The sequence below is a fragment of the Mycobacterium sp. NGS51 genome (assembly GCF_059812525.1).
Genome location: NZ_JCALCV010000011.1, coordinates 1 through 114,048, shown reverse-complemented (window position 1 = coordinate 114,048; position 114,048 = coordinate 1). Strand labels below are relative to the sequence as shown.

Genomic DNA, 114,048 nt, shown 5'->3' with positions numbered 1-114,048 from the left:
AAACACCCTGGACGGTCTGCGATGACCACGACGGCACCACGATCATCGTCGGCTCCGCGCAGACGTCCGCACATCGCCTTTCGGCGGCCCAGACCGTGTTGGTCACGGCGGACGCCGGTGCATCAACGTATTTGCTCTACGACGGGCGTCGCGCGGTGGTCGACGTCGCCGATCCCGCCGTCGCGCGTGCGCTTCGGCTGGAGAACGTTGTGCCACACACCGTTTCGCATGTATTGCTGAATGCCATCCCGGAGGCACCCGCGATTGCCGTGCCGCAGATTCTCCGCGCCGGCCAACCCGGTCCGGTAGCCGGATTCGCGGTCGGCAGTGTGCTGCGGATAACGCATGCCGGCGGTGACGAGTTATATGTCGTGCTTAGCAGCGGAATTCAGCGCATCGGGCAGGTTGTCGCGGATCTCTTGCGGTTCACCGATGCGCACGGCACGCGCACCATCATGTCGGTGGCGCCCGACCTCCTCCGCGGCATTCCGAGCGTGACCGAATTGCCGCTGGCCACCTTTCCCGGGCAAGCTTCGACACCGGTGGATGCCGGCGCGGCGCTGTGTGCGAGGTGGGTTAACGCGGCATCGGGTAATACCGAGGTCTCGTTCAGCACCGGCGGCTTGCCCGTACCGGTGGGTGAGACGCCGGTGCTGTTGTCGCAGGCGGACGGAACCGGTCCCGCGGTCGACGCGGTGTACCTTCCGCCTGGTCGCAGCGCCTACGTCCGGTCCACGACGCTATCCGGCGGCGACGCCGAATCCGGCACCCGATATTTGGTGACCGATACCGGGGTGCGGTTCGCCGTCCACGACATCAACGCCGAACGTGACCTTGGCCTGCCGCCGACGCTAATCCCGGCGCCCTGGCCGGTGCTGGTCACGCTGCCGCCAGGTCCGGAGCTGAGTAGAAAAAGCGCGTCAATCGCCCGAGACACCGTCGGTGCGGGGCGTGGCGGGAGCCGAGCGGGCACGCCGTAGCCGGGCCGAGAGCGCGCCGGCGCTCAGTGCTGCCGTCAGTACCGTCAGACAGACCGCTGTCCCGGCGTACGCGGTGTTCCGGGGGCGACGATCCGGCGCCGGAGGCGGGACCGGCGACGGGATGACCACCGGTGAGTCGTGGGGCCGGGGGGCGGAATACGCCGGTGCTTCGGTGCTGACGGCAGCGCCGACGTCGATCAGCCCATTGCCCACGAGCGGATCCCATCCACCTGGCGGATGATGAGCGGTGCCTTCGATGCGTTGCATCACCTGCCTGGCCGTAAGTGTCGGAAACCGGGAACGGACCAGCGCGGCAAGGCCGCTGACCACCGGCGCGGCGTAACTGGTACCGGACAAGGCCGTGGAATCGCTTTGGTCGCCAACCGAATTCATCGTCGTGTCGCCGAAGGGGCTGAGAGAGATCACCGATTCGCCGGGTGCGGCCACATCTACCCACGGTCCGGCGAGCGTGAACGAGGACGGCTCACCGTGGGCATTGACCGAACCCACCGTCAGGACATAGTCGTCGTACCACGCCGGGCTCACCACGACCGTCGCGGTGTCCCAGGTGGTTTCGGCTCGTGGTGCCGGACACTGCCCGGAGCCACCGGTGTTGCCGGCCGCTGTGACCACGACGGCGTTCTTGACGTCGACCGCATAGGCGAGCGCGGCGCCCAGCGCGCGGTCGTCGAGCGCCGATGAGGCCGGGACGCAGGCGACCGACGAGATGTTGATCACCGATGCGCCAAGGTCGGCTGCGGTACGGACGGCTTTGGCCATGGTATCCACGTCACCGAATCCGGTGCTCGACGGATCGCCGACCGCCCCGAATTTGCTGCTGGACTGCCGGATGCTGATCAGTGTGACATCGGGGGCGACGCCGCTGAAGCCATCGATGTGTTTGGGATCGGGTGCGGCAGCGATGATCCCGGCGACGGCGGTGCCGTGCCCATCGCAATCCTGCAGGCCGTCGCCGGTGAAGACATAGTCACCGCCGGGCGCCGTTTCCGGCAGCCTTGGGTGCGGCGAAACGCCGGTGTCGATGACTGCGACCCGTTGACCCGACCCGCGGCTGAGTTGCCAGGCCTGCGTCACACCAAGGCCGGCAAGCTGGTCGGCGGCGTGGTCTGCGGACGGCGCCATCGACGGTACCGCGCACATCTCACGCTGCACGGTGGGCTGCGGCGGCGTCGGCGGCGCCGGTTCGGGCAGCCGGCTGTTGTCGATCGGCGGCGGCGTTACCGCTTCCGCGACCGGCGTAGCGCACGCGGAAAGCGCGAGCAGCACCACGGCTGCCACGGCGTGTAGTGCGCTCTTGGGAGGTATCACAGGCTGAGACCGCGTGCAACGGCGTAGAAGCCGCAGATCCAACAAGCCAGCGGCGCAATGGTTGCCAGCACCAGACACTCCAGCAGCGCAAAGGCTCGCTGCGCGATCGGAGAGAAGGTGACCGCGGGAACGATGAAACCCAGGCCCAGCGCAACGGCTGCCAGCGCCGATGTCGCCGCAGCAGTCCACACGATGTGAGCCGCACCCGCGATTGCCGCGACCACGAACGCGACGCTGAACGCTGCTGATCCGGTCGCAACGAGTACCACGGTTCGCGGTGTGCCGCGTTGTGAACGTGCCCGTGCCAGCAGCACCATCCCGGTCAGCGCCGCAAACGCCACCCCCAGCATGCGTGGGCGTGCGGTAACTGCAGCGCCCGCGGATCCTAACGCTGCTGAGGTCGCGAATGCGGCGACCAGACTGGTCAGCCAGGCGTCCGCCCGAAACGCTCTGCTACGCAGGCCTCCCGGGTCGGGCACCGGCTCAGTGGCGGGCTCTGCTGGTAACCGCGGTGATAATCCGGCCACCAGGATCGATAGCCGCGGGGATGCCTCGAGTAGAGCCAGCGATATCACCGCGAAAGCTGCACCGACGACGTGCAGCGGCGCGGCGGTGGCCACTACCAGCAACGCGGCAAGGGCGGCAACGCTCGTAGAGCAGGCTATCGCCGTCAATGTGATGGTGCCGCAGCCGCTTCCGTGCGTCGCTACTACGGCTGTGACGGCCGCCGCCGCCGCGGCGAGCAACGCTTTGGCGGCGCTGATCCCCCCGGGGACCGCCAGCGCGCCGGCGAGTGCGACGAAGCCGGTGGCCAATAGGCTCAGCGTCAGGCCGGCAACGGCGTCGTCGAATCCGCGATGCGCCATCACGGCCGCCAGCAGCGCGCCGCAACCGGCGGCAGCCGCAACTGCGGTCGCGGCGCCGACATGGCGGGCATCGGTGGTAACCAGCACCGCTCGAATCACCATCAGCGCGCCGAGACTGGCCAGCCAGACTGCCGCCAGCGCACCGGCGAGCCGGGCCGCCCGCGGGGTCCACGGCCGAGCATGCTCGACCAGTGTGGCCGACACCGCTTCGGCAGTGTCGTCATCAAAGCAGGGCGTTGCTAATGCGGTCGACGTACTGGACAAAGTCAGCACGGCGCCATCTCGGATACCATGCTGCGCCAGGGATTTCGAGGCTTCGAGGGCGGTATGACCTGGGGTAGTGAGTTGGTATCGGACTGCTGTCTGTTCGCGGTCATGAGCATGTCTGTCGCCCAGAATGTCCACGATCGACGGGATCAACGTCGCGAGAGCCACACCGCCCGGCAGCACCAGGTCGACGCTGACGTCGTCGGCGTATACCGATACGCGGCGCGGTTGTGAGTCAGCCACCACGATCTCCCTCGAGTGAATGCGGACGTTGATTGCGGCACGTTAGTCAGCTGCGCGAGTGTACGTGTGCACTGATCCACAGCTGACTTGTCAACGGCTGCGGCACTGCTTACGGTTGCCCATCGCAATTCGGTAGGAGAGGGCCGAGGTGGACCAGCGCGAAAGTAGCTCTGCGACCGAGAGGTTCGTGCCTGGACCACGTCTTCCGGCGCCCACCGTCGAAACCGGGGACATCGCCGTGGCCGCGCCCCCGCAGGTGCCCCCGGTCGGGCAGGCCAAGCCGGTGAATCGACTGCTGCCGGTCGTGATGGCGGGCGCCGCGGCGGCAATGATGGCGATGTTCGTCTTTTCCCGGTCGGGCACCGCGCGCAATCCGATGTTCATGGCGCTTCCGCTGATGATGGTGATCTCGGCGATCGTCACGGCGATCACCGGGCGGGACCGAGGGCGCGCGGACATCGGCCGTGACCGCGCCGACTACCTGTCCTATCTCGGCGATCTGCGCCGCGCCGTTACCAAGTCTGCTGCCGCACAACGCGCATCGTTGGACTGGCGACATCCCCACCCCGATTCGCTGTGGACGCTGGTAGGTGGCCCCCGAATGTGGGAACGACGGCCGACAGACTGCGATTACTGCGAAGTACGGATCGGCACCGGTACACAGCGACTTGCCACCGGCTTGTCGCCGCCGCAACTCGAGTCGGCGCACACCTCGGATCCGGTCACCACGACGGCGTTGCTGCGGTTTCTGCGCACCCACTCCACAATTGGCGACGCGCCGGTCACGATCGCGCTCCAGAGCCAGTCCGCGGTGACCATCGCCGGTGATCAAGCACACGCACGCGGCCTCGTTCGTGCCATGATCTGCCAGTTGGCCGTGCTGCACAGTCCGGGCCGGCTACTGATCGCCGCCGCAAGCGATGACGGCAACCGACAGCATTGGGATTGGCTGAAGTGGTTGCCACACAACCATCATCCCCACGCCCGGGATGACAGCGGCCCCGTTCGAATGGTGTATCCGACGGTGGCCGCCGTCGAGAAGTCGATCGGCGGCCTGCTGTCGCAGGACACGCTAGCTCCGCGGTTGGTGGTGGTCGTCGACGGGGCGATGCTGGAGGTCCGCACTGGCTACGATGCGCCGGTTGCCACCAACAGGCTGGAGGTGGCAGATAAGACCCTGTCCCTCGACGGTCAGATGCTCGGCCGCCCAAACCGGATGGACCTTGTTGCTGCGACCGTGTGCGCCCGCAGACTGGCCGCCTATCACGCCGAGCACTCGGACGCCGGGGAGTCCGCGTCCGCCGGTCGGCCACGCTGGCAAGACCTGCTGGGCATCGACGATCTGACCGGCTTTGCGCCGAAACCCTTCTGGGACAGTCAGCGTCCGCCTGACCTGCTTCGTATCCCGATCGGCACGACTGACGTCGGCGCGACAGTGGAACTCGACATCAAAGAGGCCGCGCAAAACGGGATGGGGCCACATGGGCTCTGCATCGGGGCCACCGGATCCGGCAAGTCGGAGCTTTTGCGATGCGTTGCGCTGGGCATGATCGCCCGGCATTCGCCAGAGGTGCTCAACTTGGTCCTCGTCGACTTCAAAGGCGGCGCGACCTTTCTCGATCTGGAACGATCCCCACACGTCGCAGCGGTGATCACCAACTTGTCGGATGAGGCACCGCTGGTTGCGCGGATGCGAGACGCCCTGACCGGCGAGGTGAACCGGCGCCAGGAATTACTCAGGACCGCAGGCAATGTGGAGAGCATCGCCGCATACCGGCGCGCACGGCGGGTCAACGCGCAATTGCCGCCGTTGCCTGCGCTGTTCATCGTTGTCGACGAGTTCTCCGAGCTGCTGAGCCAACAGCCGGACTTCGCCGACGTCTTCGTGTCGATCGGACGCCTCGGCCGCTCGCTGGGCATGCATCTGCTGCTGGCCAGCCAGCGACTTGACGAGGGCAGGCTGCGCGGGCTGGACTCACACCTGTCCTACCGGATCTGCCTGAAGACGCTGTCGGCCAACGAATCACGCTTGGTCTTAGGAACTTCCCAGGCCTACGACCTGGCGGGCGCCCCAGGGGCAGGCTATCTGCGTACTGCGACGGGCGAGCTGACCCGCTTCCAGAGCGCATACGTCTCCGGGCCCTACCCACCCACATACCGGCTCGCTGCGCCCGCTTTCACCGCCCCGCGCGCCGCGCAGCCCGCGGTTCGACGGTTCACCGCCGCGCCGGCGGGACCGGTCACACTGTGTCGCGCTGCGCATGTCGATGCCGCCGGGCGCACCGTTCTGCAGACGGTGGTGGATCGAGTATCCGGTCATGGGCCGCCGGCGCATGAGGTGTGGTTGCCGCCGTTGGGCGAGGCTCCGGCATTGGACACCCTGCTCCACGACGTGGCAGCGCGTGACCTCCTCGTTCCGATCGGCATCGTCGATCGCCCATTCGAGCAGCGCCGCACACCGTTGACCGTCGAGTTATCCGGAGCCGCGGGCAATGTCGCCGTGGTCGGGGCACCTCAATCCGGCAAGTCGACAGTGCTGCGCACGCTGATCACCGCCCTGGCCGCCACCCACGATCCGAGTCTGGTGCAGTTCTATTGCCTGGACTTCGGCGGTGGTGCGCTGACGTCGGTGCGGTCGCTGCCGCACGTAGGGTCGGTGGCCGGCCGGGCGGAAGCCGACCTAGTGGTTCGCATGGTCGCGGAACTGGAGTCACTCGTCGGATCCCGGGAGGCGTTGTTCCGTGGCCACGGGATCGAGTCGATCTCGCAGTATCGCGGGCTCAAAGCTCGCCGTGACCCGGTGTGCGATCGGTTCGGCGACGTGTTTCTGGTGGTCGACGGCTGGACTGCGCTGCGTCACGATTTCGACCAGCTCGAGTCGTCAATCAGCGCCCTTGCAGCTCAAGGTCTTTCGTTGGGTGTGCACGTGGTGGTGGCTGCGTCGCGCTGGGCGGAGCTTCGGCCGCCCTTGCGGGATCAGATCGGCACCCGCATCGAATTGCGGCTCAGTGATCCGGCTGATTCCGAACTGGACCGCCGCCGCGCTCAACAGGTGCCCGAGGGGAAACCCGGGCGGGGGCTTTCTCGTGACGGCCTGCACATGGTGATCGCGATACCCCGTCTCGACGGCGTCGCCTCCAACGCCGGGTTGGCAGAGGCGGCCGTACAGGCGGCGGAGATGGTGCGGCGCCGCTACCCGGGAGAATCCGCACCCGCCATAGCGCTACTCCCTACCCGCGTCGATCACCACGATGTCGTCGAAGTGGCGGGCGATGATCTACGGATGGCTATCCTGCTTGGCCTCGAAGAACGTCAATTGCTTCCTGCGACAGTCGATTTCGACCAACATTCGCATTTGCTGATTGTGGGCGACGGTGGGTGCGGAAAGACGGCGACATTGCGCACCCTGTGCCGCGAAATCGTGCGAACCACGACCGCCGCCCACGCGCAGCTGTTCATCGTCGACTTCCGGCGCACGCTGCTCGGTGTGATCGAGTCCGAACACCTGGGTGGTTACGCGACGTCGCGAGCTGCGCTGGACGCACTGCTGCCGGAACTTCTCGACCTGCTACACAGCCGGCTGCCCCCGCCGCACGTCACCCAGGCACAGCTGCGCGCCAAGTCGTGGTGGTCCGGACCGAACACCTATGTCGTGGTGGACGATTACGACCTGATCGCCACAGCGGCTGGCAATCCGTTGACCGCGATCCTCGAATACCTCCCGCACGCCGGGGATGTGGGTCTGCGACTGGTGGTGGCCCGGCGCAGCGGCGGGGCCGCACGGGCCATGTTCGACCCGTTGCTGGCCGGGCTACGTGACTTCGGTTGCACCGGGCTGATGATGAGCGCGCACCCCGATGAGGGCCCGCTGATCGGCTCACTTCGCCCGATGCCATTGCCGCCCGGACGCGGCACCCTGATCACCCGGACCGGCAGAGATCTGGTGCAGGTGGCTTGGAGCCCACCGCCGTGAGCACACACATCGTCGAGGCGGGCCCAAGAGCGATCCGGCATTTATGTTGCCGCACAACCGCAGACGGCGACGCCCGGATAGCGATGGCCGCGCTGGACGGCATCGACGACCCAGTGGCTCTGGTCGAAGACCATCCGGTATCGGTCGAGTCGTTATGGCGCACAGCGCTGCAGTCACTGGGCTGCGCAGGACGGGAAAGCGTGATCGTCGTTCACCCATCGTGGTGGTCGCCTGCCCGCATCGAGTTGGTCGGCGCCGGCGCCCACAACCTGGCCGACGACGTCGCGATGCGTCCGCGGTCGTGGTTGCTGGCCCAAAAGCCGCCGGCTGAATCACCGTCTGCGACGGCGATTGTCGAGATCGCCGAACACCTGGTGGTCATCACCGGACCCGTGGTCAGGGCCCATCCCCGCCGCGGCGAGCCGCAGCGGGTGGCCGACGCCGTCGCCTGCCTCATCGTCGGGATGACCGCGAACGATGTTGCGACGGTGGTGATCGACGCACCGGATGCGGTGGGTGGCGCCGGTGTGCTGGCGGGGATGATCGCCGATGGCTTGCGCCAGAGCAGCGGTGTCACGGTATTCCGCGTCGACGACACCGAGTTTCGGCGACTCGCCCATGCTGCCGTCGCCGACCACGCGACCTCGGGGACCCAGTCCTCGCCGGAGCGTGGCGGCCATCGTCGTCATCGCTGGATCATGCTGGTCGTCCTGGTGATCGCGGCGGCGCTCGGCTTCACCGCAGTCGGCCGTCGCGAAACACCGGCGCCCGACGGGATGGCGACGACGTTTTTAGTGGAAGGCCGGGTGGCGGTGGAGGTGCCGGCGGCATGGACGACGCAACGGATCCTCACCGGACCCGGATCCGCGCGGGTACAGATCACCTCCCCGTCGGATCCGAACGTGGCGTTGCATCTGACTCAATCTCCCGTCGCCGCCCAGACGCTGGCCGACGCTGCCGAAGTGCTGAAGCGCGCGATCGACGCCGAGCCGCCGGGTGTCTTCGTCGACTTCAACCCGTCGGGCTCCACCGCCGGCCGGGCAGCGGTGACCTACCGCGAGGTGCGCGTCGGGCATGACATCCGCTGGGCCGTCCTACTCGATAGGGCTGTGCGGATCAGCATCGGATGTCAGAGCCGACCGCTCGATGATGACGCCGTGCGCGACGCGTGCGAGCTGGCGGTCCGGTCGGCCCGCGCGCTGAGTTGAATTCGGCGGAACCCAACGCGGCTCGTCGCCGTCCTATCTGTGTGACCAACAGCCTGCGCACCGACTTCGATTTGATGCGTTCCGTTGCGGCGACCACCGATGCCCGCAACGAGGAGCTCCGGGCGATGCTGCACACGTTCATCTCCCGCATCAGCAGCGTGCCGCCGTCGGTGTGGGGCGGAGCCGCGGCCACCCGATTCAGGGAAGTGGTGGATCGCTGGAATGCCGAGTCGATCAAACTGCATCATGCGTTGCACGGCATCGCGGAGACCATCCGCTACAACGAGGCCGCGCTGCGCGAAGCGGCCGATCAGCACGCACACCACATCGCCGCCGCCGGCGGGAAGCTGTGACCATGGACCCGGTGCTGTCGTACGACTTCGGCGAGATCGAGTGCTCGGTTCGACAGGAGATCCATGCCGTCTCGGCTCGGTTCAACGCCGCCTTGGAGGAGTTGCGGTCTCAGGTGGCGCCGTTGCAAGAAATGTGGACCTGCGAGGCTGCCGCTGCCTATCGGGCTGAGCAGCTCAAATGGCATCAGGCGGCCACTGCGCTCAACGAAATCCTGGTCGATCTGGGTAATGCGGTGCGTGACGGCGCCGACGACGTCGCCGGTGCCGATCACCGGGCGGCCGGCATTTGGGCGCGATAGCGCCTTAGGGGCTCTGCGGGGGTCCCGGCGGAGGGAGAGGCCGTCGGGACCCCGCAGTCATGGACCGAGCGTTTTGACCTGCGCGGATGCCCACCGGTAAGCTGCACCGTTGGCGTACGGGTACGCCGGGGCTCGGGTCAATGTCGGTCGCCGAGAATCTCCCCTTCTGTTAACGCCTGACCGGCACCCGGGACACCGGGATCCAACCCGAGAGAGGTTAAGCGCTGTGCCTACATACGCGCCTAAGGCGGGTGACACCACGCGGGCGTGGTACGTCATCGACGCCACAGACGTGGTGCTCGGCCGCCTTGCCGTCGCGGCAGCCAACCTGCTGCGCGGCAAGCACAAGCCGACATTCACCCCCAACGTCGACGGTGGCGACTTTGTGATCATCGTCAACGCCGACAAAGTTGCCATCAGCGGCGACAAACTGCAGAACAAGCTGGCCTACCGCCACTCGGGTTACCCCGGCGGTCTGCGCAAGCGCACCATTGGTGAGCTGATGCAGCGCCACCCCGACCGGGTCGTGGAGAAGGCGATCATCGGCATGATCCCCAAGAACAAACTCGGCCGCCAGATCAAGCGCAAGCTGCGCGTCTACGCCGGCCCGGAGCACCCGCACACCGCCCAGCAGCCGGTTCCGTTCGAGATCAAGCAGGTGACGCAATGACTGAAGCGGTAGAGACCGAAACGACCGAAGCCCCGGCTGCCGAGACCGCGGACGCCGCGGCCCCGCGCTCGGATTCCTTTGTGATCGAGCGGCCGATCCAGACCGTCGGCCGCCGCAAGGAGGCCGTGGTGCGGGTGCGACTGGTGCCCGGCACCGGCAAGTTCGACCTCGATGGCCGCAGCCTGGAGGCCTACTTCCCCAACAAGGTGCATCAGCAGCTCATCAAGGCTCCGCTGGTTACCGTCGACCGGCTGGAAAGCTTCGACATCTACGCCCACCTCGACGGCGGCGGTCCGTCCGGGCAGGCCGGCGCGCTGCGGCTGGCGATCGCCCGGGCATTGATCCTGGTCACGCCCGAGGACCGGCCCGCGCTGAAGAAGGCCGGCTTCCTCACCCGCGACCCACGGGCCACCGAGCGCAAGAAGTACGGGCTGAAGAAGGCCCGCAAGGCGCCGCAGTACAGCAAGCGCTGATCGGCGATCACTTTCTGGGCCGCGAGCGTGCGCAAAAACGGCCCCTCGCTGGCGTGTCGGGCCGGGGACACGCACGCTCGCGGCGGATAAAGGATGGCTATGGGTCGACTGTTCGGCACCGACGGTGTGCGCGGGGTCGCCAACCGTGAGTTGACCGCCGAACTCGCGCTGGCACTGAGCGCCGCGGCGGCGCGGCAACTGGCTGGCCCGGGCGGCGACCACCGCCGGGTCGCCGTCGTGGGCCGCGATCCCCGCGCCAGCGGCGAGATGCTGGAAGCCGCCGTCATCGCTGGCCTGACCAGCGAGGGCGTCGACGCGCTGCGGGTCGGCGTGCTGCCGACGCCAGCGGTGGCCTGCCTGACCGGCGCGTACGACGCCGATTTCGGCGTGATGATCTCGGCCTCGCACAACCCGATGCCCGACAACGGGATCAAGATCTTCGGGCCGGGCGGGCACAAACTCGACGACGCCGCCGAGGACCGGATCGAGGAGGCGGTGGCGGCCGGACCGGGGCTGCGGGTGGTCGGCGCGGAAATCGGCCGGGTCGTCGACGCCGAGGACGCGCTCGACCGCTACCTACGCCAGGTGAGCAAGGCCAGCACCGTCCGGCTCGACGGGCTGACCGTCGTCGTCGACTGCGCCCACGGGGCGGCGTCGGTCGCGGCGCCGCGCGCCTACCGCGCGGCCGGTGCCCAGGTCATCGCGATCAACGCCGAACCCGACGGTCTCAACATCAACGACGGCTGCGGGTCTACCCACCTGGATGTGCTGCGGTCGGCGGTGCTCGCCCATGGCGCCGACCTGGGCCTGGCCCACGACGGTGACGCCGACCGGTGTCTGGCGGTGGACGCCACCGGCCAGGTCATCGACGGAGACCACATCATGGTGGTGCTGGCCCTGGCGATGCAGGAGGCCGGCGAACTGACCGGCAACACCCTGGTGGCCACCGTGATGAGCAACCTCGGCCTACACCTGGCGATGCGCTCGGCCGGAGTCACCGTGCGCACCACCGGGGTCGGCGACCGCTACGTGCTGGAAGAGTTGCGCGCCGGCGACTTCCGGCTCGGCGGCGAACAATCCGGCCACATCGTGCTGCCGGCGCTGGCCACCACCGGCGACGGCATCTTGACCGGGCTGCGGCTGATGTCACGGATGGCGCAAACCGGCTCACCGCTAGCTGAGCTCGCCTCGACGATGCGCACCTTGCCGCAGGTGCTGATCAACGTCGAGGTTGTCGACAAGACCACTGCCGCTGCGGCGCCCGCGGTGCAAACCGCGGTCCAGCAAGCCGAGGCCGAGCTCGGCGACACCGGGCGAATCCTGTTGCGCCCCTCCGGAACCGAACAATTGATCCGCGTCATGGTGGAAGCTGACGACGAGGACACTGCGCGCCGGCTCGCCACCGTTGTCGCGGATTCGGTGCGCGCTCAGAGCTGACCGGGAACCCGGACCCGGCGCCAGGCGTCCTAACGGGTATGCGCCAAACCTTCGTCGACGTCAGTGCGGTATCCGCGGTCGCCAATCGGTTCGATGCCACCGCGGAACTCATCCATGGCGCCACGCGTGATCGGTTGTCGCGGCTGGCTTTCGACGGCGCCACCGCAGGGCGAGCACATGTCGCCAGCGGTGACGCCCTGAACACGACGCTGTACCGGCTCAGCGATGCGCTGGCGCTGTGGGCCAGGGCGTCGGCTGAAATCGCTTCGGCGCTGCGGGCCGGCGCCGACCGGTACGCCGACGCGGACCGGCGCGGCGCGGTCCGGATCGGCTAGATGATGGCCGACCGGTGGGACGTCGCGGCGCGACTGGCCGAGGGTGCACCAGCCGTCGAGCACACCCAAACGTATGTGGACGCATGCCGTGCAGTCGGATACCAGCATCCCGATCTCACCGCGCACGGCTCGCAAATCCGCGACTGGTATGAGGCCGAAGCCGGCCTGGAGCTTCGGACGCTCGACAATGACTGCGCCGCGCTGTGGGCCGCGCTCAGCGCGACCGAGGAGGCGCTGGCAACACAGGGGGCGCAGATCGCGGAGCTCGGCGCGGCCTGGCGCGGGCCGGGAGCCGACTCGGCGACGCAGTTCCTGGATCGGCACTGCGGAATCGCCGCCGAGGTGGTCGCCGCGGTGCGCAGGGCGTCGCAGGAGTGCGGTGCGCTGCGCGACAACTTGTGGCGCGTGGTGGACGGCAAAGTCGCGACGGCCATCGCCATCGACGACCGCAGCTGTGCGGACCAGGCCGCCTGGCTGGCCGCTGCACATACTGTCGCGACCGGCGCCGGGGAGCGATCAGTCGCCGAGGACATTATTCGCCAGCAGGTAATCCCTTACGTGAACAACGACATTCGCGGCGACTGGCTTACTGCCATGCGCTCGGCCACCGAGTCGGTGACGACATCGTATGACGCCGCCCTCGACGCGCTGGCGGCTGCGCCGGAGGTGCGGTTCGACCTCCCGAGCGACCTCGCGCCGCGGCCGCAGCTCGACGAGGCGCCGAGCGCGACCAGCGGGCCGTTGCCAACACCGGAAACGCTCCCGCCGGTCAACACCACGCCTGCAGCCGTATCGACGCCGTTGCCCCCGCCGACCCCAACGGCTCCGATTCCTGCGGACATGCTCGACGCTTTGCCGCCCGAATCACCGCTACCCGAGCCTGCATTAGGAGATACCGCCGGAATGCCAGCCGGCGCAGGCAATCTGGGTGGACTTGGCGGTCTTACCGGCGGTATCGGCGGGGTGGTCGGCCAGATCATCGACGGTATTGCTGGTCTGGTGGGCTCCCTGGCCGACGGGCTCGGCGATCCGTCGGTCTCCGACGACGTGCCCTTCGACGACGGGCTCGAGGACGACGATCCACTGGACGAGGTGGCCGATGATCGGGCCGACGATGAGCAACCGCCGGCATCGGCCGATGCCGTCGATGCCGACGACATCGAGACCCCAAGTGAAAATCCGCCAACGACAGAGCAAATCGCAGACAAACCGCATGACAGCGCGCCACCGCCGGTCACTGCGGCACCGGCCGCACCGCCCGTCGCGCCGACGCCACCGGGACCGGCAACGGAGGAACCCGCGCCCGACGACCCCACGCCGTGCCAAATCGCCGCCGACGAACTGCCGCAGGCAGGGCAATAGCTAGGGCAGTAGGGCCTTCAGCTCCTCGACATACTGCACCGCTTCGGACCGGTCGGTGGTGACCGGCGTGGCCAACAGCGTCGTCACACCGGCTTCGGCAAACGCCGCCACCCGCTCGGCGACGAACCCGCGCGGACCGATCAGCGAAATCTGGCGCACCAACTCGTCGGGCACCGCGGCGATGGCCTCGGTCTTGCGGCCGGACAGATACAACTCCTGGATCCGGTTGGCCACCTCACCGAAGCCATACCGGGTTGCCAGGTTGTGGTAGAAATTGCGCCCCTTGGCGCCCATGCCGCCGATGTAAAGACCAAGCTGCGGCTTGACCCACGCCAGCCGGTCCTCGACGTCGTCGCCGATGGCCAGCGACGTGCCCACCATCACGTCCAGCGGGCCCAGCGACGGATCACGTTTGGCCCGACCGGCTTCCAGCGCCTCGCCCCACACCGACTGCGCCTTCTCCGGATAGAAAAACACCGGCTGCCAGCCCTCGGCGATCTCGGCGGTCAGCTCGACGTTCTTGGGTCCCAACGCCGCGATCGTGATCGGAATCCGTTCGCGTACTGGGTGGTTGATGATGTGCAGGGCCTTGCCCAGACCGGTTCCCCGCTCGGCGGGCAGCGGGACCTGATAGTGCTTGCCGGTGTATGTAACGCGGTCGCGCCGCCACACCTGGCGACAGATGTCGACCACCTCTCGGGTGCGGCCCAGCGGGGCGTCGAACGGCACACCGTGAAAACCCTCGACGACTTGCGGCCCGGACGTGCCGATGCCCAGCCGGAACCGGCCGTCGGACACGAAGTCCAAACCGGCGGCGGTCATCGCCAGCAGCGACGGAGTGCGCGTATAGATCGGAAACACCCCCGACGCCAATTCGATGGCCGAGGTCTTGGCGGCCAGATACCCCAACTGACTGACCGCGTCGTACGAATATGCCTCGGCCACCACAGCGACGTCGATGCCGGCTTTTTCGAGTGCTACAACACGGTCGGCCGCTTCGTGAAATCCGCCCGAGTAGTCGAGCATGATGCCGATTTGCATTTACGACACATACCACGCGGGCCGGACGCCGCAGTGAGGTGCTCAGTGCTTGAGCAGCGCGACGACTTTTTCCTCGGGGGTCACCGGCGTCAGGGCCTCCTCCACCGCCACGGTCCTGGGCAGCTGCACCTCGGGGTCGGCGAAATCGCGATAGGTCTTATCGCCTGCGAGCGCATAGCGCAGGTACCCGGTCAGCAGCGCGCGGACTGCCTGCTGCGTCTTGCGGTGCGCCCCCGGCAGTCCGACCACTGCCGATAGCCGGCGTCCTTCGGCCAGCCCGCCGGGCTGGGCTTTGCCGACGATTCGCAGAGTCGCTCCATCCCAGGCCTGGGAAATCGCAAGTGCGTTGGAGCGCAACGTTTTCGCGTCCCCTGGCGCGCTGAACACCACGCCGGGAACCTGCAGCGTCGAGGCGGGTTGCTCGGCAGGTGGTGCGGTGACTGACGGGAACATCGCCGCAACGGCTTTGGGTTTGGTCGGCATCCCGGCCGCTGCGAACACTGCGGCCGAACCGCCGAAGCCGTGACCGACCAGGCCCAGTTTGGTCGGATGCACGCTGATCTTGCCCGGGCCGAGGCGGACGCCCGCGGCGATGTCGAGTGCGGTACCCAGGTCGAACGCCAGGTTCAGGACTGAGGGGGCCAGTCCCCGTTCGGTGTCGGGGGCGGCCGCGACGATGCCCCATGACGCCAAGTGCTCCAGCAATTTCGAGTAGCGCTCGACGCCGGCAAGCCAGTCGTGGCCGAAGGCGATCGCGGGCAGGTTCAGCCCCGCCTCCGGGGTGTACACCACGCCGGGCAGACCGGCAAAGGCCAGGTCGCCGCGCAACACGCGGTGCGGTCCACGCCGGGTCAAAGCGGCGAAAAGCTTCCTCATGCTGGCCACGCGTTGACGGTAGCGCACCGCGACGCCACTCAAGCGTCATGATTCCGGGCCGCAAGCCGCCGCCGCAGAGTGATACTCCCAGGATGGCAGCAGAAGACCAGAGCGTCGACGACGCGCTGCGCGACAGTCATCGGGAACTGGAACGGTTTTTCGACCTGTCTACGGACCTGTTGGTGATTGCCGACCGGCGCCGGTTGATCCGGGTGAACCCGGCCTTCAGCCGAATCTTCGGCTACGCACCCGGTACCGCGGTGAAGGCGACCGATTTTGCCGCGCCCGAGGACCGAGCGGATGTGGCCGCGGCCATCAAAGAACTTTTCCGCGCCGGCGTCCCGATGGGCTTCGAAAGCCGGGTCGTCTGCCCCGACGGCAGCCGGCGCTGGTTCGAATGGAATGTGGTGCCGCAGCACGGGCTGATTTGCTGCCTCGGCCGTGACGTCACCGAGCGCCGCCTCGAACAGCAGCAGTTGCGGCATCTCGCAACCCAGCAGGCCGCGTTGCGGCGGGTGGCGACACTGGTGGCGAGCGGGGTCAGCCCGCACGAGGTGTTCGGCGCGGTGGCCGAGGAGATGGGCCGATGCCTGGAGGTGCCGTACGCCGAGGTGCTCCGTTATGAGGACGACGGCACGGCGATCGTTGTCGTCGCCTGCTACGCCGAAGCCGGCGCGCATGGCCTTGCCATCGGGGAGCGGCTGCCCTTGGAGGGCCAGAACGTGGCCGGAGAGGTGTTCCGCACCGGCCGCGCCTACCGAATGGAAAGTATCGACAACGCCGCCGGGCCGCTCGTGGCGCGGATGCGGGAATTGGGCATGCATTCCCGGGTGGGCGCACCGATCATCGTCGACGAACGGGTGTGGGGCCTGGCGTTGGTCGGCTCGTCACGGCCTGAGTCGCTGCCGGCCAACAGCGAGCAGCGCATCGCCGAATTCGCCGAGTTGATCGCGACCGCTATCGCCGCGGCCACCACCCGCGCCGAGCTGGTGGCGTCACGGGCCCGGATTGTCGCCGCCGCCGACGATGCCCGGCGCCGCATCGAACGCGACCTGCACGACGGTGCTCAACAACGGCTGGTCTCGTTGGGCCTGCGGCTGCGGATGGCAGAGGAATTGGTGCCGGCCGATCTGACCGACGTCAGAAATGAGCTGTCCGAGGCGGTCGCCGGTTTGAGCGAAGTGTTCACCGACTTGCAGCAGCTCTCTCGCGGCATCCATCCGGGCATTCTCGCCAAAGGGGGACTTGGCGCCGCACTGCGCAACCTTGCACGACGATCCGCCGTTCCGATCACCCTCGACGTGGAGATCGACCGGCGGTTGCCGGAGCCCGCCGAGGTCGCCGCCTATTACGTGGTGGCCGAAGCGCTGACCAACGCCGACAAGCACGCTCAAGCATCCGAAGTCACGGTCGCCGCGCACGTCGACGACACAAATTTGTATTTGTCGATTGGCGACGACGGCGTCGGTGGCGCGGATGCCGGCAACGGATCCGGCCTGATTGGGCTGAAAGACCGCGTCGAGGCGGTCAGCGGACAGTTCAAGGTCGAATCCCGGCCGGGTAAGGGGACGTCGCTGGACGTCACCATTCCCGTCGACGGCGCCTAGCGCTACAGCGGATAGAGCTCAGGCAGGTTGACGACGATCGCCTCCTGGGTGCTGCGGGCGATCACCACCACGGCCGGCTCGTCGGGGTTCGGATTCTCTTCGCGGTGCGGCAGATACGGCGGGATGAAGACGTAGTCGCCGGGACTGGTCGAGATGCGGACCTCATGGTTGCCGTCATGAAAGACGAAGTCGGGGTGGCCGCTGCGGACAAAGATCGCCGTTTCGGATTCGCCGTGGTGATGGTTGTCCGACGCCATCTGCGGCCGCACGTGTGTCTCGCCCATCCACAGCTTCTCGGCCCCGACGGCACGTCCGGTGATCGCGGCGAACCGCTGCATCCCCGCGCTTTGCGCGGTATCGCTGTCGAGTTCCGACGATTTGATGTGGTGCACCCGATTGCGCACCATCTGCCCGTGCGGCTGCAGGTCCGGATGAAACCCGTCGTGCGGCATCGGTTTCTCCTTCCGGCAAGGGCTGTCGATACTACCTACGCGCCGACCTCCAGCAGCCCGATCCGCCACAGCGCCGCGTAGGCCTGGCGCAGCGGAACGGTCAACACCCGGGCCACGGCGTCCACAAGCGGGTCGTCGCCGGCGGTCATCATCAGCTCGTCGTACAGAACAGCAGTCATGGGTGCCTCCGGGGAAGTTCGCGCCGAGATTTGCCGTGCCCAGAATCGCGTGGCGGGCATCGGGAATCATCGAAGCTCGCATCCAATGCCGTTACCGGGTAGCCCGACCAGGCGAAGTGGTGCCAGCGCCATGGGCGGCGCGGTATTCCTGCTAGCAGGTAGGCCGATATTGCAGGTCGCCGCAGGCGGTAATGGTTGCCAGCCTAGACGACATCTGCGGGGCTACGCCCGAGTCTTGATGGTGTCACCATGTCGGCATCACGAAGGGACTCAACCGAAATGGACCACGACAATTTCACCCAACTGCGCTTGGTCGCCGGATCGTATCCGGCCGGGTCAGGCAAAGGGTGCGCGATGAACGCCATCTCCTACATCAACGGCGACACCGAGATCACCGACTTTCCGGACTGCTCGGCGCGGCCGCTGGCTGCGTTCGTCCAGTGGTGCAACGACCTGCTCGCCGGCCCCGGTGGCTTCCTGTCCCGCGACGACGGCGCCGTTGCGCTCGACCTCGGCTGGCAGACGGTGGGGACCGCGGAGGTTGCCGACACCGTGATCCACGCGTGGGTTGCCGAACTACTGGAAAATCCCGTCTGGGGCGTCATCCGCTATGCGGAAAGCGATGCTGCCCACGCAATTTCGGACATCGCCGCGTTGCACCGCAAAGTCGCATCCGGCGAAACGCCACCGGTGGCCGCCTGGGGTGCTGCGCATCGCGCCGCCTATGCGGCGTCCCGCGCGACAAAGCGGATGCTGAACGCGGCCGAACTCTATGCCCTGCGGGCGGCCTACCAATCGACGGCAGCAGTCGACAGCGAGCACCGGACGACACTGGATGCGGTGACCGGTAATGCTTTGCGCGCCCACTCGGTGGTCGTCGGGAGCACGGATTGCAGCCACGCGGTCGACCTCGCTCGCTGCGCGATCCGGTCCTGGCGCGCGCTGGCCGGGCTGGCCGGCGACGTCCGCTACCGCGTGCGGCTGTCGGCGTAGCGGCGATCGCAAGCGCGGCGTGTCGGGGCGCGGCGGGTCGCCGCCATTGGTCTAGCGGCAGACGGATTCCGGCAGCCCACCCCCGCCAGCATCCCGCTTTGGTGCAAGATGTGTCCCAACGCAACGGTCACCGTTTCCCGAAGGGCACACGCTGAGCGCCGACACGACTACTACCGACACGCCGTCGCCGCTGCGCGCGGTGGTGGCCGACGACGAAACACTGCTGCGCGAAGGCCTGACCAGCTTGCTGGACCGGTCGGGGTTCACGGTGGTGGGCCAGGCTGGCGACGCCACCGAACTGCTCGCGCAAGCGCGCAGCCATGCCCCCGATGTGGTCGTCGTCGATATCCGGATGCCGCCGACCCATACCACCGAGGGCCTGGACGCCGCCCGAACGATCCGCGAAGAGCTGCCCGACACCGGGATCATGGTGCTGTCTGCTCACGTCGACGTCGAGCACGCAATGGAGTTGTTGGCCGGCGGCGGCGGGATCGGCTATCTGCTCAAAAGCCGGGTCACCGACGTCGCCGATTTCGTCGCCACCCTGCGCCGGATCGCCAACGGCGCCTCGGTGGTCGACCCGGCTCTGGTACAGGAGCTCGTATCGGGCCGGCGACGCGACGACCCGCTGTCGGTGCTGTCGCCGCGCGAACTGGAGGTGCTGGAGTTGATGGCCGAGGGCCGCTCGAACGCGGGCATCGCGCGGCGGCTGTGGGTGACCGAAGGCACCGTCGAAAAGCATGTCCGCAGCATCCTGACCAAACTGGATCTGGCCGAAACAGACGACGACCATCGCCGGGTGCGCGCGGTCATCACGTTCCTGGACTCCAGATAAGCCCCTCGATTAGCTGGCGATGCCCAGGATTTCTCGGATCGCGGCACCTGACACGACGGACTTCGGCAAGAAAGCCACCGCCGGGCTCGTCGAGATCAACTCCGCAAAGTCCTCCTCCGCATGGGTAGAGATCAAAATCACCCGCGGGGCGGCGTCGGTGCCACCCCGATGCAGTTGTTCAGCCAGGTCGAATCCGCTCTCCCCGTCCAACTCGATATCGACCAGCGTGACGTCGGGGCGCAAGTCTTGGACGCATTGCACCCCGGCCGACGACGACTGCGCCACCCCCACGACGTCGATGTTCTGCCGCTCGAGCAGTCGAGCCGCCGCATTAAGGAAGTCGCGGTTGTTGTCCACAATCACGCAGCGCAATACCCCACCCGTTGCCACCCGTCCAGTGTCGCGGCGGAGGTGGGTCGAGCGCATACCTGCTAGCTGGAAACTATTTGCCCGCCACGGCGTCTCACCGGTGATACGGTGGGTTGGTGGCGTCCGTAACCGTGCGCGAACTACGCAATAAGGGCGGAGACGTGCTGGACCGTGTCGAGCGCGGCGAACGCGTGGTGGTGACCCGGGATGGGCGCCCCATTGCCGAGCTACGCCCGCTGCCCCGTCGCAGCGCCCGACCTGAGGAACTGATTGAGCGCTGGAAGCGGTTGCCGCCCGTTGACCCCGAAGCGCTGCGACGAGACATCGACGCCCTCATCGATCCGTCGCTGTGATCGGCAAGCCAGCTGCGAGAGGCCTGCTCGACACCTCGGTGGTAATCCTGCTGGGCCGGATTACCGATCCGTCGGCGCTGCCGGAGGAAGCGGTTATCAGCGCCATAACGCTGGCGGAACTATCGCTTGGACCGCACGTGGCCCAAACCGAAGAAGAGCGCGCAGCACGGCAGGCTCGTCTACAGCAAGCCGAATCCGATTTCGACGTACTGCCTTTCGATGGCGCAGCAGCCCGGGCATTCGCCGTAGTGGCGGCGTCACTGCGCGCCTTGGGACGAAAACCGGCCGCCCGCGCCTACGACGCTTTGATTGCCGCCACTGCGATCGCGCATGGTCTGCCGCTGTACACGTGTAATCCCGTTGATTTCGGCGCCATCCCGCAACTGGACCTACGCGTTGTGGCGCATCCGGAGCAGAGCCGGTCCTGAGCTGCGGTCTGACCGGCCCAGGAGAACCCGCCCTGACCTGCTGGATTCGACTGCTGAGACCCCCACTGCACTACCCTGATGGGCTATGTGCGGAATCGTCGGCTATGTCGGGCAACAGCCTGCCTGCGAGGTCGTCGTCGAAGCGCTGCGCCGGATGGAGTATCGCGGCTACGACTCGGCCGGCATCGCGCTGATCGACGGGGAAGGCGAACTCACCGTCCGTCGGCGAGCCGGCCGGCTGGCCAATCTGGAGGAGTCGCTACGCGATACCGATTCCGCAGCGTTGGGCGGCACCACCGGCCTCGGGCATACTCGCTGGGCCACCCACGGTCGCCCCACCGACCGCAATGCGCACCCGCACCGCGACGCCGCCGGCAAAATCGTCGTCGTCCACAACGGCATCATCGAGAACTTCGCGACCCTGCGCCGCGAGTTGGAGGCCGCCGGTGTCGAGTTCGCCAGCGACACCGACAGCGAAGTCGCCGTGCACCTGGTGGCACAGGCATACCGGAATGGACCGACTGCCGGTGATTTCGCTGGCTCCGTGCTGGCAGTCGTGCGCCGCCTGGAAGGGCACTTCACCCTGGTGTTCGCCAATGCCGACGAGCCCGGCACCATCGTCGCCGCCCGTCGCTCCACGCCGCTGGTGGTTGGTATCGGCGATGGCGAAATGTTCCTCGGGTCCGACGTGGCCGCGTTCATCCCGCATACCCGCGAGGCGGTCGAGCTGGGCCAGGATCAGGCTGTGGTGATCACCGCCGATGGCTACCGGATCACCGACTTCGACGGCAACGACGACGCCGCGAGCGCTCGGCGTTTCCACATCGACTGGGATCTGGCCGCCGCCGAGAAGGGCGGCTACGAGTACTTCATGCTCAAGGAGATCGCCGAACAGCCCGCCGCGGTGGCCGACACGCTGCTCGGGCACTTCGTCGACGGCCGGATTGTGCTCGACGAGCAGCGGCTCTCCGACCAGGAGCTTCGCGAAGTCGACAAGGTGTTCGTGGTCGCCTGCGGCACCGCCTACCACTCCGGGCTGCTGGCCAAATACGCGATCGAGCACTGGACCCGGCTTCCCGTCGAGGTGGAGCTGGCCAGTGAGTTCCGCTATCGCGACCCGGTGCTGGACCGCAGCACGCTGGTGGTGGCGATCTCGCAGTCAGGCGAGACCGCCGACACCCTCGAGGCGGTCCGGCACGCCAAGGAGCAGAAGGCCAAGGTGCTGGCGATCTGCAACACCAACGGCAGCCAGATTCCGCGCGAATGCGACGCGGTGCTCTACACCCGCGCCGGACCGGAGATCGGCGTGGCGTCGACCAAGACCTTCCTGGCGCAGATCGCAGCGAACTACCTCGTCGGCCTGGCGCTGGCGCAGGCCCGCGGCACCAAATACCCCGACGAGGTCGAGCGCGAGTACCACGAACTGGAGTCGATGCCGGATCTGGTGGCCCGGGTGCTCACCGGAATCAGGCCGGTTGCCGACTTGGCCTACCGGTTCGCGCAATCATCGACCGTGCTGTTCCTCGGTCGCCACGTCGGTTATCCCGTGGCGCTGGAAGGCGCTCTCAAGCTCAAAGAACTTGCCTACATGCACGCCGAGGGCTTTGCCGCCGGTGAGCTCAAGCACGGCCCGATCGCGTTAATCGAAGACGACCTGCCGGTCATCGTGGTGATGCCGTCACCGAAGAACTCGGCCATGTTGCACGCCAAGCTGCTGTCCAACATCCGCGAGATCCAGACCCGCGGTGCGATCACCATCGTGATCGCCGAAGAGGGTGACGACACGGTGCGCCCCTACGCCGATCACTTGATCGAAATCCCCGCGGTGTCAAGGCTTTACCAGCCGCTGCTGTCGACGATCCCGCTGCAGGTGTTCGCGGCGTCGGTGGCCCGCGCCCGCGGCTACGACGTGGACAAGCCACGCAACCTGGCCAAGTCGGTCACCGTCGAATAACTACTTTCGTGAAACAAAAGCCACGGTCGTGATTCGGTCAGGATCACAGCCCTAGCTTCTGACTGACGTGCGATCGTGGATGCGTGGCGACGGCATCGAGGTTGAGAGCGTGGCTGACGGCCGGGTGGCGGTTCGTCAGCAGCGCACCGTTGACCTACCTGTGGCTGACCGTATTGCTGGTCACCACCATCATTGCGCACCGTCTGACCCGGCGGCAGCTGCACACCGTGTTGGTCGACGGCTCCACCAATCTGTACCACCTGGCGCGCGATCCACTGGAAGTGCTGTTTTCCAGCCTGCTCTGGATCGACGGCCGGTACTGGACGCCGTATCTGGTCCTCTTCACGTTGTTCCTGGCGCCGGCAGAGCGGTGGCTCGGACAAATACGTTGGCTAACAGTGGGATTGACGGCTCATTTCGGGGCGACGTATATCAGCGAAGGGTTGCTAAACCTGGCCATCGAGCAGCATCTGGAATCGGAGAGGCTGGTGCACGCCCGTGATATCGGGGTCAGCTACTTCCTGGTCGGGGTGATCGCGGTCCTGGCTTATCACATTGCCCGGCCGTGGCGGTGGGGCTACCTGGCGATACTGCTGATCGTCTTCATCGTGCCGATCGTCATTCATGTGAACTTCACCGCGATCGGACATCTCGCTGCGATCTTCATCGGTCTCTGCTTTTACCCGATGGCGAAAGGCCGCGGCCGCCCATCAATTGGACCGGTGCAACTCACGGGTGCCGGGCGGTGACGCCGCCGTCGACGACGACGTGGGTGCCGGTGATGAACGACGCCCGCGGCGACATCAAGAACGCCACCGCTTGCGCCACCTCGGCGGGCTCGCCGATCCGGCCCAGCGGTGCGGCTTGCACGAAGCCGGCGCGGACCTCCTCAACGTCGAGGGCGATCTGCAGCATCGGGGTGTGAATGAAGCCGGGGCACACCGCGTTGACCCGGATGCCGGCCGGGCCCAGCTGGGCGGCCATCGACCGGGTCAGACCCAGCAGGCCGGCCTTGGAGGCGCAGTAGGCCGGGATGAACGGGTTGGCAGCCAGCCCTTCGATGCTGGAGATTCCTACCACTGCCGGCGAGCGGCCGTCGCGCGCAGACTGTTCCAGCTGCGGCAGCAGCAACTGGACCAGCATCGCCTGGGCGCGAAGATTCACGTCGAGGATGGCGTCCCAGGAGTCGCCGGTGTAGGCGCCGACCGGCTCGGCGAGCACCCGCCCGGCGGCGTGCACCAGGCCGTCGACGCCATCGAGCGCGTCGGTGGCCGCGGCGACCGCGTCGGGTAGTGCGGCGTCGTCACTGACGTCGACCAGGAAGCCCGGCATGCCCAGCTCCGCGGCGACCTGCTGCACCGCTGGGGCGATGTCCCACAGCGCCACCCGCCGGTCGTCGGCGATCAGCGCCTCGGCGCTCGCCCGCCCGATGCCCGACGCGCCGCCGGTGACGATTACTCCGCTCACTGGGCTCCTTCCGCGCCGATTTTCCGTACGTCGAATTGTGACCAGTCGGGTTCACGGACCGCCGTCCAGTACTCGTTGAGTCGCCACGGGCTGACGGTGTGAATCTCCCCGTCGGTGTTCTTGAAGTAGGAGTGCTTGACCGCGGGGTGTGACCACACCATCTGTTTGATCTCAGCCTGGGTGCGTTGATGCCACGCGGTGGCCGCCTCGGCGGTCGGCTCGACGGAATGCGCGCTGCGCCTGACCAGTTCCTCGAGGCAGCTGTTGATGTAGCGCATCTGCAGTTCGGAGTTGAAGATCAAGCTGCCGCCGTGGGCCAGATGCGCGCCCGGCCCGTAGAGCAGAAAGAAGTTGGGGAACCCCGGGACGGTGATTCCCAGGTAGGCGTACGGCCGCTGGCCCCACACGGCGTGCAGGTCGGCTCCGTCGCGGCCGGTGATCGTCATCGGCCACAGCACATCGGTGTGCCGAAACCCGGTGGCGTAGACGATGACATCCACCTCGTGGGTGACGCCGTCGTCGGTGACGACGCCGCCGGGAGTAATCCGCTGGATCGGGGTGCGTACCAACTCGACGTTGTCGCGGCGCAGCGTCGCCAGCCAGGTGCCGTTGTCCTGCAGCGTTCGTTTGCCGGTGGCCGGGTAATCCGGCAGCACCTTGGCCAGCAGATCCTGATCTGCCCCAACCTGATTGGTGATCCAGTCGGTGAACATCAACCGCGCGGCGGCGTTCATCTCGCTGACCGCGTAATCCTGATCGGAGTAATCCGGGTCGACTCGGGCAGCGTCGAGTCCCTTGTCGGCGCCGGGCCACAACACCAGGAAGCGATACCAGCGACCGTAGAACGGCAGGTGGTCCATCGCCCAGCGCACTCCGTCGCCGACGCACTCGTGATACATCGGGTTGGGGAACATCCACTGCGCGCTGCGTTGAAAGACCGTCAGATGCTCGACGTCGTCGGCGATGGCCGGCGCGATCTGAAATCCGCTGGCGCCCGCGCCGATCAGCGCCACCCGCTTGCCGGTCAGGTCCACCGAGTGGTCCCAGTCCGCCGAGTGAAACGACGGCCCATTGAAGGTCTCCGCGCCGTCGAAGGCCGGGACATGGGGCCGGTTGAGCTGACCGACCGCGGTGATGACGGCACGCGCCCGCAACGTGGTGATCTGGTCGTCGTGAGATCGGACGGTCAGCGTCCAGGTCCCGTCGGCGTCGTGCCATTCGGCGGCGGTGACCTCGGTCTGCCACCGCACCTCCTCACCCAGGCCGTATTTGTCGATCAGCTTGGTGAAATACGCCTGCAATTCGGGTTGCTCGGCGAAGAAGTGCGTCCAGTCGTTACTGGGTTCGAAGCTGTAACAGTAGAAGTGGTTGGCGACGTCGACCCGGGCCCCGGGATAGGTGTTTTCCCACCAGGTTCCGCCCGGCCCGGCGTTCTTCTCCACGATCGTGAACGGAATGTTGGCCTGGCGCAGCCGGATTCCGGCCAGGACGCCGGATTCGCCGCAGCCGATGACCACGACGGGCAGCTCCTGCGTGCGGTTGGGATCCAGCGGCGCCGGGCGGCGTGGGTCGATTCCGCCGAGGTCCATCTCTTCCAGCAGCAGCTCGACGTAGTCGTCGGGCACGGTTTCGCAGGCCGCCCAGTCCATCATCTCTTTGACGAGGTCGCGGTCCAGCGGCGCGGGCTCGGGGCAGCCGCGGTCGCGGTAGTCGATGATCACCGGCAGCGCCGCCGCGCGGGCGCGGGCTTTGTCGTCCTCGGACATGAATCCCTGGACCTCGTTGAGAAAGATCCCGGCAGGCTTGAACTCGCGGATGAAGTGCGGCTCGCCGGTGAGGTGCACCAGCGAGAGCAGCAATGTCGGGATGCTCACCTGTTCCAGGGCGGCGGCGATATCAGCTGTGGGGGTGGTGAAGGGCCGGCCGGCATAGCGGCTGCGCATCAAGACTGGTCCTTCCCGTCCGCCTATTACGCTACGCATAGTTGCGTAATCGCTGGATACCCTACGCGGACGGTTATGACGGATCAAGGGTGCAGTCCCGCCGCGCCGGACTAATTCACCGAAATTGATTTCGCGGGCGTTAGTTTCATGCTCAAATCCGAGTCATTGTGTCGGCGAGGGGATCTGATTGTGCAAAACGAGTCGGGGGTCGGCTTAACGGGCATCGGGTTTGGGCGGTCGTGAAAGTCGCTATTGCCGGACTCGTCGTGGCGGTCCTGGGGACTTATGTCGCGTCGGTCCTGCTCTACGCCAATGGCGGCATGGGGCACCGTCAGACCAACGTCCCGCTGCCCGGCGACGTGACCGTCGCGAACTTCAATGTGGAAGACATCCAATCGAACAACACGGTGCTCGTTGCCAACCTCACCATTTCGCCGGGGTCGGCGCTGCTGGATCCGCACACCCACCGGCTGGCCGAAGAGCTCAGTGTCGCAGTCACATCCGTGGCCCAACCGACCATGCGCACATGGTCGAAGGACGTGCTTCCCGGTGTTTTTCCCGTCCCGCTGACGCTCAGCGGCCAGGCTGAGGACTGGCCTTTCGATAGCTACCATTCCGGCCCGATCACGGTCGAGCTGTTTCGCGGGGCTGCGAAGGTGCCGGAGTCCGCGATGGTGACCTTCACCAATCGCCTGCCCGGCTGGCGAGTCGACGCGGGGCTTGCTGGCCAGAGCGAGGTGTTCGCCCCGCATCGGGTGGAGTTGCGGCGATCAACGAGTACGGCAGCGTTCGCGATTGTCATCGTCACTGTTCTCGTGGTGATTGCTGCGCAAGCCCTGTTCGTTGCGATTCAAACGTTGCGCAACCGCCGTCCGTTTCAGCCGCCCATGACGACGTGGTACGCCGCGATGCTGTTCGCGGTGGTACCGCTGAGAAACGCGCTGCCGGGTTCGCCGCCGTTCGGTAGCTGGATCGACGTCACCGTCGTGCTCTGGGTCATCGTGCTGTTGGTCGTCGCGATGCTGCTCTATATCGCCTGTTGGTGGCACCATCTGAGGCCACACGTGGCCGGCGACTTTGGCGGCTGACCCGGCAGGGAGCGCAGCGCGCCGCGGCGCGGCATGCAATCCTGGGATTGATGCGGCACTACTACTCCGTTGACGCGATTCGCGAAGCCGAAGCGCCGCTACTGGCCACCCTGCCCGACGGCGCGTTGATGCGCCGGGCGGCCTACGGGCTGGCCACCGAGATCCTCCGCGAGCTGACCGCCCGCACCGGCGAAGTGGCGGGTCGGCGGGTGTGCGCGGTCGTCGGCTCCGGCGACAACGGCGGCGACGCGCTGTGGGCGGCGACGTTTCTGCGTCGCCGGGGCGCGGCCGCCGACGCCATCCTCCTCAACCCCGAACGCGCCCACCGCCAGGCGCTCGCGGCGTTCCGGAAGTCCGGCGGGCGCGTCGTCGACTCCATCGCCGGCACGACCGATCTGGTCATCGACGGCGTGGTGGGCATTTCCGGGTCCGGGCCGCTGCGACCGGCGGCAGCCGAGCTTTTCGCCGCCGCCGGCGCGATCCCGGTGGTGGCCGTCGACATCCCCAGCGGCATCGACGTGGCCACCGGAGCGATCACCGGCCCCGCCGTACACGCCGCGTTGACCGTGACCTTCGGCGGCCTCAAACCTGTGCATGCACTGGCCGACTGCGGCCGCGTCCGGTTGGTCGACATCGGTCTGGAGCTCCCCGACACCGATGTGCGCGGTTTCGAGGCCCCCGATGTGGTGGCGCGCTGGCCGGTGCCCGAACCCGACGACGACAAGTACACCCAGGGCGTGACCGGCGTCCTGGCGGGTTCGTCGACCTATCCGGGTGCGGCGGTGCTGTGCACCGGCGCGGCGGTGGCCGCCACCTCCGGCATGGTCCGCTACGCGGGCAGCGCGCACGCCGAGGTGCTCGCGCACTGGCCCGAAGTCATCGCCTCGCCCACCCCCGCTACGGCCGGGCGCGTGGAGTCCTGGGTCGTCGGGCCGGGTCTGGGCACCGAGGACACCGGCGCCGCCGCGCTGTGGTTTGCGTTGGACACCGACCTGCCGGTGATCGTCGACGCCGACGCGCTGACCATCCTGGCCGCGCACCCCGAGCTCGTCAGCTCACGACGCGCGCCCACCGTCCTCACCCCGCACGCCGGTGAATTCGCCCGATTGGCCGGCGCCCCGCCGGGCGAGGACCGTATCGGCGCTACCCGCAAGCTCGCCGACGCGTTCGGTGCGACGGTGCTGCTCAAAGGCAACGTCACCGTCGTCGCCGAACCCGAAGGCCCGGTGTACCTGAGCCCGGCCGGTCAGTCCTGGGCGGCCACCGCCGGATCCGGTGACGTGCTGTCCGGGATGATCGGCGCGCTGCTGGCAGGTGGCCTGCCGGCGGGCGAGGCGGCCGCGGCGGCGGCCTTCGTACATGCCCGCGCGGCGGCGTTGTCGGCCGGCGATCCCGGACCGGGCGACGCCCCCACGTCGGCGTCGCGCATTCTCGGCCACATCCGCACCGCGCTGGCCGGTCTGTAGCCCGCACCAACGAAAGGATTCGCCGTGCCCCATCCTTCAGTTCCTGCGCATTCGGTGAGCCCGGCCTACACCGGCCGGTTGTTCACCGCGCCGGTGCCCGCGTTGCGGATGCCCGACGAGGCGATGGATCCCGAAGCCGCCTATCGCTTCATCCACGACGAGTTGATGCTCGACGGCAGCTCGCGGCTGAATCTGGCCACGTTCGTCACCACCTGGATGGATCCCGAGGCCGGGAAGCTGATGGCCGAGACGTTCGACAAGAACATGATCGACAAGGACGAATATCCTGCCACCGCGGCCATCGAGCAGCGCTGCGTGTGCATGGTCGCCGATTTGTTCCATGCCGAGGGGTTGCGCGACGACGACCCGTCCACCGCGATCGGGGTGTCGACGATCGGCTCGTCTGAGGCGGTGATGCTGGGCGGGCTGGCGCTGAAGTGGCGTTGGCGCCAAAAGGTCGGCGCGGACTGGAAACGCCGCACCCCCAACCTGGTGATGGGCTCCAACGTGCAGGTGGTCTGGGAGAAGTTCTGCCGCTACTTCGATGTCGAGCCCCGCTACCTGCCGATGGAAGAAGGCCGCTACGTCACCACCCCCGAGCAAGTGGTGGAGGCCGTCGACGAGGACACCATCGGCGTGGTGGCCATCCTGGGCACCACCTACACCGGTGAGCTCGAACCGGTCGCGGAGATCTGCGCGGCGCTGGACAAGCTGGCCGCGGGCGGCGGGGTCGACGTTCCGGTGCACGTCGACGCGGCCAGCGGCGGCTTTGTGGTGCCGTTCCTGCATCCGGGCCTGAAATGGGACTTCCGGCTGCCGCGGGTGGTGTCGATCAACGTCAGCGGCCACAAATACGGCCTGACCTATCCGGGCATCGGGTTCGTGGTGTGGCGCAGCCGCGAACACCTGCCCGAGGACCTGGTGTTTCGGGTCAACTACCTGGGCGGCGACATGCCGACCTTCACACTGAACTTCTCCCGGCCGGGCAACCAGGTGGTCGGCCAGTACTACAACTTCCTGCGGCTGGGCCGGGAAGGCTATACCCAAGTGATGCAGTCGCTGTCGCAGACGGCGCGCTGGCTGGGCCAGCAGCTCAAGGCGGGGGAGCATTTCGAGCTGATCTCCGACGGATCGGCCATCCCGGTGGTGGCCGCCCGGCTGCGCGGAGACCGCGGCTACACCGAGTTCGACGTCTCCCACGAACTGCGCACGTTCGGCTGGCAGGTGCCGGCCTACACCATGCCCGACAACGCCACCGACGTCTCGGTGCTGCGCATCGTGGTACGCGAAGGGCTCTCCGCCGATCTGGCGCGGGCATTGCATGACGACACCGCGACCGCGCTGAGCCACCTGGACAAGCTCAAGCCCGGCGGCCACTTCGACGAGCAGCACTTCGCCCACTGAGGGCTCTTTGCGCCGAGCGTGAAGCCACTGCGAGATTTGTGGCGTTTTTTCGCAACAGCTTCACGCTGGGCGAGGCTGGTCGCCCGCTTCTGGGACAATAGCGGGGAGATGACTGCGATTTCCCAGACGAGTGGCCTGATCGCCGAGGCGGTCGTCGACCTCGGTGCCATTGCGCACAATGTGCGGGTCCTGCGTGAACACGCCGGGCCCGCGCAGCTGATGGCCGTCGTCAAGGCCGACGGATACGGGCACGGCGCCACGCCGGTCGCCCGCGCGGCGCTGACCGCAGGCGCTGCCGAACTCGGCGTGGCCACCATCGAGGAAGCGCTCGCATTGCGCGCCGACGGCATCACGGCACCGGTGCTGGCGTGGCTGCATCGCCCCGGCACCGACTTTGCGCCGGCGGTGAGCGCCGACATCCAGATCGCGGTGTCCTCGCTGCGCCAACTCGACGAACTGCTCGACGCCGTGCGCCGCACCGGTCAGACGGCGACGGTGACGGTCAAAGCCGACACCGGGATGAACCGCAACGGTGTCCGCGCCGGCGAATACCCGTCGATGCTGGCCGAACTGTGCCGTGCGATCGCCGACGATGCCATCCGGGTGCGTGGATTGATGTCGCATCTGGCGTGTGCCGACGAGCCCGCGCACCCCGCCAACGACGTACAGGCCCAGCGGTTCGGCGAGATGCTGGCGCAGGCCAAGGACCACGGCGTGCACTTCGAGGTGGCGCATCTGGCGAATTCGCCGGCCGTGTTGACTCGCCCCGATCTGTGCTTCGACATGGTGCGGCCCGGCATTGCGGTCTACGGGCTCAACCCCTTCCCGCAGCGCGATGACCTGGACCTGGTACCGGCGATGGCCGTCAAATGCGTTGTCGCACTGGTTCGCTCGGTACGCGCCGGTGAAGGTGTGTCCTATGGGCATACCTGGATCGCCGAGCGTGACACGAATCTGGCGTTGCTGCCACTGGGCTACGCCGATGGGGTGTTCCGCTCGCTGAGCGGTCGCCTCGACGTGCTGATCAACGGCAGACGTCGCCGTAGCGTGGGGCGGGTTTGCATGGACCAGTTCGTGGTCGATCTGGGCCCGGGTACGCCAGACGTCGCTGAGGGCGATGAGGCGATCCTGTTCGGGCCGGGCACCCACGGTGAGCCCACCGCGCAGGACTGGGCTGACCTATTGGGCAGCATCCACTACGAAGTGGTAACGAGCCCTCGGGGTCGTGTTACCCGGACGTACCTCGAGGCCGAAAGTCGTTGAGCGGCGACGACCTTGACGGCGCGCACCCGGCCCGAGTGGGACTTGCCCGCTGGCTGGCCGGTGCGGCCGGTGTGGGCGCGGTGGGCACGATAGCCGGAGTGACGGTCGCTCGGCAGGTGACTCGGCGCGCCATCGCCGACGACCCATACGGCAACGAGAATTTCGAGGCGCTCGACGGCGACCGCAGCTATGTGGTGACGACGCCCGATGGGGTGCCGCTGGCGGTGCGTGAGGTGGGGCCCGTCGACGCACCGCTGACCGTGGTGTTCATCCACGGATTCTGTCTTCGAATGGGCGCCTTCTACTTTCAGCGCAAGCGGTTGTGCGAGGAGTGGGGCCCGCGGGTTCGAATGATCTTCTACGACCAGCGGGGGCACGGTCGCTCGGGCGAAGCGCCACCGGAAACCTACACGGTGTCGCAATTGGGCATGGATTTGGAGACCGTGCTGCAGGTGATTGCGCCGCGGGGCCCGATTGTGATGGTCGGCCATTCGATGGGCGGTATGACGGTGTTGTCGCATGCCAGGCAGTACCCGCACCACTACGGCAGCCGGATCGTCGGCGCGGCGTTGATTTCGTCTGCAGCCGAGGGTGTTTCGAAATCGCCGTTGGGCGAGATCCTGGAGAACCCGGCGCTGAACGCCATTCGGTTAGCTGCCCGATCCGCGCCGAAGCTGGTACACCGTGGCCGCAATGCGGCGCGTTCGCTGATCGGCCCGATTCTGCGGGCAGCATCCTATGGTGATTTCGACGTCAGCCCCAGCGTGGTGGCCTTTTCGCAGAAGATGATGCACGGCACGCCCATCCCGACAATGGTGGAGTTCCTGCACGCCCTGGAGGTGCACGACGAAACCGCCGCGCTGCCCACCCTGGGGAAGATTCCGACCCTGATCGTCTGCGGTGATCACGACCTGCTCACCCCCGACGAATATTCGCGGCGGATGGCCGACGCGCTGCCCAACTCAGAGCTGATCATCATGTCCCGGGCCGGTCATTTGGTGCTGCTGGGCAAGCCGGACCGGATCAACGACGCCTTGGTGCGGCTGGTCAGGAGGGCCACCCCGGGCCGGCTGGCGGCGCTGAGCCGGCGGTGGCGCGAACGGTCGTGGCGGCGTGGCTGAACTCGGGGCAGGTACGGCGACCCTGGCGCAGGTCGAAGACACCATCGCGCTGGGGTCGCGGCTGGGCGCCCAGCTGCGCACCGGAGACGTGGTGGTGCTCTCCGGCCCGCTTGGCGCCGGAAAGACCTTGCTTGCCAAGGGAATTGCCGAGGCACTGGATGTCGACGGGCCGGTCACGTCGCCGACATTCGTGCTGGCACGGGTGCACCCGCCGAGGCGCGCCGGCGCGCCGGCGATGATCCACGTCGACGTCTACCGGCTGCTGGATCACCACGGGGCCGATCTGCTCGGCGAGCTCGATTCGCTGGACCTGGACACCGATCTCGACGACGCCGTCGTCGTCGTGGAGTGGGGCGAGGGCCTGGCCGAACGACTTTCCGAGCGCCACCTCGACATTCGCCTCGAACGGATCACCAACTCCGACGTGCGCACCGCAACCTGGCAGTGGAGCTGCTGATGTCACGCCGCGTCCTGGCCATCGACACCGCCACACCAGCGGTCACGGCGGGAATCGTCACCGACGACCTCGATGTGCTGGCCGAGCGAATCACCGTCGACGCCCGCGCCCACGCCGAACGGCTCACGCCGAATGTGTTGGCCGCGCTCACCGATGCCGGGCTGACGATGGCCGACCTCGATGCCGTGGTGGTCGGTTGCGGGCCTGGCCCGTTCACCGGCTTGCGGGTGGGGATGGCGACCGCGGCCGCCTACGGACACGCGCTGGGCATCCCGGTCTACGGTGTGTGCAGCCTGGACGCCATCGGTGGTCAGACGGCCGGCGAGACGCTGGTCGTCACCGACGCCCGCCGGCGTGAAATCTATTGGGCCCGTTACCGCGACGGTGTTCGGGTCGGCGGGCCGGCCGTCAATGCGCCGGCCGACGTGGACCCCGACGCAGCGCGCGCGGTCGCCGGATCCCCGCAGCACGCGGCGCTGTTTGACCTGCCGCGCTGCGACCCGGCCCACCCGACGCCGGCCGGACTGGTGGCCGCGGCAGACTGGTCGGACGAGCCGGCGCCGCTGGTGCCGATGTACCTGCGCCGGCCGGACGCCAAACCAGCAGCCGAGCGCAACGTGGTGTTCGGTCCGCTCACGCCCGCGGATGCCAACCGGTGCGCCGAGCTGGAGGCGCTGCTGTTTCCCGGCGACGACCCGTGGCCCAAGGCAGCATTCATCCGCGAACTCGCCGCCAAGCACAACCATTACGTCGCCGCGCGCATCGGCGACGTGCTGGTGGGGTATGGCGGCATCTCACGGTTGGGCCGCACGCCGCCGTTCGAGTACGAGGTGCACACCATCGGTGTTGACCCGGCCTACCAGGGCCGCGGCATCGGGCGCCGGCTGCTGGGCGAGCTACTGGACTTCGCCGGCGACGGTGTTGTCCACTTGGAGGTCCGCACCGACAACGCGGCGGCGATCGCGTTGTACCGCAGCGTCGGGTTCACCGATGTCGGGCTCCGCCGACGGTACTACCGGATCAGCGGCGCCGACGCTTACACGATGCGACGGGACCCGGCATGACTGTCATTGTGGCGATCGAAAGCTCCTGCGACGAAACGGGTGTCGGCATCGCCCGACTCGACTCCGACGGCACCGTGACGCTGCTGGCCGACGAGGTGGCATCCAGTGTCGACGAGCACGTCCGGTTCGGCGGCGTGGTGCCCGAGATCGCCTCTCGAGCGCACCTGGAGGCTCTCGGCCCGACGATGCGCCGCGCGCTGACCGCAGCCGGCATCAGCCGGCCAGACGTCGTCGCCGCCACCATCGGGCCCGGGCTAGCCGGCGCGCTGCTGGTGGGAGTGGCTGCGGCCAAAGCTTATTCGGCGGCCTGGAACGTGCCGTTCTACGCGGTGAACCACCTGGGCGGGCATCTGGCCGCCGACGTCTACGAGCACGGGCCGCTGCCGCACAGCGTGGCATTGCTGGTATCCGGCGGACACACGCATCTGTTGCACGTGCGCTCACTGGGCGAGCCGATCGTCGAGTTGGGCGGCACCGTCGACGACGCCGCGGGAGAGGCCTACGACAAGGTGGCCCGGCTGCTGGGGCTCGGTTATCCGGGCGGCAGGGTGCTCGACGAGCTGGCCCGCACCGGTGACCGCGACGCAATCGTGTTCCCTCGCGGCATGACCGGACCGCGCGACGATCCGCACGCGTTCAGCTTCTCCGGTCTCAAGACCGCCGTCGCCCGGTATGTGGAAAGCCATCCCGACGCCTCGACCGCCGACATCGCGGCCGGCTTCCAGGAGGCGGTCGCCGACGTCCTGACGATGAAGGCCGTGCGTGCCGCCACTGAGCTCGGGGTCTCGACGCTGCTGATCGCCGGGGGAGTGGCAGCCAACTCGCGGCTGCGGGAGCTGGTCGAAGAACGTTGTGCCGCAGCCGGATTGACGCTGCGGATCCCGCGGCCGCGGCTGTGCACCGACAATGGCGCGATGATCGCTTCGTTTGCGGCGCACCTGGTGTCGGCCGGCGCGCCGCCGTCGCCGCTGGACGTGGCCAGCGATCCCGGCCTGCCGGTCGTGAAAGGCCAAGTGCGCTAGTTGCCGGTTTGTTGGGTGACGATGAGCAGGTTGTCGCTGGTTGACCAGGCTTGGGCGAACGTGGCCATCGGGATCTGCTCGTCGCGGCCAGTGGGGATGCCACTGTCGTTGAGGTGCACGGTGTCGTCGCGGGTGTCGACGCCGGTGACCACGACGGCGTGGTCGGGGTCGGTCCGCTGGCCCTGGCCCGGCGGGTAGTTCCAGATGGTCTCGGCGTTGAGCCCGGCGATCACCTTGTGGCCGCCGGCCAGGTCCTGCTCCAGCGCCTCCATGGTGTTGCCGGTGGTCGGGTCCGATTGGATGCCGTAGTGCTGGAGCAGCACCACCATGTCTTGCGGAGAGGTGCCGTCGAATTCATAGATGGAGCCGTGGTGGGATTCGCTCTTGGTGAACAGGCCGCGTAGCTCGATGCCGATCTGGCTGGGTTCGTGACCGGTGAGCTGCCCGACCACGTCGGCGACGGCCATCAGCCCGCAGTCTTCCTGATGCTGATAGCGCCAGTACGGGGCGGCGGCTTCGGGATTGCCATACATTTGGCCGTTCGGGTCGGCGTGGGTGACCCCGGCCCCGCCGAGGGCGGCCGTAATGATCATCGCGGCCACACCGGCGCTGCGGGCGGCGGACAGGGGCAAAGCACCGGGGGGACCTTGAGTGCTAGCACTCGCGTGTATAGAGTGCTAGGTGGCAATCGGGCAATCCCTGTGTCGGCACCCGCGACGACGACGCTAGGGCGCGGCCGAAAGCCGAACACCTGGTAATTCGAAGGGTTCGGGGAGCAGCCCCGGGCTCACACACTGATCAAGTGGAGGGCTCCAATCGTGGCGAGCGTGAACATCAAGCCACTCGAGGACAAGATCCTCGTACAGGCCAACGAGGCCGAGACCACGACCGCGTCCGGTCTGGTCATTCCCGACACCGCCAAGGAGAAGCCGCAGGAAGGCACCGTCGTCGCCGTCGGCCCCGGCCGGTGGGACGAGGACGGCGAGAAGCGAATCCCGCTGGACGTGTCCGAGGGTGACACCGTCATCTACAGCAAGTACGGCGGCACCGAGATCAAGTACAACGGCGAGGAGTACCTGATCCTGTCGGCCCGCGACGTGCTGGCCGTCGTCTCCAAGTAGCAACAGGCGTGTTCCGCCCCGGCGATCCCCGCAGTATGCGGGTGATCCCCGGGGCGGTTCGCTCTAACCGGGACAGGAAAGACTTATGAGCAAGCAGATTGAGTTCAACGAAACCGCGCGCCGCGCCCTGGAAACCGGGGTGGACAAGCTCGCCGACGCGGTGCGAGTCACCCTCGGCCCGCGTGGCCGGCATGTGGTGCTGGCCAAAGCTTTTGGCGGGCCTGCGGTCACTAACGACGGCGTCACCGTGGCCCGGGAGATCGACCTGGAAGACCCCTTCGAGAACCTCGGCGCCCAGCTGGTGAAGTCGGTGGCCACCAAGACCAACGACGTCGCCGGTGACGGCACCACCACCGCCACCGTGCTGGCCCAGGCGCTGATCAAGGCCGGTCTGCGCAACGTAGCCGCCGGCGCCAACCCGATCGCGTTGGGGGCGGGCATCAGCAAGGCCGCCGACGCGGTCTCGGAGGCGCTGCTGGCAGCGGCCACCCCGGTGTCCGGCACGACCGGCATCGCGCAGGTCGCCACGGTGTCGTCGCGCGACGAACAGATCGGCGAGCTCGTCGGCGAGGCGATGACCAAGGTCGGTCACGACGGCGTGGTCAGCGTCGAGGAGTCGTCGACGCTGTCCACCGAGCTGGAGTTCACCGAGGGTGTCGGCTTCGACAAGGGCTTCCTGTCGGCGTACTTCGTCACCGACTTCGATGCGCAACAGGCCGTGCTCGACGACGCCCTGATCCTGTTGCATCGCGACAAGATCAGCTCGTTGCCCGACCTGCTGCCGTTGCTGGAGAAGGTGGCCGAAGCGGGCAAGCCGCTGCTGGTGATCGCCGAGGACGTCGAAGGTGAGGCGCTTTCGACACTGGTGGTCAACGCGATCCGCAAGACACTGAAGGCCGTCGCGGTCAAGGCGCCGTTCTTCGGGGATCGCCGCAAGGCCTTCCTGGAGGATTTGGCGGTGGTGACCGGTGGCCAGGTGGTCAACCCCGACGTTGGCCTGGTGCTGCGGGAGGCGGGCCTGGACGTGCTGGGCTCGGCGCGACGCGTGGTGGTCAGCAAGGACGACACCGTCATCGTCGAGGGCGGCGGCGGCCAAGACGCCATTGCTGACCGGGCCAAGCAGTTGCGTGCGGAGATCGAGACGACCGACTCCGACTGGGACCGCGAAAAGCTCGAAGAGCGGCTGGCCAAGCTGTCCGGTGGGGTGGCCGTCATCAAAGTCGGTGCCGCCACCGAGACCGCGCTCAAGGAGCGCAAGGAAAGCGTCGAGGACGCTGTCGCCGCCGCCAAGGCCGCGGTCGAAGAGGGCATTGTCACTGGCGGTGGATCCGCTTTGTTGCAGGCCCGCACGGCGTTGACCGATCTGCGCGGGTCGCTGTCCGGTGACGAGATCCTCGGGGTCGACGTGTTCTCCGATGCGCTCAGTGCGCCGCTGTACTGGATTGCCGTCAACGCCGGGCTGGACGGCTCGGTGGCGGTCCACAAGGTCAACGAACTGCCGGCTGGGCATGGTCTGAATGCGGCCACGCTCGACTACGGCGACTTGGCCGCGGCCGGCGTTATCGACCCGGTCAAGGTGACCCGCTCCGCAGTGCTCAACGCGGCGTCGGTTGCCCGGATGGTGCTGACCACCGAGACGGCGGTGGTCGACAAGCCGGCAGAGCCTGAGGACGACGGCCACGGTCACGGTCACCATCACCACTAGGTAGTGCCGAAGAAACACCCCCGGTTCATCGCCGGGGGTGTTTCGTTATCGGCATGGATCGCATCTGGCAATCGACGTGGGATCGGTACAAGTCCAGGTATTCGTGGGCATGCTGGGCACTCATGCTCACCCTGGCACTCCCGGTCTATCTCGCCTGGTCGTTGGGCATCGTCGCTTTCGAGAGATCTGATCACTACACCGAGGCGGCCGCAGTGACCGTAATCGCCGTGCTCGCGTACCTGTATGTGGTGGCAGTTCCCGGCGGAAGGTACCCCCGCCTCATTGAGCGGTGGGCGGCCGGCGACGACGTTGATCGAGAGAGCGCACTGCGCGCCAGCTATAGCTATGGCCGGCAGTTGCTTGCGAGAGGGGTGGTCGTCACCTTTTTTTGGATCGCGGCGCTGTTCGTTGTTATCGGGATGATTGCCGGAGCGAGCGGGTCACGGCTCATCCAGTACGCGTTTCTGGGCGCCATTGCCGGAACTACCGGCCAGCTGATCACTGTGCATGGCCTCGTCGAAGCAATCTTGCGGCCCGTCAGGGCTGCGCTTGCCTCGGATACGGAGATCGGCGATTCCCTGCCCCGCTCTCGCCCGGCATTCGCCACGTGGACCAACGTGGCCATGCTTGCCGTGGGATTCGCGTTTGCTGTTGCGGGCGCGATTCTGGGAGCCGTGTTAGACGTGACCAGGAACGGCCCTGCCCTCGCCATGTTGATCGGTGGTGTACTGGTGCTCGTTATCGGGCCGTCGCTCTGGGCCGCGTACTCGCCACTCCTGCAACCCATTCGCGATCTCGCCGCAGGAACCGAACGTGTTGCGGCGGGTGATTTCAGCCGACGCCTGCCGGTGGTTCAGGACGACGACCTGGGCGCGCTGGCGGCATCGTTCAACCGCATGCAGGCCGGTTTGGCTGAGCGACAACGACTTCAGGGCGCGTTCGGCACCTACGTCGATCCGGCGTTGGCGGCGCGGCTGCTTCAGCAGGGCGACGACGTGTTCACCGGCGAGCGCCGCGAGGTGACGGTGATGTTCGTCGACATCCGCGACTTCACCCCGTTCGCGGAGACCAACACCGCCGAGGACACCGTCGCCCGCCTCAACGCCCTGTTCGAAATCGTGGTGCCTGCCGTCGTCGACGCCGGCGGACACGTCAACAAGTTCCTCGGCGACGGCGCACTGGCCGTCTTCGGCGCCCCCAACGATCTCGCCGATCACGCCGACGCTGCGGTGGCCGCGGCGGTGCTGATTCAGCGCCTCGTGGCCGAGCGATTCGGCGATGAGCTTCACATCGGCATCGGCATCAACACCGGAAAGGTGATTGCCGGAACCATTGGTGGCGCAGCCAAACTGGAGTTCACGCTGATCGGCGACACCGTCAACGTCGCGGCGCGCGTCGAGCAGCTCACGAAGGCCACCGGGGACGCAATCCTGCTCACCCACCAGACCGTCGATGCCCTGGTTTCTCGACCTCCCACCCTTGCCCAACGCGGGGCTCACGCGCTGAAGGGCAAGTCAGTTCCCACAGAAGTTTTCGGGCTCGACCCAACGGCCACGCATTCACATCGCCTCGGCTGAGTGCCGAACACTTGTCTACTTGCCCCTGGATGGCACCCAGTCAGCTGGCGGGGATGCCAACGCCCACAACAGGCTTTCGCTCAGTGTGTCAGGTACCGGGCGGAAGGCTGGGGGGAGTCGTCGCGGTCGTTGTCGGTGAGGACGTGACGGTTGGGGCGCTGGTCACCGTGACGGTGCTGGTGCTCGTGGACGGCGGAGGGGCGGCCGTCGTGGTGGTGACCGTCGTTGTCGCCATGCTGGACGAGGTCGCCGTCGTTCCCGCCGAAATCACACCGCAGGCCACCCGCTTGCCCGAATCACCAGGAGGACTACTGCCCAAGGTATCCGGGTCCTGGTGAATGATCAGCGCGGTACCCGAGCCATTCTTCAGCTCCGCGGCAGTGAACGCGCTCGTTGTCGTGACGAGCTTCGCCGCGCCGTCCGGGCGCACCTGCAAGGCAGTCAGTTCGCCGCTAGCCGGATACCCGCTGTGATCCGGCGCCTGAAAGACCTCCCCCGCCGAGTTGAAGTCGGCCTCGCATTTGCCCACCGAGTGGATTTGCAGCCCATGGAAACCGGGCGCCAGTACCTGGTTGGGACCGGCTTCCACGGTCACCGTCGCATAGCCATTGGCGAACTCGAGGGTGGCGTTGGCGACCACAGTCTCGTCGGCGCTCTTCAGCTGCGTAGTCATCTTCTCCGCGCCGGGCGGAGTGACGGTGAGTGGTGACGTATTGGGCTGGCTGATGTTCTGCTTCGTGCATGCACCTAACGGAGCGATGCTCGCGGTGAGCACCGCGACGGCTACGGCTGCGGCCTTTTTCATGCGCGGGGCCTACCCCGATTGGCCGATGTAGAAACGGGAGCGACGTGGACTACGGAATTACAACCGCGTCGGCCGCTGTTGCACTTCGGCATGACTATTCGACTCGGATTGCAGATTCCCAACTTTTCCTATGGCACGTCAGTCGCCGAACTGTTTCCCGCTGTCACGGCCCAGGCACAGGAGGCAGAGGCCGCCGGATTCGACACCGTCCTGCTGATGGACCACTTCTATCAATTGCCGGGACTGGGCGAACCCGACGAACCCATGCTGGAGGCCTACACCGCGCTGGGCGCTTTGGCCACGGCAACCGAGCGGGTCAACCTGTCAACCTTGGTGACCGGCAACACCTATCGCAACCCGACGTTGCTCGCCAAGACAATAACGACGCTGGACGTTGTCAGCGCGGGGCGTGCCATCTTGGGTCTCGGCGCGGGCTGGTTCGAGCTGGAGCATCGACAGCTGGGCTTCGAGTTCGACACGTTCACGGAGCGTTTCGAAAAACTCGAGGAGGCGTTGCAGATCATCGTTCCGATGTTGCACGGCGAGCGGCCGAGCTTCTCCGGGAAGTGGTATCACACCGAGAACGCGATAAACGAGCCCCGCTATCGAGACCATATTCCGGTCATGCTCGGCGGCGGCGGTGAGAAGAAGACGTTCCGGCTGGCCGCCCGCTACGCCGACCATCTCAACATCATTGCCGGCATCTCCGAGCTGCCCGCCAAGCTGGCGGCCCTCCGGCAACGCTGCGCCGAAATAGACCGGGATCCAAAGACTTTGGAAACCAGCTGCCTGCTGACGGTGGTGCTCGACGGTTACGATGCACCCCGCGATATCGGCGAGGCGCGCAGTGGCCGGGCGGTCACCGGCACGCCCGATCAAGTAGCCGACGAGATCAAACGGCGGGTGCTTGACCCCGGCATAGATGGCGTGATCATCAATCTTCCGACACACCGTCACACACCCGGTGTCATCACCAAGATGGGCGAGACACTCAGGCCGCTGGTCGACGCATAATGGCGCGGCCAACCGGGCAGCTCGACGAATAGCCGCAGCTCAGTGGCGTTTACGTTTAATCTCGCACCATGGACCGCTTCTGCCAGTGGGCATGGGATCGCTACGGAGCGAGGTACTCATGGGTGTCCTTCGCGGTCGCGATCGTGGTACCGGTGCCGATCTACCTCACTTTGTCGTTCGCCATCGTGGCTTTCGAGAACTCCAGTCGCTACCTCGCAGCGTCCGCCGCCACCGGCGTCACCATGCTGGTGCTCGCCTACGGGCTGGTGTTGCCTGGTCGTGGCGCATGGCGGGTCATCCAGCGATGGGCTGCGGGTGACGAGGTCGATGCAGCGACGGCACTGGAGGCCACCTACGCCTGGTCCCGCCGTGCCGTTGTCCGAGGGCTGGCGGTCATCTCGGTGTGCGCGACCCTGTTGTCGGTCCTCGTCGGAAGCCTGGCCGGCGCACACGGACTGCGACTGCTCCAGTATGCGGTCGTGGGTGCCGCTCTCGGGGCCGGCTCCCATCTGGTCGGGGTGCACAGTGTGCCGGAAACGCCGATGCGGCCGGTACGGGCCGCCCTTAGCGGTGACAGCGGCATCGGCGACGCGTTGCCTCGCTCTCGCCCTACCTTCGCGACGTGGTCGAACGTATCCGCAGTCGCGGTCGCATTCGGGTTCTCCATCGCGGGTGCGATGCTGGCGGCTGTCTTCGACCGAGCCAGCCAGGACCCGGTGCTGTGGGTCGTGATCGGCTGCGCGTTGACGCTCGGCTTGGGGGTGCCGATAACGATCGGCGGTGTCTTCGTGCCGTCGTTGCAGCCGATTCGCGACCTTGCCGAGGCCACGAAACGCGTCGCGGCCGGTGACTACAGCCGCCGTTTGCCAGTGGTCCAGGACAGCGACCTGGGCGCGCTTGCAGCATCGTTCAACCGCATGCAGGCCGGCCTCGCCGAGCGACAGCGACTCCAGGGCGCGTTCGGCACCTACGTCGATCCGGCGTTGGCGGCGCGGTTGCTTCAGCAGGGCGACGACGTCTTCACCGGTGAGCGCCGCGAGGTGACCGTGATGTTCGTCGACATCCGCGACTTCACCCCGTTCGCCGAGACGAACACCGCCGAGGACACCGTCGCCCGCCTCAACGCCTTGTTCGAGATCGTGGTGCCCGCCGTCGTCGACGCCGGCGGACACGTCAACAAGTTCCTCGGCGACGGCGCGCTGGCCGTCTTCGGCGCCCCGAATGACCTCGCCGATCATGCCGGCGCAGCGCTGAGCGCCGCTGTACTGATTCAGCGCCTCGTCGCCGCGCGCTTCGACGGCGCGCTTCGCATCGGCATCGGCATCAACACCGGAAAAGTGATCGCCGGAACCATCGGTGCCGTTGGCAAGCTCGAGTTCACCCTGATCGGCGACACCGTCAACGTCGCTGCCCGCGTCGAGCAGCTCACCAAGGCCACCGGTGACGCGATTCTGCTCACCCAGCAGTCAGTCGACGCCCTGGTTCCCCGGCCACTCGGACTGATCGACAGGGGATCTCACGCCCTGAAGGGAAAGTCAACAGCCGTGCAGGTTTTCGGGTTGGACCGTGATCCGGTCAACTCTTAGGCCGTGCGGCGAATCCCGCGGGAGCGGCCCAGGCCGCGCTTGAGCAACAGATCGCGTTCGGTCTCCGACAGACCGCCCCAGATGCCGTACGGTTCGCCGACCTCCAGTGCGTGGGTGCGGCACTGCTCGATCACCGGGCAGCTTCGGCACATCTCCTTGGCGCGGCGTTCGCGTTGCAGACGGGCGCGGCCGCGCTCACCGTCGGGATGGAAGAACACCGACGAATCCACCCCTCGGCAAGCGCCTTGCAGTTGCCAATCCCAGATATCGGCGTTGGGTCCCGGTAGTTGCTCTGGCTGTGGCATGGAAACTCCTCTCCGCGTGCGCATGTGGAGACCAGTTTTCGAACAGGCAGGTCGCCAGCTGATTCGAGCAACGTCGCCGATGACTACTCGTTGACATTAAGGTATGGGTACCGCGGAAATTCCGTCAATCTCGGCCTCTGTGACCGAATATCCAACTGTGCCTTGAGAATTTACTTCGCGTTCATCGTCGCGATGCAATTGTTGGGGGCACCAGGTGCTACCGCGACAGTGCTCTATGCCGGGATTTGCCTGTTCATGCCTCGACGGCATGGGAACCCCGATAATTATTATCGGCGCTGGGTTAATGTCGCCGTAACAAAGAAACCACGAACTTTTAACTAATGCTCACAGTGATCGATACTCATTGCGCTTCGAAGATCGAGGCAATACTGGCCGCCGCGGCGTTCGGAGATCAGCCCGGACACTGGCCGCTGCCGGCCGCGGACACACCGCAGCAGCTGTGGCTGCGCGCGGTCGCAGCGGGCGGGCAGGGCCGCTACGGCAGCGCGCGTACCGATTTGGCGACGCTTATCCGCGCCGCGCCGAGCGGCCGGTTGGCCTCGCTGGCGCACAGTACGCAGGCATCGTTTCTGCGTCAGCTCGGGTGGCACACCCTTGCCCGCGGCTGGGACGGGCGCGCGCTGGCGCTGGCCGGCAGCGATCCGGAAGCGGGCGCCGACGCGTTGATCGGGCTGGCCGCCGACGCGCTGGGTGTCGGTCGCTTCGCGGCGTCGGCGGCGTTGCTGAGCCGCGCGGAGCCGTTGACGGAGCCAGCCGGCCACCGGTTGGCGGTGCGCCGCGCGTGGGTCACTGCCGAGCTGGCGATGGCGACCGGCGACGGCCAGCGCGCCGTCCGGCACGCCGAAGTCGCGGTCAAGCGGGCGGCGGCCGCCGAATCGGCGCGACACCGGGCCAAAAGCGACGTGGTGCTGGCCGCGGCGCTGTGCAGCGCCGGCGACCTGGATCGGGCCAGAGCAGTCGGTGAGGCGGCGCTGGAAGACACCGGCCGGTTGGGTCTGGTGCCGTTGCGCTGGGCCGTGGCCTGTCTGCTGGTCGACCTCGGCAGCGCCGCGCACACAAGCCAAGCACTGCGCGAGATGCGCGACACGTCGGCCGAACAAGTGCGCCACGCCGGAGGCGCCTGGAGCGCACGCTAACCGGGAAACGGCGTATCGGACCTTATGGTTTTAGCTGGGTCGCCGTGCCGGGCTGTGTTCGGTTCGTAACGTTGGAGATATCGCCGTCGATGACAGTGCAGGAAGAACGTCTCGACGCTGTTGTCGCTGACGCCGTGGCAGGTGATCGGGACGCACTTCGAGAAGTGCTGGAAACGATCCGCCCGATCGTCATTCGATACTGCCGCGCACGCCTCGGCACGGTCGAGCGGGGCGGCCTTTCGGCCGATGACGTCGCGCAGGAGGTGTGCTTGGCCGCCATCACGGCGCTGCCGCGCTACCGAGACCGCGGGCGTCCCTTCCTGGCTTTCGTGTACGGCATCGCCGCACACAAGGTGGCTGACACGTACCGCGCCGCCGGCCGCGACCTGTCCTACCCCGCCGAGTCGCTTCCCGAGCGACGCTCAATCGACGCGGGGCCCGAGCAGCTGGCCGTCGAAGCCGATTCGGTGAGCCGGATGAAGGAATTGCTCGAGATCCTGCCCGACAAGCAGCGCGAGATCCTGATTCTGCGGGTCGTGGTCGGGCTGAGCGCCGAAGAGACCGCCACCGCCGTCGGCAGCAGCGCGGGAGCGGTCCGAGTGGCACAACACCGTGCGCTGACCCGGTTGAAGACCGAAATTGTTGCAGCGGGACGTGACTATGTCTGAATACGGCCGCACCCCGTTTGACCAGCCCGACCTGGCCGCGCTGGCGCACACCGATCGGCTGCTCGACGCACTGGCGACACGTCAGCCCGTTGATTTCCCCGAGTTCGAGGAACCCGGCGACGACATGCTGGCCGCGCTGCTGGCGGACTGGCGGGACGACTTGAGGTGGCCGCCGGCAAGCGCCTTGGTCAGCGACGCCGAGGCCATCGCGGCGCTGGAACGCGGGCTGGCCGATCAGCCCCCCAACCGGCGCGGCCTGGCGCTGGCCGGGTCGGCGGCCGCGGCTGTGCTGGCGCTGGGCGGGTTCGGCGCCCTGGTGGGCAACGCGCAGCCCGGCGACGCGCTCTACGGGATGCACACGATGCTGTTCGGCGAACCGCCATCAGTGCATGACGACCGCGTCGAACTGGCCGCCAAAACCGAGCTGGAACAAGTCCAGCAAATGATCAACCAAGGTCAGTGGAGCCAGGCGCAGGACAAGCTCGCCGCAGTCAACGACAGCGTGCAAACCGTCAACGACACTAGCCGCAAACAGCAGCTGGTCGACCAGATGACTCAGTTGAACGCCAAGGTCGCCACTCACGACCCCAACGCGACCGTCGCGCCCAGCGCGCTGCCCGACCCCGGTGTGCCACCGGCGACGACCACGACGATCCCGGTGAGCGCCTCGGCATCCAGCTCCGAACCCCCGACATCGGTCGCGTCCTCTGCCGCGGCTTCGACCACGACCGCCCCGGCCCCGACGACCACAGCAAGCCCGGTGCCGGCCCCGACGCCGACGTCGGCTCCGACCACCGCGGCCTCGCAAACGCCGCCCAGTCCGTCCACCGCGGCAGCGCGGACTTCGGCTGCAGCGCCCAGCCCGTCGACCGCAGCGCCGAGTCCGTCGTCCTCGGCACCGCCGACCGCCAACGCGACCACGCCGACAACGTCAGCGCCGGCGCCCGCTCAGTCGCCCTCGCAGGTGGTCAGTGTGACCCAAACCACGGAAGCGCCGTCGACAGTGGCGAAAAGCACCAGCCAACAACCCATTCCGGGAAGTGGCGGAAAAAACGGCGGACCAGGTGAGGGTTAGGTTTCCGTCGTCGCCTCGTTGAGCGATGCATCGGCGTACCCGCGGCAGTAATCCCAGGTCACGTAGGCGTCTGGTTCCGGGTCGTAGGCCGGCTCATGGGGACGGACGGTCCCGTCGACGAGCAACTGCAACAGGTTGGCGCGCAACATGTCCCAGTCGTGGTAGTGGTCCTGCTGACATTCGTCGCAGCACACCACCAGACCGCGAATACCCTTGTGCGCCAACAGTGCCTCATATACCGCGAGGTCGGCCAAGTCGGCTTCGACCGCCATCCGCTCCTGGGCATCCAGTGGCTGACCCGGCTCGACGGCATCCAGCGCCGCCGACGGATCGCATGGGTCATCGGCAAAGGGGTCGGGCGGCAAACCCGGTGGGAGGTAGTCGCGCACGTCTCCACATTACGCAGCCGGGTTGGGATCGCGCCAGCGGTCTGGTCGCCGCCGAACGGCCGCGCCGTGGTCCGCGAGCCACAGTCCAGTGTGAAGCGGCGAGCCGATAGGATGGAATCTTCACTCCGCCTGCGTATGGAGGCCTCATCGATGTCCGGTCTTGACGGCAGCGCCGACCTGATTGTCAGCCCGTCCGCCCGCGTCGGTGGCATGCCTGACGATGCGGTGCCCACCGGCGGGGACGACCCGCACAAGGTCGCGATGCTAGGGCTGACTTTCGACGACGTTCTGCTGCTGCCCGCCGCCTCCGACGTGGTGCCCGCCACCGCGGATACTTCCAGCCAGCTCACCAAGAAAATCCGGCTCAAGGTGCCGTTGGTCAGCTCGGCGATGGACACCGTCACCGAGGCGCGGATGGCGATCGCGATGGCCCGCGCCGGCGGCATGGGGGTGCTGCACCGCAACCTGCCCGCCGCCGAACAAGCCGGGCAAGTCGAGACCGTGAAGCGGTCGGAGGCGGGCATGGTCACCGATCCGGTCACCTGCCGGCCGGACAACACGCTGGCCGAGGTCGACGCGATGTGCGCCCGGTTCCGTATCTCGGGACTGCCGGTGGTCGACGATGCCGGCGCGCTGGTGGGCATCATCACCAATCGCGACATGCGCTTTGAGGTCGACCAATCCAAGCCGGTCGCCGAGGTGATGACCAAAGCCCCGCTGATCACCGCCCAAGAAGGTGTCACCGCCGACGCGGCGCTGGGCCTGCTGCGCCGGCACAAAATCGAGAAGCTGCCGATCGTCGACGGCCGCGGCCGGCTGACCGGGCTGATCACCGTCAAGGATTTCGTCAAGACCGAACAACACCCGCTGGCAACCAAGGACAGCGACGGCCGGTTGCTGGTTGGTGCGGCCGTCGGGGTCGGCGACGACGCCTGGACACGTGCCATGACCTTGGTCGACGCTGGCGCCGACGTGCTGATCGTCGACACCGCGCACGCCCACAACCGGCTGGTGCTCGACATGGTCGGCAAACTCAAGGCCGAAGTCGGCGAGCGGGTCGAGGTGGTCGGCGGCAACGTCGCCACCCGCTCGGCGGCCGCAGCGCTGGTCGAGGCCGGCGCCGACGCGGTCAAAGTCGGTGTTGGCCCGGGCTCGATCTGCACCACCCGGGTGGTGGCCGGAGTCGGGGCGCCGCAAATCACCGCGATCCTGGAGGCCGTCGCGGTGTGCGGGCCCGCAGGCGTGCCGGTGATCGCCGACGGCGGGCTGCAGTACTCCGGTGACATCGCCAAGGCGCTGGCCGCCGGCGCGTCGACGGCCATGCTGGGCTCGCTGCTGGCCGGGACCGCCGAGTCGCCCGGCGAGCTGATCTTCGTCAACGGCAAGCAGTACAAGAGCTACCGCGGCATGGGGTCGCTGGGCGCCATGCAGGGGCGGGCCGAGGGCAAGTCGTACTCCAAGGACCGCTATTTCCAGGACGACGTGCTCTCCGAGGACAAGCTGGTGCCCGAGGGCATCGAGGGCCGGGTGCCGTTCCGCGGCCCGCTGTCGACGGTGATCCACCAGCTCACCGGCGGGCTGCGTGCGGCGATGGGATACACCGGGGCCACCACGATCGAGGCCCTGCAGCACGCGCAGTTCGTCCGGATCACCGCGGCGGGCCTGAAGGAAAGCCACCCGCACGACATCACGATGACTGTCGAAGCGCCCAACTACTACGTGCGGTGAATGGGTCGTTCATGCGTGACATGGTCGAGATCGGCATGGGCCGCACAGCCCGTCGTACCTACGAACTCGACGACATCAACATCGTGCCGTCCCGGCGCACCCGCTCTTCGCAGGACGTGTCGACGGCCTGGCAGCTCGACGCGTACCGGTTCGAGATCCCCGTCATCGCCCACCCGACCGATGCCCTGGTGTCGCCGGAATTCGCGATCGAGCTGGGCCGGCTCGGCGGATTGGGAGTGCTCAACGGCGAAGGGCTGATCGGCCGGCACGCCGACGTGGCCGCCAAGATCGACCAGGTCGTCGAAGCCGCGGCGAAAGAACCCGAACCGTCGGCGGCGATTCGGCTGCTGCAGCAATTCCACGCCGCGCCGCTGGACCCCGAGCTGCTGGGCGCCGCGGTGGCCCGCATTCGCGAGGCCAGCGTGACCACCGCGGTGCGGGTGAGCCCGCAGAACGCGCAGGCGCTGACCCCGGCGCTGGTGGCCGCCGGCATCGACCTGCTGGTCATCCAGGGCACGATCATCTCCGCCGAACGCGTCGCGAGCGACGGCGAGCCGCTCAACCTCAAGACGTTCATCTCCGAGCTGGACGTGCCGGTGGTGGCCGGCGGGGTGCTCGACCATCGCACCGCGCTGCACCTGATGCGCACCGGGGCCGCCGGCGTCATCGTCGGCTACGGCTCGACGCGGGGCGTGACCACCAGCGACGAGGTGCTGGGGATCAGCGTCCCGATGGCCACCGCGATCGCCGACGCCGCCGCGGCTCGCCGCGAATACCTCGACGAGACAGGCGGCCGCTATGTGCATGTGCTGGCCGACGGGGACATCCACACCTCTGGCGAGCTGGCGAAGGCGATCGCCTGCGGCGCCGATGCGGTGGTGCTGGGCACGCCGTTGGCCGAGGCCGCCGAGGCGCTCGGCGACGGGTGGTTCTGGCCGGTCGCCGCGGCGCACCCGTCGCTGCCGCGCGGCGCGCTGCTGCAGGTCGCCATCGGTGAACGGCCGCCGCTGCGGCAGGTGCTCAGCGGCCCGTCTGACGATCCGTTCGGCTCGCTGAACCTCGTCGGTGGTTTGCGCCGTTCGATGGCCAAGGCCGGGTACTGCGACCTCAAGGAATTCCAGAAGGTCGGCCTGACCGTCGGGTCCTGACTTCCGCCGCGAACAGACAGAGAATCGTGTTACCCCGCCGGCTTTTATGCGATTCTGCGTCTGCTCGCCGTAGGCTGGCCGGGTGGAACCGGATTACGACGTTCTCATAATCGGTTCGGGGTTCGGCGGCAGCGTCACCGCGCTGCGATTGACCGAAAAGGGCTACCGGGTCGGCGTGCTGGAGGCGGGTCGCCGCTTCGCCGACGAGGATTTCGCCAAGACCTCGTGGAACCTGCGCAAATTCCTGTGGGCGCCGAAGCTGGGCTGCTACGGCATCCAGCGCATCCACCTGCTGAACAACGTGATGGTGCTGGCCGGCGCCGGCGTCGGGGGCGGATCGCTGAACTACGCCAACACCTTGTACGTGCCGCCGGAGCCGTTCTTCGCCGACCCGCAGTGGAGACACATCACCGACTGGCGTTCTGAGCTGATGCCGCATTACGACCAGGCGCAGCGGATGCTGGGGGTGGTCAAGAACCCGACGTTCACCGATGCCGACCGCATCGTCAAAGAGGTCGCCGACGAGATGGGCGTGGGTGACACGTTTGTGCCCACCCCGGTCGGGGTGTTCTTCGGCCCAGACGGGCAAAAAGTGCCGGGCAAGACGGTGCCCGACCCGTACTTCGGCGGGGCGGGCCCGGCCCGCGCGGGTTGCCTCGAAGTCGGGGAATGCATGACCGGCTGCCGCCACAACGCCAAGAACACACTGGTCAAAAACTATCTGTATCTCGCGGAATCCGCTGGCGCGCAAGTGCATCCGATGACAACCGTGACCGGCTTCGACCAGCGGGCCGACGGTCTGTGGCAGGTCCATACGGCCCGCACCGGCCGCTGGTTGCGCAGAGACAAGCGCACCTTCACCGCGGCGCATCTCGTGCTGGCCGCCGGCACGTTCAATACCCAGAAGTTGCTGTTCAAGATGCGCGATACCGGCAAGCTGCCGCGACTGTCCGAGCGGTTGGGGGTGTTGACCCGCACCAACTCCGAGTCGATCGTCGGCGCCGGCCGCCTGCAAGTCAGCTCCGATCTGGATCTGACCCATGGGGTTGCGATCACGTCGTCGATTCACCCGACGTCCGACACCCACGTCGAACCGGTCCGCTACGGCAAGGGCTCCAATGCGATGGGGTTGCTGCAGACGTTGATGACCGATGGCCCCGGCCCGGAAGGCACCGACACCCCGCGGTGGCGACAGTTGCTGGATCAAGCCCGCGAAGACCCGCGCGGCATTCTGCGGCTGCTCAACCCCCGGCGGTGGAGCGAGCGCACGGTGATCGCCTTGGTCATGCAGCACCTGGACAACTCGATCACCACGTTCACCAAGCGCGGGCGGTTCGGCATCCGGCGCTACTCCAGCAAACAGGGGCACGGCGAACCCAATCCGAGTTGGATTCCGGTGGGCAACGAAGTCACTCGGCGCATCGCCGCCAAGATCGACGGGGTGGCCGGCGGAACCTGGGGAGAGCTGTTCAACATCCCGCTGACCGCGCACTTCCTGGGCGGCGCGGTGATCGGCGACAACCCCGAACACGGCGTCATCGACCCGTATCACCGGGTGTACGGCTACCCGACGCTGCTGGTGACCGACGGCGCCGCCATCTCGGCCAACCTGGGTGTCAACCCGTCGCTGTCCATCACCGCGCAAGCCGAGCGGGCCGCGTCGCTGTGGCCGAACAAGGGCGAGAATGATCTACGCCCGCGCCAAGGTGAGCCGTATCGTCGTCTGGACCCGGTCGCCCCGCAGCATCCCGTGGTGCCCGGCGACGCGCCCGGCGCGCTGCGCTGGCTGCCGATCCAGCCGATGAGTTCTGCCGGCTGAGATTGCCTGGCCGCTAACCCGCGACGGCTTCCAGCGGGGCACCGCTGATCACCCGGCTCCGCTGCCCCAGCACGTCGACAGGAACATCACCCATCAACGTGACCCGGTGCATCAGCCGGTGCTGGCCGTCGTAGTCGTCGACTGCCCGGTGCTGGGTGGCCCGGTTGTCCCACATGGCGACGTCACCGGGCTCCCAGTTCCACCGGATCGTATTCTCCGGCACCGTGATTCGTCGCTGCAGCAAATCGAACAGCACTCGTGACTCGTGCTCGTCGAGCCCGACGAACCCACGGACGAAATCTCCGGCCACCAGCGTGCGTTCGCCGGTCTCCGGGTGCACCCGCACCACCGGGTGCTCGGTGCGGAAGTCCGGCTTCTCGAACGCCTCTCGCAGCGCCCGCTGCTCGGCGGTCATGGTGGCGGCCGCGGCATAGTCGTATCGGTTGCTGTGCAGCGCCCAGAGAGTGTCGGCAAGGTGTCGCAGCGGTTCCGGTAGCGCCGTGTAGGCGGCCGCGGTCGAGGCCCACAGCGTCGATCCGCCGTAACTCGGCAGGGTGACTGCCCGCAGGATCGATGCGGCCGGGTAATTCGGGACGAACGTGACGTCGGTGTGCCAACGGTTGGCCTTGCCGTATTCGGAGTCGATTGGCGTGATGGTCGGTGCGTCGTCGTACTTGATCGCCGGGTGGCCGACCGGGGTGCCAAGCAGCTTGGCGAAAGCCAGCTGTTGAGCGTCATCGAGGTGGTGTTGGCCGCGGAAAAAGATCACCTTGTGGGACAACAGCGCCCGGTGAATCTCCTCGATTGTCGACGCGTCGAGGTCGCCGCCGAGTTGTACGCCGTCGATGCGCGCGCCGATGCGGCTGCCGAGCTTGGTCACGGCCAGAGCCGAGGGAATGGTCATCTCGATTGTCCTCGAATCGCAGTAAGAAAGTCGCTGTAGTCAGATGACTACAAGTTAGTGTAGTCACATGACTACGCGAGTGGCAAGACAGCGGCGCGATCAGATGCCGGTAGGGCGGGAGGAGGTGGTGGCGGCGATCCTGGCCGCCGCGGCCGACCTGTTCGCCGACGGCGGTCCGGCCGCGACGTCTATCCGCGACATCGCCGCCCGGTCGAAGGTCAATCACGGGCTGGTGCATCGCCACTTCGGCAGCAAGGAGAATTTGGTCGGCGCGGTTCTCGACCACCTGGGCGCAACCACCACCGCGCTACTGCAGACCGGCGCACCGGCGCCGGAGGTGGAGCGGACCTTCGATCGGCACATCCGGGTGCTTGCCCGGGCATTACTCGACGGCTATCAGGTGGGCCAGTTGCAGACTCGGTTTCCAGGCGTGTCGCAGCTGCTGGACGGGGTCCGCTCGCGACACGACAGCGAACTCGACGCACGGGTGGCCGTCGCCAATGCTGTTGCCTTGCAGCTTGGTTGGCGGTTGTTTGAGCCTTTCCTGCGCTCGGCGGCCGGCATCGGCGAGATGACCGACGCGGACTTGCAGCAGGCCATCAGCGCCGAGGTGGCGCGACTCGTCGAACCGCATTGACCAGTCGTGACGTTTGAAGCCGGCACATCCGGGGCAACGCTGAGTGAACAGTCCTCGCCGATGAAGGAGGGACAGTGCTCTGGCTGGCCGTGGTGTGCGTCATCGTCGGCGCCGTGATGTTTGTCGTCGGGCTCGTGCTTTTCACCAACGGGGCGGGGGTGGCACCACACCGTCGTACCGCCGATGATCCCACCGGCGCCAAGCGGGCGGCGTCGCGCGTGCAGTGGCGCGAGGTGTTTCGCCGAATACCTCGAAGCGTCGGGGTCATGACGGGGCGAGACGCCGAACGCAGCGACAAGTTGATGGCGGTTGGTTCGCTGTGTGTGCTGGCCGGTCTGGTCGCCTGGTTTGCCGCTGTGCTGGCGTTCATCACCGCGTTCGTGTGAACGCCGGTCAGGTCGTAGGACTGACGGTGCGTCCCTGAGACCTGATCATGCGCCGATGCGTTGGCTCACGGTTCGGCGGCTGGTGCGGGGTGGGCAGCAGCGGTTCCCGGCGCCGGATGGCAATGGTCGACGGCTCGTTGGTCGACAACTCGAGATCTTCACCGGCGTGCCGGATTGTCAACTCACCGTCGGGCCCGTCGCGCAGGGTATAGATGACCTCGTCATGCGATACGCAGACGGTGAGCCGAAAACCCTTCCACCGCAACCGGAACCGCAGACACGAGATGCCGTCGGGCAGTGCGGGGTCGAGCGCGAGAATACCCTCGTCGTCGCGTAGCCCGCCGAATCCTGCGACCAGCGCCATCCACGCCCCGGCCAGCGACGCCATGTGCAGACCGTCGCGGCTGTTATGGTGCAGATCCCGCAGATCGATCAGCCCTGCCTCGAAGGCGTAGTCGTGGGCCAAGTCCAGATGCCCCACCTCGGCACACATCACCGCCTGGATACACGCCGACAGTGACGAATCGCGCACGGTGCGCCGTTCGTAGTAGTCGACATTGCGGGCCTTCTCCTCCGGCGTGAATGCGTGGCTTTGCCACTGCATCGCCAACACCAGATCGGCCTGCTTGATGACCTGCGATGGATACAGCCGCACATAGGGTTCGTGTAGCAACAGCGGGTACGTGTTGTTTGCTTCGAAGTCCCACTCGGCGAAGGTGGTGAAGCCCTCACACTGCTGGTGCACGCCCAGGTCCTCGTCGTAGGGGATGTGCGCGGCGTCGGCGGCATCGCGCCAGGCGGCCATCTCTTCGGTACTGACACCTTGTGCCTGCGCCGCCTCGACATGGCGGGCACACGCATCGGCCGCAGTGCGCAGATTGTGCGACGCCATCAAATTGGTGAACACGTTGTCGCGGACGATCGCCGTGTACTCGTCGGGGCCGGTGACCCCGTCGAGATGCCACACGCCATGCCGGTCGTGGTGTCCCAGCGAGCGCCACAGCCGGGCGGTTTCGATCAGCACCGCCAACCCGCAGTCATCTTCCAGCGACTGGTCGCCGGTGACGACGCGATACCGCTCGAACGCCATCGCGATGGCGGCGTTGATGTGAAAAGCGGCAGTGCCGGCCGGCCAGTAGCCCGAACACTCCTGGCCGCGGATGGTCCGCCAGGGAAAGGCCGCGCCGTCGAGGCCGAGCTCGTCTGCCCGCTCCTTGGCGAGGTCCAGCGTCGAAGCTCGCCATCGCAGCGCATCGGCTGCGGCGTGCGGTGCGGTGTAGGTCAGGACTGGAAGAACGAATCCCTCGGTGTCCCAAAAGGCGTGGCCGTCGTAGCCGGTGCCGGTCAGTCCCTTGCTGGGGATCGCACGCTGTTCGGCGCGTGCACTGGCCTGCAGGATGTGGAACAGCCCGAACCGCACCGCCTGTTGACTGTCGGCGTCGCCTTCGACCTCCACGTCGGCACTGTCCCAGAAGTCGTCGAGATATTTACGCTGGGCATCTAGCAGCCCCTGCCAGCCGACATAGCGGGCGCCGGTGATTGCGCCCGCCGCCTGGTCACGCAAGGCCGGCCGCGAGCGCAGACTCGACCAGCCGTAAGCCAGATATTTGACGATGCGCAGTTTCTGGCCCGCGCGCAGCCCACAGATGATCGTCGTCCTGGCCAGGTCGGGACGCGCTTCAGTGCTGACCTCAACGCGGCCCGGGACCTCGATCTCGTGGTCCATCACCGCGGCCATCATCAGTCCACTGCCCCTGGTGCGGTGCATCAGCATTGCCCGGTGGTCGGTGGTGCTTTCGTGGTCGACGGCCTCCAGCGGTTCGTCCAGCACGGCGGACACCCGCGGATCGGCTGATGTCTGCGGCTGGTCCTCGTTGGCGACGAGTTCGGATTGCACTGTCACGCGGACAAATTCGTCGAGTGCCTCGACGACATACTCGATTGCCGCCACGCTGCGCTGGTCCAGTGACACCAGTCGAGTGGACACCACCTTCACCTGCTTGCCGGCCGGCGAGCGCCAATGCGCGTGGCGGGTCAGCGTCCCGGCCCTCAGGTCGAGAATCCGCTCGTGGGCGATCAGTTCGCCGTAGCGGACGTCGAACAACTCGTCGTCGACCATCAGGCGCAGGATCTTGCCGTTGGTGACGTCGACGACCGTCTGGCCGGCCTCCGGGTACCCGAAGCCGGCCTCCGCGTACGGCAGCGGCCGTATTTCGTAAAACGAGTTCAAATAGGTGCCCGGCAGGCCATGCGGCTCGCCTTCGTCGAGATTGCCGCGTAACCCGATATGTCCGTTGGACAGCGCGAACAAGGATTCCGATTGGGCCAGCACGTTCAGGTCGAGCCGGGTTTCGCGCACCTGCCAGGGCTCGACGGGGAAGTCCTCGTCGGTGATCATGACAGCAGCTCGGCCAGATCGGTGACGACGACGTCGGCGCCGTCGCGGCGCAACTCCTCGGCCTGTCCCACCCGGTCGACGCCGACTACGAAGCCGAAGTTCCCGGCGCGACCGGCCGCCACACCCGACAGCGCATCCTCGAACACCGCGGCCGCGTCGGCGTCCACCTGCAGCAGCTCGGCCGCCCGCAGAAACGAGTCCGGGGCCGGCTTGCCCGCGATGTGCTCTTCGCGCAGAGTTACCCCGTCGACGCGCTGCTGGACGAACCGCTCCAGGCCGGTGACTTCGAGCACCTCGCGGGTATTGGCACTGGACGACACCACCGCCACCGCCAGGCCGGCGGAGGCCACCGCTTCCAGGTAGCGGCGCGACCCGTCGAACACGTCGACACCGTCATCGTGCAGGGTCTGCTGGAACGCCTCGTTTTTGCGGTTGCCCAGGCCGTGCACGGTCTCGGCGTCATCGGGATCGTCGGGGCCGCCCTCAGGCAATTCGATGCCGCGGCTGTCCAGAAAGGACCGGACACCGTCCTCGCGTTTTTTGCCGTCCACGTACTGCCGGTAGTCGGTGGCCGGGTCGAACGGGACGAATTCCTCACCGGTGCGCTCCGACCGCCGGCGAAGGTAGTCGTCGAACATGGTCTTCCAGGCTTTGGTGTGCACACTGGCGGTGTCGGTGAGTACACCGTCGAGATCGAACAGACACGCATGCACCTTTTCCGGCAGACCCAGCACAGCAGACCTCTCCTTTCAGTGGGGGCACTACCACTTCAGCATGCCGGTGATCGGCAGGCAGCGTTTCGCCGAGGGCCGCTCATTAGACTGTGCCGGTGCAGTCAGCATCGCCTCGTCCTGTGTTGGTCGTTGACTTCGGAGCGCAGTATGCCCAGTTGATCGCCCGCCGGGTGCGCGAGGCCCGGGTGTTCTCCGAAGTCGTTCCGCATACCGCCTCGGTCGAGGAGATCAAGGCCCGCGACCCGCAGGCGCTGGTGCTCTCCGGCGGGCCGGCCAGCGTCTATGCCGAACAGGCGCCGCAACTCGATCCGGCGCTGTTCGAGCTGGGGCTGCCGGTATTCGGGATCTGCTACGGGTTCCAGGCCATGGCTCAGGCGCTCGGCGGCACCGTCGCGCCCACCGGGACCAGTGAATACGGCCGGACCCAACTGAAAGTCCTTGGCGGCGAATTGCATTCGGACCTGCCCGATAACCAGCCGGTTTGGATGAGTCATCGTGACGCCGTCACCGCCGCACCGGATGGATTCGAGGTGGTGGCCACCAGCGCCAGTTCGCCGGTCGCTGGCTTCGAGGACCGGGCCCGGCGGCTGGCCGGCGTGCAGTACCACCCCGAAGTGCTGCACACCCCGCACGGGCAGCAGGTGCTCAGCCGCTTCCTGCACGACTTCGCCGGCATCGGTGCGGACTGGACGCCGGCCAACATCGCCAGCGCGCTGGTCGAGCAGGTGGCCGAGCAGATCGGCGACGGCCATGCGATCTGCGGGTTGTCCGGCGGGGTCGATTCGGCGGTGGCCGCGGCCTTGGTGCAGCGCGCCATTGGTGACCGGCTAACCTGTGTCTTCGTCGACCACGGGCTGCTGCGTGCCGGCGAGCGCGCGCAGGTACAGCGCGACTTCGTGGCCGCCACCGGCGCCAACCTGGTCACCGTCGACGCGGCGCAGACCTTCCTCGAGGCGCTGGCGGGAGTGACCAACCCCGAAGGCAAGCGCAAGATCATCGGCCGCCAGTTCATCCGGGCCTTCGAAGGTGCGGTGCGGGATGTATTGGGCGGCCGTGCTTCTGGGGGAGCGATTGACTTCCTGGTGCAGGGCACGCTGTATCCGGACGTGGTGGAGTCCGGTGGCGGCAGCGGCGCCGCCAACATCAAAAGCCACCACAATGTCGGCGGGTTGCCCGATGATTTGAAGTTCAAACTCGTCGAGCCGTTGCGGCTGCTGTTCAAAGACGAGGTGCGCGCGGTCGGGCGAGAGTTGGGGCTGCCGGAGGAAATCGTTGCGCGCCAACCCTTTCCGGGCCCGGGGCTGGGGATTCGAATTGTCGGCGAGGTCACCGCGGCGCGGCTGGAGACGCTGCGGCGCGCCGATGCGATCGCGCGCGAGGAGTTGACCGCGGCTGGCCTGGATACCCAGATCTGGCAGTGCCCGGTAGTGCTGCTGGCCGACGTTCGCTCGGTGGGCGTGCAGGGCGATGGCCGCACCTACGGGCACCCGATCGTGCTGCGGCCGGTGTCCAGCGAGGACGCCATGACCGCCGACTGGACACGGGTGCCCTACGAGGTGCTGGAGCGCATTTCCACCCGGATCACCAACGAGGTCGTCGAGGTCAACCGGGTGGTGCTCGACGTCACCAGTAAGCCGCCCGGCACCATCGAGTGGGAGTAAGCCCACTTTTGCGGCGAGTGTGCGTGTCCCCGGCCGACACGCCGCGCGAATAGCCGGATTTGTGCACGTTCACGAGCCGCTTGACGGTTGTCGGTGGGCAGGTGTTGACTCATCGATATCGAACATACATTCGAGAACGTGAGGGATTTATGCCGACCGCTGCCGTTGATGACCGCGCTGAGCAGCTGAAACTGCTGCGCCGGCAGATGGCGGCGGTGTCGGGGAAGGTCGGCTCCGGGCGGCCGGCGGAGTCGGAGGCCAGACTGCCGGTCCCGCCGTTGCTGGCCGATGTGCTGCCCGACGCGTTGCCCCGGGGAACGGTGGCGGTGCTGTCGGGGGCACGGTCGCTGCCGCTGAGCATGGTGGCCGCGGTGACGGCCGACGGCGGCAACGCGGCGATCGTCGGCCAACCGAATATCGGACTGCTGGCCGCCGTGGAGATGGGGGCGGACCTGAGCCGCCTCGCGGTGATACCAGATGCCGGAACCGACCCGGTCGAGGTGGCCGCGGTGCTGATGGACGGGATGGATCTGGTGGTCCTCGGGCTGGGTGGACGCTCGGTGCCGTTGACCCGGGCGCGAGCGGTGGTGGCCCGCGCGCATCAGAAGGGCTGCACGCTACTGGTCACCGACGGCGACTGGCAGGGAGCGTCGATGCGGCTGGAGGCTCGGGTCTGCGGTTATGAGACCGGCGTACCAGGTTTTGGCCGGATCGGGGAGGTGCGGCTCCAGATCAGCCGGGTAGGCGGGCGGGGGCGAATGGTTGGGCGGATACGGGCGGGATAGTCCGATGGCCTCCCGAGTGCTGGCGATCTGGTGTATGGATTGGCCGTCGGTGGCGGCGGCGGCCGCGGCCGGCCTGCCCGCGACGGCGCCGGTCGCGGTCACCCTGGCCAACCGGGTGATCGCCTGTTCGTCGGCCGCCCGTGCGGCGGGGGTACGACGCGCGCTGCGGCGACGGGAAGCGGCTGCGCGCTGCCCGCAACTGCACGTGGTGGCCGCCGACGCCGATCGCGACGCCCGCTTCTTCGAAGGCATCGTCGCCGCGATCGACGATTTGGTGCCGCGAGCCGAGGTGCTGCGGCCCGGGCTGGTGGTGGTGCCGGTGCGCGGGGCGGCCCGCTTCTTCGGGTCCGAACAGGCTGCAGCCGAGCGGCTGATCGACGCGGTGGCCGCCGCCGGCGCCGAATGTCAGGCCGGAATCGCCGACCAGTTGTCCACTGCGGTCTTCGCTGCCCGTGCGGGTCGAGTCGTGCAACCCGGACACGACGCGCGGTTCCTGTCGGTGTTGTCGATCCGCCAGCTCGCCACCGAGCCCAGCCTGTCCGGTCCCGGCCGCGACGACCTGGCGGACCTGTTGTGGCGGATGGGGATTCGCACGATTGGGCAGTTCGCTACCTTGTCGCGTACCGACGTGGCGTCGAGGTTCGGTACCGATGCGGTGACCGCGCACCGGTTTGCCCGCGGCGAGCCGGAGCGTGGACCATCCGGGCGGGAGTTACCGCAGGAATTCGATGCCGTACTGCACTGCGACCCGCCGATCGATCGGGTCGACGCCGCAGCCTTCGCCGGCCGCTCGTTGGCCGGCACGCTGCATCAGACGTTGATGGGCGCCGGGGTGGGATGCACCAAGCTGGCCATTCACGCCGTCACCGCCAACGGCGAAGAGCTGCAACGGGTGTGGCGTTGCGCCGAGCCGTTGACCGAGGACGCCACCGCCGACCGGGTGCGTTGGCAGCTGGACGGGTGGTTGAACAAGCGGACCGCCGACGAGCGCCCCACCGCGCCGGTGACGCTGCTGCGGCTGCAGGCGGTGGAGGTGATCTCGGCTGGGGCGCTGCAGTTGCCGTTATGGGGTGGACTCGGCGACGACGACCGGTTGCGGGCCCGCCGGGCGCTGGTCCGGGTGCAGGGCCTGCTGGGGCCGGAGGCGGTGCAGGTGCCGGTACTGTCCGGCGGACGTGGGCCGGCCGAACGCATCACCTTCACGCCGCTGGGCGACGAGCCGGTGCCGCAGGCCGACCCGCGTCAGCCATGGCCGGGTCAGCTGCCGGAGCCCTCGCCGACAGTGTTGGTCGATGATCCAGTGGAATTGCTTGACACGCAGGGTAATCCGGTGCGGGTGACCAGCCGCGGACTGTTCTCCGCCGACCCGGCGCGACTGACCGCCCGCGGCCGCGACGACCGGCTGTGCTGGTGGTCCGGCCCCTGGCCGGTCGACGAACGCTGGTGGGATCCGCAGCGGGCCAAGGGCCGCACCGCCCGGGCGCAGGTCCTGCTCGACGGCGATCCCGGTAGGGCGCTGCTGCTGTGCTACCGCCGGCGGCGCTGGTATCTGGAGGGGATCTACGAGTAGTGCCCTTTGCGCCGAGCGTGAAGCTGCTGCGAAAAAATCGCAGAAATCTCGCAACAGTTTCACGCTCGGCGTGTCAAGTTTCGACACCAACGTTTCAGTCTCGATCATGGGCGGGTGCTGCGGCAGATGGGCGCGCCGGTCTCACCGTCAATCTGACCGCTCGCTTGCCGAAGCGAACCGGCTTATCAACAAGTCGACCCGGGCCACGTGCTGCTCCGGACGTAACCGGCCGCCGCGGAAGAGCGTGACCAGTCCGTGCAGCGCCGCCCACAGCACCTCGGCGAGGGTGTCGACATCCTGGCGGCCTGCAATTCCTGTGACTGCTTGGCGGAGCTCGGCGAAGCCTTTTACCAACTCGGGCGGGGTATCTGCATCAGCGAATCGCAATGTGGTGGCGCGGGTGAACATTGCGTCGTAGAGCGCCGGGTTCTTTTCGGCGAACTCGATATAGGCATGCGCGATTCGTTTCAGCGTCGCCTCGGGCCCTCGTCGCCCACGGCGGGCACGGGACAGCGCCTCGGCAAGTTCGTCGAACCCGTCGATTGCCACAGCCTCGGCGATACTGTCCATCCCCGAAAAGTGCTTGTACAACACCGGCTGGCTGTATTCGATCTCCTCGGAGAGTCGACGCGTGGTAACAGCCTCCCAGCCCTCGGCTTCAGCCAACCCGCGGGCCGCACTGATGATGAGGCGACGACGTGCGGCTTGCTCGCGCGCTCGTCGCTCGTTGATGGCCATACCTGATCATAGCATTGCTAGAAAAGCTAGCGACGCTATTGACGAACGCATCCGGCAGCGCTAGCATTGCTAACCTTAGGACTGAGAGTGAGGCGCGACATGATCGAACTCGCCGAGGTGCTGGCGATGATCGCGGTGTTGGGTACTGCGGTTGTGTACGGCACCGACGTATTCTGCGCGGTTGTTCAACGACCAGCATTGGCCGCCGTTGACGATGGTGCCCTGGTGGCCGTGATGGGCAGCGTGCATCACTACGGTGACCGGCGCATGCCAGTGCCCGGTGTTCTCGGCGGCGTGGCCGCCATCGCCAGCGCTGCGTTGTTCGCGGTCGCCGGTCAATGGACCCAGAGCATTGCGGCATTCCGCGCGGTAGTGCTGCTGCTGCTCTGGATCGTGCTTTATGCGTGGGTCAGCGCGCCGATCAACCGCCAGCTCACCCAGGCCGCTACCAGCCGCCAGGTCCCGCCGAACGCGCGTGTGCTGCAGTCCGGTTGGGACCGCATCATCAACGTTCGTGCCGCTTTGCAGGGACTGGCGCTCGCAGCGCTGTGCCTCACGATGATCGTCTGACCCGCAATGTCTACACCGGAAAGGAGGTCGTCATCGTGCGACCGCAAACACTGGGCCGACTCGTGATGCGCGCGGCACCGCTTTTCAACGCGCCGGTAGCCGCGGTGGCCAACTCGCCACGCTTCGGCGGGCTGGTGAACCGCAACATCGCCATGCTCAGCTATACCGGACGGCGGTCCGGACGTAGGTTCAGTATCCCGGTGGGATACCGCCGCAGCGGTGACGAGGTCATCATCGGCGTCAACATGCCCGAGGCGAAGACGTGGTGGCGCAACTTTCTCGGCGACGGAGGCCCACTGACGTTGCGGCTCGACGGCAGCGAACGCGCCGGGCATGCGGTCGCCACGCGTGACCAGAAGGGGCGCGTCACCATCACCGTGCGACTGGCCAACTGAGCACCGTTGCGTGACCCGGGGTGCGGGCGGCCAAAGTTAGCCCAGCCGCTGCGCGAAGGGCCCGACCCGCTCGATGAACCGGTCGAAGAACGCTACCGGGTCGACGTCAACCCCGATGAGCGCGTTGGGTTCTCGACCCCAGCGCCCCGACCAGTCGGTCACCGTCATGCCGCGGGTCAGGCTGCCCGCCAGTTCGACGTCCACCGTGGCCGGTCGGGTCGCCACCAACTGCGGGTCCAACGCGACCGCGGCGGCCAGCGGATCGTGCAGGTGTGCCAGATACCCGTAGCCAGCGTTGTCGTGGGCCTCGAAGTAGAACCGCATCGCGTCTTCGATGAATCGGATCAACAGGTTCGGTGCCGCCGTCGGCAACCGCGACAAGTGCTCCGGTGTCATCGCGATGTGCTGGGTCAGGTCCAACCCGCACAGAATCGGAAGACATTCGGCGCCAACCCAGCTTCCGAAGACTTCCGCCGCCGCCTCGGGGTCCACGCTGATGTTCCATTCGGCCACCGGATTGGTGTTGCCCCGGTAGTCGTAGGCGCCGCCCATGATCACCAGCCGGCGCAATAACGTCGGCAATGTCGGCTCGGCGCGCAACGCCAACGCCAGGTTGGTCAGCGGCCCGGTGGCCACGCCGATCAACTCGCCGGGATATGCGCGTGCAGCCCGGACCCACGCGCTCGCCGCGTCATAGTCGGTGAGCGCCCGATCAGACGGCGGCAGCTCGGCATACCCTAAACCATTGGGCCCATGGGCTTTTCCGGGAGGACACATCGGACAGCTCAGTGGCTGCTCGGCGCCCTTGGATACCGGGACCTCGCCCGCCCGGCACAGGTCGAGCAGCGCGAGGTTGTTCTCGCAAACCTGGCCTACCCCAACGTTTCCCCCGGTCGAGGCGATGCCCACCAGTTCGGCCTCTGGGCTGGCCAGCAGATACACCAATGCCAGCGCATCGTCGACGCCGGTATCGACATCGGCGAAAATCGGTGATGTGTTCACGCAAACGTGATTACCAGAACGTCGCGCATTGCAGGCGCCGACTCGTCAACTGGCCGGATCGGCGAGACGCAATGCACGGTACGGCGATCGTCACCCAGCAGCAGTGTCCCGGGCTCGCCCAGCGTGGCAACCAGCAGTTGACGACCGGTCACATCGAAGACGGTGCTCTGGCCGCCGGTAGCGTTGCTGCGATTGATCAGCAGCGAGGTAACCAGCGTGACGCCATCGCGGTGCAACCCCTCCGGGGTGGCTCGACCCTCGCCATCCCCGGATGCCACCACCCGAAACGGATGCACCTTGACGGTCCACTCCGCAACATCGGCGAGGGCACCGGCGACATGACCCAACAACGTCAGGATCCGTTGCAGCAGCGGCTCGCCGGCGAACGCGTCGGTCAACGGCTCGAAGTGGCGATCCCGCTCGAGGTAAAGGGGGTTGGAGCCCTGCGGTTGTACGAACGCGCCGGTGGGCATCGGCGTAGCGACGCCGTCTGCGAACGTGTAGTGGCCGTAGCGGCGCAGCCGCTGAATACCGAGCTCGGCTGCGTAGGGATCCGGCGCCAGCTCCTCCCAGTGCGCAGCGAACCGGCTCCACACGGTCTCGTCGACGCCGAGACTGCGCGCCACCTCGACGGGGGGCATCAGGCACACGCCCGTCGCGGCGAGGGCGTCGGCGTTCACGTCGGCGGAATACCTGCCAGCCGAGCCGGCTAAACGCGCGGAATCACCAGTGCACGCCGGGCACCAACCGCACCGCGCGTTTGACCGGACCGGGCACCCGCAGCCGAGTGACCGACCGAACCGGGCGCTTCGGCTTGCGCCGCGACGACGATTGGGCGGCAACGGGTTCAACCGGCTCGATGCCCAGCGCTGCCGCGGAGTCGGGGTAACCAAGATAGAGCTGATGCAGGATCCGCCGCGACAGCTTCGGGGTGAAGTAATTGCCGACGTCGGCAAGGGTCCCCAACGGGGTGTCGATCCGCGCCGGCTTCTCGACCAGGCCTCGCACCACCATCGCCGCGGCGTGCTCGGGGCTGATCGCGCGCATCGGGTTGAGCCGCCGCGACGGCGCAATCATCGGGGTGGCCACCAACGGCATATGGATGTTGGTGAAGGTGATGTGATCCGACAGCGTCTCCGACGACACCACCTCGGCGAACGCGTCCAGCGCCGCCTTACTGGGCAGATACGAGCTGTACTTAGGGCTGCGGGCCTGCACCCCGGCACTGGACACGTTGACGACGTGACCAAACCGTCGCTCACGCCAGTGCGGTAACAGCGCCAGCATCATCCGCACTGCGCCGAAATAGTTGACCGCCATCACCCGCTCGTAATCGTGCAGTCGCTCAGTGGAATTGACCACCGACCGGCGAATCGAGCGGCCCGCGTTGTTGACCAGGTAGTCGACATGGTCGAACCGACCCAGGATGTCCTTGATGGTGTGCTCGACCGATGCCGAGTCGGTGACGTCACAGGTGAACGCGTAGGCCCGGCCACCTCCCGCGCGGATTTCGGCGACCAGGTCGTCGAGCGCCTCGCCGTTGCGGGCCAGCGCGAACACCGTCGCACCCCGCTCGGCGACCGCAATGGCCGACGCGCGACCGATGCCGCTGGACGCGCCGGTGATGATGACGTGCCGACCGACCAACGGGCCGGCCGGGTCGTTGCGACGGGCGCGGTCGGGGTCCAGATGCTGCGCCCAGTACCGCCAGAGCGCCGGCGCATAGTCGGCGAACTCGGGCACGCTGATCCCGGTGCCGCGCAACGCCTGCTGTGTCTCGTCGGAGGTGAAGGTGGGCGCCAAATCGACGACGTCGAGAACCTCGGCGGGAATACCGAGTTGGGTGGCCGCCATATTGCGCCATACCTTGGCCCGGCCCCGCACCTTGAGCACCGGTGCGGCCACCGAGCGGGGCAGTGAGCCACGCAGCGCCGGCAGACCGGCTTCGGCGGCGATTCCGCGGTAAATACCGCGCAGGCCAATGGTTTTCGGCGCGGTCAGGTGGAACGCCTGTCCGTCTCGGCCGTCGGCGTGCATCAGCGACACCAGCGCATTGACGACGTAGTCGACCGGGACGATGTTGGTGCGCCCGGTGTCGGGCAACATGATCGGGGTGAACCGGGGAAGCACAGCCAACTTCGTCAATAGTGGAAAGAAGTAATACGGCCCGTCGACCTTGTCCATCTCGCCGGTGCGCGAATCACCCACTACCACCGCCGGCCGGTAGATGCGGTAGCGCAGCCCGGGCATCGAGCGCACCAATGACTCGGCTTCGAACTTGGTCTGGTGGTAGGGCGTCGGCAGCTGCTGCCCGACGTCGAAATCGGCCTCGGTGTACTCCCCACGGAAGTCGCCGGCCACCGCGATCGACGACACGTGATGCAGCGTCGCATCGAGCCGACGGGCCAGCTCGATCACGACGCGGGTGCCGTCCACGTTGGCGGCGCGTTGCTCGGCATCCGACGCGGTGATGTCATAAATCGCCGCACAGTGCACCACATGGTCGATGTCACCCAGGTCGGCGATGGCCTCGTCGGTCAACCCGAGATCGACCGCCGTCAGGTCACCGACCAGCGGTTTTACCCGATCGCCCCAGTCACGGGCCAGCCGTTCGAACCGGCCCAGCGTCGGCCGGCGCACCAATACCACCACCTCGGAGCCGGGCTCAGTCGCCAGTAGACGGGACACCACTCGTCGCCCGATAAACCCGGTACCGCCGGTAACGACATACCGCATGCAAGCTATCGTGACGGCTGACACCGCGCGCGTCAACGCACTGTGACGGGATCGTCGCTAGAGCAACTGCGCGGGCCTAGTAGCTGAAGTCGCGGATGCCGTCCCAATCCACCAGCGTCCACCCCATCGCAGGGCTGCCTTTGATGACGACGCGCCCAATGTTGGGCAGCGGATGGCTTTTCGCCAAGCTGTCCTTGGGGTTCTTCACGTTCATCAAAGTCCAGTACATGATTGACGTGCTGTGCGAAAACGCGATCGGTTTGCTGTTGCCGCTGTCGTAGATCTTTTGGACGGCGGCGCCGAATTGGTCATTGAACTTGCTTCCGCTGATGGACCCGGGGATGGCGTCCTGGTGATCGCCGTTCAGCCAGTCCGCGGGCGCGAGCAGATAGGTCAAGCTGGCCCTGTCCGATCGCGTGTTGTCATACCAGCCGGCGTCGACTTCGCGCAGACCGGGCAGGATCTGAACCTGCTCGTTGAGTTCCTTGGCCAGCGGAGCGGCGGTCTGCTGCGTGCGGACCATGGTTGAGGCGTACACGCCGTCGTAGTCGTTGCGGGCAAGTTGGTGAGCGATCTGCTCGGCCTGCCCCTCACCCTCCTCGGTGAGGCCCGGACCGGGAACCTCGGTGTTGATCATGCCCGCGGCGTTGCTCTCGGACTCGGCATGCCGCACGAAGGTCAGCGTGATGGTGCGCACGTGCGGCGATCCCGAGCAGGCGCCGACGATGACGGCCGCGGCAAGCGCGGCCGCCGCCTTCCAGATAATGGTGCGGTTGAGCATGCCGATAGCCTGCCTTGTCAAGGGCGTCGGTGTGAAGCATTTGCCCGGGTTGGGATGAAGAAGTGTCGCGGCAGCACACGCTGCCGAGTGAATCTGATCGAGAGGAGACCCGCATGGCGATCGACCCGAAGGCCGTCGGTGCGACGACGGAGCCGATGCTGTTCGAGTGGACCGACCGCGACACCATGCTGTATGCGCTCGGTGTCGGCGCCGGCACCGACGAGCTGTCGTTCACCACTGAGAACAGCCACGACATCAGCCAACAGGTATTGCCCACCTATGCCGTCATCTGCTGCATAGGGTTCGCGGCCGCGGCCAAGGTCGGCCAGTTCGACTTCAGCCGGCTGCTGCACGGGTCGCAGGAGATTCGGTTGTTCGCCCCGCTGCCGCCGGCCGGCCGCCTCAGCGTGGTCTCCGAGGTGGCCGACATCCAGGACAAAGGGGAGGGCAAAAACGCGATCGTCATGTTGCGCGCCCGCGGCACCGACCCGGCCACGCAGCAGGTCGTCGCCGAAACCCTGACCACGGCCGTCATCCGCGGCGCCGGCGGATTCGGCGGAGAGCCCGGTCAGCGGCCGGCCGCACCGGAGATCCCGGACCGCGAACCCGACTCCCAAATCACCTACGCCACCCGCGAGGACCAGGCCCTGCTCTATCGGCTTTCCGGTGACCGCAACCCGCTGCACAGCGATCCCTGGTTTGCGCAGACCCTGGCGGGCTTTCCCAAGCCGATCCTGCACGGATTGTGCACCTACGGGTTCGCCGGGCGCGCGCTCGTCGCCGAGCTCGGCAACGGGGATGCCACCAAGGTCACCAGCATCGCCGCGCGTTTCACCTCGCCGGTGTTCCCCGGCGAAACGCTGACCACCTCGATTTGGCGCACTGAGTCCGGCCGGGCGGTGTTCCGTACCGAGGCGTCCGCGCCCGACGGCGGCGACGCGCGCTTGGTGCTCGAGGACGGCGCAGTCGAATATGCGGCCGAGTAGCGCGCCTTTGACGAGCAATTTGCCTTACTCGGTTTACCAGGGGCGTTCTTGTGGCACTTTGCGACTATGGCGTTCAAACTCACCTACAGCGACGGGCAAGAGACCGACTACGACGACGACACCAAATGGGAAGTCGAAAACGGCGTTCTGAAAATGGGACGGGAGTCGGGTAAGTGGACGGTGTTCATTTCCCCGAGTCATTGGGCGACCCTTGAGATAACCCAGGCCAAGGATGGCGGCAAAGACAAAGACGGCGAGAAAGGCAAGGACGGCGGCGACGGCGAAGACCGCGACGACGACGAAGACGACGACGGTAAAGAGAAGGACAGCTGAGCTATCGTCCCGGCGGTGGCGCGTCGTTGGCGATTTCCTTGCCGTCGACGGTGACGCGGACGATCGCCGCTTTAAGGTGAGCCTGCGACATCGTGTCGCGGACGATCTTCATCACCGCTTGAGCCTTGGCCGGATCGGCGGACGAGGACAGGCGGGACGTTGATAGGTCGAGGTGCAGCCCGCCGAAAGTAGGGCAACGACACACACAAAAGGCCCAGCCGCCGGAAGATCGCCATAGTTGATCTTTGCAGTCGCATTCGATCGCTGAGCAACCAGACGTCGTCGCACCCAAACGGTTGAACGCCGGTGAATGCGGGCACCCCGATCGAGTCCATTAAGTCATTTACGGGTGGGGCCTGGAAGTGCCGGATCGGTCGTCGCTTGACCTGATTGCTCGCAGCATTGTCCCGGAATCATCGGCGACGCCACTGCTGCTGCTGGACCCGACGCTGCGCATTCGTGGGATGAACAGCGCGTATGAGCGCGCGACGCTGCGCCCGCGCAGCGAGCTGATCGGCGAGCAGTTATTCGACGCATTCCCGGACAACCCCGACGACCCTGAAGCGTGCGGCACCCACAACTTGGGGGTTTCGCTGGAGACCGTGATGCGCACCGGCCGTAGCCACGACATGTGGGTCCAGCGCTACGACGTCGCTGATCCGGCGCATTCGGGACGGTTTGTCCCGAAGGTGTGGAGTCCGCGCAATTCGCCGGTCTACGACCATGGTGAGCTGGTCGGCATCGTGCATCAGGTCGAAGAACTGACCGATCTCGAAAGCACGCTGTCGGCAATGGCAGCCGCGATCGAAGCCGACGACGCGATAGCTCCAGGCGAGCAGCTGCACATGCTGGCGGTTTTCGCGGCGGCGCTGCCGGCTCAGCGGCAGCGACTGCGCGCGTTGGTGGCAGAGAACGAGCAGTTACGCCAAGCTGTGGAGACCCGCGACATCATCGGTCAGGCCAAGGGCATGCTGATGGAGCGCTATGGCCTCGACGCCGCTGGCGCATTTCGGTTGCTGGTGAGACTGTCACAACAAAGCAACACCCGAGTTGTCGAGGTCGCTCGCAGGCTGGTGGAGATCGACCAGCCGCGCGACACGGCCCGCTAGGAAGCAGCGTCGCCGCGCTCGGCGCCGATTTGGCGTGCCAGCCGCTGCGTGAATGCCACGACGCGATCCGGACTGTCCAATGCGTACCGCGCGGCGGTGGCGCGGTCACCATTGTCGCTGTGGCGCACCACAATTCCAGCGCCGTCGTCGCGGACCGCATCAAAGGCGTCCTCGTCAGTGATGTCGTCGCCGAGATAGATCGGCAGCAGCCGGGCCGAGTCGGCATCCTGGATGTAGTCGAGCACCCAGCGCAGCGTGTTTCCCTTGTCCCAGTCGACGTTTGGCCGCAACTCGATGACCTCGCGCCCAGTGGTCACCCGCAGCTCACTGCGCCGGCCTGCGGCACGCACGACAGCGGAAACCTCACCAACCCGGTCACGGGCGGCATTTCGATAATGCACGGCGATACCAAACCGCTTGTGCTCCACGACAACACCGTCGACCGCAGCAAGCTGGCCGCGCAACTCGGCAGCCGCGTTTTCGAGCACCGGGACGCTGGCGGCAGCCTCCGCGTTCTGGTGGTGTTCACCGTCGGCTCCGGTCAACTCGAAACCATGACTGCCCGCATACCAGATGCCGGGCAGCCCAATCCGCTGCCGCACGTCAGCCAGATCGCGGCCCGACAGCACCGCGACCGGGCACCGCGCGGTCAACAGCGTCAACGCCTCGGCCGCGCCATCGGCCAGCCGTGCGGTGTCGGGATCATCGACGATCTCCGACAGCGTTCCGTCGAAGTCGAAGAACACCGCCGGCCGTTGCGCCGCCAGTTCGTCGATGGCCTGCAACCCGTCGGACAGCGCCGACATCCGCCGATCCCCGGTCCGCACCGCGACCTCGCCCAGGCCGGCGACCACCGCGTCGGCGCCCTCGTCGCGCAGTCGCTCCGCGGTTTCCGTCGCAATACCGATGACCAACGCGAAACCAGCATCCCGCGCGGCCGCCACCCCCTGCGGTGTTGCGGTGACGACGGCACACCGGCCGGGCCGGACCGAGAGCCGGTCTGCCGCCGCGGCGAACTCGGGCGCTTCGGCCGGCGCGGTAGCGACACCGGCGTCGTGCAATCGCTCGATCAATGGGGGGTCGGCCGGCAGGTCGAACAGCACCGCGTCGTGTCGGCGCGGGTCGAGGATGACCGACATACCCATGACATTAGGTGCGCCGCCGATTTAGCGTGGTAGCAGGTAAGGAGGAGCATCATGTCGACCCCGGTATCGCACAGCGGAATCCTGGTCGGTGTGGATGGATCACCGTCGTCGAAAGTGGCGGTGAAGTGGGCGGCACACGATGCGCTCATGCGTGGCGTTTCGCTGACATTGATCCATGTGCTCGCGCCGCCCGTGGTGATGACGTTTCCCGAGACCCCGATGCCGCCCGGTTACATGGAATGGCAAGAGGAGCAGGGGCAGCGCCATCTCCAAGAAGCGTTGGCGCTCACCGAGCAGGCCGGCCTGGCGCACGTCGACACGGAATCCATCGTCGGTTCGACGGTTCCCACCCTGGTGGATCTGACGAAAGAAGCGGCGATGGTCGTGGTGGGATCCCGCGGGCACGGATGGTTGCGGCGCAGCCTGCTGGGCTCGGTCAGTTCCAACCTCGTCCGGCATGCGCACTGCCCGGTGGCCGTCATCCACGACGAAGAACCATCGGTCCATCCTGTCGGAGCGCCGGTGGTTGTCGGTGTCGACGGTTCCCAGGTCTCGGAGGCGGCGACGGCGGTGGCTTTCGAGGAGGCGTCGTTGCGGGGCGTCGAACTTGTCGCTGTGTATGCCTGGCACGACGCCAACGTCTTCGAGTTCGCCGGTATCGACCTCGCCACCATGCAGGCGGAAGGCGAACGGGTACTTGCCGAGGCGCTGGTGGGCTGGCTAGAGCGCTATTCCGACGTCACGGTGCGCCGCGTTGTGGTGAGCGATCGGCCCGCCGATCAGTTGATCGAGCAATCGCACTCCGCCCAGCTGGTCGTCGTCGGCAGTCACGGTCGGGGCGGTTTCGCGGGGATGTTGTTGGGTTCGGTCAGCGTGGCCGTCGTGCAGGCGGCACGCACGCCGGTGATCGTGGTCCGCGGGACGTAGCCAGGCCGCGCGGTGGTTGGGTTTTTCGTCAGCCGACGTGTTTGTCGAACCACTCGATGGGAAGTTCAGGGTGGGCGCCGAAGAAGTTGTAGCCGTCGAAGCGGCGGTCGGTGCCCTCGATCCAATACAGGCTCTTCTCGGCGACCGGGATCGCGTCGTAGATGTCCTGGACGTCCTGGGGGCGCGTCATCGTGTCGTCGTGCACCTGGGCGACCAACGTGGGGACGGTGACCGCCTTGGCGTGTTCCAGCGGCGACTGCTCCGACAGGTGAAAACCCGTCCGCTCGTGCACCGCCTTGTCGAACTTGTCGTAACCGTCGTCCATACCAATGCTTTTGACGAACTCCTCGACGATGTAGCGCCCGGAAACCGGCTGCAGCATCACCATGGCCTGCACCTCGGAGAATTCCTCGGGATGTTTGGACCAGGCGACGGCGGTCGAGTCAGCGCCCAGGCAGACCGACAGCAGCGCCTTTTTCATGTCCTTGGTGTCCCCGCGGGCCGACGCGTAGCGCAGTGAGCCGATGACGTCGCGGTATTCGGTCAGCCCGATGCCGGCGATGCCGCCGTTGCCCTGCCCGCTCATCCCGTGGTTGCGAATGTCGTAAGCCAGCACGTTGTAGCCGGCGTCGTGGAGAGCTTTGTATTCAGGCAGGAAGTTCACCTCGAAGCCGCCCAGCCCGCCGAATTCGGGCAGATGTCCCGGATAGCCGTAGCGGTTGCCCGGCAGGAAGTGGTTGTGAATGATCAGCCGGTCTGAGTCGGCCGGAATGAACCAGCCCTCCAGCGGCACGCCGTCGATCGACGGGAAGAAAACCTCGTCGTACTCGAGTCCGACTTCGTCGGGGCGTCGCAGCACCGGAGCGCGGCGGCCCGCGGTGGTGCCCGTCGTCCAGAGTTGAACGAAATTGTCGAAAGCTGCCTGGGCCTTGTCGTCGTCGCTCGGCATGTCGGTCACCCTTCTGGTGGAGCATGAGTAGGTCTGCACACCGACGCTAGGTCTGATCACCGCCGCCAGGAGTTTCCCTTTATCGGGGGGATAAACAGACCCCCTCATAGTGGCGGCTGGTTTCCTAGTGTTGACGTATGGACCTGGCCAAGGACATCAGGGAGTTCTTGATGAGCCGTCGGGCGAGAATCGCGCCCGGCGACGTCGGGTTGCCGGCCGGCAGCGGACGTCGGCGCGTGTCAGGTTTGCGACGGGAAGAGGTCGCCCACCTCGCCGGTGTCAGCACCGAGTACTACACCCAGATCGAGCGCGGCAAACTCGGCGGAGTCTCCGACGACGTCCTGCGGGCCGTCGCCCGGGCGCTGCGGCTCACCGATGACGAGACCGCGCATTTCTTCGACCTCGCCCGGGCGGCTCTCGTCACCCGCGCGCCGACCCGGAGCAAGCGGTCCGCCAGTCACAAGGTCCCCGACGGGGTGCAGTCGCTGATGGACAGCATGGTCGGGTCGCCCGGCGATCGTCATGAACGGCTGTCTGGACATTTTGACCGCCAATCCCCTCGGCCGGGCGCTGTATGCGCCGGTGTTCGATCGGGCGACCGGTGTACCCAACCTGGCGCGGTTCGTCTTCTTCGACGCCCTCGCCGAACAAATCTTTCCGCAGTGGAAAGAGACTGCCGACGAGGCGGTCGGGCTACTGCAGGCTGAGGCCGCCCGCTCGCCACACTCACCGGCCATCACTCAGATCGTCGGCGAACTCGCCACGCGCAGCGAGGAATTCCGCACCCGGTGGGCCGCGCACAACGTCAAGGGACACCGCTACGGCACCAAGCAGTTCCGTCACCCAGAGATCGGTGAATTGACGCTGACCTACAACGTCTTCGCCGTCACCGCAGCACCGGGACTCTCGCTCGTCGGCTACACCGCAGAACCCGACTCGCCCTCCGCGCATGCGATGCAGATCCTTGCCAGCTGGACCGCCACCAGCCGAACCGATAACGATTCACGCCACTGCGGCCGCGACATCCCCGATGGCAGCTCGAACACCGCCTGAGTGTATCGAACATACATTCGATACACTGACGGGGTGGGCTGGGGCAATGGCCCGCCGACCTGGGCGGAGATGGAGCGGGTGCTCGACAGCAAGCCGCGCCGCGCCAGCACGCCACTTGCGGCTGAGCCTCCCGACGCCGGCCCCCGATCACGCAAGCGTGGAAGCTATCAGCCGCCGGAGGGCAACCGGTCAATTCGTTCGTCAGTTGCCTATGCCGAGTTGCACGCGCATTCGGCGTTCAGCTTCCTCGACGGGGCCGGCACGCCGGAAGAGTTGGTCGAGGAGGCCGTACGACTGGATCTACGTGCCATCGCGCTGACCGATCACAACGGCCTGTACGGCGCGGTGCGGTTCGCCGAAGCCGCTGCGGAACTGGACATGGCGACCGTCTTCGGCGCCGAACTGTCTTTGGCGTCCGGTGCCCGCACCGACGAGCCGGACCCGCCCGGGCCGCACCTGCTGGTGTTGGCCCGCGGCGCGGAAGGCTATCGACGGTTGTCTCGGCAGCTGGCCGCCGCGCATCTGGCCGGCGGTGAGAAAGGCAAGCCGCGCTTTGACTTCGATGCGCTGACCGAGGCGGCGGCCGGGCATTGGCATATCCTGACCGGCTGCCGCAAAGGCCATGTCCGACAGGCACTTTGCAGCGGAGGTCCGGAGGCGGCCGCGGTGGCGTTGGCCGATCTGGTGGACCGGTTCGGCGGCGAGCGAGTCAGCGTCGAACTCACCCATCACGGCCAACCATGCGACGACCAACGTAACGCCGAATTAGCCGAGCTGGCAACCCGATTCGGTCTCGGCGTCATCGCCACCACCGGCGCCCACTTCGCTGCGCCCTCGCGAAGCCGGCTGGCGATGGCCATGGGTGCGATACGGGCCCGCCAGTCTCTGGACGAGGCCGCCGGCTGGCTGGCCCCGCTGGGCGGCTCACACCTGCGCTCTGGTGAGGAGATGGCCCGGCTGTTTGCTTGGTGTCCCGGCGCGGTGACCGCCGCGGCCGAGCTCGGCGAGCAGTGCGCCTTCGGGCTGGCGTTGATCGCCCCTCAGCTGCCGCCGTTCGACGTGCCGGCCGGACATACCGAAGACAGCAGGTTGCGCGAGCTGACGATGACCGGTGCCGGCAACCGCTACGGTCCTCCCAGGCGGGCGCCGAAGGCCTACGCGCAGATCGACCATGAACTGAACGTCATTGAACAGCTGAAGTTTCCGGGCTATTTCCTGGTGGTCCATGACATCACCCGGTTCTGCCGGGAGAACAACATCCTGTGTCAGGGCAGGGGATCGGCGGCCAACTCCGCGGTCTGTTATGCGCTCGGCGTCACCGCGGTCGATCCGGTGGCCAACGAGTTGCTGTTCGAACGCTTCTTGTCGCCGGTTCGCGACGGGCCGCCCGACATCGACATCGACATCGAGTCGGATCAGCGGGAAAAGGTCATCCAGTACGTCTATGACAAATACGGCCGTGACTATGCCGCCCAAGTCGCCAACGTCATCACCTACCGCGGCCGGATTGCGGTGCGAGACATGGCCCGTGCGCTGGGTTTCTCGCAGGGGCAGCAGGACGCGTGGAGTAAACAGATCAGCAGCTGGAACGGGCTGGCCAACAGTCCCGATGTCGAGGGCATCCCCGAGCAGGTGATCGACCTGGCGACGCAAATCCAGAACTTGCCGCGGCATATGGGCATTCACTCCGGCGGCATGGTGATCTGTGACCGCCCGATCGCCGACGTGTGCCCGGTGGAATGGGCGCGGATGGAAAACCGCAGTGTTCTGCAGTGGGACAAAGATGACTGCGCAGCAATCGGTTTGGTGAAATTCGATCTGCTCGGGCTAGGCATGCTCTCGGCCCTGCACTATGCCGTCGACTTGGTGGCCGAGCACAAGGGCATCGAGGTAGACCTGGCGAAGCTGGACCTCTCCGAACCGGCGGTCTACGAGATGCTGGCCCGAGCCGATTCGGTCGGGGTGTTTCAGGTGGAGTCGCGCGCACAGATGGCCACGCTGCCCAGGCTGCGGCCACGTGAATTCTACGATTTGGTGGTCGAGGTCGCGCTGATCCGTCCCGGTCCGATCCAGGGCGGCTCGGTGCATCCTTACATCCGGCGGCGCAATGGCGTCGATCCAGCTGTTTACGACCACCCATCGATGGAATCCGCTTTGCGGAAAACCCTTGGGGTGCCGCTGTTTCAGGAGCAATTGATGCAGCTCGCGGTCGACTGCGCCGGGTTTTCCGCGGCCGAGGCCGACCAGTTGCGGCGAGCCATGGGGTCCAAGCGCTCAGCCGAGCGGATGCGACGGCTGCGTGGCCGGTTCTACGACGGCATGCGCCAGTTGCACGGCGCTCCCGACGAGGTGATCGAGAGGGTGTACGAAAAGCTGGAAGCGTTCGCCAATTTCGGGTTCCCGGAAAGTCACGCGCTGAGTTTTGCGTCGCTGGTGTTCTACTCGTCGTGGTTCAAGCTGCACCACCCGGCGGCGTTCTGTGCAGCGCTGCTGCGTGCCCAGCCGATGGGCTTCTACTCGCCGCAGTCGCTGGTGGCCGATGCCCGCCGGCACGGGGTGATTGTGCACGGCCCCGACGTCAATGCCAGCCTCGCGTACGCCACCCTGGAGAACGCCGGGATGCAGGTGCGGTTGGGGCTGGGCAGTGTGCGTCATATCGGCGATGATCTGGCCGAGAAACTGGTGGAGGAGCGAAAAGTCAACGGTCCGTTCGTTTCTCTGCTGGATATGACGATGCGTGTGCAGTTGAGCGTGCCGCAGACCGAAGCGCTGGCCACTGCCGGAGCGCTGAGTTGCTTCACGATGTCCCGGCGGGAGGCGCTGTGGGCGGCGGGGGCGGCCGCCACGGGGCGGCCCGACCGGCTACCCGGAGTGGGCTCGTCGTCGCACATCCCGGCGTTACCGGGGATGAGCGAGTTGGAGTTGGCCGCCGCCGACGTGTGGGCCACCGGCATCTCCCCGGACAGCTATCCGACCCAGTTCCTGCGCTCGGATCTGGATGCGATGGGGGTACTGCCCGCCGAGACATTGTTGTCGGTGCCCGACGGCGATCGGGTGTTGATCGCCGGCGCGGTGACTCATCGGCAACGGCCGGGGACCGCCCAGGGGGTGACGTTTCTCAACCTCGAGGATGAGACCGGGATGGTCAACGTGCTCTGCATGCCGGGAGTGTGGGCGCGACACCGCAAGCTGGCGCAGACCGCGTCGGCGCTGCTGGTCCGCGGCCAAGTCCAAAATGCCAGCGGCGCAGTCACCGTCGTCGCCGAGCGGTTGGCCAAGCTGACTCTGGCAGTCGGCTCCCGCTCAAGAGACTTCCGCTGACACCCCGAGAGTGCAACTGCCGACGGGTCCACTCGGGAAACGCGTCGATAGTTGCACTTTCGCGGGAACTGTAACCTCCACACATGACCTTGAACCTGTCCTTCGACGAAGTCCTCACCACCACTCGCTCGGTGCGCAAACGCCTCGACTTGGACAAGCCGGTGTCCCGCGACGTGCTCAACGAATGCCTCGAGTTGGCGCTGCAGGCGCCCACCGGGTCCAACGCACAGGGTTGGCAGTGGGTGTTCGTCGAGGACGCCGACAAGAAGAAGGCTCTGGCCGATATCTACCGCGCCAACGCGACCCCGTACCTCGATCAGCCGAAGCCGGAGTACGGCGACAGCCGAGACGAACGCAGACCCCATGTCTACAGCTCGGCCAAATACCTCAACGAGCACTTCCACGAGGTGCCGGTGATGTTGATCCCGTGCCTGGAGGGCCGCCCGGACGGGGCGCCGGCCGGGAGGAGCGCGTCGTTTTGGGGATCGCTGCTGCCCGCGGTATGGAGCCTGATGCTGGCGTTGCGCTCACGCGGCCTGGGCTCGGCGTGGACGACGCTGCACCTGCTCGGCGACGGCGAGAAGCAGGCCGCCGACCTGCTCGGCATTCCGTTCGACAAATACAGCCAGGGTGGGCTGTTCCCGATCGCCTACACCAAGGGCACTGACTTCAAACCCGCCAAGCGGTTGCCCGCCGAGACCGTCACCCACTGGAACAGCTGGTAGTCAAATCCCGCTGAATCCCTGTTGACGCCACGCCTCATACACCGCCACTGCCGCAGCGTTGGACAGGTTCAGCGACCGTCGCCCGGTCAGCATCGGAATGCGGACCGCCTCGGTGATGTGCGCGTCGGCCAGGGTGGCCGCGTCCAGCCCGGTGGGCTCCGGCCCGAACATCAACACGTCGCCGGGCTGATACGCCACGTCGGTGAACAGCGTCGTCGCATGCGCGGTGAACGCGAAGACCCGCCCCGCCGACAGCGTCTGCCAGGCCGCATCAAGCGACGGGTGCACGGTGACTGACGCCAGGTCGTGGTAGTCCAGCCCGGCCCGGCGCAGCTTGGGTTCGGACAAGTCGAAGCCCAACGGCTCGACCAAATGCAGCTCACAGCCAGTGGCGGCCGCAGTCCGGATCGCGTTCCCGGTATTGGGCGCAATCCGGGGCGAGTAGAACAGCATCTTGAACACAACACGCCATCCTCCCTGCCGGTGGATGCTTGCCGGCTACGGAGGCTCGTCCTGCTCTAGGGATAATTGCTCGTATGGTCGAGCAGAGCATCTGGATGCAGAAGGTCGCGGCCGATCCTGGCCATTCGCACTGGTATATCGAGCGTTTCCGGGCCATGGCGCGCGCCGGTGAGGATCTGGCCGGCGAGGCTCGCTTGGTGGACGCGATGGCGCCCCGCGGCGCCCGCATTCTCGATGCCGGCTGCGGTCCCGGCCGGCTGGGCGGGTATCTGGCCGCGGCCGGTCACCGCGTGGTCGGCGTCGACGTCGACCCGACGCTCATCGCGGCAGCCGAGCAGGACCATCCCGGATTGCGCTGGCTCGTCGATGACCTCGCCGAGCTCGACTTGCCCGCGCGCGGCATCACCGAACCGTTCGACCTCATCGTGTCGGCGGGCAACGTCATGACATTCCTTGCCCCAAGCACCCGAGTCCAGGTGCTGGGCCGGTTGCGCGCCCACTTGGCGGGCGACGGACGAGCGGTGATCGGCTTCGGCGCCGGACGCGACTACGAGTTCGCGGAGTTTCTCGACGACGTCGCAGACGCCGGGTTCGCGCCGGATCTGCTGCTGTCCACCTGGGATCTGCGACCGTTCACCGATGACTCCGATTTCCTCGTCGCGATCCTTCGACCGGTGTAGGCCTTTCCGCTTTGCTCAGCTATCGTTTCGGCAGTCTGGCGCGCGGCGGCGAACTCTGTCTGTTCAGTAAGAATTATGGTCACCGTGGCCGCAGGCTGTCATACTCGTCGGATTGCCAGGCGTATATATCGCTCGCCCGTCTGCCTGGGGCGGGTGCAATTGAGCAGGAAGTCCTATGAACGACGCGCGAACACACAGCCGTGGTTCGGGCCCCATGTTCGCCCGTCCGGCCGAAGTGGTCGAGCCGGCTGATCCAGAGACCCTCGGCACGGAACTCGCAGCGTCGCAACGACCGCCGACATGGTCGCTGCGCAATTGGCCGGTCCGCTGGAAAGTCGTCGCAATCGTCGTGGTGCCGTTGGCGCTGGCGATGGTGTTCGGTGGATTACGGATCGCCGGTGCCGTGACCGAGGCCAACGATCTGCGTCGGGCCGCTGACCGCGCCGAAGTCGTTCCGGCCATCACCAAATACATGTCGGCACTCGACGTAGCGGTGCTGGCGACGTCCAACGGGGGCGACGTCGAGGGTGCCAAGAAGAACTACGAGGCGCGCAAACACGAACTGCAGGCGCGGCTGGACGACACCGACGCCGTCCCCGACGTTCGGGCCGGTGTCAACACCATGCTGAACGGCGGCCAGGCCCTACTGGACCGGGTGGCGTCGAACACTATCGGTTTGCGGGAGCGGGTCACCACGTACGCGCCGATCCTGCTGACCGCCGAGAACGCCGTCGACGGGTCGGTACGCGTCGACAACGAGAAGATCCGGGCCGCCGCGCAGGGCCTGAGCCGCGCGATCGGGGCCCGCGGCCAGATGATGATGCAGCAGCTGCTGGTCACCCGCGGCGGGGATCTGCCCGAGCCGGAGTTGCGCACCTCGATGATCACGTTGGCCGGCACCGAGCCGTCGACGCTGTTCGGGATGGCCGAGGTTCTCGGCGTCGGTTCACCGGACGCGAAGAAGCTGCAACAGCAGATGGTGACCCGGATGGCGATCATGTCCGACCCGTCCAGCGTGCTGGTCGACAACCCGGCGCTGCTGCGCTCGATCCAGACCACCGACTCGGTTGCCGCGGAGCTGATCAGGGACACCACTGCCGCGGTGACGAAGTCGGTGGAGGATCGGGCCAACGATCGCCGCGACGCCGCGATCCGGGACACCGTGCTGGTGCTGGCCGCCATCGTGGCCGCATTGGTGATCGTGTTGCTGGTGGCGCGCTCGCTGATCCAGCCGCTGCGGGTATTGCGCGACGGCGCGCTTAAGGTCGCCCACGAGGACCTCGAGCGTGAGATCGCCCGGGTACGGGCCGGCGACGAGCGCGCCCCCGAGCCGCTGCCGGTCTACACCACCGAGGAGATCGGGCAGGTCGCCCATGCCGTCGACGAACTGCATACCCAGGCGTTGCTGCTGGCCGGTGACGAGGCGCGGTTACGGCTGCTGGTCAACGACATGTTCGAGACCATGTCCCGGCGCAACCGATCCCTGGTCGACCAGCAGCTCTCACTGATCGACCGGCTCGAGCGCAACGAGGAGAATCCCGATCGCCTCGAGAGTCTGTTCCGCCTGGACCACCTTGCCGCGCGGATGCGCCGCAACGGCGCGAACCTGCTGGTGCTGGCCGGTGCGCATGGCTCGCGGGGAGACCAGCGCGAACCGGTGCCGCTGGCGACGGTGATCAACGCGGCCACCTCCGAGGTCGAGGACTATCGCCGGGTGGAGACCCCGGCGGTGCCCGAGTGCACCATCGCGGGTGCCGCCGCCGGCGACGTCATCCATCTGCTCGCCGAGTTGATCGACAACGCGCTGCGCTACTCACCGCCGACCGCACCTGTCCGGGTCGCGGCCGCGCGGCGCGACGACGGCGGAGTCCACCTCGAGGTCGTCGACGCCGGTCTGGGCATGACCGACGCTGACCGGCGCATCGCCAACATGCGGCTGCGCGCCGGTGGTGAGGTCACCCCCGACAATGCCCGCCACATGGGTCTGTTCGTCGTGGGCCGGTTGGCCGGCCGGCACGGCATCCGGGTGCGGCTGCGCGGCCCTTCGCGCGACGACCGCCGTTCGGGCACCAGCGCCGAGCTGTATCTGCCGGCATCGGTGCTGGCCGGCGCCGAGCAGGACGGCACGCCGGCCGTGACGCCGACGCGCGCAGTCGACGACGCCGTCTCGGCGGCGGACTACGCTGAGTCCGCCGAATTCGCCGCTGAGACTGAACCGGCGGAGCGCAACGGATCGCATTCGCCTGACTCGCCGTTCAGCCTGTTGCCGCGGCGCACTCCCGGGTCCAGCGGCATCACCGGGACGCCGCCCGGCCCGCCTGTTGAACCCCCTGCGCCGCAACCGTTTTCGGATACCTCCTCGTTCTTCTCCTCGCGAGCACGGGCCAGGCCGGAGCCCGACGTGCCGGAGTCGTATGACGACTGGCCCTCGGATGTCTCGGCTCCGCCGAGCCACGCCCACCGAGCGACCGAGGCGCCCGAGGCGCCCGAGGATCTGATCTATCAGCGGATGCTCTCCGAATGGCTGGTCGATCCGCACGAGTTGGCGCACAGCGCCGACCTGGATTGGAAGTCGGTGTGGGACCGCGGCTGGTCGGTGGCCGCCGAGGCCGAGAACGTGCCCGTCCAGGACCACACCGAGCAGGGCCTGCCGGTGCGTGAACCCGGCGCACGCTTGGTGCCCGGCGCGGCCACCGAGGCGCCCCCCGACCGCGAAGACCGGGTCAACGGGGTCGCGCAGCATCGGGCCCACGAAGACGACGCGGTAGCATTGAACGGCGGATTTGGTTCCGGCCGGCATCAAGCTCCGGCGCGGAATCCCGAAGCGATCCGCTCTTCCATCAGCAGCCACTTCGGTGGCGTGCGCGCCGGACGGTCGCACGCCCGCGAAACACCTCAAGGACCTGATCACGAATGACCAACCAGGCGTATGGCAACTCGCTGGATTGGCTGGTGTCGAACTTCGCCCGCGAGGTACCCGGGGTGTCGCATGCGGTTCTGGTATCCGTCGACGGACTGCTGATGGCTGCCAGTGAGCATCTGCCGACCGACCGGGCGGATCAGCTGGCCGCGGTGTCGTCGGGGCTGGCCAGCCTGGCTACCGGGGCCGCGCAGCTGTTCGACGGCGGTGCAGTGCTGCAGTCGGTGGTGGAGATGCAGAACGGCTACCTGTTGCTGATGCGAGTCGGTGACGGTTCGCATCTGGCCACGTTGGCGTCGACGTCGTGTGACATCGGCCAGATCGGATACGAGATGGCCGTGCTCGTGGAACGGGTGGGCGGCGTCGTCCAGTCGTCGAGACGCGCCCAGTCCATCCAGCACTCGTGAGCCGCAATGGACAGACGCGAGCCGCCGCCACCGCGACCTGAGGCGAGCCTGGTCCGCCCTTACACTTTGACGGCCGGACGGACCGATACCACCGTCGACCTTCCGCTGGAAGCGCCGGTGCAGACGTTGGAGTCGGCGCTCTTTCACAGATGGCCGACTGACGACATGAGAGGAAGAATCGTCCAACTGTGCACCAAAAGCCCCTCGGTTGCCGAAATCTCGGCCCGGCTGAATTTGCCGCTGGGCGTCGCGCGCGTCCTGGTCGGAGACCTGGTGACCGCGGGCTACCTTCGAGTGAGCCCGACCTTGACCGAGCGTTCGACCCGCGATGAACGCCGCGAACTCATAGGAAGGACGCTGCGTGGCCTCCGAGCACTCTGAGCGGCGGGACCCGCGACGGGAAACCGTCTCGACGAAGATCGTTGTGGCGGGCGGGTTCGGCGCCGGCAAGACGACGTTCGTCGGTGCGGTGTCGGAGATCATGCCGCTGCGCACCGAGGCGATGGTCACCGACGCGTCCGCCGGCGTTGACATGCTGGAGGCCACCCCCGACAAGCGGACCACCACGGTGGCCATGGACTTCGGCCGGATCACCCTGGACGAGGATCTGGTGCTCTACCTGTTCGGCACGCCCGGCCAGCGCCGGTTCTGGTTCATGTGGGACGACCTGGTGCGCGGTGCCATCGGAGCGATCGTCCTGGTCGACTGCCGTCGCCTGCAGGACAGTTTCGCTGCCGTCGACTTCTTCGAACACCGCAATCTGCCGTTCCTCATTGCGGTCAACGAATTCGACGGTGCGCCAAGGTATCCGGTCGCCGAAGTGCGCAAAGCACTGGCCCTGGCCCCGCACATTCCGATCATCAGCATCGATGCCCGTGATCGCAGGTCAGCCACCGACGCGCTGATCGCGATCAGCGAATATGCCTTGGCGAGCCTGTCGCCGACCGGCAGCTGACCTCGGTGCTGCATTGGGCCGATCGGTGATCCTCAGCGTTTGAGCCGGATGTGCCACCGGATGAAGGCGCCGTAGGCGACCGACAGTGCGGCCAGCATGAACATGTCGATCACAAAGATGTGCTTCGAGGGTTGCCACCACCGGTCTTCCGTCGGAATTTGCGGGACTTTCACCAGGTGCGGAAAGTCGACCGACGACGCGCCGGCAGCGAATCCCCAGCGGGCCGGCGTCACAAAGGACAGCTGGTTCAGACCGAGCCGGCCGGTCACCGGGATCCCCATCCCGCCGCAAAGCACCAGTTGGGACATGATCGACACCACCAGCAGCGGCATGATCTGCTCGTTCGATTGCGCAACCGCCGACAGCAGCAGGCCGAGCATCGCCGAGGCGACACAAGTGGCGGCAACGGTGAAGAACAGCGACAACGTGGAGCTGCCGAAGAACGGCGGATCCGCAGTGGGCGCGCCCTTGCCGAGCCGGACGATGATCACCGCGATCCCCGCCTGGAGGGTCGCGAAAACGGAGAAAACGACGACCTTCGCCAGCAGGTAGGCCGTGGTGGACAGGCCGACCGCCTGTTCTCGGCGGAAGATCGGGCGTTCGCCGATCAGGTCGCGGATCGTCAACGCGGTCCCCATGAATACCGCCCCGATACAGAGCAGCACCAGAATGTACTGCGGCTGAGTAGGCGCTTGGCCTTGCGGGTCAGCAACACCGAGTCCCGGTTTGTGCCCTTTCACGGTCAGCGTCAGCGCTCCCATCAGGAACGGCAACACCGCCAGGAACACCGTGTAGCCACGGTCGGAGATGACAAGCCGAACCTGACGCCGGGCAATCGTAGACAGCTGCCGCAACAAGTCGGTGTGGACCGGCTCGCCCAAGTCGCCTGGCGCCTCCTGACGCCCGCCCGCCTGGGACGGCAGCTTGTCACCTTTCCGCTCGATGAACCGCCGATTTGCTTCGTCGGGGTCGGCGCCCACCCTGGCGAAGATTTCCGCCCAGTTGCCGGTACCGAAAGCGGACTCGACTTGGCTGGGCGGGCCGCAAAACGCCGTCTTGCCGCCCGGCGCCACCAGCAGGATCTGGTCGCACACGTCAAGGTAGGACACCGAGTGAGTGACCACCAGCACCGTGCGGCCTGCCTCAGCCAGCGACTTCAGCATGAGCATGACCTGACGGTCCAGCGCCGGGTCCAGGCCGGAGGTCGGCTCGTCGAGGATCAGCAGTGAGGGTTGGGTGAGCAGTTCCAGCGCCACCGAGGCGCGTTTGCGCTGGCCACCGGACAGCTTGTCCACCCGGGTATCGGCCTGCTTGGTCAGGTCCAGCTCCTCGAGAACCTGCGCGACGACCTGGGCGCGTTCCTCTTTGCTGGTGTCCGGGGGGAGTCGCAGCTCGGCGGCGTAGCCCAGCGCCTGGTTGACGGTGAGCTGGCGGTGCACGACGTCGTCCTGCGGGACCATCCCGATCCGGCTGCGCATCGTCGCGTACTCGCGGTGGATGTCGTGTCCCTCGAAGGTGATTGCGCCTTGGCTGGGGTTGGTGTATCCGGCAACGAGCCGCGACAGCGTGGTCTTGCCTGCGCCGGACCCGCCGATGATCGCGGTCAGCGTGCCGGGCCGCGCGGTGAACGAGACGTTGTCGATCAGTTCCTTGCCGTCGATCTTGAAGTGAACGCCGTTCACCTCCAGGCCGCCGGTGCGGGTCGCGGCCTCGGTGCGGCGGACCAGGTTGCCGTCGGTGAATACCAGGTCGATGTTGCCGATCGTGACGACGTCGCCCTCACTCAGTACCGCCGAGCCCACCCGCACGCCGTTGACGAACGTGCCGTTGATGCTGCGCGCATCGCGGATCTCGGTGCCCAGCGGCGACTGCACCAGGAACGCATGATGGCGCGACGCCAGCACGTCTTGGATGACGATGTCGTTGTCGTTGGCGCGTCCGATGGTGGCCGAACCGGCCGGCTTCTCCGGCGTCGCGGCTCCCGGCCGGAAAGCCTGGAACATCTTGGTCGCCAGGTTCGCCACTTCGGGAGGCTTGCTGGCGGCCGGCGCCATTTCGGTGCGTGGTGATGGTGGCGGCAGCGGTGGCTGCTGCCGCGGCGGCGGCGGGGCGCTCGGATAACCCGCTCGCTGACCGGCGCCGTTCTGGTACATCGGCTGCGGTGGGGGACCGGGATGAGGCGGGCCGGGCGGATGCGGCCGCATGCCGGGAGACTGCGCTGCGTGGGGGGCGCTACCCCCTCGCGCCGGCTGCGGCTGCGACGGCCGCGGCGGCGGCTGAACCACTCGCATCGACGCGGTCTGTGGCGGCCGGCCGGCCATCCCGGCGTGTCGTCCAACTTCAAAGATCAGCCGCGGCCCGTCCGGATTGCCGATGTTGACCGTCTGGCCGTCGTGGATGTCGACCACCGGGACTCGGCGTCCGTTGACGAATGTTCCGTTCAGTGAACCGTTGTCGATCGCCAGCCAGCGGCCCTGGTCGAACCGCAGCAGTAAATGTGCGCGCGAAATCAGCGGATGCGTGATGCGCATGTCGGCGCGAAGGTCGCGACCGACGACCACGTCATGGCCCGCCGCGAAGGTACGTTCGGATCCGTCGTATCGAACCGTCAGCGCGGGCGGTGCTGATTGATTCATCGAGACAACTGTAGCCGGTTGATTCACCGAACCGACTGTATGCGTTGTGGCGCCGGGCGGTGCAAGACGTGGTCCCGTGGCCCTACCCGACCGGCAATCGGTCCGGCGCGCCGGTCACCACGCAACGGGTGCGGCTGTAGATCGTCGGCATGCATTGATTGCAGTGCGTGCACGCCGAATGCACAGCGTGCTCGTCGCGGATCCGGTTGACCAAGTCCGGCTCGGCCAGCAGCGCGCGGGCCATCGCGACGAAGTCGAATCCTTCGGCCATCGCCAACTCCATCGTTTCCCGATTAGTGATGCCCCCGAGCAAAATCAGCGGCATGGACAGCTCGGCGCGAAACAGCCGGGCGTCCCGCAGCAGATATGCGTCGCGATAGGGATATTGGCGGAGGAACTTGTGACCGGTCATCCGCATCCCCCAGCGCAGCGGCGGCTTGAAGGCGCCGGCGAATTCCTTGATCGGGGCGTCGCCCCGGAATAGATACATCGGGTTGACCAGTGAGCTGCCGGCGGTGAGCTCGAGCGCATCCAGCCCGCCGTCGTCCTGCAACCACTTGGCCGTGGTCAGCGCCTCTTCGAGCGAGATGCCGCCACGCACACCGTCGGCCATGTTGAGTTTGGCGGTCACCGCGATCTGCTGATCGACGGCGCGGCGAACGGCCAACACCAACCCGCGCGCGACCTTGGCCCGGTTCTCCAGCGATCCGCCGAACTCGTCGGCGCGGCGGTTGATCAGCGGGCTCAGAAAAGAACTGGCCAAATAGTTGTGGCCCAAATGGATTTCGACGGCGTCGAACCCGGCGTCGACGGCGAGCCGGGCAGCGTTGGCGTGCGCAGCAATGACGTCGTCGATGTCGTCGCGGGTGGCCTTTTTGGCGAAGCGCATCCCGATCGGGTTGAAGAAGCGTACCGGCGCCAGCGCTCGGGCCTTGTTGGAGCGGGCGTCGGCCACCGGGCCGGCGTGCCCGATCTGCGCGCTCACCGCGGCACCCTCGGCGTGCACAGTGTCGGTGAGCCGGCGCAACCCGGCGACGGCCTCCGGGCGCATCCAGATCTGGTTGCCGCCGGTGCGACCACCGGGGGAGACCGCGCAGTAGGCCACCGTCGTCATGCCGACCCCGCCGGCCGCCGGCAGCCGGTGGTATTCGATCAGATCGTCGGTCACCAGCGCGTCGGGTGTGCGGGCCTCGAACGTCGCCGCTTTGATGATGCGGTTACGCAGTGTCAGCGGACCGAGTTTGGCGGGGGCGAACACGTCGGGGGCGGGCATACCGGCAGCTTAACGGGCAACGCATGAAACACTGTCAGGCGTGGCTGCGAACACACTGGACGGCAAAGCAACACGCGACGAAATCTTCGTCGACCTCAAGCAGCGGGTGGCCGCACTGACGGCCGCGGGACGCACCCCCGGCTTGGGCACCATCCTGGTCGGCGACGATCCCGGCTCGCAGGCCTATGTGCGGGGCAAGCACGCCGACTGTGCCAAGGTCGGCATCACCTCGATCCGCCGTGACCTGCCCGCCGATGTCAGCCAGGCCAAGCTCGACGAGACGATCGACGAACTCAACGCCAACCCCGAATGCACCGGCTACATCGTGCAGCTGCCGCTGCCCAAGCACTTGGACGAGAACGCCGCATTGGAGCGCGTCGACCCCGATAAGGACGCCGACGGGCTGCACCCCACGAACCTGGGCCGGCTCGTGCTCAACACGCCAGGGCCGCTGCCATGTACGCCACGCGGCATCGTGCATCTGCTCCGGCGCTACGACGTGCCGATCGCCGGCGCGCACGTGGTCGTGATCGGTCGCGGCGTGACCGTCGGCCGGCCATTAGGGCTGCTGCTGACCCGCCGCTCGGAAAACGCCACGGTGACGTTGTGCCACACCGCAACTCGTGACCTCGCCGGGCTGACCCGACAGGCCGACATCATCGTGGCCGGCGTCGGCGTGCCGCATCTGCTGACCGCCGACATGGCGCGACCGGGCGCTGCCGTCATCGACGTCGGGGTCAGTCGCACCGACGACGGGCTGGTCGGCGATGTGGCACCGGAGGTGTGGGAGGTCGCCGGCCACGTGTCGCCAAATCCCGGTGGTGTCGGCCCGCTGACCAGGGCTTTCCTGCTGACCAACGTCGTCGAATTGGCTGAGGCCGCGCCGTGAGCGTGTCCGACCGGACCCGCATGATCTTCGCCGCCCAGTGGCCGATCGTGTTGGTCGTGCTGATCTTCGTCGTCGCCTTCGCGCTGGCCGCCGCCAACTTCTGGCGTCGCGGCGCACTGCTGATCGGCATCGGTGTGGGAGCGGCGGCGGTGCTGCGACTAGTGCTGTCCGAGGACCGCGCCGGGCTTTTGGTGGTGCGCAGCAAGGGAACTGACTTTGCCACCACGGCGGTGGTGGCGACCGCGATGGTCTACATCGCGTCGACGATCGACCCGCTGGGGACGGGTTAGATCCCCGGCAACCCCGACATCCCCGGCAGCTGCGGCAGGTTCGGCATGTTGCCGTCCGCCAGCGACGCCATCATCGACGGGCAGTACATCGATATCGCGATGCTGGTGAACAACTGCGCCATGCCGGGCGACATGCCGTTGTTGCCGACCACGTTCGACGCCGCGGAGGCGAACGTTCCGCCCGGCTGAGCCAGCATGGGGCAGATGGACTGACCGAGCTCAGCTGTGCTGCCGGGATCTCCGTAATTGACGCCGGCGCCGTTGAGCGCGGAAAGGAAGCTGTCATCGATCGAGTCGGCCTGTGCCGGCGCCGCCAACGCCGCAGCGGCGATCAGCCCGGTGGATATCGCTAGCGCAATTCTGTTGCGACAGCTGTTCAATGCCGGCATGTTCCGCTCCTCACTCACGTCGCTCCCAGGAACAGTGGGCTACGACAGTCACATTCACGACGCGATGAGGTCAAGGTTTGAACACTATGCGTCTGTTGGGGGCTCGAGTTCGAGCGCGGCCGCGACGATCGGCTTCGCCCAGTCGGGCGTTAATGCCAGGTCGTCGGGGCCGATGATACGTCCCTGATTGACATGCAGCACAAGCCGCGGCTGCGGTGCCTGCCCGGCGGCCGGGTCGGCTTGCGTCGAGTTGTCGTAGACGCGCAACTCGGTGAGCGCGGGCAGCAGACGGACCAGGTTGAGTCGGCTGTGCCGGTAGCGGCGCCGGATGTCCGCGTCGGGAATGTCGTGGCCGCCGCCACGAACTCGCTGCCGGACCCGCTCGATGTGCGCGTCGGCGCTGGCCAGCCCGACGTAGAAGACCCGCACCTCGATTCCCTGCGACGCGGCGCCGGCGATCAGCCGGGTCATCGTGCTCCCGCCCAGTGTGGTCTCTATCGCGAAATCGAGGTGTTCCCGGATTGCCCTCTCCAGCAAGCGTTTTCCCTGCTGCCACGCCAGCGAGTTGGCGCTGGCCTGGTCCAGGCTCGGATTCGCCGCCAGCACCGCGCGCGCCGCCTCGTCGGGATTGAAGTAGTCCGCTCCGGCGGCGCGTATTGCCGCACCGCCGATACTGCTCTTACCGGCGCCGTTGACACCGGCGAGCACGTACAACCGGGCCGGCGGCGCACCGTCGTTGCTGGCCACCGGGTGGTTATCGGCGCGGCTTTTCCCGGGCGGCCTGCACCGCGGCGCGGCCCAGCTGCGCAGGCGTGGCGTCGAATGCGGCCGCGATCGCGGCCTTGCTCTGCGGCCGCTGCATCCGGTCGAGCAGGTCGTCGAAACGGTCGCTCAACTCATCGAGGGCGGGCTCGCGCGAGCGGGTCAGCGCTTCGAATTCGGCCACCGACAACAGCACCGCCTTGGGCGTGTTGTGCTTGGTGATCGCAACGGCGCCGGAGAGCGCGGCTTCCTCGAAGACAGCTCCGAACTGATTTTTGAAGCGGGTGGCCGCGACGGTCGGCAGGTCGACCAGTTTGCCGTCACGATTGCGGAAGGTCAGGGTGGTCATGGTGCCTCCCTTTCGTTCGTAGGCCGAGTCTAGCCAATACAGCCATTATAGCCAATTTGGCTAGTTAGTCCGACACGTCGCCCGGGTCGACGGATATCGCCGTTTCGTCGCCGACAATTCGGAGATGACACCTTCCAGGCCGTGCCGTGCCGCGTGAAATCTCGCGGCAGACGTTTCTGCGGGGTGCGGTCGGAGCGGTAGCCGCCGGCGCAGTTTTCGGATCGGGTCGAGTCGGCTCGGTCCGGGCCGGTGCAGAACCGGCCGCCTCCGGCTGGGAGGGGCTTGCCAGCGCCCTCGGCGGGCATGTGCTCACACCCGGCGACGGTGGTCAATTCGCAACGGCCAAACAGGTTTTCAATACCAACTACAACGGCTCGACACCGGCGGCCATCGTCACCCCGACGTCGGCGGCCGATGTGCAGAAGGCGATGGCATTCGCCACTGCCCACAACCTCAAGGTCGCCCCGCGCAGTGGCGGGCACTCCTATGTCGGCGCCTCCACGGCGAACGGCACCATGGTGCTCGACCTGCGTCAGCTGTCCGGCGGAATCAATTACGACGCCGCCACCGGCCAGGTCACCGTCACGCCGGCGACCAGTCTGTACGCGCTGCACGAGGCGCTGGCCGCAACCGGGCGGGGGATCGCGACGGGTACCTGCCCGTCGGTCGGCACCGCCGGGCATGCCCTGGGCGGGGGCCTGGGCGCTCAATCCCGGCACGCGGGATTGATGTGTGACGCGTTGACGTCGGCGTCGGTGGTGCTGCCCAGCGGCGAGGCGGTCACCGCGTCTGCGGCCAACCACCCCGATCTGTTCTGGGCGTTGCGCGGCGGCGGTGGCGGCAACTTCGGGGTGACAACCTCGCTGACCTTCGCCACGTTCCCCACCGGCGACGTCGACGCCGTGAACCTCACTTTTCCGCCGCAGGCCTTCGCACAGGTTCTGCTCGGTTGGCAGAAATGGCTGAGTACGGCCGATCGCAGCAGCTGGGCACTGGCCGACAGCACCACCGACGCGATGGGTACGCACTGTCGCATCCTGGCGACCTGCCCGGCCGGGTCGGGCAGCAGTGTGGCCGCCGCGATCACATCAGCTGTCGGAGTACAACCGACCGGTACCGAGAACCACACGTTCAACTATCTGGACCTGGTGCGGTATCTGGCCGTCGGGAACCTCAACCCGTCGCCGCTTGGCTATGTCGGCGGATCCGACGTCTTCCCCACCATCAACGCCGGCGCCGCGCAGGGGATCGCCGCGGCAGTGGACGCCTTTCCGCGTGGCGCAGGCCGCATGTTGGCGATCATGCACGCGCTCGACGGCGCGCTCGCCACTGTGGCACCGGGAGCTACCGCCTTCCCGTGGCGCCGGCAGTCCGCGCTGGTGCAGTGGTACGTCGAAACAGCCGGTTCCCCGTCGGCTGCCACCAACTGGTTGGCCACGGCTCACCAAGCGGTGCAACCGTATTCGGTCGGCGGCTACGTGAACTACATCGAAGTGAACCAGCCGCCCTCGCGCTATTTCGGCCCGAACCTGCCCCAGCTGAGCGCCGTACGGCAGAAATACGACCCCCGACGGATCATGTTCTCCGGGTTGAACTTCTGAACCCTCGAACGTCGACTTGTTGTGCCGCAAACCGCGAATTCGCCCAACAACTCGACGTTCGGGCGCAAGTTCAGGACAGCGTGGCGCGTACGCAGACCGTCACGTACGGCAGTGCCAGGCCTTCGGTGCTGGCCAGCGCCGGATGGGTGGCCAGCAACTCGCGTACCTCATCGAGCGTCTTGCTACGCACTTCGGTCGGCGAGGTGATGCAGTAGCTGCGAGACGCCACCAGGTCGATAAGAGCTTGCGGCGTCAAGTAACTCGTCCACTCGACCTGATGGCGCTGCACGTCCGTGAAGGGCCCGGGCAGCGTCACTTTGTCACGGACCGGGTCACCGTCGCGCCCGATGATGCGACCCAGCTCGCGCACCCAGCCGAGCCGCTCGTCGCGAGTGTTCCATACCAGGGCCAGCCGGCCGCCGGGTCGCAGCACCCGGGCCACTTCCGGAATTGCGCGTGCCGGGTCGAACCAATGCCACGCCTGGGCGACCAGCACCGCGTCAACGCTGTTGTCCGCCAGCGGAATCTCTTCGGCGGTACCCAGTAATGCCGGGGTGTCGGGCAACGAGCTGCGCAGCACCTCCAACATCTCAGCGATCGGATCCACCGCCACCACGGCCAGGCCACGTTCAACCAGCCGAGTGGTCAGCTTGCCGGTCCCCGCGCCAAGGTCGAGCACATTGCGGACCTCAGCCGGCAGCAGCCAGTCGATGGCCTCCGGCGGGTAAGACGGACGGCCCCGCTCGTAGGCGGCCGCTTCGGCGCCGAACGACAGCGAGCGGGCTTGCCGGGAGCGGGTCACCGCCGGCGCACACCTTCGCCGGCGGCTATATCCAGCGTCCGTCGCACCAATTCGCCGACGGCTTCGGATTCCACCAAAAAGCCGTCATGTCCGTAGATCGAGTCGATGACCTGTAGCTCGGTGCATCCCGGCATCAGGTCAGCCAGTTCCTCCTGCAGCCGCAGCGGAAAGAGCCGGTCGGAAGTAATGCCGCCGATCACCACCGGTACCGGACAGCCGCGCAGTGCCTCGGCGACCCCACCGCGGTCGCGACCGACGTCGTGTCCAATCATCGCGTGGGTCAAGGCCACATAGCTTCCGGCATCGAACCGGGCGACCAACTTGCTGCTCTGATACTCCAGATAACCTTGCACGGAGTAACGACCGCCCGTCGCCGGATCTTCGCCGCTCTGAGCATCATTGGCGAAGCGGGTGTCCAACTCGAGCTCGCCCCGGAAAGCCAGGTGCGCGAATTGGCGGGCGATCGCCAGTCCGACGTCGGGTGTGCGGCCGGTGCCGTGGTAGTCACCGCCCTGCCAGTTCGGGTCGGCCTCGATCGCTCTGAGCTGGCTGACCTGGGTGCCGATCTCGTCGGCAGTGCTACGCGCACCCACCGCCAATAGCAACGCGGACGCAACCTCGTCGGGGTGGCCGATAATCCATTCCAGCGCCCGTGCGCCGCCCATCGATCCGCCGACGACGGCGGCAACTTTGGTGATGCCCAGTGCGGCCAACGCCGCGATGTCTGCCTCCACCTGATCGCGAATCGTGACAAGCGGAAACCGTGAGCCCCAGGGTTTTCCGTCGGGAGCCAGTGAGCTGGGCCCGGTTGAGCCGCGGCAGCCGCCCAGCACGTTGGTGGACAGTGCGCACCAACGGTTGGTGTCGATCGGCGCACCCGGCCCGGCGATGCCGTCCCACCAGCCCGGCGTAGGCTGCCCGGGCCCGGCGGGGCCGGTGATGTGCGAATCGCCGGTGAGCGCGTGCAACACCACGACGACGTTGTCGCGTGACGGCGACAACTCTCCCCACCGCTGTACGGCGATCTGGACGTCGTCGAGCACTACGCCGCTTTCCAGCGTCAGCGAACCGACGTCAACGACGCCGAGTTCCCCTTCGGCGGGAAGCGCTTGAGTTGGCACGTCGAAGATTGTCACCCAAGCCTCCTCAGAATGCCGCCACGGCCTGCGGGTCGCCGGCGGCGGCTCCGAATTTGCGAGCTGCGGCAAAGCCGAGCTCGAGGTCGGCCAGGATGTCGTCGATGCCCTCGACCCCAACGGCCAACCGCACCAGTCCTGGGCTGACGCCGCTCGACAGCTGCTCGTCGGGACTGAGTTGGGAGTGGGTCGTCGATGCCGGGTGGATCACCAGCGACCGCACATCCCCGATGTTGGCGACGTGGCTGTGCAGTTGCAGCGCATTGACAAACGCCTTGCCGGCCTCCACGCCGCCGGCCAACTCGAAGGCCAGCACTGCGCCGGTTCCTCTGGGCGCCAGCTTCTGTCCCAGCTCGTACCACGGCGAGCTCGGCAGCCCGGCGTAGTTGACCGACACCACGTCGTCATGACCGGCCAAAAACTCGGCGACCCGCTGGGCGTTGGCGACGTGACGCTCCATCCGCAGACTCAAGGTTTCCAGTCCCTGCGCGACCAGGAACGCGTTGAACGGCGAGGCCGCAGAACCATAGTCGCGCAGCAGTTGCACCCGGGCCTTGAGCGCGAACGCGGGCGGCCCCAATTCCGCGTACACCACGCCGTGGTAACTGGGGTCGGGCGTGGTGAAGTCGGGAAAACGACCGCCCGTCCAGTCGAACGTGCCACCGTCGACGATGACACCGGCGATCGCGGCGCCATGGCCACCCAGGTATTTGGTGGCCGAATGGACCACGACGTCGGCGCCCTGGGCGATCGGCTGGATCAGGTAGGGGGTGGCGACGGTGTTGTCGACGATCAGCGGCAGCCCGTTCTGGTGGGCAATAGCGGCCACGCCCGGGGTATCCAGCACGTCGATCTGCGGATTGGAGATCGTCTCGGCGAAGAACGCCTTGGTGTTGGGCCGGATCGCCGAACGCCAGGACTCCAGGTTGTCGGGGTCGTCGATGAAGGTGACCTCGACGCCGATCTTGGCCAGCGAATAGTGGAACAGGTTGTAGGTGCCGCCGTAGAGCCGCGGACTGGAGACGATGTGGTCACCGGCGCCGGCCAGGTTCAGCAGCGCGAACGTCGACGCCGCTTGACCGGAGGCCAGGAACAGTGCGGCCACCCCGCCCTCGAGCGCGGCGATGCGCTGCTCGACGACGTCGGCGGTCGGGTTCATGATCCGGGTGTAGATGTTTCCCGGGACTTCCAGCCCGAACAGCGCCGCCGCGTGTGCGGTGTCATCGAAGGTGAAGGAGGTGGTCTGGTAGATCGGCAGGGCGCGTGCATGGGTGGTCGGGTCCGGCCGCTGCCCGACATGGATTTGTTTGGTTTCAAATGACCAATGCGCGGTCGGATCGTTGTCGTCGTTCTCGTCAGCGCTCATGTGCATGCTTTCTGTCAATGGCTTGCATGGGGGCGGTTGCTCGTAGGCGCCCGGGACGCCATCCGGAGAAGACGTCAACCGGCAGCCATTCGGTCAGCAACGGTGAGACACGATGGGCCGGCCCCAATAGGCGTGCATCAGGTTTCCCTGTCTACTCGGGGGGCCCGTCACGGCGGACCCGCGCTTGCCGCGTAGCCGGTTGTGGCTACTCAACCTGGTCATCACCCGGGGCACCCCACCGCGGTTGGAGGGTTGCCGGCCAGCAAGCCGGGGCTTGAACGCTGGCACTCATGACCGACCTGAAGCTTATCGCACGCCGGCGATACGCCGCCACCTGACTCGCCGACGATGCAGACCGCGAGCAGGATAAACGCCCTTGATAACGCTCGACCCCTTTACCGCTGCCGATTACCGGGTACGCGATACTGGCAGCCACCGAGACATACGCCAGCCGCTGACAAATCTGACTTGAGACGCCGGGAGACAGACCGTGTGCGCCGAACAGCCGACCATCATCTACACGTTGACCGACGAGGCGCCGCTGTTGGCGACATACGCCTTTCTGCCGATCGTGCGGGCCTTTGCCGAACCGGCGGGCATCAAGATCGAAGCCAGCGACATCTCGGTGGCGGCCCGTATCTTGGCCGCTTTCCCCGATTACCTCACCGAAGAGCAGCGCGTGCCGGACAACCTCGCCGAACTCGGCCGGCTGACGCAGCTGCCCGACACCACCATCATCAAGCTGCCCAACATCAGCGCCTCGGTGCCACAGCTGGTGGCGGCGATCAAAGAGCTGCAGGAAAAGGGATTCAAAGTTCCCGACTACCCGGAGAACCCGAAAACCGATCAGGAACGGGAGCTGAGAAAGCGCTACGCCAATGTTTTGGGTAGCGCGGTGAATCCGGTGCTGCGGGAAGGCAACTCGGATCGCCGTGCGCCCAAGGCGGTCAAGGAGTACGCGCGCAAGCACCCGCACAGCATGGGGGAGTGGTCGATGGCGTCGCGCACTCACGTGGCGACCATGCGGCACGGCGACTTCTATCACGGCGAGAAGTCGATGACGCTGGACCGCGCGCGCGAGGTGAAGATGGAGCTGGTGACCAAAAGCGGCGAGACGATCGTGCTCAAGCCGAAGGTGCCACTGGCCGAAGGCGACATCATCGACAGCATGTTCATGAGCGTGCGAGCTCTGCGCGAGTTCTACGAGGAACAGATGGAGGATGCACGCAAGACCGGCGTGATGTTCTCCCTGCACGTCAAGGCCACGATGATGAAGGTCAGCCACCCCATCGTGTTCGGCCACGCAGTCAAGGTCTTCTACTCCGACGCGTTCGCCAAGCATCAGAAGCTGTTCGACGAGCTCGGGGTCAACGTCAACAACGGCCTGGTGGACCTCTACAACAAAATCGAGTCGCTGCCCGCATCGCAGCACGACGAGATCATTCGCGACCTGCACGCCTGTCACGAGCACCGCCCCGAGTTGGCCATGGTCGATTCGGCCAAGGGAATCTCGAACTTCCACTCGCCCAGCGACGTGATCGTAGACGCTTCGATGCCGGCGATGATCCGCGCCGGCGGCAAGATGTACGGCGCCGACGGACGGCAAAAGGACACCAAGGCCGTCAACCCCGAGTCCACGTTCGCCCGCATCTACCAGGAAATCATCAACTTCTGCAAGACCAACGGCGCTTTCGACCCGGCGACCATGGGCACCGTTCCCAACGTCGGGCTGATGGCGCAGCAGGCCGAGGAATACGGGTCGCACGACAAGACATTCGAGCTAGCCCACGATGGCGTCGCCAACATCGTGGACCTCGACACCGGCGAAGTGCTGCTGTCACAGAATGTGGAAGCCGGCGACATCTGGCGGATGCCGATCGTGCGGGACGCGCCGATCCGCGACTGGGTGAAGCTGGCCGTCACCCGCGCCCGTAACTCCGGCATGCCGGTGCTGTTTTGGCTGGACCCCTACCGGCCCCACGAAAACGAACTGATCAAGAAGGTCAGGACGTATCTGAAAGATCACGACACCGAGGGCCTCGACATCCAGATCATGTCGCAGGTTCGTTCGATGCGATACACCTTGGAACGGCTGATCCGCGGGCTGGACACCATCGCCGCGACCGGCAACATCCTGCGCGACTACCTGACCGACCTGTTTCCGATCCTGGAGTTGGGCACCAGCGCCAAGATGCTGTCCATCGTGCCGTTGATGGCCGGCGGCGGAATGTATGAAACCGGGGCGGGCGGGTCGGCGCCCAAGCACGTCAAGCAACTGGTGGAGGAGAATCACCTGCGCTGGGACTCGCTGGGCGAGTTCCTGGCACTGGGCGCCAGCCTGGAGGATATGGGCGCCAAGATCGGCAACGAGCGCGCCGAGATTCTGGGCACGACGCTGGATGCCGCGATCGGCAAGCTGCTGGACAACAACAAGAGCCCGTCGCGCAAGACCGGTGAGCTCGACAACCGCGGCAGCCAGTTCTATCTGGCCATGTACTGGGCGCAAGAGCTGGCGGCCCAGAACGATGACGAGGATCTGCGGAAGCACTTCACCGCACTGGCCGATGCCCTGAAGGAAAACGAAGACGTCATCGTTGCCGAACTGGCCGAGGCGCAGGGCGAGGCGGTCGACATCGGCGGCTACTACGCGCCGGACGCCGCCTTGACGACTGCGGTGATGCGCCCGAGTAAAACACTCAACGCTGCACTCGACGCCCAGGTCACGACCGCCTGAATCCTGATTGTTCAGAACCGTCCGGTCCGGGGCACCCCTTGTAGTGTTGGGTCGAGAGAGATTGCTCACCCGCGGGCTCACCAGGTTGCCCACAAGGCGGCGTTAATCGTCGGGTAGGAGGATCGGACTCAGATGTCTGACGGCGGAAAGATCAAAGTCAAAGGCACGGTAGTAGAGCTCGACGGCGACGAGATGACACGTGTTATCTGGCAGTGGATCAAGGATTTGCTGATCTTTCCGCACCTCGACATCAACCTGGATTACTACGACCTGGGCATCGAGCACCGCGACGACACGGACGACCAGGTGACGATCGACTGCGCCTATGCCATCAAGAAGCACGGCGTCGGCGTCAAGTGCGCGACCATCACCCCCGACGAGGCCCGCGTCAAGGAGTTCGACCTCAAGACCATGTGGTCGTCGCCGAACGGAACGATCCGAAACATTCTGGGCGGCACAATATTTCGCGAGCCGATCATGATTTCGAACGTTCCGCGGTTGGTTCCCGGGTGGAAGAAGCCGATTATCATCGGCCGGCACGCTTTTGGCGACCAGTATCGTGCGACGAACTTCAAAGTGGACCGCCCCGGCACCGTCACACTGACCTTCACGCCCAATGACGACAGCGAGCCGGTTGTGCATGAAATGGTGAGCATTCCCGAAGACGGCGGTGTGGTGATGGGGATGTACAACTTCAAGGAATCGATCCAGGACTTCGCCCGCACGTCGTTTGCCTATGGCCTGCAAGAGAACTACCCGGTGTACCTGTCGACCAAGAACACCATCCTCAAGTCTTATGACGGCATGTTCAAAGATGAGTTCCAGCGCATCTACGACGAGGAGTTCAAGGACAAGTTCGACAAAGCCGGACTGACCTACGAGCACCGGTTGATCGACGACATGGTGGCGGCCTGCCTGAAGTGGGAGGGCGGCTATGTCTGGGCCTGCAAGAACTATGACGGCGACGTGCAATCCGACGCGGTGGCGCAGGGCTACGGTTCACTCGGGCTGATGACGTCGGTGCTGATGACCGCCGATGGTAAGACGGTCGAGGCCGAAGCCGCGCATGGCACCGTCACGCGGCATTTCCGTCAGTACCAGGAAGGCAAGCCCACCTCCACCAACCCGATCGCCTCGATCTTCGCGTGGACCCGGGGGTTGCAGCACCGCGGCAAGCTGGACAACACCCCCGAGGTGAGCGAGTTCGCTCAGAAGCTGGAAGACGTCGTCGTCACCACCGTCGAGGGTGGCCAGATGACCAAGGACCTCGCACTGCTGATCGGTAAGGATCAAGACTGGCAGACCAGCGAGGAGTTCCTCAACACGATCGCCGAGAACCTGGACAAGGCCCTCAGCTCGACCTGATCTCGCGAATCGGCGGGCTGTATTGGTCGAGGAAATCGGTGATGACTTCGGTGATGCGGCCCGGCGCTTCGAACATCGGGATGTGACCGACACCGTCCAGCTCAGTCACCTGCGTGCCCTTGGGAAGTTGGCCCCTGAAGTAGCGGTGGGATCTCGGCCCCGGAAAGACCCGGTCCTTTTCGCAGATCACCAGATGGGCGGGAACGGCGGTCTGCGCCAAGTCCGCCAGTCCGGGCATCAACAGCGCTTTGATCAGCAACTGGAAGTAGGCCGGGCAGTGCGCAACGTCGTCGATGATCGCCCGGAGCTCGGCTTCGCTGACGCCTTCCGGTGGTCCACTGATCGGCAGGGTGGCCAGCCGGCGGCTGAACGGCAGTTGCAACGCGCGCGGCCCGAGCCAGCGGGCCAGCGCCCATACCGGCATGCCCATCACGAACTTGGCGATCACCTCGAACTTGGTCGGGCTCCACCGCGTCCATCCGCCCGCCGGGGCGATTCCGGTGATGGTGCGGGCCCGGCCCCGGCTCTCCAGTTCGAACGCCACCCAGCCGCCCAGCGAGTTGCCGACGATGTGGGCGGTGTTCCAGCCCAGCTCATCGAGTTGCCGCTCCACGTGATCGGCCAGTACCTCCGAGCTCAGAAACCAGGTACCCGAGTAGGGCCCGCCGTTGTGGCCGGCCATCGTCGGGGCGAACACCTCATAGCGGCCGGTGTCGGCCAATTGCTGGGCGACGGTCTCCCATACCAGCTGCGAGATCAGAAAAGGATGTAGCAGCAGGACCGGTTCTCCGGTACCCAGATGAATTGGCGCGCGCATATGCCGACACTATGGCGATACCGCCGGTACTCGCAATTGCGCCATTGGAATTGCAGATCGCCGGCGTCTTGCGACTGATTCGCGAATGACGGGATTGGCATGCCATAATCCGCCGGTAAGGCGACGACGTTGCAGGAAGCCGGTGCAAGTCCGGCGCGGTCCCGCCACTGTCATCGGGGAGCGACCCTCATCCGCCACGGCTGCGAGCTGGAAGGCGAGGCGAGCAACGATCCGAGAGCCAGGACACTCGCGTCGTCGCATCCTGCTACCCGGGGCGGTGTACCCCGAGAGAGCTGACGAATCGCCATGCCATGCATGTCAGGGTCGGCCGTCGCGGCTGCCCATTTCGATAAATCCGCTGCGATTTCAGGTAGTGGGCGGTGACCGCGCCAATTTGGATGGCCGCGCCGCCGGAAGTGCATTCGACGCTGCTGTCCAGTGGTCCCGGCCCCGGCTCGCTGCTGGCCGCTGCGACGGCGTGGAATTCGCTGGGCACCGAATACCTCGAGGCGGCTGAGGAACTCACCGCGCTGTTGGGAGCGGTGCAGGCCGGGACGTGGGACGGTCCGACCGCCGAGAGCTACGTGGCCGCCCACGCGCCGTATCTGGCGTGGCTGATGCAAGCCGCCACCGATAGCGCCGTGCGAGCGGCCCGGCATGAAACCGCCGCCACGGCCTACATCAGTGCGCTGGCGGCCATGCCGACGCTGGCCGAGCTGGCCGCCAACCATGCCGCCCACGCGGCGTTGGTGGCGACGAATTTCTTCGGCGTCAACGCGATTCCGATCGCGCTGAACGAGGCCGACTACGTGCGGATGTGGATTCAGGCCGCCACCGTGATGGGCACCTATCAAACTGTCGCCACCGCTGCGGTCGCGGCGTCACCGCAAACCACGCCTGCGCCGCAGATCATGAAAGCCGACACCTCGGCGGCCGCTGCCGATCAGCCGTCACCGCTGCCCCCCGACCGGCAGGACGACGTCCTTGATTGGCTGAACAACAGCGGGTTCACCGACTTTTTCGACAGGGTCTTCCAACCGCTGATCGACGGTCTGATGAGCGACCCGTTCTTCCAGGACATGTTCGCCGGGTTTGATCCCTGGCTGCCGGTGCTCGGTAATCCGCTGACCTACCTCAACCCGGCCAACATTGCGTTCGCCCTCGGCTACCCGATGGACATCGGAACGTACGTTGCGCTGCTGTCGCAAACCTTCGGATTCATCGGGGCGGATCTTGCCGCCGCATTCGCGACCGGTAACCCCGCGACGATCGCTTTCACCATTCTGTTCACCACCGTCGAAGCCATCGGCACGATCATCACCGACACCATCGCGCTGCTCAAGACTTTGCTGGAGACGACCCTGCTGCCGGTTTTTCTGCCGCTGCTGACCCTTCCGTTGGTTCCGCTGGTGGCTGCACCGGTACTGCTGGGCGGCGCCGTGGGCGTGGGTTTGCACCTGCACGGCATCCCGGTGATGCCCGTCATCCCGGCCCCTCCGCCGTTGGCATTGGCGCTGGCGCCGACCCCGCCTCCCGTCCCGGCTCCGGCACCTGCACCGTCGCCCGTCCCCGCGCCGGCAACGGCCCCGGCGCCGCCGGCACCCGTGGCCCCGCCGCCGGCGCCGTCAGCGCCACCGGTGGGTCTGACCATGGACGGGTTGGCGTACATGCTCGGTGGACTGACCGCCGATGCGCGGCGGGCGGCCAGCACCAGCGCCCGCCGCAAGAAGGCGCGACATGCCCACGGTGCTCAGCCTTTGGTGGCTGCGGCGGCTATGGAAGACCAGGCCCCGGGTGGGCGGCACCGGCGGGCGGAGGTCACACAACTGGGCCGCGGGTACGAATACATGGACCTGGAGTCAGAGCCCGCGGTCGTGGCCTCGGATCAGGGCGCGGGACCAATGGGATTTGCCGGGACCGAACGCACGGTGGCCGGGGCACAGCCGGCGGGGTTGACCACAGTGACCGGTGACTCCTACGGCGGCGGCTCCACGGCGCCGATGATGCCGCGCACCTGGGATCACGGGCCCGACTGAGTGACCGTGGGCCGCCGGCCGGGGCCCGCGTGAAAAGATCGAGCCATCATGAACACCGCTACCGCAACCCGCCGGGTCTTCTCCGGTGTGCAGCCCACCTCTGACTCGCTTCACCTCGGCAATGCTCTGGGTGCGGTGACTCATTGGGCCGAGTTGCAGGACGACCATGACACGTTCTTCTGCGTGGTCGACCTGCACGCCATCACCATCCCGCAGGAGCCCGACGTGTTGCGGCGGCGCACGCTGGTCACCGCGGCGCAGTATCTCGCGCTGGGCGTCGACCCGGCCCGCAGCACGATCTTCGTGCAAAGTCACGTGCCGGCCCACACGCAGCTGGCTTGGGTGCTGGGCTGTTTCACCGGTTTCGGCCAGGCCTCCCGGATGACGCAGTTCAAAGACAAGTCGACGCGCCAGGGCGCCGAGTCGACGACGGTGGGGCTGTTCACCTACCCGGTACTGCAGGCTGCCGACGTGCTGGCCTATGACGCCGAACTGGTGCCGGTCGGCGAGGACCAGCGCCAGCATCTCGAATTGGCCCGCGATGTCGCGCAGCGCTTCAACAGCCGGTTCCCGGATACTTTCGTCGTTCCCGACCTGCTCATCCCCAAGGTCACCGCGAAGATCTACGATTTGCAAGACCCGTCAGCCAAGATGAGCAAATCGGCAGCGACCGACGCCGGCCTGATCAACTTGCTCGACGATCCGCGGTTGTCGGCCAAGAAGATTCGCTCGGCGGTAACCGACAGCGAACGCGACATCCGCTATGACCCGGTGGCCAAACCCGGGGTGTCGAATCTGCTCGGGATCCAGTCCGCGGTCAGCGGTGTCGACCTCGACACCTTGGTAGGGCATTACGCCGGGCGGGGCTATGGCGACCTGAAGAAGGACACCGCCGACGCCGTCGTCGAATTCGTGACACCGATCAAGACCCGGGTCGACGAGTTGCTCGCAGATCCGGCCGAATTGGAGTCAGTGCTGGCTAATGGGGCGGCACGAGCGCAGGATGTGGCGGCAAAAACGGTCGATCGTGTCTACGACCGGCTAGGGTTTCTTCCACGACGTTTCTAGTCCGCGACGATGCGGAGGTCATGAGCGAATCGGCCCAACCCGGACTTCTGGATCGGCTGCGTGCGCGGTACGGGTGGTTCGACCGCGTGATGCAGGCCAACGAGCGTTTCAATGACGCCAGGGGCAACTATTTCGCGGCCGGCCTCACCTACTACACGATCTTTGCGCTGTTTCCCTTGCTGATGGTCGGTTTCGCCGTTGGCGGCTTCGTCTTGTCGCGCCGGCCCGCGCTACTGGCCGAGATCGACCACAAGGTGCGGGCCAGTGTGCCCGGTAACTTGGGCCAACAGGTCGTCGATTTGATGAATACCGCGATCGACTCGCGCGCCTCAGTCGGCCTGATCGGTTTGGCCACCGCGGCGTGGGCGGGCCTGAGCTGGATGGCCCATCTCCGCGAAGCGCTCAGCGAGATGTGGATGCAGCGCGGCGAGCGACCCGGATTCGTCCGGACCAAGCTGTCGGATCTGTTTGCGATGGTGTCCACGTTCGTCGCGATCATCGCGACCTTGGCGCTGAGCGCGCTGGCCAGTGCCGCACCGATGGCCAAAGTGCTTGGCTGGCTGGGCATTCACAACGTGCCGATGCTGGACGTGATCTTCCGCGGCGTGTCGGTGTTGATGTCGGTGGTGGTGTCGTGGCTGGTGTTCACCTGGATGATCGCCCGGCTGCCCCGGGCGTCGATCAGCTTTGCCAGCTCGATACGAGCCGGACTGCTCGCCGCGATCGGGTTCGAGGTGTTCAAGTTGGTCGGGTCGATCTATCTGCGGTCGGTGCTGCATACCCCGGCCGGCGCGACGTTCGGCCCGGTGCTGGGGTTGATGGTGTTCGTCTACATCACCGCCCGTCTGCTGTTGTTCGCTACCGCTTGGGCGGCGACTTCACCGGAGAATCTGCTCGCCGCGCCCGTAGCGCCGCCCGACCCGGCGATGATCACCCCCCGGGTGCAGTCCGACGACGGTTTGAGCGCTCGGCAGGTGCTGGCCGCGGTAGCGGCGGGAGCTATTGGCGCACTGGGGCTTTCCCGGCTGCTGCGTCGGCGTTAACTGGCCACCTTGAGGCCGACGATGCAACCGACGACGCCGGCGATGAGCAGCACCTTGATCAGTGACGCGGCTTCGTCTCCGGTCAGCATGGCGTAAGCGACGGTGAGCACCGCGCCGATGCCCACCCACACCGCATAGCTGGTTCCGGTCGGCAAGCTGCGCATCGCGAACGCCAACCCCGCCATCGACAACGTCAGCGCTATAACGAAAACCAGTGAGGCGCCCAGTCGGGAGAAGCCGTCGGATCGGTTCAGGGCCGTCGCCCACACCGCTTCCAGCATTCCGGATATCACCAACACCACCCAGGCCATCGTGCACCTCCGCAGCGCCGTCTTGTCTGGCCCGGTACGGTGCACCTCGTCGGGTTGTCAGTTGCTGACCGGCTCGAGGATAGCAAAGCCTAAGGGAGCCCGGCTCTTCCGAGCTCTGCGGTCACCTGCTGCGCGAAGATGGTGGCGGCTTTGAGTGGACGGACCATCACGGTCAATTCGTCGATCAAGCCGTCGTCGCGACTGTGCAGGAAGTCGCAGCCCTGGATCTGCAAACCGTCCACGGTGGCGTTGAACAGTAACGCGTGATCGGCGGCGCCTGCGTCGATTTCCCTTTCGAAGCGAAATTCGTGCAAGACGGTCGCGACCGCGGAGATGATCGCTGCCACGGTGGTCCGGCCGGTGTAGGGCCGGTGCGCGACTGGGCTGTGCAGAACTACGTCGTCGGTGAACAGTGTGCCGATTGTGTCGATATCGCCCGCCTCGACGGCGGCGCGGAATGCATGCATGCTCACATCACCGGCGCGCGGCCAACGGCTACGGTGACCGCGGCGATCAGAATCAGGATGTTCACCGCGACACTGCGCGGCTCACGAAGATACGCGTGCGAGCTCATTGCGCCTATCATGACGACCACGAAGCCGAGCGCGGCGAGCGAAGTCAGGTACGGCGCGACTCCGGTGATCGTGGGCATCAGGATTCCTACGGCGCCAAGCAATTCGCAGAACGCGGTCACGCGGACCACCGGCAGCGGAAACGGCGCAACACCGGTTTGGCCGGTTGCGATGAGCCGGTCCTTGGGCCAGCTGATTTTCGCCAGCCCGGACACCGTAAAGACGACGGCAAGCAACACTTGCAGGGTCCACAGCAGTACATTCATCGTGTCCTCCAGATCGAATGGGTTCACGGTTAAGACGTGGCACCGTCGCCGGATGTGACAGCAGCTGTCAGGACACCGGTGGGCAGCTAGCCCTCAGCTAGCCCAACACCGTGGGTTCGAGCCATTCGCCGCAGGCCATCACGGCGGTCACCACTAGATCACCGTCCAGCACGACAAGGTTGGCTTTGCGGCCGGTGCAGAGCGCCCCGACGTCATTCAGCCCGAGCGCACGCGCCGGGGTCGCCGACGTCATCTGCACCGCAGCGAGCAGCCCCGCATCCACGGCCGCCGCCCGGAAGAGTTGATCCATGGTCGCGGTGCTGCCCGCGATGGTCGACGTCCCCCGCGCCCGTGGCACCGTCGAGACGACCTCAATTTCCATTGTCCCGAGCCGAAACTCGCCGTCGCCGATCCCGGCCGCCGAAATAGCGTCGGTGACCACCGCCACCCGATCAGGTCCTGCCGTCGCGATCACCGCCGACAGCACAGCGGGATGGACGTGAACCCCGTCCGCGATCAACTCGACCGTTACCCGCGAATCCTGCAGCAGCGCAAGCGCTGGCCCGGGGTCGCGGTGGTGCAGCGGCCGCATGCCGTTGAACAGATGGGTGCCGACCGTCGCGCCAAGCGCGATGGCCTGCCGGGTCTGGTCGTAGCTCGCATCGGTATGTCCAATAGCCACAACGACTCCCGCATCGACAAAGCGAGCAATCGCGTTGTCGCTTCCGCGCCGTTCCGGTGCCAAGGTAACCATTCGGACCGCTCCCTCGCCCGCCGCCAGCAGGGTGTCGATCTCAGCGGGCTCCGGGTCGCGCATCTGTTGAGGATCGTGTGCACCGCACCGCCCCGGGCTCAGCCACGGCCCCTCCAAGTGGATGCCGGCCACGACGCCGGCCTGCGTCGCTTCGGCCAGTGCCCGCACCGCGTTGCGCAGGTGGGCGGGGGATGCCGTGACCAGACTCGCCAATGTCGTGGTGGTGCCGTGCCGGCGATGAAACGCCGCCGCCCGCGCAATGTCTGCGCTGTCGGCGTCGGTGTAGCTCGCGCCACCGCCGCCATGCACATGCATGTCGACGAACCCCGGCACCACAATCGCGCTCGGCAGGTTGACATTGGCCGGCCGGGGCGGGGGGCCGGCGCCGCAGCCCAGGATCCGGTCACCAGACGTTTCCAGCCACCCGGGCCGGTAGACCCGCTGTTCGAGAACGATCGTGCCGGCAGCGATTAGAGCCATGACGGCGTATGTGGCGCGGTGGTAGGCAACTCCTCGGGCCAGCTGCCGCCGTTTTCCCAGAAGTGCCGGATGTCCTCCAGTTGCCGGCCTTTGGTCTCGGGAGCAAACCGATAGACGAAGACGAAGCTTGCGACCGCGAACACCCCGAACACCGCGAAGGTTCCCGCGCCGCCCAATGAACTCAGCATCGACAGGAACGCACCGGCGACGATCGCATTGGCCACCAGATCCGCGGTGAGCATTGCGCTGGACCCAAGCGACCGCAGCCGCGACGGCATGCTCTCGCCGGCATACACCGACACCAGCGCGCCGAAGCCGAAAGTGAAGCCGATCATGAAGATCAGCACTCCGATGAACCCGAACACGGTGAGCGCGTCGTAGGAGTCCGAACCCACGGCGAACACCAGGATCAACAGGAAGTCAGCGGCGATCATCGTGGCGATACCGACCAACAGAATTGGCCGGCGGCCCAGCCGGTCGACGAGAAGCAGCGAGACCACCACCGCGGCCAGCGCGGCGACTTGAACCAGCGCCGGCAACAGCAGCAACGCGAAGCTGCCGCGGAAACCCATCGCCTCGAACAGCCGCGGGCCGTAGCAGATGATGGCGTTGACACCGGTGATCTGAATGAAAAATCCGAGGCCGACCAGGAAGACGGTGGCTCGCAGATACGGGCGGCGCACCATCTCGGCGATGACGCCGCCGGTTTCTTCGCTTTCTTCGCGAAGCGCGCGGCCGATCTCGGCGAGTTCTTTTTCGACATCGCGGTCCGGCTCGACCCGCTGCAGCGCCCGGCGTGCATCGGCAACGCGGCCCTTGAGCATGTACCAGCGAGCGGTGTCGGGCAACCGGTGCAATAGCAGCAGCGCCAGTACCGCGGGCAGCGCGGCCAGCCCCAGCATTAATCGCCAGCTCTCTGAACCGGTCAACACATGCGAGCCGGACAGCAGGTAGGCCGCTACGTAACCGAGGATGATGCCGACGACGGTTGCCACCTGGTAGGCGACCAGCATGGACCCGCGGACCGCGGCCGGCGTGGATTCGGCGACGAATACCGGTGCCACCACCATGGACAGCCCGATGGTCAGCCCGAGCAACAGCCGTGCCACCAGCAACATCGGCAACGACGACGACACCGCGCCCAGCACCGCCAATACGGCGTAGGCGGCGGTGGCCAGGGTGAGGGAGTTTTTCCGCCCGGCCGCATTGGCCAGTGGCCCGCCACCCATGGCCCCGATGATCTGACCGATGACCACCGCCGTGGTGACCAGCTCCTGCTGGTGGGTGCTGAGGTGAAAGCCGTCGGTGATGTACAGCAGCGCGCCGGCGATGTTGGACAGGTCGTAGCCGCAGATCAGGCCAACACTTGCCGCGGTGATCCCGACCAGCAGCGCTCGTCGCGACAGCTGCGCCTGATTGACGCGGCCCATTCTCATCCGGCTGCTGACTCGTGCGCGTGACATTGGCATACGCCCTCCCACGTTAGGCTGCGCGCGCCGTTATGGAGTGGCCAGGCATGCATCGGCCCGGCGCCAGGCCATGTGGTATGCGCCGGGTGCTCAGAATTCGCGCTGCGGCCTGCGGTTCAGCGAGCGCGCGACCATGATCAAGCCGAACACGATGATGGTGCCGATGACCGCCACGCCGACTCGCACCGGCAGCGCGTCGGCGGGCGGCACGATGGCGGCAGCGGCGCGGGCGGCGAGACCGTCGCCATCGGCATCGGCGACGGGTTTGGCGGCCACCAGCGCCGGGTCCGGCTCGATCAGCGTTCCCACCCGAGTGCCCGGGGACGTGGCGAATCCGTAGTCCAGCAGATGTGCGGCCTGTTGCCACGGCGCGATCGGCTGACGGGTGCCGTGCAGCAGTACGGCCATCAGCCGGCGACCGTCCCGGTTGGCCGCACCCACGAACGTCTGACCGGCGTCGTCGGTGTAGCCGGTTTTGCCGCCCAGCGCGCCCGGATAGTGTGCGAGCAACTGGTTGTCGTTCTCCAGCTGATAACCCGGGGCATCGCCGTGGCCGGGGAAGTCGAAGGTCGGTGTCGCGACGATGCCGGCGAATGTCGGGTTCTCCCAGGCATACCGGTAGAACAGGCCGATGTCGTAGGCGGAAGTGCTCATGCCGGGCCCGTCCAATCCGGACGGTGTCGCGACGCGCGTGTCGCGCCCGCCGAGCTTGGCGGCCAGCGTGTTGATCTTCTCCAGGGCGACCTGCATGCCGCCCAGCTGCACGGCCAGCGCGTGGGCGGCGTCGTTGCCGGAATGCATGAGCAGCCCATGCAAGAGCTGGTTGACGGTGTAGGTGCCACCGGGCGCGACGCCCACCTTGGTGCCCTCTGCGGCGGCGTCCTCCGGGGCGCCGTTGACGGTCTTGTTGAGGTTGAGTTCGTTGAGCGATGCCATCGCGACCAGCACCTTGATGACGCTGGCCGGTCGGTGCCGACCGTGGGGGTCGCGGGCGGCGATGATGGCGCCGCTGTCCAGGTCGGCCACCACCCACGCCTCGGCGGAGATGTCGTCGGGCACCGGTGGCGTGTCCGGCGCGGCGATGACACCGCAGCCGGCCAGTGCGTTGCCGCCGACTGGCGACGGGGGCACCGGCAGCGGAAGCGGCGGATCACCGGCCTGGGGCACTTCCGACGAATCCACCGCCGGCGGGGTGGACACCTTGTAGCGGCACGCGTCCGGCGCGGCGTCGGGCTCGGCCACGGCGGCGGGAAGGCTCGGCGCCGCGGCTAGGAAAACCGCTGCTGCCAGGCACGATGCGGAACGTAGGAAGACCATCGTGTGTGCAGGGTAGGCGATCGGCGGCCCGATTCAGCGGAGCCGCGCTGTGACTGATGTTGCAGAAGTTAAAAGGCGAGGTTCAACGGGCGCCGGCCGCCGCAAGCTCGACGTGCGCGACGGCCGGGAAGCCAATCGTGCCCATCCATAGCTTGCCGGCGCTTTCGACAAGGCCGGTGACGACGCCAAAGTGGGGATGGCTGGTACGTAGGCCGGCGACGGGCGCACCGCCGTCCGGGTCGAACGCGACGGCCCACACCTCGGGTCTGATCCGTGGTTGCATGCGGTCGGGCAGTCGCCACGCGATCTTGCGCAGGATCGGCGGGCGTGGCAGCAGCCATTCCAGCGCAGTATTGGCCTGGGCGACCATCGCCGTCCAGATCCGCCCGTCGGCACCCGTGGACAGGTTGTCGGGCATGCCGGGCAGATTCACCGCCAGCGGTGTCACCGAACCGGCATGCGGGCCGGTCAGCCAGTACTTCGACAGCCGGCGCGCCTGGGTTTCGGCGAAGACCAGCGCCGATTCGTCAGTCGTCGCCGTTACCCCGTTGGCGAAGTAGAGTCCGTCGACCAGCGAAGTGACGGTGCCGTCGGTACCGAGCCGGAACAGGCCGCCGCGTCCGCGTGCCTCGATGACCGCCGCGGTGTAGTCCTCGAAACGAAAATCACACGTCGATTCGGTGAAATAGATTGTGCCGTCGGATGTTTCGGTGACATTGGAACCGTCTTCCAGGCCGGTCCATTGCCGGGCAGCGGGACGACTGTGATGCTCGCCGTCGGCATGTCGGGAAGCGGGTCGACCGGTGGTGGCTGCCAGCGGACCGGGTCGATATTCTTGCCGCGAAAGTGCAACTACCGACGCTGTTCCTCGAGAAATACGTCGGTAGTTGCACTTTCGCGAGACTAGAGATGACTCTCTGTGAGCGCACTGCGCAGAATCGATTCGATGGTGTCGAATTCGATTGGGCCGCTGATCAGTGGCGGCGCCAACTGGATCGCCGGGTCGCCGCGGTTGTCGATGCGGCAGTACAGCCCGCCGTCGTAGATCGCCGCGGACAGCTTGGGCAGCAACCGCTGGCGTTCCTCGGCGCTGAAGGTCTGTTTGGTCGTCTGGTCTTTGACCAATTCGATCGAGTAGAAGTAGCCGTCGCCGCGGATGTCGCCGACGATCGGCAGGTCGTAGAGCCTCTCCAAAGCGGTACGCAGGTCGGCTGTGTGGTGTTTGACGCGATCGGTCAGGCCCTCACGTTCGAAGATGTCGAGGTTGGCCAACGCGACAGCGGCCGAGACCGGATGCCCGCCGAAGGTGTAGCCGTGCGGGAACATCGTCGTCGCGTCGTCGAAGGGCTCGAACAGTCGGTCGCTGGCGATCATCGCGCCGATCGGCGAGTACCCCGACGTCATCCCCTTGGCGCAGGTGATCAGGTCGGGCAGGTAGCCGAAATCGTCACAGGCGAACATCGATCCGATGCGGCCAAAGGCACAGATCACTTCGTCGGAGACCAGCAGCACGTCGTAGTCATCGCAGATCTCCCGGACCCGCTCGAAATAGCCGGGCGGCGGCGGGATGCTGCCGCCGGCGTTTTGCACCGGTTCGAGGAACACCGCGGCGACGGTGTCGGGGCCCTCGAACTCGATCGCCTCGGCGATCCTGTCGGCGGCCCACCGCCCAAAGGCTTTGGCGTCGGCGTCGAACGGTTCAGCTGCGCGGTAGAAGTTCGTGTTGGGCACTTTCACCGCGCCCGGTACCAGTGGCTCGAACGGGGTCTTGAACTCCGGCACCCCGGTGATGGCCAGCGCGCCCTGCGGGGTGCCGTGGTAGGCGACGGCCCGCGAAATCGCTTTGTACTTCCCGGGTTTTCCGGTGAGCTTGAAGTACTGCTTGGCCAGTTTCCACGCGGTTTCCACCGCCTCGCCGCCACCGGTGGTGAAGAACACCCGATTCAGGTCGCCGGGCGCGTAGCGCGCCAGCCGTTCGGCCAGCGCGATAGCCGGCGGCGTGGCGTAGGACCACAGCGGAAAGTACGCCAGTGTGCGGGCCTGCGCCGCGGCCGCCTCGGCGAGTTCGGCGCGGCCATGTCCGACCTGCACGGTGAACAGCCCGGACAGTCCGTCGAGGTAGCTTTTGCCGCGGTCGTCCCAGATCGTGACGCCTTCGCCGCGGGTGATGATCGGCGGTGTAATGCCGGGTCCATGCCGGGCGAAGTGACCCCATAGATGCCGTTCGGCCTTGGCTGACAGATTCTCGCTCATGTTGACCGCGAGCGTAACGCCACGGCGCTTTTGGGCGCTCGAATTATCAGTGGCGTTACGCTCGGCGCCGGCTGCCGACGCCTAGGCCGGCCCGCGTTGGCCAAGCAACCGCCGCTCGATGAGATCAGCGCCGTAGCTAACGCCGCCGGTGGCCGAGAACCCGTCCGCCACCCGTCGTGCGCCCTCGGTCATCGACATCGCCTGCAACACCTTGGATTTCAACCGCATCGGGCTTAGCCGCCGGGCAGCAAGGCGGGTTCCGCTGCGGGAGACCTCGACGCGCCGAGCCACCTCGAACTGGTCGCGGCCATGCGGCACGACGCACACCGGCACACCGCGCACAAGCGCCTTCTGCGTGGTCCCCATACCGCCGTGGGTGACCGCGCAGACCGCCCGATCCAACACGGCGCCGTGCGGCACGAACGCTTTGACGGTGGCGTTGCGCGGCGGCGTGATGCCGTTCGGGACGCCGGTAGGCAACGTGGCGACGACGTGCACAGGCTGATCGGCCAGCGCTTCGAGGGCCGTGAGCGCCAGCGCGGCGTCGTCTTGACGTTCTGAGGAGTTGGAGACCAGCACGACGGGTGAGTCGATGTCGTCGAGCCATGGCGGCGGCTCACCTGCGGGGTCAAAGTCGCAGGGACCGATCAGCTGGACTGAGCCACCCCAATCCGGGTGCGGATATTCGAACGGCTCGCCAGTGGCGACCAGGACCAGCGGCGCGCGCCGGGCGAACTCGTCGGCAGAACCGACCGGGACGGCACCCGCGTCGGCGCGAACCCTGTTGAGCGGACCTAACATCGCCATTTCCACCGCACCGAGCACAATCGGGCGCAGCGCCGCATTGCGTATCCGGCCGGCCAGGCCGGGCCACGGCCGCAGGCCCGGTCCGAACGGCGGCACATCGCGGGATCCCAGAAACGGGGTGTAGGGCCAGAACGTCAGCCAAGGAACGTCCCCGGCGTCAGCGACCGCGGCGGCGCCCCAGCAGTTGGTGTCGATGATCAACGCATCCGGCGCAACGGTATCGATCGCGCCACGCAGGTCGCCGATCTCATGTGCCGCGCGCTCGGCGAAGGTGGCGCAGGCCAACGTCAATGCCGCCCGCTGATTGGGCGCCCTCCAGTCGGACATCACGATGTCCTCGATGCGTGGGTCGATGGCCTCGGTGGCGAATCCGGCTCGGCGACCGGTGAGCACGCCCGCGGCCAGAGTGCGCAACACGACGCGGTGACCGCGTTCGTGGAGTTCGGTCAGCAACGCGCAGATCGGGTACAAATGGCCCAACGCGGGCGAGGTGTACGCCAAAATAGTTGCCATTACGGCTCTTTCGTCGTGAGCGGTTCGAGCATCTCTTGCAGCGCGGCGATGGTTTCCTCGCAGTTCAGGCTGGAGTCGATGCGCAGCAGTTCCCAGGTGCGTAGATCGCAAATTGCAACCAGCTGCGCCAGCCGCCGCGATCGTCCAGGCTCGCCGAGCCGGGCCAGCGCGTCGGGAAACACTGCTTGGCACCAGTCGCGGTGATACTGCTTTCCGGCCGCCACGGCGTCGCCGACGGCAGGGGAGGCCGTGTGCTCGCCGAGCATCTTGAGCATCAACGGCCCCCACTCTTCGTAGTGCCGGACCAGGTTGGTGACGATGTCGTCGAGGTTGTTCGGGACCGCGTCGCCCCGCCTGGCGTGGACTTCGGCAGCGAAGTGGGCTACGGCAGCGGCGAACACGGAATCCCTGTCACCGAACCGGCGCAGGATGGTCTGCACCGTCACGCCGGAACGCGCGGCGATGTCGGCGAGGGTGATATCGGCGAACGCCTTCACCGCGACCAGCTCTTTGGTCGCGATCAGGATGTTGTCGGCGGTTTGGGCGGCAGCGGCCGCTCGAGCGGTCATCCGATAGGGCCGCGCCCTTTTCATGTTAATGATACTAACTCGAAAATTGCGCCGGTGGGTGCTTTGGTGGCGGGCGAACTTAAGCTGAAGCAATGACGACGGCTTCAGACGTCACCGAATTCGAGGCCTTACGCCCGCATTTGCTGACCGTTGCCTACCGGCTGACCGGTACGTTTGCCGACGCCGAGGACATGGTGCAAGAGGCCTGGTTGCGCTGGGAGGGCACCGATGCCGAAATCGCGGACCTGCGGGCCTGGTTGACGACCGTGGTCAGCCGCCTCGCGCTCGACCGATTGCGCTCGGCGGCCCACCGGCGGGAAAGCTACGTGGGCGAATGGTTGCCAGAGCCGGTGGTGACCGGATTCGACGACGCCGATCCGCTGTCAACGGTGGTGGCCAACGAGGACGCCCGCTTCGCGGCGATGGTGGTGCTGGAGCGGCTGGGCCCCGACCAGCGGGTGGCGTTCGTGTTGCACGACGGGTTCGCGGTGCCGTTTGCCGAGGTCGCCGACGTGCTGGGAACCAGCGAGGCCGCCGCGCGGCAGTTGGCATCGCGGGCGCGCCGGGCAGTGGCCGACTCGCCGCCACCGAAGCCGGACACCACTCACAACGAGGTGGTGGGCAAGTTGATGGCGGCGATCGCCGCCGGCGACCTGGCCGCCACCGTCGCCCTGCTGCATCCGGACGTGACGTTCACCGGCGACTCCAACCGCAGGGCGCCGACCGCCGCCCGGGTCATCCACGGACCGGACAAGGTGGCGCGTTTCGTGTTGGGTCTCGCGCAACGCTATGGACCCGCTTTCGTCACCGCCAACCAGTTGGCGCTGGTCAACGGCGAGCTGGGCGCCTACACCTCAGGCTCCCCGGGTGAGGACGGCTATCAGGCGATGATGCCGCGCGTCACCGCGATGACGGTGCGTGAGGGGAAGGTGTGTGCTATCTGGGATATCGCCAACCCTGACAAGTTCACCGGCTCTCCGCTGCGGGCTGGTTAAGCCACGGAACCCGGCAGGCGTCACCGGAATTGAAGCCCTGCTCGGTGATGCCCAGCGCCGAATACATCCGGGCCCGCATGTTTTCCACACCGATCTGGTAGCTCAACTCGACCACGCCGGCATTCCCGAAGCGGGCGCGTAGGTCGGCGACCTGGTCGTCGGTGATGGTGTGCGGATCGGTGGTCATCGCGTCGGCGTAGGCAATCGCGGCGCGCTCGTCATCGGTGAAATGCGGTGAGGTGGCGTACTTGTCGATGTCCTTGAGCCGCTCGATGTCGAGCCCGTCGAGTCGTTGCAGCATGGATCCGAAGTCGACGCACCAGGAGCACCCGATGGTCCGCGCAGTCCAAAAGACCGCCAGCTCGCGGACACTCGCGGGCAGTTTGCGTGATGCTGACTGCAGCATGGATTCGTGTACGGCGTTGGCGGCCAAGATCCGTGGATGGTGGGCTGCGACGGTGAACGGCTCGGGGACCTCGCCGAAGCGCCGCTTGGCGTAGCGGTAGGCGGCGCGGATCCACAGCGGGGCCTTCTTCGGCGGCAGGGGCTCGATACGGGTTTTCTGTGTCATACCCCTCAGACGAGACAGCCCGCGGAAGTGTGACACCACCTTTACCGCGAGCGTGCGTGTCCCCGGCCGACT

General features: G+C 66.8%; 104 protein-coding genes, 6 pseudogenes and 3 riboswitches (1 of these 113 only partly in view). Of the genes and pseudogenes, 65 read left to right on the top strand and 45 right to left on the bottom strand.

Annotation, left to right across the window (positions count from 1 at the left end; genetic code table 11):
* A protein-coding gene (gene eccB / locus AC5Y5W_RS15170; protein ID WP_500010888.1) for a type VII secretion protein EccB crosses the window boundary here: on the top strand, positions 1–980 show its 3' portion. 433 nt of this gene lie to the left of the window's left edge; only the last 980 of its 1,413 coding nucleotides appear in the window; the start codon falls outside the window, past its left edge; it ends in the stop codon at positions 978–980.
* Here the strand turns inward: eccB and mycP are convergent.
* On the bottom strand, positions 921–2,306 hold the full coding sequence (gene mycP / locus AC5Y5W_RS15165; RefSeq protein WP_500010988.1) for a type VII secretion-associated serine protease mycosin: 1,386 nt from the start codon (positions 2,304–2,306) through the stop codon (positions 921–923). The two genes, eccB and mycP, sit on opposite strands and share 60 nt — an antisense overlap.
* A complete protein-coding gene (gene eccD, locus AC5Y5W_RS15160) occupies positions 2,306–3,685 on the bottom strand; it encodes a type VII secretion integral membrane protein EccD (RefSeq protein WP_500010886.1) in 1,380 nt (459 codons plus the stop codon). Before eccD ends, mycP begins: the two co-directional genes overlap by 1 nt.
* A 187-nt stretch (positions 3,686–3,872) precedes the next feature.
* Here eccD and eccCa point away from each other — a divergent pair, with 187 nt between their 5' ends.
* The 9 genes from eccCa to AC5Y5W_RS15115 all read left to right on the top strand — a co-directional run bounded on the left by eccCa (position 3,873) and on the right by AC5Y5W_RS15115 (position 13,795).
* Positions 3,873–7,658: a type VII secretion protein EccCa gene (eccCa, locus tag AC5Y5W_RS15155; RefSeq protein WP_500022392.1), complete on the top strand. Its 3,786-nt coding sequence runs from the start codon at positions 3,873–3,875 to the stop codon at positions 7,656–7,658.
* The gene (locus AC5Y5W_RS15150) at positions 7,655–8,866 is read left to right on the top strand and encodes a type VII secretion-associated protein (protein WP_500010882.1); all 1,212 of its coding nucleotides are present in this window, start codon (positions 7,655–7,657) and stop codon (positions 8,864–8,866) included. The genes eccCa and AC5Y5W_RS15150 overlap by 4 nt, the downstream gene beginning before the upstream one ends.
* Before the next feature lie 74 nt (positions 8,867–8,940).
* On the top strand, positions 8,941–9,219 hold the full coding sequence (locus tag AC5Y5W_RS15145; RefSeq protein WP_500010986.1) for a WXG100 family type VII secretion target: 279 nt from the start codon (positions 8,941–8,943) through the stop codon (positions 9,217–9,219).
* A complete protein-coding gene (locus tag AC5Y5W_RS15140; RefSeq protein ID WP_500010880.1) occupies positions 9,216–9,518 on the top strand; it encodes a WXG100 family type VII secretion target in 303 nt (100 codons plus the stop codon). The genes AC5Y5W_RS15145 and AC5Y5W_RS15140 overlap by 4 nt, the downstream gene beginning before the upstream one ends.
* A gap of 226 nt (positions 9,519–9,744) precedes the next feature.
* Positions 9,745–10,188, top strand: a complete 444-nt coding sequence (gene rplM / locus AC5Y5W_RS15135) for a 50S ribosomal protein L13 (protein WP_499888199.1) — start codon at positions 9,745–9,747, stop codon at positions 10,186–10,188.
* A complete protein-coding gene (gene rpsI, locus AC5Y5W_RS15130; RefSeq protein WP_499888197.1) occupies positions 10,185–10,661 on the top strand; it encodes a 30S ribosomal protein S9 in 477 nt (158 codons plus the stop codon). Before rplM ends, rpsI begins: the two co-directional genes overlap by 4 nt.
* A 99-nt stretch (positions 10,662–10,760) precedes the next feature.
* Positions 10,761–12,098 (top strand): phosphoglucosamine mutase, encoded by a 1,338-nt coding sequence (gene glmM / locus AC5Y5W_RS15125; RefSeq protein ID WP_500010878.1) that lies wholly within the window; start codon positions 10,761–10,763, stop codon positions 12,096–12,098.
* Positions 12,099–12,136: 38 nt separating this feature from the next.
* Positions 12,137–12,433 carry a type VII secretion target gene (locus AC5Y5W_RS15120; protein ID WP_500010876.1) on the top strand — a complete coding sequence of 99 codons (297 nt, stop codon included), beginning with the start codon at positions 12,137–12,139 and terminating at the stop codon, positions 12,431–12,433.
* A gap of 3 nt (positions 12,434–12,436) precedes the next feature.
* Positions 12,437–13,795, top strand: coding sequence for a hypothetical protein (locus tag AC5Y5W_RS15115; RefSeq protein ID WP_500010985.1), 1,359 nt, complete (start codon positions 12,437–12,439; stop codon positions 13,793–13,795).
* Here AC5Y5W_RS15115 and AC5Y5W_RS15110 read toward each other — a convergent pair whose 3' ends face one another.
* Together AC5Y5W_RS15110 and AC5Y5W_RS15105 are read right to left on the bottom strand one after the other, a co-directional pair.
* The gene (locus AC5Y5W_RS15110; RefSeq protein WP_500010874.1) at positions 13,796–14,836 is read right to left on the bottom strand and encodes an LLM class F420-dependent oxidoreductase; all 1,041 of its coding nucleotides are present in this window, start codon (positions 14,834–14,836) and stop codon (positions 13,796–13,798) included.
* 42 nt (positions 14,837–14,878) lie between these two features.
* Positions 14,879–15,721, bottom strand: coding sequence for a dienelactone hydrolase family protein (locus AC5Y5W_RS15105; protein ID WP_500010872.1), 843 nt, complete (start codon positions 15,719–15,721; stop codon positions 14,879–14,881).
* A gap of 83 nt (positions 15,722–15,804) precedes the next feature.
* Between AC5Y5W_RS15105 and AC5Y5W_RS15100 the strand changes: the two genes are divergently transcribed.
* On the top strand, positions 15,805–17,319 hold the full coding sequence (locus tag AC5Y5W_RS15100) for a GAF domain-containing sensor histidine kinase (protein ID WP_500010870.1): 1,515 nt from the start codon (positions 15,805–15,807) through the stop codon (positions 17,317–17,319).
* 2 nt (positions 17,320–17,321) lie between these two features.
* Here the strand turns inward: AC5Y5W_RS15100 and AC5Y5W_RS15095 are convergent, their stop codons facing one another.
* Both AC5Y5W_RS15095 and AC5Y5W_RS15090 read right to left on the bottom strand, forming a co-directional pair.
* Positions 17,322–17,771, bottom strand: coding sequence for a cupin domain-containing protein (locus AC5Y5W_RS15095; protein WP_500010868.1), 450 nt, complete (start codon positions 17,769–17,771; stop codon positions 17,322–17,324).
* Positions 17,772–17,806: 35 nt separating this feature from the next.
* Positions 17,807–17,911: pseudogene (locus tag AC5Y5W_RS15090) on the bottom strand (Rv1535 domain-containing protein); the annotation flags it as partial.
* A gap of 318 nt (positions 17,912–18,229) precedes the next feature.
* Between AC5Y5W_RS15090 and AC5Y5W_RS15085 the strand changes: the two are divergent.
* A complete protein-coding gene (locus tag AC5Y5W_RS15085) occupies positions 18,230–18,943 on the top strand; it encodes a hypothetical protein (protein ID WP_500010866.1) in 714 nt (237 codons plus the stop codon).
* A 190-nt stretch (positions 18,944–19,133) separates the two neighbouring features.
* Positions 19,134–19,778, top strand: a complete 645-nt coding sequence (locus AC5Y5W_RS15080) for a response regulator (protein ID WP_500010984.1) — start codon at positions 19,134–19,136, stop codon at positions 19,776–19,778.
* Between the two features lie 9 nt (positions 19,779–19,787).
* Here the strand turns inward: AC5Y5W_RS15080 and AC5Y5W_RS15075 are convergent, their stop codons facing one another.
* The gene (locus tag AC5Y5W_RS15075) at positions 19,788–20,168 is read right to left on the bottom strand and encodes a LytR/AlgR family response regulator transcription factor (RefSeq protein ID WP_500010864.1); all 381 of its coding nucleotides are present in this window, start codon (positions 20,166–20,168) and stop codon (positions 19,788–19,790) included.
* A gap of 95 nt (positions 20,169–20,263) precedes the next feature.
* Between AC5Y5W_RS15075 and AC5Y5W_RS15070 the strand changes: the two genes are divergently transcribed.
* From AC5Y5W_RS15070 to AC5Y5W_RS15055, 4 genes are all read left to right on the top strand, one after another.
* Positions 20,264–20,500 carry a type II toxin-antitoxin system Phd/YefM family antitoxin gene (locus tag AC5Y5W_RS15070; protein WP_500010863.1) on the top strand — a complete coding sequence of 79 codons (237 nt, stop codon included), beginning with the start codon at positions 20,264–20,266 and terminating at the stop codon, positions 20,498–20,500.
* Entirely contained in the window at positions 20,497–20,928 is a 432-nt protein-coding gene (locus AC5Y5W_RS15065) for a type II toxin-antitoxin system VapC family toxin (protein ID WP_500010862.1), read from the top strand. The genes AC5Y5W_RS15070 and AC5Y5W_RS15065 overlap by 4 nt, the downstream gene beginning before the upstream one ends.
* An 85-nt stretch (positions 20,929–21,013) precedes the next feature.
* A complete protein-coding gene (gene glmS / locus AC5Y5W_RS15060) occupies positions 21,014–22,882 on the top strand; it encodes a glutamine--fructose-6-phosphate transaminase (isomerizing) (protein ID WP_500010860.1) in 1,869 nt (622 codons plus the stop codon).
* A gap of 83 nt (positions 22,883–22,965) precedes the next feature.
* Positions 22,966–23,631, top strand: coding sequence for a rhomboid-like protein (locus AC5Y5W_RS15055; RefSeq protein WP_500010859.1), 666 nt, complete (start codon positions 22,966–22,968; stop codon positions 23,629–23,631).
* Here AC5Y5W_RS15055 and AC5Y5W_RS15050 read toward each other — a convergent pair.
* Both AC5Y5W_RS15050 and AC5Y5W_RS15045 read right to left on the bottom strand, forming a co-directional pair.
* On the bottom strand, positions 23,612–24,349 hold the full coding sequence (locus tag AC5Y5W_RS15050; RefSeq protein ID WP_500010858.1) for an SDR family NAD(P)-dependent oxidoreductase: 738 nt from the start codon (positions 24,347–24,349) through the stop codon (positions 23,612–23,614). The two genes, AC5Y5W_RS15055 and AC5Y5W_RS15050, sit on opposite strands and share 20 nt — an antisense overlap.
* Entirely contained in the window at positions 24,346–26,292 is a 1,947-nt protein-coding gene (locus AC5Y5W_RS15045; protein ID WP_500010857.1) for a flavin-containing monooxygenase, read from the bottom strand. Before AC5Y5W_RS15045 ends, AC5Y5W_RS15050 begins: the two co-directional genes overlap by 4 nt.
* 239 nt (positions 26,293–26,531) lie before the next feature.
* On the opposite strand from AC5Y5W_RS15045, the gene AC5Y5W_RS15040 reads away from it, so the two are divergent.
* From AC5Y5W_RS15040 to tsaD, 9 genes and pseudogenes are all read left to right on the top strand, one after another.
* The gene (locus tag AC5Y5W_RS15040) at positions 26,532–27,380 is read left to right on the top strand and encodes a DUF4436 domain-containing protein (protein ID WP_500010856.1); all 849 of its coding nucleotides are present in this window, start codon (positions 26,532–26,534) and stop codon (positions 27,378–27,380) included.
* Between the two features lie 50 nt (positions 27,381–27,430).
* Positions 27,431–28,846, top strand: a complete 1,416-nt coding sequence (locus tag AC5Y5W_RS15035) for an NAD(P)H-hydrate dehydratase (RefSeq protein ID WP_500010983.1) — start codon at positions 27,431–27,433, stop codon at positions 28,844–28,846.
* 24 nt (positions 28,847–28,870) lie between these two features.
* Entirely contained in the window at positions 28,871–30,250 is a 1,380-nt protein-coding gene (gad, locus tag AC5Y5W_RS15030; protein WP_500010854.1) for a glutamate decarboxylase, read from the top strand.
* Positions 30,251–30,358: 108 nt separating this feature from the next.
* Positions 30,359–31,513, top strand: a complete 1,155-nt coding sequence (gene alr / locus AC5Y5W_RS15025) for an alanine racemase (protein ID WP_500010852.1) — start codon at positions 30,359–30,361, stop codon at positions 31,511–31,513.
* A complete protein-coding gene (locus tag AC5Y5W_RS15020; RefSeq protein WP_500010850.1) occupies positions 31,510–32,634 on the top strand; it encodes an alpha/beta fold hydrolase in 1,125 nt (374 codons plus the stop codon). Before alr ends, AC5Y5W_RS15020 begins: the two co-directional genes overlap by 4 nt.
* Positions 32,627–33,091 (top strand): tRNA (adenosine(37)-N6)-threonylcarbamoyltransferase complex ATPase subunit type 1 TsaE, encoded by a 465-nt coding sequence (gene tsaE / locus AC5Y5W_RS15015; protein WP_500010848.1) that lies wholly within the window; start codon positions 32,627–32,629, stop codon positions 33,089–33,091. The genes AC5Y5W_RS15020 and tsaE overlap by 8 nt, the downstream gene beginning before the upstream one ends.
* Positions 33,091–33,699 (top strand): annotated as a pseudogene (gene tsaB / locus AC5Y5W_RS15010) (tRNA (adenosine(37)-N6)-threonylcarbamoyltransferase complex dimerization subunit type 1 TsaB); the annotation flags it as partial. The gene tsaE and the pseudogene tsaB, both read left to right, overlap by 1 nt.
* 9 nt (positions 33,700–33,708) lie before the next feature.
* A complete protein-coding gene (gene rimI / locus AC5Y5W_RS15005; RefSeq protein WP_500010981.1) occupies positions 33,709–34,155 on the top strand; it encodes a ribosomal protein S18-alanine N-acetyltransferase in 447 nt (148 codons plus the stop codon).
* Positions 34,152–35,177: a tRNA (adenosine(37)-N6)-threonylcarbamoyltransferase complex transferase subunit TsaD gene (tsaD, locus tag AC5Y5W_RS15000; protein ID WP_500010846.1), complete on the top strand. Its 1,026-nt coding sequence runs from the start codon at positions 34,152–34,154 to the stop codon at positions 35,175–35,177. The genes rimI and tsaD overlap by 4 nt, the downstream gene beginning before the upstream one ends.
* Here tsaD and AC5Y5W_RS14995 read toward each other — a convergent pair.
* A complete protein-coding gene (locus tag AC5Y5W_RS14995) occupies positions 35,174–35,770 on the bottom strand; it encodes a C39 family peptidase (protein ID WP_500010979.1) in 597 nt (198 codons plus the stop codon). The two genes, tsaD and AC5Y5W_RS14995, sit on opposite strands and share 4 nt — an antisense overlap.
* A gap of 225 nt (positions 35,771–35,995) precedes the next feature.
* On the opposite strand from AC5Y5W_RS14995, the gene groES reads away from it, so the two are divergent.
* The 3 genes from groES (at position 35,996) to AC5Y5W_RS14980 (ending at position 39,580) form a co-directional block, all read left to right on the top strand.
* A complete protein-coding gene (gene groES, locus AC5Y5W_RS14990; RefSeq protein ID WP_045384501.1) occupies positions 35,996–36,298 on the top strand; it encodes a co-chaperone GroES in 303 nt (100 codons plus the stop codon).
* Between the two features lie 85 nt (positions 36,299–36,383).
* Positions 36,384–38,003 (top strand): chaperonin GroEL, encoded by a 1,620-nt coding sequence (groL, locus tag AC5Y5W_RS14985; RefSeq protein ID WP_500010844.1) that lies wholly within the window; start codon positions 36,384–36,386, stop codon positions 38,001–38,003.
* 53 nt (positions 38,004–38,056) lie between these two features.
* The gene (locus AC5Y5W_RS14980; protein ID WP_500010842.1) at positions 38,057–39,580 is read left to right on the top strand and encodes an adenylate/guanylate cyclase domain-containing protein; all 1,524 of its coding nucleotides are present in this window, start codon (positions 38,057–38,059) and stop codon (positions 39,578–39,580) included.
* An 88-nt stretch (positions 39,581–39,668) separates the two neighbouring features.
* Here AC5Y5W_RS14980 and AC5Y5W_RS14975 read toward each other — a convergent pair whose 3' ends face one another.
* Positions 39,669–40,385, bottom strand: coding sequence for a superoxide dismutase family protein (locus AC5Y5W_RS14975; protein WP_500010840.1), 717 nt, complete (start codon positions 40,383–40,385; stop codon positions 39,669–39,671).
* A gap of 90 nt (positions 40,386–40,475) precedes the next feature.
* Here AC5Y5W_RS14975 and AC5Y5W_RS14970 point away from each other — a divergent pair, with 90 nt between their 5' ends.
* Positions 40,476–41,399 carry an LLM class F420-dependent oxidoreductase gene (locus tag AC5Y5W_RS14970; RefSeq protein WP_500010838.1) on the top strand — a complete coding sequence of 308 codons (924 nt, stop codon included), beginning with the start codon at positions 40,476–40,478 and terminating at the stop codon, positions 41,397–41,399.
* 68 nt (positions 41,400–41,467) lie between these two features.
* Positions 41,468–42,985, top strand: a complete 1,518-nt coding sequence (locus AC5Y5W_RS14965; protein WP_500010836.1) for an adenylate/guanylate cyclase domain-containing protein — start codon at positions 41,468–41,470, stop codon at positions 42,983–42,985.
* Here the strand turns inward: AC5Y5W_RS14965 and AC5Y5W_RS14960 are convergent.
* Positions 42,982–43,290 (bottom strand): WhiB family transcriptional regulator, encoded by a 309-nt coding sequence (locus AC5Y5W_RS14960; RefSeq protein ID WP_500010834.1) that lies wholly within the window; start codon positions 43,288–43,290, stop codon positions 42,982–42,984. The genes AC5Y5W_RS14965 and AC5Y5W_RS14960 overlap by 4 nt on opposite strands.
* 341 nt (positions 43,291–43,631) lie before the next feature.
* Here AC5Y5W_RS14960 and AC5Y5W_RS14955 point away from each other — a divergent pair, with 341 nt between their 5' ends.
* The 3 genes from AC5Y5W_RS14955 to AC5Y5W_RS14945 all read left to right on the top strand — a co-directional run bounded on the left by AC5Y5W_RS14955 (position 43,632) and on the right by AC5Y5W_RS14945 (position 46,190).
* Positions 43,632–44,447 carry a hypothetical protein gene (locus AC5Y5W_RS14955; protein ID WP_500010833.1) on the top strand — a complete coding sequence of 272 codons (816 nt, stop codon included), beginning with the start codon at positions 43,632–43,634 and terminating at the stop codon, positions 44,445–44,447.
* Positions 44,448–44,536: 89 nt separating this feature from the next.
* Positions 44,537–45,115 (top strand): sigma-70 family RNA polymerase sigma factor, encoded by a 579-nt coding sequence (locus AC5Y5W_RS14950; RefSeq protein ID WP_500010832.1) that lies wholly within the window; start codon positions 44,537–44,539, stop codon positions 45,113–45,115.
* A complete protein-coding gene (locus AC5Y5W_RS14945; RefSeq protein WP_500010830.1) occupies positions 45,108–46,190 on the top strand; it encodes an anti-sigma-D factor RsdA in 1,083 nt (360 codons plus the stop codon). The genes AC5Y5W_RS14950 and AC5Y5W_RS14945 overlap by 8 nt, the downstream gene beginning before the upstream one ends.
* On the opposite strand, the gene AC5Y5W_RS14940 is transcribed toward AC5Y5W_RS14945, so the two are convergent.
* Complete coding sequence (locus AC5Y5W_RS14940; protein ID WP_499888137.1) at positions 46,187–46,579, bottom strand: DUF5319 domain-containing protein; 393 nt, start codon at positions 46,577–46,579, stop codon at positions 46,187–46,189. The two genes, AC5Y5W_RS14945 and AC5Y5W_RS14940, sit on opposite strands and share 4 nt — an antisense overlap.
* Positions 46,580–46,729: 150 nt before the next feature.
* Between AC5Y5W_RS14940 and guaB the strand changes: the two genes are divergently transcribed.
* From guaB to AC5Y5W_RS14925, 3 genes are all read left to right on the top strand, one after another.
* Positions 46,730–48,307: an IMP dehydrogenase gene (guaB, locus tag AC5Y5W_RS14935; RefSeq protein ID WP_500010829.1), complete on the top strand. Its 1,578-nt coding sequence runs from the start codon at positions 46,730–46,732 to the stop codon at positions 48,305–48,307.
* Between the two features lie 20 nt (positions 48,308–48,327).
* The gene (locus AC5Y5W_RS14930) at positions 48,328–49,455 is read left to right on the top strand and encodes a GuaB3 family IMP dehydrogenase-related protein (protein WP_500010977.1); all 1,128 of its coding nucleotides are present in this window, start codon (positions 48,328–48,330) and stop codon (positions 49,453–49,455) included.
* A gap of 82 nt (positions 49,456–49,537) precedes the next feature.
* A complete protein-coding gene (locus AC5Y5W_RS14925) occupies positions 49,538–51,274 on the top strand; it encodes a GMC oxidoreductase (protein ID WP_500010828.1) in 1,737 nt (578 codons plus the stop codon).
* A gap of 13 nt (positions 51,275–51,287) precedes the next feature.
* Here the strand turns inward: AC5Y5W_RS14925 and AC5Y5W_RS14920 are convergent, their stop codons facing one another.
* Positions 51,288–52,178: a TauD/TfdA dioxygenase family protein gene (locus AC5Y5W_RS14920; RefSeq protein WP_500010827.1), complete on the bottom strand. Its 891-nt coding sequence runs from the start codon at positions 52,176–52,178 to the stop codon at positions 51,288–51,290.
* Between the two features lie 67 nt (positions 52,179–52,245).
* Here AC5Y5W_RS14920 and AC5Y5W_RS14915 point away from each other — a divergent pair, with 67 nt between their 5' ends.
* A complete protein-coding gene (locus AC5Y5W_RS14915) occupies positions 52,246–52,815 on the top strand; it encodes a TetR/AcrR family transcriptional regulator (protein WP_500010826.1) in 570 nt (189 codons plus the stop codon).
* Between the two features lie 74 nt (positions 52,816–52,889).
* On the top strand, positions 52,890–53,201 hold the full coding sequence (locus tag AC5Y5W_RS14910) for a hypothetical protein (protein ID WP_500010825.1): 312 nt from the start codon (positions 52,890–52,892) through the stop codon (positions 53,199–53,201).
* Positions 53,202–53,208: 7 nt separating this feature from the next.
* On the opposite strand, the gene AC5Y5W_RS14905 is transcribed toward AC5Y5W_RS14910, so the two are convergent.
* Both AC5Y5W_RS14905 and AC5Y5W_RS14900 read right to left on the bottom strand, forming a co-directional pair.
* Entirely contained in the window at positions 53,209–55,599 is a 2,391-nt protein-coding gene (locus AC5Y5W_RS14905; RefSeq protein WP_500010824.1) for a glycoside hydrolase family 65 protein, read from the bottom strand.
* Entirely contained in the window at positions 55,596–56,333 is a 738-nt protein-coding gene (locus tag AC5Y5W_RS14900) for a beta-phosphoglucomutase family hydrolase (RefSeq protein ID WP_500010823.1), read from the bottom strand. The genes AC5Y5W_RS14905 and AC5Y5W_RS14900 overlap by 4 nt, the downstream gene beginning before the upstream one ends.
* Before the next feature lie 95 nt (positions 56,334–56,428).
* Here AC5Y5W_RS14900 and guaA point away from each other — a divergent pair, with 95 nt between their 5' ends.
* The 3 genes from guaA to AC5Y5W_RS14885 all read left to right on the top strand — a co-directional run bounded on the left by guaA (position 56,429) and on the right by AC5Y5W_RS14885 (position 60,349).
* Positions 56,429–57,994: a glutamine-hydrolyzing GMP synthase gene (gene guaA, locus AC5Y5W_RS14895; protein ID WP_500010822.1), complete on the top strand. Its 1,566-nt coding sequence runs from the start codon at positions 56,429–56,431 to the stop codon at positions 57,992–57,994.
* A gap of 149 nt (positions 57,995–58,143) precedes the next feature.
* Positions 58,144–58,779 (top strand): DnaE2-dependent mutagenesis accessory factor ImuA', encoded by a 636-nt coding sequence (gene imuA', locus AC5Y5W_RS14890; protein WP_500010820.1) that lies wholly within the window; start codon positions 58,144–58,146, stop codon positions 58,777–58,779.
* Between the two features lie 4 nt (positions 58,780–58,783).
* Positions 58,784–60,349 carry a DNA polymerase Y family protein gene (locus tag AC5Y5W_RS14885; RefSeq protein WP_500010818.1) on the top strand — a complete coding sequence of 522 codons (1,566 nt, stop codon included), beginning with the start codon at positions 58,784–58,786 and terminating at the stop codon, positions 60,347–60,349.
* 147 nt (positions 60,350–60,496) lie between these two features.
* Here AC5Y5W_RS14885 and AC5Y5W_RS14880 read toward each other — a convergent pair whose 3' ends face one another.
* A complete protein-coding gene (locus AC5Y5W_RS14880) occupies positions 60,497–61,087 on the bottom strand; it encodes a TetR/AcrR family transcriptional regulator (RefSeq protein ID WP_500010816.1) in 591 nt (196 codons plus the stop codon).
* A gap of 99 nt (positions 61,088–61,186) precedes the next feature.
* Between AC5Y5W_RS14880 and AC5Y5W_RS14875 the strand changes: the two genes are divergently transcribed.
* Together AC5Y5W_RS14875 and AC5Y5W_RS14870 are read left to right on the top strand one after the other, a co-directional pair.
* The gene (locus AC5Y5W_RS14875; protein ID WP_500010975.1) at positions 61,187–61,657 is read left to right on the top strand and encodes a DUF1772 domain-containing protein; all 471 of its coding nucleotides are present in this window, start codon (positions 61,187–61,189) and stop codon (positions 61,655–61,657) included.
* Positions 61,658–61,722: 65 nt separating this feature from the next.
* Positions 61,723–62,052 carry a nitroreductase/quinone reductase family protein gene (locus AC5Y5W_RS14870; RefSeq protein WP_499888798.1) on the top strand — a complete coding sequence of 110 codons (330 nt, stop codon included), beginning with the start codon at positions 61,723–61,725 and terminating at the stop codon, positions 62,050–62,052.
* Between the two features lie 36 nt (positions 62,053–62,088).
* Here the strand turns inward: AC5Y5W_RS14870 and AC5Y5W_RS14865 are convergent, their stop codons facing one another.
* The 4 genes from AC5Y5W_RS14865 to AC5Y5W_RS14850 all read right to left on the bottom strand — a co-directional run bounded on the left by AC5Y5W_RS14865 (position 62,089) and on the right by AC5Y5W_RS14850 (position 66,571).
* On the bottom strand, positions 62,089–63,054 hold the full coding sequence (locus AC5Y5W_RS14865) for a nucleoside hydrolase (protein WP_500010814.1): 966 nt from the start codon (positions 63,052–63,054) through the stop codon (positions 62,089–62,091).
* Positions 63,051–63,695 carry a 2OG-Fe dioxygenase family protein gene (locus tag AC5Y5W_RS14860; protein ID WP_500010973.1) on the bottom strand — a complete coding sequence of 215 codons (645 nt, stop codon included), beginning with the start codon at positions 63,693–63,695 and terminating at the stop codon, positions 63,051–63,053. The genes AC5Y5W_RS14865 and AC5Y5W_RS14860 overlap by 4 nt, the downstream gene beginning before the upstream one ends.
* 82 nt (positions 63,696–63,777) lie before the next feature.
* Positions 63,778–65,790: an SDR family oxidoreductase gene (locus AC5Y5W_RS14855; RefSeq protein ID WP_500010812.1), complete on the bottom strand. Its 2,013-nt coding sequence runs from the start codon at positions 65,788–65,790 to the stop codon at positions 63,778–63,780.
* 76 nt (positions 65,791–65,866) lie between these two features.
* Positions 65,867–66,571, bottom strand: coding sequence for a histidine phosphatase family protein (locus AC5Y5W_RS14850; RefSeq protein WP_500010810.1), 705 nt, complete (start codon positions 66,569–66,571; stop codon positions 65,867–65,869).
* A gap of 113 nt (positions 66,572–66,684) precedes the next feature.
* Between AC5Y5W_RS14850 and AC5Y5W_RS14845 the strand changes: the two genes are divergently transcribed.
* Both AC5Y5W_RS14845 and AC5Y5W_RS14840 read left to right on the top strand, forming a co-directional pair.
* Entirely contained in the window at positions 66,685–67,557 is an 873-nt protein-coding gene (locus AC5Y5W_RS14845) for a MaoC/PaaZ C-terminal domain-containing protein (RefSeq protein WP_500010808.1), read from the top strand.
* Between the two features lie 66 nt (positions 67,558–67,623).
* Positions 67,624–67,890: a hypothetical protein gene (locus AC5Y5W_RS14840; RefSeq protein ID WP_500010807.1), complete on the top strand. Its 267-nt coding sequence runs from the start codon at positions 67,624–67,626 to the stop codon at positions 67,888–67,890.
* Between the two features lie 19 nt (positions 67,891–67,909).
* Here the strand turns inward: AC5Y5W_RS14840 and AC5Y5W_RS14835 are convergent.
* Positions 67,910–68,035 (bottom strand): annotated as a pseudogene (locus tag AC5Y5W_RS14835) (D-alanyl-D-alanine carboxypeptidase); the annotation flags it as partial.
* A 217-nt stretch (positions 68,036–68,252) separates the two neighbouring features.
* On the opposite strand from AC5Y5W_RS14835, the gene AC5Y5W_RS14830 reads away from it, so the two are divergent.
* Complete coding sequence (locus tag AC5Y5W_RS14830; protein WP_500010805.1) at positions 68,253–68,999, top strand: ANTAR domain-containing response regulator; 747 nt, start codon at positions 68,253–68,255, stop codon at positions 68,997–68,999.
* On the opposite strand, the gene otsB is transcribed toward AC5Y5W_RS14830, so the two are convergent.
* On the bottom strand, positions 68,996–70,138 hold the full coding sequence (gene otsB / locus AC5Y5W_RS14825; protein WP_500010804.1) for a trehalose-phosphatase: 1,143 nt from the start codon (positions 70,136–70,138) through the stop codon (positions 68,996–68,998). The genes AC5Y5W_RS14830 and otsB overlap by 4 nt on opposite strands.
* Before the next feature lie 57 nt (positions 70,139–70,195).
* Between otsB and AC5Y5W_RS14820 the strand changes: the two genes are divergently transcribed.
* On the top strand, positions 70,196–71,071 hold the full coding sequence (locus AC5Y5W_RS14820; RefSeq protein ID WP_500010803.1) for a universal stress protein: 876 nt from the start codon (positions 70,196–70,198) through the stop codon (positions 71,069–71,071).
* A gap of 28 nt (positions 71,072–71,099) precedes the next feature.
* Here the strand turns inward: AC5Y5W_RS14820 and AC5Y5W_RS14815 are convergent, their stop codons facing one another.
* Positions 71,100–72,020 carry an alpha/beta hydrolase family protein gene (locus AC5Y5W_RS14815; RefSeq protein ID WP_500010802.1) on the bottom strand — a complete coding sequence of 307 codons (921 nt, stop codon included), beginning with the start codon at positions 72,018–72,020 and terminating at the stop codon, positions 71,100–71,102.
* Between the two features lie 137 nt (positions 72,021–72,157).
* Between AC5Y5W_RS14815 and AC5Y5W_RS14810 the strand changes: the two are divergent.
* The 3 genes and pseudogenes from AC5Y5W_RS14810 to AC5Y5W_RS14800 all read left to right on the top strand — a co-directional run bounded on the left by AC5Y5W_RS14810 (position 72,158) and on the right by AC5Y5W_RS14800 (position 77,119).
* Positions 72,158–73,073 (top strand): annotated as a pseudogene (locus tag AC5Y5W_RS14810) (helix-turn-helix domain-containing protein).
* A 33-nt stretch (positions 73,074–73,106) separates the two neighbouring features.
* Positions 73,107–76,394: an error-prone DNA polymerase gene (locus AC5Y5W_RS14805; RefSeq protein ID WP_500010801.1), complete on the top strand. Its 3,288-nt coding sequence runs from the start codon at positions 73,107–73,109 to the stop codon at positions 76,392–76,394.
* 83 nt (positions 76,395–76,477) lie between these two features.
* Entirely contained in the window at positions 76,478–77,119 is a 642-nt protein-coding gene (locus tag AC5Y5W_RS14800) for a nitroreductase family protein (protein ID WP_500010800.1), read from the top strand.
* On the opposite strand, the gene AC5Y5W_RS14795 is transcribed toward AC5Y5W_RS14800, so the two are convergent.
* A complete protein-coding gene (locus AC5Y5W_RS14795; protein WP_500010799.1) occupies positions 77,120–77,581 on the bottom strand; it encodes a tRNA (cytidine(34)-2'-O)-methyltransferase in 462 nt (153 codons plus the stop codon).
* Between the two features lie 74 nt (positions 77,582–77,655).
* Between AC5Y5W_RS14795 and AC5Y5W_RS14790 the strand changes: the two genes are divergently transcribed.
* From AC5Y5W_RS14790 to AC5Y5W_RS14770, 5 genes are all read left to right on the top strand, one after another.
* The gene (locus AC5Y5W_RS14790; RefSeq protein WP_500010798.1) at positions 77,656–78,261 is read left to right on the top strand and encodes a class I SAM-dependent methyltransferase; all 606 of its coding nucleotides are present in this window, start codon (positions 77,656–77,658) and stop codon (positions 78,259–78,261) included.
* 214 nt (positions 78,262–78,475) lie between these two features.
* The gene (locus AC5Y5W_RS14785; RefSeq protein ID WP_500010797.1) at positions 78,476–81,178 is read left to right on the top strand and encodes a sensor histidine kinase; all 2,703 of its coding nucleotides are present in this window, start codon (positions 78,476–78,478) and stop codon (positions 81,176–81,178) included.
* Positions 81,175–81,588, top strand: a complete 414-nt coding sequence (locus AC5Y5W_RS14780; protein ID WP_499900295.1) for a roadblock/LC7 domain-containing protein — start codon at positions 81,175–81,177, stop codon at positions 81,586–81,588. Before AC5Y5W_RS14785 ends, AC5Y5W_RS14780 begins: the two co-directional genes overlap by 4 nt.
* 6 nt (positions 81,589–81,594) lie before the next feature.
* Positions 81,595–81,969, top strand: coding sequence for a DUF742 domain-containing protein (locus AC5Y5W_RS14775; protein WP_499888090.1), 375 nt, complete (start codon positions 81,595–81,597; stop codon positions 81,967–81,969).
* Complete coding sequence (locus tag AC5Y5W_RS14770) at positions 81,950–82,543, top strand: GTP-binding protein (RefSeq protein WP_499888088.1); 594 nt, start codon at positions 81,950–81,952, stop codon at positions 82,541–82,543. Before AC5Y5W_RS14775 ends, AC5Y5W_RS14770 begins: the two co-directional genes overlap by 20 nt.
* Positions 82,544–82,575: 32 nt before the next feature.
* Here AC5Y5W_RS14770 and AC5Y5W_RS14765 read toward each other — a convergent pair whose 3' ends face one another.
* On the bottom strand, positions 82,576–85,179 hold the full coding sequence (locus AC5Y5W_RS14765; RefSeq protein WP_500010796.1) for an ATP-binding cassette domain-containing protein: 2,604 nt from the start codon (positions 85,177–85,179) through the stop codon (positions 82,576–82,578).
* An 82-nt stretch (positions 85,180–85,261) separates the two neighbouring features.
* Entirely contained in the window at positions 85,262–86,452 is a 1,191-nt protein-coding gene (locus tag AC5Y5W_RS14760; protein ID WP_500010795.1) for an NADH:flavin oxidoreductase, read from the bottom strand.
* Positions 86,453–86,492: 40 nt separating this feature from the next.
* On the opposite strand from AC5Y5W_RS14760, the gene AC5Y5W_RS14755 reads away from it, so the two are divergent.
* Both AC5Y5W_RS14755 and AC5Y5W_RS14750 read left to right on the top strand, forming a co-directional pair.
* Positions 86,493–87,341 (top strand): bifunctional methylenetetrahydrofolate dehydrogenase/methenyltetrahydrofolate cyclohydrolase, encoded by an 849-nt coding sequence (locus tag AC5Y5W_RS14755; protein ID WP_500010794.1) that lies wholly within the window; start codon positions 86,493–86,495, stop codon positions 87,339–87,341.
* Positions 87,338–87,631 (top strand): DUF3017 domain-containing protein, encoded by a 294-nt coding sequence (locus AC5Y5W_RS14750; protein WP_499888081.1) that lies wholly within the window; start codon positions 87,338–87,340, stop codon positions 87,629–87,631. The genes AC5Y5W_RS14755 and AC5Y5W_RS14750 overlap by 4 nt, the downstream gene beginning before the upstream one ends.
* Here the strand turns inward: AC5Y5W_RS14750 and AC5Y5W_RS14745 are convergent.
* From AC5Y5W_RS14745 to AC5Y5W_RS14735, 3 genes are all read right to left on the bottom strand, one after another.
* Positions 87,628–88,020, bottom strand: a complete 393-nt coding sequence (locus tag AC5Y5W_RS14745) for a DUF732 domain-containing protein (protein ID WP_500010793.1) — start codon at positions 88,018–88,020, stop codon at positions 87,628–87,630. The genes AC5Y5W_RS14750 and AC5Y5W_RS14745 overlap by 4 nt on opposite strands.
* An 84-nt stretch (positions 88,021–88,104) precedes the next feature.
* Positions 88,105–88,767, bottom strand: a complete 663-nt coding sequence (locus tag AC5Y5W_RS14740; RefSeq protein ID WP_500010792.1) for an ATPase — start codon at positions 88,765–88,767, stop codon at positions 88,105–88,107.
* A 7-nt stretch (positions 88,768–88,774) separates the two neighbouring features.
* A complete protein-coding gene (locus AC5Y5W_RS14735; RefSeq protein ID WP_500010791.1) occupies positions 88,775–89,131 on the bottom strand; it encodes a type II toxin-antitoxin system prevent-host-death family antitoxin in 357 nt (118 codons plus the stop codon).
* Between the two features lie 146 nt (positions 89,132–89,277).
* On the opposite strand from AC5Y5W_RS14735, the gene AC5Y5W_RS14730 reads away from it, so the two are divergent.
* A complete protein-coding gene (locus tag AC5Y5W_RS14730) occupies positions 89,278–90,732 on the top strand; it encodes an FAD-binding oxidoreductase (protein ID WP_500010790.1) in 1,455 nt (484 codons plus the stop codon).
* 70 nt (positions 90,733–90,802) lie between these two features.
* Here AC5Y5W_RS14730 and AC5Y5W_RS14725 read toward each other — a convergent pair whose 3' ends face one another.
* From AC5Y5W_RS14725 to AC5Y5W_RS14715, 3 genes are read right to left on the bottom strand one after another with little or no spacing between them, the layout of a single operon-like run.
* Positions 90,803–91,534: a class I SAM-dependent methyltransferase gene (locus tag AC5Y5W_RS14725; protein WP_500010789.1), complete on the bottom strand. Its 732-nt coding sequence runs from the start codon at positions 91,532–91,534 to the stop codon at positions 90,803–90,805.
* Positions 91,531–92,670, bottom strand: coding sequence for a homoserine O-acetyltransferase MetX (gene metX / locus AC5Y5W_RS14720; protein ID WP_500010788.1), 1,140 nt, complete (start codon positions 92,668–92,670; stop codon positions 91,531–91,533). Before metX ends, AC5Y5W_RS14725 begins: the two co-directional genes overlap by 4 nt.
* 10 nt (positions 92,671–92,680) lie before the next feature.
* Complete coding sequence (locus tag AC5Y5W_RS14715) at positions 92,681–94,036, bottom strand: bifunctional o-acetylhomoserine/o-acetylserine sulfhydrylase (protein WP_500010787.1); 1,356 nt, start codon at positions 94,034–94,036, stop codon at positions 92,681–92,683.
* Positions 94,037–94,211: 175 nt separating this feature from the next.
* Positions 94,212–94,332: riboswitch (SAM riboswitch) on the bottom strand.
* A 194-nt stretch (positions 94,333–94,526) separates the two neighbouring features.
* On the opposite strand from AC5Y5W_RS14715, the gene AC5Y5W_RS14710 reads away from it, so the two are divergent.
* Entirely contained in the window at positions 94,527–96,770 is a 2,244-nt protein-coding gene (locus tag AC5Y5W_RS14710; protein ID WP_500010786.1) for an NADP-dependent isocitrate dehydrogenase, read from the top strand.
* A 132-nt stretch (positions 96,771–96,902) separates the two neighbouring features.
* The gene (locus AC5Y5W_RS14705) at positions 96,903–98,135 is read left to right on the top strand and encodes an NADP-dependent isocitrate dehydrogenase (protein ID WP_500010785.1); all 1,233 of its coding nucleotides are present in this window, start codon (positions 96,903–96,905) and stop codon (positions 98,133–98,135) included.
* On the opposite strand, the gene ephH is transcribed toward AC5Y5W_RS14705, so the two are convergent.
* Positions 98,122–98,952 (bottom strand): epoxide hydrolase EphH, encoded by an 831-nt coding sequence (gene ephH / locus AC5Y5W_RS14700; RefSeq protein WP_500010784.1) that lies wholly within the window; start codon positions 98,950–98,952, stop codon positions 98,122–98,124. The two genes, AC5Y5W_RS14705 and ephH, sit on opposite strands and share 14 nt — an antisense overlap.
* 109 nt (positions 98,953–99,061) lie before the next feature.
* Positions 99,062–99,221, top strand: a riboswitch (cobalamin riboswitch).
* A gap of 111 nt (positions 99,222–99,332) precedes the next feature.
* Here ephH and AC5Y5W_RS14695 point away from each other — a divergent pair.
* The 3 genes from AC5Y5W_RS14695 to yhjD are packed head-to-tail and all read left to right on the top strand — an operon-like array spanning position 99,333 to position 103,099.
* Positions 99,333–100,988 (top strand): PPE family protein, encoded by a 1,656-nt coding sequence (locus tag AC5Y5W_RS14695; RefSeq protein ID WP_500010783.1) that lies wholly within the window; start codon positions 99,333–99,335, stop codon positions 100,986–100,988.
* A gap of 48 nt (positions 100,989–101,036) precedes the next feature.
* Complete coding sequence (gene trpS / locus AC5Y5W_RS14690) at positions 101,037–102,056, top strand: tryptophan--tRNA ligase (protein WP_500010782.1); 1,020 nt, start codon at positions 101,037–101,039, stop codon at positions 102,054–102,056.
* Between the two features lie 20 nt (positions 102,057–102,076).
* A complete protein-coding gene (yhjD, locus tag AC5Y5W_RS14685) occupies positions 102,077–103,099 on the top strand; it encodes an inner membrane protein YhjD (RefSeq protein WP_500010781.1) in 1,023 nt (340 codons plus the stop codon).
* On the opposite strand, the gene AC5Y5W_RS14680 is transcribed toward yhjD, so the two are convergent.
* The 10 genes and pseudogenes from AC5Y5W_RS14680 to AC5Y5W_RS14635 form a co-directional block, all read right to left on the bottom strand.
* Positions 103,096–103,410 (bottom strand): DMT family transporter, encoded by a 315-nt coding sequence (locus tag AC5Y5W_RS14680; protein ID WP_500010780.1) that lies wholly within the window; start codon positions 103,408–103,410, stop codon positions 103,096–103,098. The two genes, yhjD and AC5Y5W_RS14680, sit on opposite strands and share 4 nt — an antisense overlap.
* An 11-nt stretch (positions 103,411–103,421) precedes the next feature.
* Positions 103,422–103,484: riboswitch (guanidine-III (ykkC-III) riboswitch) on the bottom strand.
* A gap of 15 nt (positions 103,485–103,499) precedes the next feature.
* Positions 103,500–103,877, bottom strand: coding sequence for a nuclear transport factor 2 family protein (locus tag AC5Y5W_RS14675; protein WP_500010779.1), 378 nt, complete (start codon positions 103,875–103,877; stop codon positions 103,500–103,502).
* A gap of 2 nt (positions 103,878–103,879) precedes the next feature.
* Positions 103,880–104,275, bottom strand: coding sequence for a DoxX family protein (locus AC5Y5W_RS14670; RefSeq protein ID WP_500010778.1), 396 nt, complete (start codon positions 104,273–104,275; stop codon positions 103,880–103,882).
* A gap of 70 nt (positions 104,276–104,345) precedes the next feature.
* Complete coding sequence (nagA, locus tag AC5Y5W_RS14665; protein ID WP_500010777.1) at positions 104,346–105,482, bottom strand: N-acetylglucosamine-6-phosphate deacetylase; 1,137 nt, start codon at positions 105,480–105,482, stop codon at positions 104,346–104,348.
* Positions 105,473–106,963 carry a sugar porter family MFS transporter gene (locus tag AC5Y5W_RS14660; protein ID WP_500010776.1) on the bottom strand — a complete coding sequence of 497 codons (1,491 nt, stop codon included), beginning with the start codon at positions 106,961–106,963 and terminating at the stop codon, positions 105,473–105,475. Before AC5Y5W_RS14660 ends, nagA begins: the two co-directional genes overlap by 10 nt.
* A gap of 78 nt (positions 106,964–107,041) precedes the next feature.
* Positions 107,042–108,268: a D-alanyl-D-alanine carboxypeptidase DacB1 gene (gene dacB1 / locus AC5Y5W_RS14655; protein WP_500010775.1), complete on the bottom strand. Its 1,227-nt coding sequence runs from the start codon at positions 108,266–108,268 to the stop codon at positions 107,042–107,044.
* A gap of 82 nt (positions 108,269–108,350) precedes the next feature.
* Positions 108,351–109,051, bottom strand: a pseudogene (locus AC5Y5W_RS14650) (SMP-30/gluconolactonase/LRE family protein).
* A gap of 120 nt (positions 109,052–109,171) precedes the next feature.
* Positions 109,172–110,602: pseudogene (locus AC5Y5W_RS14645) on the bottom strand (aspartate aminotransferase family protein); the annotation flags it as partial.
* Positions 110,603–111,841 carry a nucleotide disphospho-sugar-binding domain-containing protein gene (locus tag AC5Y5W_RS14640; RefSeq protein ID WP_500010774.1) on the bottom strand — a complete coding sequence of 413 codons (1,239 nt, stop codon included), beginning with the start codon at positions 111,839–111,841 and terminating at the stop codon, positions 110,603–110,605.
* Positions 111,841–112,434 carry a TetR/AcrR family transcriptional regulator gene (locus tag AC5Y5W_RS14635; protein ID WP_500010773.1) on the bottom strand — a complete coding sequence of 198 codons (594 nt, stop codon included), beginning with the start codon at positions 112,432–112,434 and terminating at the stop codon, positions 111,841–111,843. Before AC5Y5W_RS14635 ends, AC5Y5W_RS14640 begins: the two co-directional genes overlap by 1 nt.
* Before the next feature lie 68 nt (positions 112,435–112,502).
* Here AC5Y5W_RS14635 and AC5Y5W_RS14630 point away from each other — a divergent pair, with 68 nt between their 5' ends.
* Positions 112,503–113,405 (top strand): sigma-70 family RNA polymerase sigma factor, encoded by a 903-nt coding sequence (locus AC5Y5W_RS14630; protein WP_500010772.1) that lies wholly within the window; start codon positions 112,503–112,505, stop codon positions 113,403–113,405.
* On the opposite strand, the gene AC5Y5W_RS14625 is transcribed toward AC5Y5W_RS14630, so the two are convergent.
* Positions 113,377–114,048: carboxymuconolactone decarboxylase family protein (locus tag AC5Y5W_RS14625; protein ID WP_500022391.1), on the bottom strand; the 672-nt coding region annotated here is incomplete at its 5' end. The genes AC5Y5W_RS14630 and AC5Y5W_RS14625 overlap by 29 nt on opposite strands.

Excerpts from the sequence above, each read along its gene's own strand:
- AC5Y5W_RS15145 (WP_500010986.1), top strand. The coding sequence starts at position 8,941 with ATGCGTTCCGTTGCGGCGACCACCGATGCCCGCAACGAGGAGCTCCGG.
- rpsI (WP_499888197.1), top strand. The coding sequence starts at position 10,185 with ATGACTGAAGCGGTAGAGACCGAAACGACCGAAGCCCCGGCTGCCGAG.
- glmM (WP_500010878.1), top strand. The coding sequence starts at position 10,761 with ATGGGTCGACTGTTCGGCACCGACGGTGTGCGCGGGGTCGCCAACCGT.
- AC5Y5W_RS15120 (WP_500010876.1), top strand. The coding sequence starts at position 12,137 with ATGCGCCAAACCTTCGTCGACGTCAGTGCGGTATCCGCGGTCGCCAAT.
- AC5Y5W_RS15115 (WP_500010985.1), top strand. The coding sequence starts at position 12,437 with ATGGCCGACCGGTGGGACGTCGCGGCGCGACTGGCCGAGGGTGCACCA.
- AC5Y5W_RS15110 (WP_500010874.1), bottom strand. The coding sequence starts at position 14,836 with ATGCAAATCGGCATCATGCTCGACTACTCGGGCGGATTTCACGAAGCG.
- AC5Y5W_RS15100 (WP_500010870.1), top strand. The coding sequence starts at position 15,805 with ATGGCAGCAGAAGACCAGAGCGTCGACGACGCGCTGCGCGACAGTCAT.
- AC5Y5W_RS15095 (WP_500010868.1), bottom strand. The coding sequence starts at position 17,771 with ATGCCGCACGACGGGTTTCATCCGGACCTGCAGCCGCACGGGCAGATG.
- AC5Y5W_RS15085 (WP_500010866.1), top strand. The coding sequence starts at position 18,230 with ATGGACCACGACAATTTCACCCAACTGCGCTTGGTCGCCGGATCGTAT.
- glmS (WP_500010860.1), top strand. The coding sequence starts at position 21,014 with ATGTGCGGAATCGTCGGCTATGTCGGGCAACAGCCTGCCTGCGAGGTC.
- AC5Y5W_RS15045 (WP_500010857.1), bottom strand. The coding sequence starts at position 26,292 with ATGCGCAGCCGCTATGCCGGCCGGCCCTTCACCACCCCCACAGCTGAT.
- AC5Y5W_RS15035 (WP_500010983.1), top strand. The coding sequence starts at position 27,431 with ATGCGGCACTACTACTCCGTTGACGCGATTCGCGAAGCCGAAGCGCCG.
- alr (WP_500010852.1), top strand. The coding sequence starts at position 30,359 with ATGACTGCGATTTCCCAGACGAGTGGCCTGATCGCCGAGGCGGTCGTC.
- tsaD (WP_500010846.1), top strand. The coding sequence starts at position 34,152 with ATGACTGTCATTGTGGCGATCGAAAGCTCCTGCGACGAAACGGGTGTC.
- AC5Y5W_RS14995 (WP_500010979.1), bottom strand. The coding sequence starts at position 35,770 with ATGATCATTACGGCCGCCCTCGGCGGGGCCGGGGTCACCCACGCCGAC.
- groL (WP_500010844.1), top strand. The coding sequence starts at position 36,384 with ATGAGCAAGCAGATTGAGTTCAACGAAACCGCGCGCCGCGCCCTGGAA.
- AC5Y5W_RS14980 (WP_500010842.1), top strand. The coding sequence starts at position 38,057 with ATGGATCGCATCTGGCAATCGACGTGGGATCGGTACAAGTCCAGGTAT.
- AC5Y5W_RS14975 (WP_500010840.1), bottom strand. The coding sequence starts at position 40,385 with ATGAAAAAGGCCGCAGCCGTAGCCGTCGCGGTGCTCACCGCGAGCATC.
- AC5Y5W_RS14970 (WP_500010838.1), top strand. The coding sequence starts at position 40,476 with ATGACTATTCGACTCGGATTGCAGATTCCCAACTTTTCCTATGGCACG.
- AC5Y5W_RS14965 (WP_500010836.1), top strand. The coding sequence starts at position 41,468 with ATGGACCGCTTCTGCCAGTGGGCATGGGATCGCTACGGAGCGAGGTAC.
- AC5Y5W_RS14960 (WP_500010834.1), bottom strand. The coding sequence starts at position 43,290 with ATGCCACAGCCAGAGCAACTACCGGGACCCAACGCCGATATCTGGGAT.
- AC5Y5W_RS14955 (WP_500010833.1), top strand. The coding sequence starts at position 43,632 with ATGCTCACAGTGATCGATACTCATTGCGCTTCGAAGATCGAGGCAATA.
- AC5Y5W_RS14950 (WP_500010832.1), top strand. The coding sequence starts at position 44,537 with ATGACAGTGCAGGAAGAACGTCTCGACGCTGTTGTCGCTGACGCCGTG.
- AC5Y5W_RS14945 (WP_500010830.1), top strand. The coding sequence starts at position 45,108 with ATGTCTGAATACGGCCGCACCCCGTTTGACCAGCCCGACCTGGCCGCG.
- guaB (WP_500010829.1), top strand. The coding sequence starts at position 46,730 with ATGTCCGGTCTTGACGGCAGCGCCGACCTGATTGTCAGCCCGTCCGCC.
- AC5Y5W_RS14930 (WP_500010977.1), top strand. The coding sequence starts at position 48,328 with ATGGTCGAGATCGGCATGGGCCGCACAGCCCGTCGTACCTACGAACTC.
- AC5Y5W_RS14920 (WP_500010827.1), bottom strand. The coding sequence starts at position 52,178 with ATGACCATTCCCTCGGCTCTGGCCGTGACCAAGCTCGGCAGCCGCATC.
- AC5Y5W_RS14915 (WP_500010826.1), top strand. The coding sequence starts at position 52,246 with ATGACTACGCGAGTGGCAAGACAGCGGCGCGATCAGATGCCGGTAGGG.
- AC5Y5W_RS14905 (WP_500010824.1), bottom strand. The coding sequence starts at position 55,599 with ATGATCACCGACGAGGACTTCCCCGTCGAGCCCTGGCAGGTGCGCGAA.
- imuA' (WP_500010820.1), top strand. The coding sequence starts at position 58,144 with ATGCCGACCGCTGCCGTTGATGACCGCGCTGAGCAGCTGAAACTGCTG.
- AC5Y5W_RS14885 (WP_500010818.1), top strand. The coding sequence starts at position 58,784 with ATGGCCTCCCGAGTGCTGGCGATCTGGTGTATGGATTGGCCGTCGGTG.
- AC5Y5W_RS14880 (WP_500010816.1), bottom strand. The coding sequence starts at position 61,087 with ATGGCCATCAACGAGCGACGAGCGCGCGAGCAAGCCGCACGTCGTCGC.
- AC5Y5W_RS14875 (WP_500010975.1), top strand. The coding sequence starts at position 61,187 with ATGATCGAACTCGCCGAGGTGCTGGCGATGATCGCGGTGTTGGGTACT.
- AC5Y5W_RS14870 (WP_499888798.1), top strand. The coding sequence starts at position 61,723 with ATGCGCGCGGCACCGCTTTTCAACGCGCCGGTAGCCGCGGTGGCCAAC.
- AC5Y5W_RS14860 (WP_500010973.1), bottom strand. The coding sequence starts at position 63,695 with ATGCCCCCCGTCGAGGTGGCGCGCAGTCTCGGCGTCGACGAGACCGTG.
- AC5Y5W_RS14855 (WP_500010812.1), bottom strand. The coding sequence starts at position 65,790 with ATGCGGTATGTCGTTACCGGCGGTACCGGGTTTATCGGGCGACGAGTG.
- AC5Y5W_RS14850 (WP_500010810.1), bottom strand. The coding sequence starts at position 66,571 with ATGCTCAACCGCACCATTATCTGGAAGGCGGCGGCCGCGCTTGCCGCG.
- AC5Y5W_RS14845 (WP_500010808.1), top strand. The coding sequence starts at position 66,685 with ATGGCGATCGACCCGAAGGCCGTCGGTGCGACGACGGAGCCGATGCTG.
- AC5Y5W_RS14840 (WP_500010807.1), top strand. The coding sequence starts at position 67,624 with ATGGCGTTCAAACTCACCTACAGCGACGGGCAAGAGACCGACTACGAC.
- otsB (WP_500010804.1), bottom strand. The coding sequence starts at position 70,138 with ATGTCGGTCATCCTCGACCCGCGCCGACACGACGCGGTGCTGTTCGAC.
- AC5Y5W_RS14820 (WP_500010803.1), top strand. The coding sequence starts at position 70,196 with ATGTCGACCCCGGTATCGCACAGCGGAATCCTGGTCGGTGTGGATGGA.
- AC5Y5W_RS14815 (WP_500010802.1), bottom strand. The coding sequence starts at position 72,020 with ATGCCGAGCGACGACGACAAGGCCCAGGCAGCTTTCGACAATTTCGTT.
- AC5Y5W_RS14800 (WP_500010800.1), top strand. The coding sequence starts at position 76,478 with ATGACCTTGAACCTGTCCTTCGACGAAGTCCTCACCACCACTCGCTCG.
- AC5Y5W_RS14790 (WP_500010798.1), top strand. The coding sequence starts at position 77,656 with ATGGTCGAGCAGAGCATCTGGATGCAGAAGGTCGCGGCCGATCCTGGC.
- AC5Y5W_RS14785 (WP_500010797.1), top strand. The coding sequence starts at position 78,476 with ATGTTCGCCCGTCCGGCCGAAGTGGTCGAGCCGGCTGATCCAGAGACC.
- AC5Y5W_RS14780 (WP_499900295.1), top strand. The coding sequence starts at position 81,175 with ATGACCAACCAGGCGTATGGCAACTCGCTGGATTGGCTGGTGTCGAAC.
- AC5Y5W_RS14775 (WP_499888090.1), top strand. The coding sequence starts at position 81,595 with ATGGACAGACGCGAGCCGCCGCCACCGCGACCTGAGGCGAGCCTGGTC.
- AC5Y5W_RS14765 (WP_500010796.1), bottom strand. The coding sequence starts at position 85,179 with ATGAATCAATCAGCACCGCCCGCGCTGACGGTTCGATACGACGGATCC.
- AC5Y5W_RS14760 (WP_500010795.1), bottom strand. The coding sequence starts at position 86,452 with ATGCCCGCCCCCGACGTGTTCGCCCCCGCCAAACTCGGTCCGCTGACA.
- AC5Y5W_RS14745 (WP_500010793.1), bottom strand. The coding sequence starts at position 88,020 with ATGCCGGCATTGAACAGCTGTCGCAACAGAATTGCGCTAGCGATATCC.
- AC5Y5W_RS14735 (WP_500010791.1), bottom strand. The coding sequence starts at position 89,131 with ATGACCACCCTGACCTTCCGCAATCGTGACGGCAAACTGGTCGACCTG.
- AC5Y5W_RS14715 (WP_500010787.1), bottom strand. The coding sequence starts at position 94,036 with ATGAGCGCTGACGAGAACGACGACAACGATCCGACCGCGCATTGGTCA.
- AC5Y5W_RS14705 (WP_500010785.1), top strand. The coding sequence starts at position 96,903 with ATGTCTGACGGCGGAAAGATCAAAGTCAAAGGCACGGTAGTAGAGCTC.
- ephH (WP_500010784.1), bottom strand. The coding sequence starts at position 98,952 with ATGCGCGCGCCAATTCATCTGGGTACCGGAGAACCGGTCCTGCTGCTA.
- trpS (WP_500010782.1), top strand. The coding sequence starts at position 101,037 with ATGAACACCGCTACCGCAACCCGCCGGGTCTTCTCCGGTGTGCAGCCC.
- yhjD (WP_500010781.1), top strand. The coding sequence starts at position 102,077 with ATGAGCGAATCGGCCCAACCCGGACTTCTGGATCGGCTGCGTGCGCGG.
- AC5Y5W_RS14680 (WP_500010780.1), bottom strand. The coding sequence starts at position 103,410 with ATGGCCTGGGTGGTGTTGGTGATATCCGGAATGCTGGAAGCGGTGTGG.
- AC5Y5W_RS14675 (WP_500010779.1), bottom strand. The coding sequence starts at position 103,877 with ATGCATGCATTCCGCGCCGCCGTCGAGGCGGGCGATATCGACACAATC.
- nagA (WP_500010777.1), bottom strand. The coding sequence starts at position 105,482 with ATGGCTCTAATCGCTGCCGGCACGATCGTTCTCGAACAGCGGGTCTAC.
- dacB1 (WP_500010775.1), bottom strand. The coding sequence starts at position 108,268 with ATGGTCTTCCTACGTTCCGCATCGTGCCTGGCAGCAGCGGTTTTCCTA.
- AC5Y5W_RS14640 (WP_500010774.1), bottom strand. The coding sequence starts at position 111,841 with ATGGCAACTATTTTGGCGTACACCTCGCCCGCGTTGGGCCATTTGTAC.
- AC5Y5W_RS14635 (WP_500010773.1), bottom strand. The coding sequence starts at position 112,434 with ATGAAAAGGGCGCGGCCCTATCGGATGACCGCTCGAGCGGCCGCTGCC.
- AC5Y5W_RS14630 (WP_500010772.1), top strand. The coding sequence starts at position 112,503 with ATGACGACGGCTTCAGACGTCACCGAATTCGAGGCCTTACGCCCGCAT.